The organism is Pseudarthrobacter sp. Pseusp20 (assembly GCF_059492155.1).
This window is the reverse complement of sequence record NZ_CP168521.1, coordinates 1,464,565-1,578,732: the sequence shown is the minus strand read 5'-3', so window position 1 is coordinate 1,578,732 and position 114,168 is coordinate 1,464,565. Positions and strand designations below refer to the sequence as shown.

Annotated in this window: 104 protein-coding genes, 1 tRNA gene and 1 riboswitch (1 of these 106 only partly in view); of the genes, 42 read left to right on the top strand and 63 right to left on the bottom strand. The window is 65.9% G+C overall.

The features are described from left to right. Positions 1-116, bottom strand: partial view of a hypothetical protein gene (locus ACEN9K_RS07430; RefSeq protein ID WP_056393479.1) — the beginning only. It extends 226 nt beyond the left edge of the window; the window shows 116 of its 342 coding nt (coding positions 1-116); the start codon lies at positions 114-116; its stop codon lies beyond the left edge, outside the window. Positions 117-214: 98 nt separating this feature from the next. Then, a complete protein-coding gene (mca, locus tag ACEN9K_RS07425; RefSeq protein ID WP_018770179.1) occupies positions 215-1,120 on the bottom strand; it encodes a mycothiol conjugate amidase Mca in 906 nt (301 codons plus the stop codon). A 128-nt stretch (positions 1,121-1,248) separates the two neighbouring features. Here mca and ACEN9K_RS07420 point away from each other — a divergent pair, with 128 nt between their 5' ends. Both ACEN9K_RS07420 and greA read left to right on the top strand, forming a co-directional pair. Then, complete coding sequence (locus tag ACEN9K_RS07420) at positions 1,249-1,707, top strand: DUF4307 domain-containing protein (protein WP_134164548.1); 459 nt, start codon at positions 1,249-1,251, stop codon at positions 1,705-1,707. Positions 1,708-1,859: 152 nt separating this feature from the next. Next, positions 1,860-2,354, top strand: coding sequence for a transcription elongation factor GreA (gene greA, locus ACEN9K_RS07415; protein ID WP_018770181.1), 495 nt, complete (start codon positions 1,860-1,862; stop codon positions 2,352-2,354). A 133-nt stretch (positions 2,355-2,487) separates the two neighbouring features. Here greA and ACEN9K_RS07410 read toward each other — a convergent pair whose 3' ends face one another. Genes ACEN9K_RS07410 through ACEN9K_RS07395 form a run of 4 tightly spaced genes read right to left on the bottom strand, consistent with a single transcriptional unit; the run spans position 2,488 to position 6,687 of the window. Continuing rightward, the gene (locus ACEN9K_RS07410; protein WP_134164549.1) at positions 2,488-3,105 is read right to left on the bottom strand and encodes a rhomboid family intramembrane serine protease; all 618 of its coding nucleotides are present in this window, start codon (positions 3,103-3,105) and stop codon (positions 2,488-2,490) included. 9 nt (positions 3,106-3,114) lie between these two features. Further along, on the bottom strand, positions 3,115-4,353 hold the full coding sequence (gene ilvA, locus ACEN9K_RS07405) for a threonine ammonia-lyase (RefSeq protein WP_018770183.1): 1,239 nt from the start codon (positions 4,351-4,353) through the stop codon (positions 3,115-3,117). A 3-nt stretch (positions 4,354-4,356) separates the two neighbouring features. Continuing rightward, the gene (locus ACEN9K_RS07400; RefSeq protein ID WP_208324252.1) at positions 4,357-5,688 is read right to left on the bottom strand and encodes an AI-2E family transporter; all 1,332 of its coding nucleotides are present in this window, start codon (positions 5,686-5,688) and stop codon (positions 4,357-4,359) included. 36 nt (positions 5,689-5,724) lie between these two features. Beyond that, positions 5,725-6,687, bottom strand: coding sequence for an aldose 1-epimerase family protein (locus ACEN9K_RS07395; protein WP_134164550.1), 963 nt, complete (start codon positions 6,685-6,687; stop codon positions 5,725-5,727). Positions 6,688-6,785: 98 nt separating this feature from the next. On the opposite strand from ACEN9K_RS07395, the gene galT reads away from it, so the two are divergent. Together galT and galK are read left to right on the top strand one after the other, a co-directional pair. Beyond that, positions 6,786-7,943 (top strand): galactose-1-phosphate uridylyltransferase, encoded by a 1,158-nt coding sequence (gene galT / locus ACEN9K_RS07390; protein ID WP_495635479.1) that lies wholly within the window; start codon positions 6,786-6,788, stop codon positions 7,941-7,943. After that, positions 7,940-9,130, top strand: coding sequence for a galactokinase (galK, locus tag ACEN9K_RS07385; protein ID WP_478222145.1), 1,191 nt, complete (start codon positions 7,940-7,942; stop codon positions 9,128-9,130). The genes galT and galK overlap by 4 nt, the downstream gene beginning before the upstream one ends. Positions 9,131-9,236: 106 nt before the next feature. On the opposite strand, the gene ACEN9K_RS07380 is transcribed toward galK, so the two are convergent. The 28 genes from ACEN9K_RS07380 to ACEN9K_RS07245 form a co-directional block, all read right to left on the bottom strand. After that, positions 9,237-10,154, bottom strand: a complete 918-nt coding sequence (locus ACEN9K_RS07380) for a Bax inhibitor-1/YccA family protein (RefSeq protein WP_056393472.1) — start codon at positions 10,152-10,154, stop codon at positions 9,237-9,239. Positions 10,155-10,305: 151 nt separating this feature from the next. Further along, positions 10,306-11,019, bottom strand: a complete 714-nt coding sequence (locus tag ACEN9K_RS07375) for an ABC transporter ATP-binding protein (protein ID WP_018770189.1) — start codon at positions 11,017-11,019, stop codon at positions 10,306-10,308. Continuing rightward, positions 11,006-11,953, bottom strand: a complete 948-nt coding sequence (locus ACEN9K_RS07370; RefSeq protein ID WP_018770190.1) for an ATP-binding cassette domain-containing protein — start codon at positions 11,951-11,953, stop codon at positions 11,006-11,008. The genes ACEN9K_RS07375 and ACEN9K_RS07370 overlap by 14 nt, the downstream gene beginning before the upstream one ends. Continuing rightward, the gene (locus ACEN9K_RS07365; protein ID WP_495635478.1) at positions 11,950-13,197 is read right to left on the bottom strand and encodes a branched-chain amino acid ABC transporter permease; all 1,248 of its coding nucleotides are present in this window, start codon (positions 13,195-13,197) and stop codon (positions 11,950-11,952) included. The genes ACEN9K_RS07370 and ACEN9K_RS07365 overlap by 4 nt, the downstream gene beginning before the upstream one ends. Continuing rightward, positions 13,194-14,201, bottom strand: a complete 1,008-nt coding sequence (locus ACEN9K_RS07360) for a branched-chain amino acid ABC transporter permease (RefSeq protein ID WP_018770192.1) — start codon at positions 14,199-14,201, stop codon at positions 13,194-13,196. The genes ACEN9K_RS07365 and ACEN9K_RS07360 overlap by 4 nt, the downstream gene beginning before the upstream one ends. Before the next feature lie 156 nt (positions 14,202-14,357). Next, positions 14,358-15,590, bottom strand: coding sequence for a branched-chain amino acid ABC transporter substrate-binding protein (locus ACEN9K_RS07355; protein ID WP_056393470.1), 1,233 nt, complete (start codon positions 15,588-15,590; stop codon positions 14,358-14,360). A gap of 242 nt (positions 15,591-15,832) precedes the next feature. After that, positions 15,833-15,906 (bottom strand) — tRNA-Leu (locus ACEN9K_RS07350). 110 nt (positions 15,907-16,016) lie between these two features. Beyond that, positions 16,017-17,483 carry an NAD(P)/FAD-dependent oxidoreductase gene (locus tag ACEN9K_RS07345; RefSeq protein ID WP_134164553.1) on the bottom strand — a complete coding sequence of 489 codons (1,467 nt, stop codon included), beginning with the start codon at positions 17,481-17,483 and terminating at the stop codon, positions 16,017-16,019. 34 nt (positions 17,484-17,517) lie between these two features. Continuing rightward, complete coding sequence (locus ACEN9K_RS07340; RefSeq protein WP_018770195.1) at positions 17,518-18,927, bottom strand: S8 family serine peptidase; 1,410 nt, start codon at positions 18,925-18,927, stop codon at positions 17,518-17,520. Positions 18,928-18,930: 3 nt separating this feature from the next. After that, the gene (locus ACEN9K_RS07335) at positions 18,931-19,878 is read right to left on the bottom strand and encodes a Ppx/GppA phosphatase family protein (RefSeq protein ID WP_134164555.1); all 948 of its coding nucleotides are present in this window, start codon (positions 19,876-19,878) and stop codon (positions 18,931-18,933) included. Beyond that, positions 19,875-20,546, bottom strand: a complete 672-nt coding sequence (locus tag ACEN9K_RS07330) for a DUF501 domain-containing protein (protein ID WP_018770197.1) — start codon at positions 20,544-20,546, stop codon at positions 19,875-19,877. The genes ACEN9K_RS07335 and ACEN9K_RS07330 overlap by 4 nt, the downstream gene beginning before the upstream one ends. Before the next feature lie 27 nt (positions 20,547-20,573). Continuing rightward, on the bottom strand, positions 20,574-21,254 hold the full coding sequence (locus ACEN9K_RS07325; protein ID WP_268002805.1) for an FtsB family cell division protein: 681 nt from the start codon (positions 21,252-21,254) through the stop codon (positions 20,574-20,576). A gap of 137 nt (positions 21,255-21,391) precedes the next feature. Beyond that, on the bottom strand, positions 21,392-22,672 hold the full coding sequence (eno, locus tag ACEN9K_RS07320; protein WP_018770199.1) for a phosphopyruvate hydratase: 1,281 nt from the start codon (positions 22,670-22,672) through the stop codon (positions 21,392-21,394). A gap of 118 nt (positions 22,673-22,790) precedes the next feature. Next, positions 22,791-23,363, bottom strand: a complete 573-nt coding sequence (locus tag ACEN9K_RS07315; protein WP_018770200.1) for a MazG nucleotide pyrophosphohydrolase domain-containing protein — start codon at positions 23,361-23,363, stop codon at positions 22,791-22,793. Between the two features lie 61 nt (positions 23,364-23,424). Further along, the gene (locus ACEN9K_RS07310; RefSeq protein ID WP_018770201.1) at positions 23,425-24,561 is read right to left on the bottom strand and encodes an adenosine deaminase; all 1,137 of its coding nucleotides are present in this window, start codon (positions 24,559-24,561) and stop codon (positions 23,425-23,427) included. Between the two features lie 53 nt (positions 24,562-24,614). After that, on the bottom strand, positions 24,615-25,340 hold the full coding sequence (locus tag ACEN9K_RS07305) for a DedA family protein (protein ID WP_018770202.1): 726 nt from the start codon (positions 25,338-25,340) through the stop codon (positions 24,615-24,617). Between the two features lie 134 nt (positions 25,341-25,474). Beyond that, complete coding sequence (locus ACEN9K_RS07300; protein ID WP_018770203.1) at positions 25,475-26,104, bottom strand: DedA family protein; 630 nt, start codon at positions 26,102-26,104, stop codon at positions 25,475-25,477. A gap of 6 nt (positions 26,105-26,110) precedes the next feature. Further along, positions 26,111-27,427, bottom strand: coding sequence for a thymidine phosphorylase (locus ACEN9K_RS07295; RefSeq protein WP_018770204.1), 1,317 nt, complete (start codon positions 27,425-27,427; stop codon positions 26,111-26,113). Continuing rightward, a complete protein-coding gene (locus tag ACEN9K_RS07290) occupies positions 27,424-27,831 on the bottom strand; it encodes a cytidine deaminase (RefSeq protein ID WP_018770205.1) in 408 nt (135 codons plus the stop codon). Before ACEN9K_RS07290 ends, ACEN9K_RS07295 begins: the two co-directional genes overlap by 4 nt. A 5-nt stretch (positions 27,832-27,836) precedes the next feature. Then, positions 27,837-29,162 (bottom strand): ABC transporter permease, encoded by a 1,326-nt coding sequence (locus tag ACEN9K_RS07285; protein WP_018770206.1) that lies wholly within the window; start codon positions 29,160-29,162, stop codon positions 27,837-27,839. After that, complete coding sequence (locus ACEN9K_RS07280; protein WP_018770207.1) at positions 29,159-30,553, bottom strand: ABC transporter permease; 1,395 nt, start codon at positions 30,551-30,553, stop codon at positions 29,159-29,161. The genes ACEN9K_RS07285 and ACEN9K_RS07280 overlap by 4 nt, the downstream gene beginning before the upstream one ends. Continuing rightward, entirely contained in the window at positions 30,546-32,117 is a 1,572-nt protein-coding gene (locus tag ACEN9K_RS07275) for an ABC transporter ATP-binding protein (RefSeq protein ID WP_018770208.1), read from the bottom strand. The genes ACEN9K_RS07280 and ACEN9K_RS07275 overlap by 8 nt, the downstream gene beginning before the upstream one ends. 179 nt (positions 32,118-32,296) lie before the next feature. After that, the gene (locus ACEN9K_RS07270; protein ID WP_018770209.1) at positions 32,297-33,406 is read right to left on the bottom strand and encodes a BMP family lipoprotein; all 1,110 of its coding nucleotides are present in this window, start codon (positions 33,404-33,406) and stop codon (positions 32,297-32,299) included. A 254-nt stretch (positions 33,407-33,660) separates the two neighbouring features. Continuing rightward, positions 33,661-34,677, bottom strand: a complete 1,017-nt coding sequence (locus ACEN9K_RS07265; RefSeq protein WP_495635477.1) for an NADP-dependent oxidoreductase — start codon at positions 34,675-34,677, stop codon at positions 33,661-33,663. Next, the gene (locus ACEN9K_RS07260) at positions 34,674-35,105 is read right to left on the bottom strand and encodes an organic hydroperoxide resistance protein (RefSeq protein WP_134164562.1); all 432 of its coding nucleotides are present in this window, start codon (positions 35,103-35,105) and stop codon (positions 34,674-34,676) included. Before ACEN9K_RS07260 ends, ACEN9K_RS07265 begins: the two co-directional genes overlap by 4 nt. A 42-nt stretch (positions 35,106-35,147) precedes the next feature. Beyond that, positions 35,148-35,582 carry a MarR family winged helix-turn-helix transcriptional regulator gene (locus ACEN9K_RS07255; RefSeq protein WP_268002801.1) on the bottom strand — a complete coding sequence of 145 codons (435 nt, stop codon included), beginning with the start codon at positions 35,580-35,582 and terminating at the stop codon, positions 35,148-35,150. A 144-nt stretch (positions 35,583-35,726) separates the two neighbouring features. After that, a complete protein-coding gene (locus ACEN9K_RS07250) occupies positions 35,727-36,944 on the bottom strand; it encodes an amidohydrolase (protein WP_018770213.1) in 1,218 nt (405 codons plus the stop codon). A 99-nt stretch (positions 36,945-37,043) separates the two neighbouring features. Continuing rightward, positions 37,044-38,177, bottom strand: a complete 1,134-nt coding sequence (locus ACEN9K_RS07245) for a mannose-1-phosphate guanylyltransferase (RefSeq protein ID WP_134164563.1) — start codon at positions 38,175-38,177, stop codon at positions 37,044-37,046. Positions 38,178-38,453: 276 nt separating this feature from the next. Between ACEN9K_RS07245 and sdhC the strand changes: the two genes are divergently transcribed. The 5 genes from sdhC to ACEN9K_RS07220 all read left to right on the top strand — a co-directional run bounded on the left by sdhC (position 38,454) and on the right by ACEN9K_RS07220 (position 42,855). Then, positions 38,454-38,834 carry a succinate dehydrogenase, cytochrome b556 subunit gene (gene sdhC / locus ACEN9K_RS07240; protein ID WP_081620212.1) on the top strand — a complete coding sequence of 127 codons (381 nt, stop codon included), beginning with the start codon at positions 38,454-38,456 and terminating at the stop codon, positions 38,832-38,834. 3 nt (positions 38,835-38,837) lie between these two features. Beyond that, the gene (locus ACEN9K_RS07235) at positions 38,838-39,299 is read left to right on the top strand and encodes a succinate dehydrogenase hydrophobic membrane anchor subunit (protein WP_018770216.1); all 462 of its coding nucleotides are present in this window, start codon (positions 38,838-38,840) and stop codon (positions 39,297-39,299) included. Between the two features lie 108 nt (positions 39,300-39,407). Next, positions 39,408-41,207: a succinate dehydrogenase flavoprotein subunit gene (gene sdhA / locus ACEN9K_RS07230; RefSeq protein ID WP_018770217.1), complete on the top strand. Its 1,800-nt coding sequence runs from the start codon at positions 39,408-39,410 to the stop codon at positions 41,205-41,207. 1 nt (position 41,208) lies between these two features. Then, a complete protein-coding gene (locus tag ACEN9K_RS07225; RefSeq protein ID WP_134164564.1) occupies positions 41,209-41,991 on the top strand; it encodes a succinate dehydrogenase iron-sulfur subunit in 783 nt (260 codons plus the stop codon). Positions 41,992-42,081: 90 nt separating this feature from the next. After that, entirely contained in the window at positions 42,082-42,855 is a 774-nt protein-coding gene (locus ACEN9K_RS07220; protein WP_018770219.1) for an alpha/beta hydrolase family protein, read from the top strand. A gap of 25 nt (positions 42,856-42,880) precedes the next feature. Here ACEN9K_RS07220 and ACEN9K_RS07215 read toward each other — a convergent pair whose 3' ends face one another. Next, complete coding sequence (locus tag ACEN9K_RS07215) at positions 42,881-44,182, bottom strand: ABC transporter substrate-binding protein (RefSeq protein ID WP_134164565.1); 1,302 nt, start codon at positions 44,180-44,182, stop codon at positions 42,881-42,883. 304 nt (positions 44,183-44,486) lie between these two features. On the opposite strand from ACEN9K_RS07215, the gene ACEN9K_RS07210 reads away from it, so the two are divergent. Beyond that, positions 44,487-46,775: a hypothetical protein gene (locus ACEN9K_RS07210; RefSeq protein WP_495635476.1), complete on the top strand. Its 2,289-nt coding sequence runs from the start codon at positions 44,487-44,489 to the stop codon at positions 46,773-46,775. A 45-nt stretch (positions 46,776-46,820) separates the two neighbouring features. Here ACEN9K_RS07210 and ACEN9K_RS07205 read toward each other — a convergent pair whose 3' ends face one another. From ACEN9K_RS07205 to glyA, 10 genes are all read right to left on the bottom strand, one after another. Continuing rightward, entirely contained in the window at positions 46,821-47,792 is a 972-nt protein-coding gene (locus ACEN9K_RS07205; RefSeq protein WP_186447786.1) for a YihY/virulence factor BrkB family protein, read from the bottom strand. 58 nt (positions 47,793-47,850) lie between these two features. Further along, on the bottom strand, positions 47,851-48,555 hold the full coding sequence (locus ACEN9K_RS07200) for a 2'-5' RNA ligase family protein (RefSeq protein ID WP_081620213.1): 705 nt from the start codon (positions 48,553-48,555) through the stop codon (positions 47,851-47,853). 4 nt (positions 48,556-48,559) lie between these two features. Further along, on the bottom strand, positions 48,560-49,603 hold the full coding sequence (gene trpS, locus ACEN9K_RS07195; protein ID WP_018770224.1) for a tryptophan--tRNA ligase: 1,044 nt from the start codon (positions 49,601-49,603) through the stop codon (positions 48,560-48,562). A gap of 15 nt (positions 49,604-49,618) precedes the next feature. Continuing rightward, the gene (locus tag ACEN9K_RS07190; RefSeq protein ID WP_495635475.1) at positions 49,619-50,452 is read right to left on the bottom strand and encodes an exodeoxyribonuclease III; all 834 of its coding nucleotides are present in this window, start codon (positions 50,450-50,452) and stop codon (positions 49,619-49,621) included. Positions 50,453-50,462: 10 nt separating this feature from the next. Next, a complete protein-coding gene (locus tag ACEN9K_RS07185) occupies positions 50,463-51,026 on the bottom strand; it encodes a hypothetical protein (RefSeq protein ID WP_134164567.1) in 564 nt (187 codons plus the stop codon). Positions 51,027-51,103: 77 nt separating this feature from the next. Beyond that, complete coding sequence (locus tag ACEN9K_RS07180) at positions 51,104-51,949, bottom strand: ABC transporter permease (protein ID WP_495635474.1); 846 nt, start codon at positions 51,947-51,949, stop codon at positions 51,104-51,106. Continuing rightward, positions 51,946-52,830 (bottom strand): ABC transporter permease, encoded by an 885-nt coding sequence (locus tag ACEN9K_RS07175; RefSeq protein ID WP_495635473.1) that lies wholly within the window; start codon positions 52,828-52,830, stop codon positions 51,946-51,948. Before ACEN9K_RS07175 ends, ACEN9K_RS07180 begins: the two co-directional genes overlap by 4 nt. Beyond that, on the bottom strand, positions 52,823-53,764 hold the full coding sequence (locus ACEN9K_RS07170) for an ABC transporter ATP-binding protein (RefSeq protein WP_495635689.1): 942 nt from the start codon (positions 53,762-53,764) through the stop codon (positions 52,823-52,825). Before ACEN9K_RS07170 ends, ACEN9K_RS07175 begins: the two co-directional genes overlap by 8 nt. Before the next feature lie 161 nt (positions 53,765-53,925). Continuing rightward, entirely contained in the window at positions 53,926-54,828 is a 903-nt protein-coding gene (locus ACEN9K_RS07165) for a bifunctional methylenetetrahydrofolate dehydrogenase/methenyltetrahydrofolate cyclohydrolase (RefSeq protein WP_018770230.1), read from the bottom strand. Positions 54,829-54,831: 3 nt separating this feature from the next. After that, positions 54,832-56,130: a serine hydroxymethyltransferase gene (gene glyA / locus ACEN9K_RS07160; protein ID WP_018770231.1), complete on the bottom strand. Its 1,299-nt coding sequence runs from the start codon at positions 56,128-56,130 to the stop codon at positions 54,832-54,834. 146 nt (positions 56,131-56,276) lie between these two features. Further along, positions 56,277-56,362, bottom strand: a riboswitch (ZMP/ZTP riboswitch). Between the two features lie 43 nt (positions 56,363-56,405). On the opposite strand from glyA, the gene purU reads away from it, so the two are divergent. Beyond that, entirely contained in the window at positions 56,406-57,266 is an 861-nt protein-coding gene (purU, locus tag ACEN9K_RS07155; protein ID WP_142068086.1) for a formyltetrahydrofolate deformylase, read from the top strand. Between the two features lie 114 nt (positions 57,267-57,380). Continuing rightward, positions 57,381-57,899 carry a gamma carbonic anhydrase family protein gene (locus ACEN9K_RS07150; RefSeq protein WP_018770233.1) on the top strand — a complete coding sequence of 173 codons (519 nt, stop codon included), beginning with the start codon at positions 57,381-57,383 and terminating at the stop codon, positions 57,897-57,899. 16 nt (positions 57,900-57,915) lie between these two features. On the opposite strand, the gene ACEN9K_RS07145 is transcribed toward ACEN9K_RS07150, so the two are convergent. Together ACEN9K_RS07145 and ACEN9K_RS07140 are read right to left on the bottom strand one after the other, a co-directional pair. Then, the gene (locus tag ACEN9K_RS07145) at positions 57,916-59,652 is read right to left on the bottom strand and encodes a flavin monoamine oxidase family protein (protein ID WP_495635472.1); all 1,737 of its coding nucleotides are present in this window, start codon (positions 59,650-59,652) and stop codon (positions 57,916-57,918) included. Then, on the bottom strand, positions 59,649-61,079 hold the full coding sequence (locus ACEN9K_RS07140) for an amino acid permease (protein ID WP_315898342.1): 1,431 nt from the start codon (positions 61,077-61,079) through the stop codon (positions 59,649-59,651). Before ACEN9K_RS07140 ends, ACEN9K_RS07145 begins: the two co-directional genes overlap by 4 nt. Positions 61,080-61,293: 214 nt before the next feature. Between ACEN9K_RS07140 and ACEN9K_RS07135 the strand changes: the two genes are divergently transcribed. Next, the gene (locus ACEN9K_RS07135; protein WP_495635688.1) at positions 61,294-62,913 is read left to right on the top strand and encodes a PucR family transcriptional regulator; all 1,620 of its coding nucleotides are present in this window, start codon (positions 61,294-61,296) and stop codon (positions 62,911-62,913) included. A gap of 6 nt (positions 62,914-62,919) precedes the next feature. Here ACEN9K_RS07135 and ACEN9K_RS07130 read toward each other — a convergent pair whose 3' ends face one another. Further along, a complete protein-coding gene (locus tag ACEN9K_RS07130) occupies positions 62,920-63,777 on the bottom strand; it encodes a nitrilase-related carbon-nitrogen hydrolase (protein ID WP_495635471.1) in 858 nt (285 codons plus the stop codon). Positions 63,778-64,016: 239 nt separating this feature from the next. Here ACEN9K_RS07130 and ACEN9K_RS07125 point away from each other — a divergent pair, with 239 nt between their 5' ends. The 4 genes from ACEN9K_RS07125 to ACEN9K_RS07110 all read left to right on the top strand — a co-directional run bounded on the left by ACEN9K_RS07125 (position 64,017) and on the right by ACEN9K_RS07110 (position 69,373). After that, positions 64,017-65,207 carry an ROK family transcriptional regulator gene (locus tag ACEN9K_RS07125; RefSeq protein WP_018770238.1) on the top strand — a complete coding sequence of 397 codons (1,191 nt, stop codon included), beginning with the start codon at positions 64,017-64,019 and terminating at the stop codon, positions 65,205-65,207. Positions 65,208-65,338: 131 nt separating this feature from the next. Next, positions 65,339-66,901 carry a multiple monosaccharide ABC transporter ATP-binding protein gene (gene mmsA / locus ACEN9K_RS07120; RefSeq protein WP_495635470.1) on the top strand — a complete coding sequence of 521 codons (1,563 nt, stop codon included), beginning with the start codon at positions 65,339-65,341 and terminating at the stop codon, positions 66,899-66,901. 44 nt (positions 66,902-66,945) lie between these two features. Beyond that, positions 66,946-68,232: a multiple monosaccharide ABC transporter permease gene (gene mmsB / locus ACEN9K_RS07115; RefSeq protein WP_018770240.1), complete on the top strand. Its 1,287-nt coding sequence runs from the start codon at positions 66,946-66,948 to the stop codon at positions 68,230-68,232. 46 nt (positions 68,233-68,278) lie between these two features. Beyond that, positions 68,279-69,373, top strand: a complete 1,095-nt coding sequence (locus ACEN9K_RS07110) for a substrate-binding domain-containing protein (protein ID WP_026265927.1) — start codon at positions 68,279-68,281, stop codon at positions 69,371-69,373. A 172-nt stretch (positions 69,374-69,545) separates the two neighbouring features. On the opposite strand, the gene ACEN9K_RS07105 is transcribed toward ACEN9K_RS07110, so the two are convergent. Further along, positions 69,546-70,580 (bottom strand): AAA family ATPase, encoded by a 1,035-nt coding sequence (locus tag ACEN9K_RS07105; protein ID WP_056393433.1) that lies wholly within the window; start codon positions 70,578-70,580, stop codon positions 69,546-69,548. Between the two features lie 145 nt (positions 70,581-70,725). On the opposite strand from ACEN9K_RS07105, the gene ACEN9K_RS07100 reads away from it, so the two are divergent. From ACEN9K_RS07100 to ACEN9K_RS07070, 7 genes are all read left to right on the top strand, one after another. Next, complete coding sequence (locus ACEN9K_RS07100; RefSeq protein ID WP_495635469.1) at positions 70,726-72,201, top strand: ABC transporter permease; 1,476 nt, start codon at positions 70,726-70,728, stop codon at positions 72,199-72,201. Positions 72,202-72,203: 2 nt separating this feature from the next. Continuing rightward, a complete protein-coding gene (locus ACEN9K_RS07095) occupies positions 72,204-72,911 on the top strand; it encodes an ABC transporter ATP-binding protein (protein WP_018770244.1) in 708 nt (235 codons plus the stop codon). A 120-nt stretch (positions 72,912-73,031) separates the two neighbouring features. Beyond that, entirely contained in the window at positions 73,032-74,102 is a 1,071-nt protein-coding gene (locus ACEN9K_RS07090) for a Gfo/Idh/MocA family protein (RefSeq protein WP_056393428.1), read from the top strand. Positions 74,103-74,310: 208 nt separating this feature from the next. Continuing rightward, positions 74,311-75,279, top strand: a complete 969-nt coding sequence (locus ACEN9K_RS07085; protein ID WP_495635468.1) for a hypothetical protein — start codon at positions 74,311-74,313, stop codon at positions 75,277-75,279. An 89-nt stretch (positions 75,280-75,368) separates the two neighbouring features. Beyond that, complete coding sequence (locus ACEN9K_RS07080) at positions 75,369-76,766, top strand: hypothetical protein (protein ID WP_495635467.1); 1,398 nt, start codon at positions 75,369-75,371, stop codon at positions 76,764-76,766. A 282-nt stretch (positions 76,767-77,048) separates the two neighbouring features. Next, the gene (locus ACEN9K_RS07075) at positions 77,049-78,317 is read left to right on the top strand and encodes a serine/threonine-protein kinase (protein ID WP_495635466.1); all 1,269 of its coding nucleotides are present in this window, start codon (positions 77,049-77,051) and stop codon (positions 78,315-78,317) included. Continuing rightward, positions 78,314-78,826: a hypothetical protein gene (locus tag ACEN9K_RS07070; RefSeq protein ID WP_495635465.1), complete on the top strand. Its 513-nt coding sequence runs from the start codon at positions 78,314-78,316 to the stop codon at positions 78,824-78,826. The genes ACEN9K_RS07075 and ACEN9K_RS07070 overlap by 4 nt, the downstream gene beginning before the upstream one ends. Before the next feature lie 93 nt (positions 78,827-78,919). Here the strand turns inward: ACEN9K_RS07070 and ACEN9K_RS07065 are convergent, their stop codons facing one another. Then, complete coding sequence (locus ACEN9K_RS07065) at positions 78,920-81,139, bottom strand: NADP-dependent isocitrate dehydrogenase (RefSeq protein ID WP_144600502.1); 2,220 nt, start codon at positions 81,137-81,139, stop codon at positions 78,920-78,922. Between the two features lie 328 nt (positions 81,140-81,467). Between ACEN9K_RS07065 and ACEN9K_RS07060 the strand changes: the two genes are divergently transcribed. After that, positions 81,468-82,433: a trypsin-like serine peptidase gene (locus ACEN9K_RS07060; protein ID WP_018771793.1), complete on the top strand. Its 966-nt coding sequence runs from the start codon at positions 81,468-81,470 to the stop codon at positions 82,431-82,433. Further along, on the top strand, positions 82,417-82,590 hold the full coding sequence (locus ACEN9K_RS07055) for a hypothetical protein (protein WP_166673078.1): 174 nt from the start codon (positions 82,417-82,419) through the stop codon (positions 82,588-82,590). The genes ACEN9K_RS07060 and ACEN9K_RS07055 overlap by 17 nt, the downstream gene beginning before the upstream one ends. Before the next feature lie 61 nt (positions 82,591-82,651). Here ACEN9K_RS07055 and purH read toward each other — a convergent pair whose 3' ends face one another. Continuing rightward, on the bottom strand, positions 82,652-84,337 hold the full coding sequence (gene purH, locus ACEN9K_RS07050; protein WP_018771794.1) for a bifunctional phosphoribosylaminoimidazolecarboxamide formyltransferase/IMP cyclohydrolase: 1,686 nt from the start codon (positions 84,335-84,337) through the stop codon (positions 82,652-82,654). Positions 84,338-84,480: 143 nt separating this feature from the next. Between purH and ACEN9K_RS07045 the strand changes: the two genes are divergently transcribed. Continuing rightward, complete coding sequence (locus ACEN9K_RS07045) at positions 84,481-85,833, top strand: MFS transporter (RefSeq protein ID WP_018771795.1); 1,353 nt, start codon at positions 84,481-84,483, stop codon at positions 85,831-85,833. 63 nt (positions 85,834-85,896) lie between these two features. Here the strand turns inward: ACEN9K_RS07045 and ACEN9K_RS07040 are convergent, their stop codons facing one another. Together ACEN9K_RS07040 and purN are read right to left on the bottom strand one after the other, a co-directional pair. After that, entirely contained in the window at positions 85,897-86,847 is a 951-nt protein-coding gene (locus ACEN9K_RS07040) for a putative endonuclease domain-containing protein (protein WP_018771796.1), read from the bottom strand. A gap of 120 nt (positions 86,848-86,967) precedes the next feature. After that, positions 86,968-87,561, bottom strand: coding sequence for a phosphoribosylglycinamide formyltransferase (gene purN, locus ACEN9K_RS07035; RefSeq protein WP_495635464.1), 594 nt, complete (start codon positions 87,559-87,561; stop codon positions 86,968-86,970). A 39-nt stretch (positions 87,562-87,600) separates the two neighbouring features. On the opposite strand from purN, the gene ACEN9K_RS07030 reads away from it, so the two are divergent. After that, positions 87,601-88,032: a hypothetical protein gene (locus tag ACEN9K_RS07030; RefSeq protein WP_056393416.1), complete on the top strand. Its 432-nt coding sequence runs from the start codon at positions 87,601-87,603 to the stop codon at positions 88,030-88,032. Between the two features lie 14 nt (positions 88,033-88,046). On the opposite strand, the gene ACEN9K_RS07025 is transcribed toward ACEN9K_RS07030, so the two are convergent. Continuing rightward, a complete protein-coding gene (locus tag ACEN9K_RS07025; RefSeq protein WP_056393413.1) occupies positions 88,047-89,363 on the bottom strand; it encodes a cell division protein PerM in 1,317 nt (438 codons plus the stop codon). 436 nt (positions 89,364-89,799) lie between these two features. After that, positions 89,800-90,654 (bottom strand): PRC and DUF2382 domain-containing protein, encoded by an 855-nt coding sequence (locus ACEN9K_RS07020; protein WP_223994406.1) that lies wholly within the window; start codon positions 90,652-90,654, stop codon positions 89,800-89,802. 258 nt (positions 90,655-90,912) lie between these two features. Here ACEN9K_RS07020 and ACEN9K_RS07015 point away from each other — a divergent pair, with 258 nt between their 5' ends. Both ACEN9K_RS07015 and ACEN9K_RS07010 read left to right on the top strand, forming a co-directional pair. Continuing rightward, on the top strand, positions 90,913-92,070 hold the full coding sequence (locus tag ACEN9K_RS07015) for a glycosyltransferase family 4 protein (RefSeq protein ID WP_478222164.1): 1,158 nt from the start codon (positions 90,913-90,915) through the stop codon (positions 92,068-92,070). After that, a complete protein-coding gene (locus ACEN9K_RS07010; RefSeq protein ID WP_495635463.1) occupies positions 92,067-93,437 on the top strand; it encodes a UDP-glucose dehydrogenase family protein in 1,371 nt (456 codons plus the stop codon). The genes ACEN9K_RS07015 and ACEN9K_RS07010 overlap by 4 nt, the downstream gene beginning before the upstream one ends. Before the next feature lie 18 nt (positions 93,438-93,455). Here the strand turns inward: ACEN9K_RS07010 and ACEN9K_RS07005 are convergent, their stop codons facing one another. Then, positions 93,456-94,319 carry an HAD hydrolase family protein gene (locus ACEN9K_RS07005; protein ID WP_056393407.1) on the bottom strand — a complete coding sequence of 288 codons (864 nt, stop codon included), beginning with the start codon at positions 94,317-94,319 and terminating at the stop codon, positions 93,456-93,458. 275 nt (positions 94,320-94,594) lie between these two features. Between ACEN9K_RS07005 and ACEN9K_RS07000 the strand changes: the two genes are divergently transcribed. The 4 genes from ACEN9K_RS07000 to ACEN9K_RS06985 all read left to right on the top strand — a co-directional run bounded on the left by ACEN9K_RS07000 (position 94,595) and on the right by ACEN9K_RS06985 (position 101,244). Continuing rightward, positions 94,595-94,864, top strand: a complete 270-nt coding sequence (locus ACEN9K_RS07000; protein WP_018771805.1) for a GlsB/YeaQ/YmgE family stress response membrane protein — start codon at positions 94,595-94,597, stop codon at positions 94,862-94,864. Between the two features lie 204 nt (positions 94,865-95,068). Continuing rightward, positions 95,069-97,201: a putative bifunctional diguanylate cyclase/phosphodiesterase gene (locus ACEN9K_RS06995; protein ID WP_495635687.1), complete on the top strand. Its 2,133-nt coding sequence runs from the start codon at positions 95,069-95,071 to the stop codon at positions 97,199-97,201. A gap of 135 nt (positions 97,202-97,336) precedes the next feature. Further along, positions 97,337-100,339, top strand: coding sequence for a response regulator (locus tag ACEN9K_RS06990; RefSeq protein ID WP_495635462.1), 3,003 nt, complete (start codon positions 97,337-97,339; stop codon positions 100,337-100,339). Then, positions 100,336-101,244: a GGDEF domain-containing response regulator gene (locus tag ACEN9K_RS06985; protein ID WP_056393401.1), complete on the top strand. Its 909-nt coding sequence runs from the start codon at positions 100,336-100,338 to the stop codon at positions 101,242-101,244. Before ACEN9K_RS06990 ends, ACEN9K_RS06985 begins: the two co-directional genes overlap by 4 nt. A gap of 3 nt (positions 101,245-101,247) precedes the next feature. On the opposite strand, the gene ACEN9K_RS06980 is transcribed toward ACEN9K_RS06985, so the two are convergent. Then, the gene (locus ACEN9K_RS06980) at positions 101,248-101,652 is read right to left on the bottom strand and encodes a hypothetical protein (protein ID WP_056393400.1); all 405 of its coding nucleotides are present in this window, start codon (positions 101,650-101,652) and stop codon (positions 101,248-101,250) included. A gap of 222 nt (positions 101,653-101,874) precedes the next feature. Between ACEN9K_RS06980 and ACEN9K_RS06975 the strand changes: the two genes are divergently transcribed. Continuing rightward, positions 101,875-102,426 carry a dihydrofolate reductase family protein gene (locus tag ACEN9K_RS06975; RefSeq protein ID WP_018771810.1) on the top strand — a complete coding sequence of 184 codons (552 nt, stop codon included), beginning with the start codon at positions 101,875-101,877 and terminating at the stop codon, positions 102,424-102,426. Between the two features lie 2 nt (positions 102,427-102,428). Here the strand turns inward: ACEN9K_RS06975 and ACEN9K_RS06970 are convergent, their stop codons facing one another. Together ACEN9K_RS06970 and mmuM are read right to left on the bottom strand one after the other, a co-directional pair. Then, positions 102,429-102,779 carry a DUF3846 domain-containing protein gene (locus tag ACEN9K_RS06970; RefSeq protein WP_056393399.1) on the bottom strand — a complete coding sequence of 117 codons (351 nt, stop codon included), beginning with the start codon at positions 102,777-102,779 and terminating at the stop codon, positions 102,429-102,431. Between the two features lie 54 nt (positions 102,780-102,833). After that, on the bottom strand, positions 102,834-103,778 hold the full coding sequence (gene mmuM / locus ACEN9K_RS06965) for a homocysteine S-methyltransferase (protein ID WP_495635461.1): 945 nt from the start codon (positions 103,776-103,778) through the stop codon (positions 102,834-102,836). A 117-nt stretch (positions 103,779-103,895) separates the two neighbouring features. Between mmuM and ACEN9K_RS06960 the strand changes: the two genes are divergently transcribed. From ACEN9K_RS06960 to ACEN9K_RS06950, 3 genes are read left to right on the top strand one after another with little or no spacing between them, the layout of a single operon-like run. Further along, positions 103,896-104,345 (top strand): hypothetical protein, encoded by a 450-nt coding sequence (locus tag ACEN9K_RS06960; protein ID WP_018771813.1) that lies wholly within the window; start codon positions 103,896-103,898, stop codon positions 104,343-104,345. Further along, on the top strand, positions 104,342-105,091 hold the full coding sequence (locus tag ACEN9K_RS06955; RefSeq protein ID WP_056393397.1) for a cyclase family protein: 750 nt from the start codon (positions 104,342-104,344) through the stop codon (positions 105,089-105,091). The genes ACEN9K_RS06960 and ACEN9K_RS06955 overlap by 4 nt, the downstream gene beginning before the upstream one ends. Before the next feature lie 30 nt (positions 105,092-105,121). After that, complete coding sequence (locus ACEN9K_RS06950) at positions 105,122-105,898, top strand: IclR family transcriptional regulator (protein ID WP_495635460.1); 777 nt, start codon at positions 105,122-105,124, stop codon at positions 105,896-105,898. A 7-nt stretch (positions 105,899-105,905) separates the two neighbouring features. On the opposite strand, the gene ACEN9K_RS06945 is transcribed toward ACEN9K_RS06950, so the two are convergent. Continuing rightward, positions 105,906-106,679, bottom strand: coding sequence for an IclR family transcriptional regulator (locus tag ACEN9K_RS06945; protein WP_488314906.1), 774 nt, complete (start codon positions 106,677-106,679; stop codon positions 105,906-105,908). Between the two features lie 153 nt (positions 106,680-106,832). Next, a complete protein-coding gene (locus tag ACEN9K_RS06940) occupies positions 106,833-108,278 on the bottom strand; it encodes an amino acid permease (RefSeq protein WP_478222171.1) in 1,446 nt (481 codons plus the stop codon). Between the two features lie 285 nt (positions 108,279-108,563). On the opposite strand from ACEN9K_RS06940, the gene ACEN9K_RS06935 reads away from it, so the two are divergent. Continuing rightward, on the top strand, positions 108,564-109,616 hold the full coding sequence (locus ACEN9K_RS06935) for a homoserine dehydrogenase (RefSeq protein WP_495635459.1): 1,053 nt from the start codon (positions 108,564-108,566) through the stop codon (positions 109,614-109,616). Continuing rightward, positions 109,609-111,027, top strand: coding sequence for an aldehyde dehydrogenase family protein (locus tag ACEN9K_RS06930; RefSeq protein WP_495635458.1), 1,419 nt, complete (start codon positions 109,609-109,611; stop codon positions 111,025-111,027). Before ACEN9K_RS06935 ends, ACEN9K_RS06930 begins: the two co-directional genes overlap by 8 nt. Here ACEN9K_RS06930 and ACEN9K_RS06925 read toward each other — a convergent pair. Further along, entirely contained in the window at positions 111,011-111,526 is a 516-nt protein-coding gene (locus ACEN9K_RS06925) for an Lrp/AsnC family transcriptional regulator (protein WP_495635457.1), read from the bottom strand. The two genes, ACEN9K_RS06930 and ACEN9K_RS06925, sit on opposite strands and share 17 nt — an antisense overlap. 125 nt (positions 111,527-111,651) lie before the next feature. On the opposite strand from ACEN9K_RS06925, the gene ACEN9K_RS06920 reads away from it, so the two are divergent. Both ACEN9K_RS06920 and rlmC read left to right on the top strand, forming a co-directional pair. Further along, entirely contained in the window at positions 111,652-112,287 is a 636-nt protein-coding gene (locus ACEN9K_RS06920) for an HAD hydrolase-like protein (RefSeq protein ID WP_495635456.1), read from the top strand. Between the two features lie 100 nt (positions 112,288-112,387). Continuing rightward, positions 112,388-113,515 carry a 23S rRNA (uracil(747)-C(5))-methyltransferase RlmC gene (rlmC, locus tag ACEN9K_RS06915; RefSeq protein WP_495635455.1) on the top strand — a complete coding sequence of 376 codons (1,128 nt, stop codon included), beginning with the start codon at positions 112,388-112,390 and terminating at the stop codon, positions 113,513-113,515. Positions 113,516-113,527: 12 nt separating this feature from the next. Here rlmC and ACEN9K_RS06910 read toward each other — a convergent pair whose 3' ends face one another. Further along, a complete protein-coding gene (locus ACEN9K_RS06910) occupies positions 113,528-114,151 on the bottom strand; it encodes an FMN-binding negative transcriptional regulator (protein ID WP_495635454.1) in 624 nt (207 codons plus the stop codon). Positions 114,152-114,168: the final 17 nt, after the last annotated feature.

Genomic DNA, 114,168 nt, shown 5'->3' with positions numbered 1-114,168 from the left:
GTCATGATGAACCCCAGCAGGCCCGGCGTCACCTGGTCCTCGGAAATCCCCTCCCGCAGTGTCGGAGTAGGCAGCGGGGTCGGCGTAGTGGCGAGGCTGAGGAGCAGAGATTGCACGGTTAATACCTTCTGGTGGAGCGGATGCAGCAGGAAGCGGACGGGACCGGCCGTCGCCGCGCCTGTCTTCTACGCAAGATAGAAATAGCCTGCCGTGTCTATCTTAGCCCGGCGAACAGGTCCTTCTCGGGGAGCTCGGAGGGCACCCTGGAATGGATCAGCGAATAGTCCTCCCACGGCCAAACCCGGCGCTGCATGTCGGGCGAAACGGCGAAGAAGAACCCCAGCGGGTCCACCTGCGTCCGGTGCGCGCGCAGCGCATCGTCGCGGACTTCGAAAAAGTCCCCGCAGTCAATCTGGGTGGTGGTGGGGTGCGCGGCCGGCGGCGGGGTGTGCCCCTCGGCGTCGGACTCCAGCCAGGCGGCCAGGCGCTCGGCGTACGGTGACTGCAGCCCTGCCTCCTCCAGCGCAAAGTGCAGTGCCCGGAACCGCTCAGGGCTGAAGGCGCGGTCGTAATAGAGCTTGCCTGGCTCCCATGGCTCCCCCGCCTCCGGATAGCGTTCGGGATCGCCTGCGGCCTCGAAGGCTTCCACGGCCACCCTGTGCGCCATGATGTGGTCCGGGTGCGGGTAGCCGCCGTTCTCGTCATAGCTGAGGATGACGTGCGGCTTGAAGGAACGCACCAGCCGCACCAGGGGCGCCGCGGCCTGGTGCAGGGGCAGGGTGGCGAACGATCCGGTGGGGAGCGGCGGCAGCGGGTCGCCTTCGGGAAGGCCCGAGTCCACAAATCCAAGCCACCGCTGGCGGATCCCGAGGATGGCGGCAGCCTGCTGCATCTCCAGCCTCCGGGCACCGGCCATATCCCGCTTGGGGTGGGGTTCGTCTTCCACCGCAGGATTTTGGATGTCGCCGCGGGAACCGTCGGTGCAGGTTGCCACCAGCACGTCCACACCGGCAGCCGCATACATGGCCATGGTCGCAGCACCCTTGCTTGATTCGTCATCCGGGTGGGCGTGGACCGCGAGCAGCCGCAGCGGCACCTGGGAGTTGCTGGACGCTGTCATGGAGGGGACGGCTCCTAATTCTTCTTTTGCGGCTCGTGGCAGCTTTCGGATGGTGTCGCGGGTGCGCTGCCTCGCCGGCAGCTGCAGCCGCCGCAAAGCGCCGGCGGAAAGGGAACTAAACTGGTCTGGTGACTTCCCCGGACCAGCCGGCCCGCCCCGCGCCCGCAGACACTAGCCTAGCCAATCGGTATGGTGCTAAAAAGCGCCGGCTCTCCCCTAAGGCCACCCGGGCCGCGATCGGCCTGGCGCTTGCCGCGGGAATCGGGTTCCTGGCGTGGGTGACCACATCGAATTCGCTCTCCGGAGTGACGTTCAAGGACGTGGGTTACAGCACCACCGATGCCACGCTCGCCGAGGTGGACTTCCAGGTGACGCGGGAACCGGGCAAGCCCGTGAAATGTGCCGTGAAGGCGCTGGATTCCAAGTTCGCTGTGGTGGGCTGGAAAGTGGTGGACATCCCGCCTTCGGTGGCGGATGGAACGGCCGACGGCGGCAGGACGGTGGCCCAGCGCGTCACGTTGCGCACGGAGTCGGAGTCGGTATCGGGCGTGGTGGACAGCTGCTGGATTCCAGCCGGGGCGTCCTGAGCAGTGTGACGTGGAACGCTTCCCTGTTGGGTTATCTCCAGAGGATTGACTACAATGGGGAGATACCTTTACCCCGCTGAGCTGGTTGCTGTTCCACAAGTGGCCACCGTGGCGGGGTCTTTTGCATTGTAGGACCACTAGAGGAGAAGTCCGTGTCTACCACCAACAGCGCATCTGCAGCCTGGCTCACCCAGGAAGCTTTTGACCGCCTGAAGGCAGAGCTGGACCACCTTTCCGGCGCTGGCCGGGCGGAGATCGTCCAGAAGATTGAAGCAGCGCGGCAAGAGGGGGACCTCAAGGAAAACGGGGGCTACCACGCGGCCAAGGAGGAGCAGGGCAAGATTGAGGCCCGCATCCGCCAGCTGACGGCACTGCTCCGGGATGCCCATGTGGGTGAATCGCCTGCCGATGACGGCATCGTGGAGCCCGGCATGATCGTGGTGGCCAGGATCGCGGGCGACGAGGAGACCTTCCTGCTGGGTTCACGTGAGATCGCGGGCGACTCAGACCTGGATGTCTTCAGTGAAAAGTCGCCGCTTGGCGCTGCCATCCTGGGCCACAAGGAGGGCGAGACCCTCAGCTACGTGGCGCCCAACGGCAAGGACATCAAGGTGGAGATCCTCTCCGCCAAGCCCTACGCCGGCTAGCTCCGCGCATAGCTTTGTACGCGCAGTGCTCCGTAACAGGACAGCGCGAAACCGGGAAGCGGTGGCCCTCCCCCCAGGGGACGGCCACCGCTTCCCGTTAAGGCCTTGTGCCGGGCCTACTTCAGGCCGGCTGCTATAACTTCGCCGGCATCCCAGACGCGCGCGGACGAAGCAGCAGCGCCGCCACCACGCCGCCGGCGGCCCCGCCAAGGTGCGCCTGCCAGCTCACGTATCCGGACACGAACGGCAGGGCGCCCAGGAGAATGCTGCCGTAGCCCATGAAAAGGACCACTGCGAGCAGGACCTGGCGCCAACTGCGGTTGAAGAAGCCCCTGACCAGCAGGAACGCAAAGAGCCCGAACACCAGGCCTGAAGCGCCCACGGTGATGCCGTTCCCGATCAGCCACACAGTCAGCCCGCTGCCGAGCCAGCTGAAGGCAAGGGCGGTGAGGAACACGCGCAACCCGGAGAGGAACACCAGGAAGCCGAAGACGACCAGGGGCAGGCTGTTGGAAAGCAGGTGGTTCAGGTTGGCATGCAGGAGCGGGAAGGTGAAGATGTCCAGCAGCCCGTCGGCACTCCTGGGCCGCAGGCCGAAGGTCCGGGTGAGGGCCCCCATCATCAGTGTGTTGACCACTTCGATGGCGAACAGCACAGCCACAAAGCCGCCCAGCACCACCAACCCGCCCTTCGCGCGGGACGCGATGGCCTGCCGCCCGGGGAGGCGTCCGTTGCCCGTCAGTCCTGCCAAGGCCCGTTCCTAGTGCACGACGATCGGCTGGAAACCCTCGGCACGGAGTGCGCTGAGGACCTGCTCACCGTGCTGGTGGCCCTTGGTTTCCAGGTTCACGGTGATGGAGACGTCGCCCATGCTGATGGAGCCTCCCACCCGCGTGTGGTCCAGGCCGGTGACGTTGGCATCGTTTTCGGCAATGATGCGGGCAATGGTTGCCAGTGAGCCGGGGCGGTCATCAAGCATCATCCGCACCGTCATGTAGCGGCCTGCGGCGGAGAGGCCGCGCTGGATCACCTTGAGCATCAGCATGGGGTCGATGTTTCCGCCGGAGAGCACGGCCACGGTGGTTCCCGGGTTCTCGATCTTGCCGTCCATGAGGGCTGCAACGCCCACCGCCCCTGCAGGTTCAACCACCATCTTGGCCCGTTCCAGCAGGAAGATCAGGGCGCGGGCCAGGGAGTCTTCACTGACGGTGACCACATCATCCACCAGCTCGCGGATGATGCTGAAGGGCAGCTGCCCCGGACGCCCCACGGCGATGCCGTCCGCCATGGTGGAAACCTTCTTCAGCGGCACCAGCGCGTCGGCGGCCAGCGAGGGCGGGTAGGCGGCGGCGTTTTCCGCCTGGACGCCAATGATGCGGATCTCCCGGCCCAGTTCCCTGGCGCGGGCCTTGATGGCAACGGCGACCCCTGCCAGGAGCCCACCGCCGCCCACACCCATGAGGATTGTGTCAACGTTGGGGACCTGCTCGAGGATTTCCAGGCCCACGGTGCCCTGGCCGGCCACCACGTCCACATTGTCGAACGGGTGGACGAAGACCATGCCCGTTTCGTTGCTGTAGCGCTGGGCTTCAGCGAGCGCCTCGTCCACGTTGTGCCCGTGCAGGACCACTTCGGCGCCATGGCTGCGGGTGGCGGCGAGCTTGGGCAGTGCCACGCCCAGCGGCATGTAGATCCGGGCCTTGATGCCCAGGCTCTTGGCGGCGACGGCAACGCCCTGGGCGTGGTTGCCGGCGGAGGCTGCCACCACTCCCCGCTTTTTCTCGTCCGGGGAGAGCCGCGCCATCCGGACGTAGGCCCCGCGGACCTTGAACGAGCCGGCGCGCTGCAGGTTTTCGCATTTGAAATAGACGTCGCCGCCTACCATGGTCCCCAGCGCCCGCGACGATTCCACGGGAGTGCGCGCGATAATCCCGTCAAGCAGCTTCTGCGCCTCAAGGACATCGTCCAGTGTGACGGGAAGGGTTTCAAGGATCTTCACGGACTACTCTCCTCTGGGTTCTGCCCCGGTGCCTTCCGGGGAGGAATCACGGGCATCGCGGTGTTCGGCTGGAGTGCCGGACGCCGCGTCCTTCCCCGCGCCAGGTACAGACGGCGGTTCAACGTCCTTGATGGTGTTGTCCCCGCCTGCTCCGGCCGTGATGGGCTTCCCGGCAATTACCGGCACCTGTTCATGTTCCCACGTTCTTGCGGCGATGTAGCGAACAGCCGAATTTGCTACGGCCAGGATGGGTACCGAGAACAGCGCTCCGGGGATGCCGGCAAGGTAGGAACCGGCCGCAACGCTGAGGATCACAGCCACCGGGTGCAGCGAGACTGCCTTGCCCATGACCAGGGGCTGCAGGATGTGGCCTTCAAGCTGCTGGACCAGCAGGACGATGGCCAGCATGATCAGGGCGTTGATGGGGCCGTTGGCCACCAGCGCCAGCAGGATGGCCACGATACCGGTCAACAGGGCGCCCACCACCGGGATGAAGGAGCCGAGGAAGACCAGCACGCCCAGTGGAAGCGCAAGCGGGACTCCGATAATGGCGGCGCCCACGCCAATGCCGAGCGCGTCCACTGCCGCGACGAACATCTGGATGCGCGCGTAGCTGACCATGGACGCCCAGCCCCTGCGGCCGGCGCCGAAGGTGGCGGCCCGGGCTTTGCGCGGAAGCATCTTCACCAGGAACGCCCAGATCCGGTCACCTTCCAGGAGGAAGAAGATCAGGATGAACAGCGACAGCAGCATGCCGGCAGCGAAGTGCCCCGCGGTGCTGCCGAAGGACAGGGCGCCGCTGAGGATGCTGCTGCTGTTGTTCTGCAGCGCGTCGGTGGCTTCCCTGATGTACTGGTCGATCTGGGCGGCCGTGAGGTGCAGGGGGCCGGCAGAGAGCCAGTCCTGGACCTGCCGGACGCCTTCAAGGGCCTGGGAATAGAGCTCGCCGAATCCCACCGCCAATTGCCTGCCCACCAGGGCCAGGGCACCGACAATGACACCGATGAACCCGAGGACCGTCACGGCGACGGCTAGCCCAGCAGGCAGCCCGTGCCGCTTCAGCCACACCGTGACCGGGCTCAGGAGACCGGCGAGGAGGGCGGCCACCATAATCGGGATGATCAGGAGGGTGATGTGGCTGAGCAGCCAGACCAGCGTCCCCACCATCAGGAGAATCAGGCCCAGCCGCCACGACCAGGACGCCGCTATGCGGATGCCGTAGGGTATGTCCTTGTCCAGCTCACGGTCCGTCAGGACCCGCAGCGGCGCAGCGGAGGCGGGCGCCGGCGCTGAAACCGGGCGGGCCAGGGTAACGTCGTCCTCGTTAGGCGTCATATGCCAATACTTCCCCAGCTGCGGCCCGATGGGAAACTACTCCCCCGCCGCGCCGGGCTTGTAGTCGATGCCCCATTGCATGCTGAAGGACTCCCCCGGAGCCAGCCACCGGAGACCGTCGCCGGAGTTGAACGCGTTGGCCGGTCCCGTCATCGGCTCCACCGCCAATGCACGGCTACGGCCCGGGTACACCGTGCTCACGAAGATGTGGACGTAGCGGCAGGCCTCGTCCTGCCACAGCGACACCTCCCCGCCGTCGGACGCCGCGAGGGTGTGCCGCGCCTTGCCCCCTTCGAAGCTGAGGTCCGTCAGGGCCACGTCCACCGCCAGGTCCGCGATGTGCCGCCCGGACCGAAAATCCACATCCCCGGCTACAGGGGCCGAACTGCGGGGAATCAATCGCTCATCGGTCACCAGTTGGGTGCCGGCGGCAACGGTCAGCTGCAGTTCCTCAACCGGGGTGTCACCAAGCCGCAGGTAGGGGTGGGCGCCCAGAACGAATGGGGCGGCCGCCGCCGAGTCGTTCGTGAGGGTCTGCCTGACCTGCAGCCCCAGGTCTTCCGAAAGCCGGTACTCCACCCTGTGGCGCACCAGGAACGGATAGCCGTGCTGCGGGAAAACTGTGGCCTCCAGTGCCACGGCGTCCTGCGACTCCGCAACCGCCGCGTAGCCGGTATTCCGAAGCAGGCCATGGCTGGCGTTGTTGCGGGACACTTCGGTGATGTCCAGCTGCTGCTTCCGGCCGTCGAGGAACCAGACCCCGTCCTCCACCCTGTTGGCCCAGGGCGCCAGGGTGATGCCTGCCCCACCGGGGGCGATCTGATCATCGCCGTAGGTTTCGGTCAGCAGAACCCCGCCCCGGCTGAAGGAGCGGAGCCCTGCAGCGAGCTCCGTGACCACGGCGACGGCGTCGCCCCGGCGAAGCTCGTATTGCCGGCCGGTGGCGCAGGACAGGGCGGATGAGCGGGTGGAGGTTCCGTGTTCGGAAGAGGCTGTCATGGGCATTACCGTACATGGCACGAATGGCCCTTCCATCCCCCTTTGTTACTTTTTGTTGTTAACTATTCTTTCTTGATCGTTTATGCAAGACTTTTTGTATGACAGGGATTACCAGTACCAGACTCTCCGATGGGCGGGAGCTGATCTACTTCGACGATGACAGCACCAGCACGTCACGCGCCGGGCACCTCACCACCGACCACCGCGGCCTGCCCCCTCGCGGGGAGCCGGGCGAGGTGCGCTTCGATGCCCTGACGGACGAATGGGTGGCCGTCGCCGCGCACCGCCAGGCCCGCACCCACCTGCCGCCGGCAGACCAGTGCCCCATCTGCCCCACCACGCCCGCCAACGCTTCCGAGATCCCTGCCCCGGATTACGACGTTGTGGTCTTCGAAAACCGGTTCCCCTCGCTGGGACCGGCCCTGGGGCCCGTGCCTGACAACGCCGCATGGGGAACGAAAGGCCCGGCGTACGGCCGCTGCGAAGTAGTGTCGTTCACCCCCGACCACACCGGGTCCTTCAGCGGCCTCAGCGGGGAGCGGTCCCGCACGGTGATCGAGGCCTGGGCGCAGCGTACCGCTGCCTTGAGCGCCATGGCCGGCGTCAAGCAGGTGTTCCCGTTCGAAAACCGCGGCGCGGACATCGGCGTGACACTGCATCACCCACACGGGCAGATCTATGCCTACCCCTACATCACCCCGCGGGCCGGCACCCTGGGGGCGGCCGCCCGGAAGTACTACGACGCGCAGGACGGCAGGGACACCCTGACCGGTTCCCTGCTGCGGGCCGAACGGGAAGACGGCAGCAGAATGGTCCTCGAAGGCACGCATTTCAGCGCCTATGTGCCCTTCGCGGCCCGTTGGCCGCTGGAGATCCACCTCGTCCCCCACCGCCGGGTGCCGGACCTGGCTGCACTGGGCGGAGAGGAAAAGGACGAGCTGGCACACGTCTACCTCGACCTGCTCAAGCGGGTGGATGCCCTGTACCCCACGCCCACTCCCTACATCTCCGCCTGGCACCAGGCGCCGCTGGATGACTTCCTCCGGCCGGCGGGCTACCTCCATCTTCAGCTCACCTCCCCGCGCAGGGCGGCCGATAAGCTGAAGTACCTGGCCGGCTCCGAAGCGGCCATGGGCGCTTTCATCAACGACACCACCCCCGAAATTGTGGCGGAACGGCTGCGCAGTGTTGCGGTCCCGCCGTCGTCCGTGCCTGCCGCCGCCATGGCGGCCACCCCGGAAGGAGCTTCCGCGTGAGCACCCAGGATCCGGCCAAGGCCGCGCCCGCATCCGCACCCGCCGCCCAAAGTCTCGGCGCCCGCTTTGAACTCGAGTTCGGAGGCGCTCCCGACGGCATCTGGCAAGCACCGGGCCGGGTTAACCTCATCGGCGAACATACCGACTACAACGAGGGCTTCGTCCTCCCCTTCGCCATCGACCGCACCGCCCGGGTGGCCATCGCGGCCCGCCCGGATTCAACCGTGCGGCTCCTGTCCACGTACGGCGACCAGGGCGTGGTCACCACCACCCTCGGCACCCTGCGGCCGGGAACAGCGAAGGGCTGGACCAAGTACCCCCTCGGCGTCATGTGGGCCCTCCGGGAGCGGGGCATCACCGTTCCCGGGCTGGACCTGCTCCTGGACTCGAACGTCCCGCTCGGTGCCGGCCTGTCGTCGTCGCACGCCATCGAATGCGCCGTCGTCACGGCGCTCAACGACCTCACGGGTGCCGGGCTGTCGGCCCAGGACATGGTGCTGGCAACCCAGCGTGCGGAGAACGACTTCGTGGGTGCGCCCACGGGGATCATGGACCAGTCAGCTTCCCTTCGCGGCTCGAAGGGCCACGCCGTCTTCCTGGACTGCCGGGACCAGAAGGCAAGCCTGGTTCCTTTCGAGACCGAACCCGCAGGCCTGGTGCTCCTGGTGATTGACACCAAGGTGTCGCACTCCCACGCCGACGGGGGCTATGCGTCACGCCGGGAATCCTGCGAGCTTGGGGCGGAAGTGCTGGGGGTTAAGGCACTGCGGGACGTCGAGGTGGCTGACCTTGAGGAGGCAAGCGGCCTGCTGGATGAGGTGACGTTCCGCCGGGTGCGGCACGTTGTCACCGAAAATGACCGCGTGCTCCAGGCCGTGGAGCTTCTGGGCGGCCCCGGTCCCAGCGCCATCGGTCCCCTGCTGGACGCCAGCCATGCCTCCATGCGCGATGATTTTGAAATTTCCTGCCCGGAATTGGACTTGGCCGTGGACACCTCGCGGGCCCATGGGGCCATTGGTGCCCGCATGACCGGGGGCGGCTTTGGCGGAGCTGCGATTGCGCTGACCCCGGTGGACGCCGAGCAGAAGGTGCGCGCCGCCGTCACCCAGGCTTTTGCCGACGCCGGCTTCAAGGCGCCGGACATCTTTACCGTTTCCCCTGCCGCCGGCGCCCTGCGCCTTGCCTAGGGACGCCGCGGCAGCCTGATGCCGTCAGCCCTTAACGGCCGTGGGCCCCACCAGTCTGGTGGAGCCCACGGTTTTTGGTTTACGACGGCGGAAGCTGCCCGGGTGCCTAGTCGTCGCCGCGCAGGATGGCCAGCAGGCGGATGATCTCCACATAGAGCCAGACGAGGGTGACGGTCAGCCCGAATGCAGCCGTCCAGGAGAAGCGCTGCGGGGCTCCGCTGCGGACTCCTTCCTCGATGCTGGTGAAGTCCATGATCAGCGAGAAGGCGGCGAGGCCGATGGCGAGCAGGCCGATGAAGACGCCCAGCGGGATCCCGAAGATCTCGACGCTGCGCAGGCCGAAGGGCTGCTGCAGGGCGCCGGTCCACATCAGCACCATGTTGACCAGGGCAAACACGGCGTAGCCGATGATGGCGATCATGAAGAACCGCATGGCCTTCGGGGTGGCCCGGACCTTGCCGCTCTTGAAGAGCACCAGGGTCACGGCAAATACGGACAGGGTACCGATGACCGCCTGCAGCCCCACACCGGGGAATTGGGTATCGAGGATCCTGGTGAGTCCGCCGAGGAAGAGGCCCTCCAGCGCCGCGTACGCAAGGATCAGTGCCGGCGAAGGCTGCTTCTTGAAGGTGTTGACCAGGGCCAGCACGAACCCGCCCAGGGCGCCGACAATCATCAGCATTGACGCCAGCGGCAGGCCCACCGTGAGGGTGATGGCTGCGCCCACCAGCACGGCGCCGAGGCAGGCCGCGGTCTTCATGATGACGTCGTCGAACGTCATCCTGCCGGTGTCTGCGGGGCCGGCCGAGGGCTGGCTGTACATCTGCCGCAGCTGCTCGTCGGTCATGCTCTGGGGTTGCGTGCCCCAGCCCTGCTGGCCGTAGGGCTGGCGGCCGTACGGTGCCTGGCCGCCATAGGGCTGCTGGCCGTAGGGAGCGCCGTAGGGAGCCTGCGGGACAGGCGGTGCCTGGGTGGCTCCACGGAAATTCTTTCCGTTGAAGATCGGGTTGCCGCCAAGTGCCATTGCGGGATTCCTCCATGTGGATGTGGGTGATGAGCTTTTTGTTACGCTACCAATTCCCACGCGGAGGCAGCAGGGAAAGTTCCCTTGGGGCCCGGTTGCAACCGAACCGTGACCGTTGCACCTTTCCCGGCACCGGGCCCCGTGCGGCGAACTACCCCACCCCCAGGTAGGCCTCCTTGATGGACGGGTCGTCCAGCAACTGCTTTCCTGTTCCGCTGTGGGTGATCTCCCCGGTCTCCAGCACGAAGGCGCGGTGTGCCCCGGCCAGGGCCTGGTTGGCGTTCTGTTCCACCATCAGGACGGTGGTGCCCTGGTTGTTGATTTCCTTGATGATCTTGAAAATCTGGCGGATGAACTGTGGTGCCAGGCCCATGGAGGGCTCGTCCAGGAGCAGCAGCTTCGGGTTGGACATCAGGGCCCGCCCAATGGCCAGCATCTGCTGCTCGCCGCCGGACATGGTGCCCCCGTACTGCTTTTCCCGCTCCTTCAGGCGGGGAAACAGGTCGAACACGCGGTCCAGGTCCTTCCCCACCCCGCTTCTGTCCTTGCGTCCGAAAGTGCCCATATCCAGGTTTTCCATGACGGTCATGCCCGGGAAGATACCGCGGCCTTCGGGGGCCTGGGAGATTCCGTGGACCACCCGGATATGGGCCTTCATCTTGGTGATGTCCTGGCCGGCGAACATGATCCGGCCTTCCGAGCAGTTCAGCAACCCGGAGATTGTCCGCATCGTGGTGGTTTTGCCGGCACCGTTGGCGCCGATCAACGCCACGACTTCACCTTCATCCACGGTGAAGGAGATGTTCCGCAGGGCCTGGATGCGGCCGTAGTGCACGGAAACGTCCTTAAGTTCAAGCAACGTCATCTTCGGGCTCTCCTAGGTAGGCGGCAATAACGCGCGGGTCCTCGCGGATCTCGCGCGGCAGTCCATCCGCAATCTTCTTCCCGAATTCCAGCACGACGATCCGGTCCGTGACGCCCATCACGAGCTTCATGTCGTGCTCGATCAGCAGCACGGTGTAGCCCTCATCCCTGATGGTGCGGATGAGCGCCATCAGTTCTTCCTTTTCGGCAGGATTGAATCCGGCCGCAGGCTCGTCGAGGCACAGGACCTTGGGATCGGTTGCCAGGGCCCGGGCAATCTCCAGGCGGCGCTGGTAGCCGTACGGCAGTTGCCGGGACAGGACATGCGCGTGGCTGCCGATGCCAACGAAGTCCAGCAGGGCCATGCCCCGTTCGATGGCGGACTTCTCCTCCCTGATGTGGGTGGGCAGGCGCAGCAGCGCCCCGCCGACGCTGGTCCGGTGCCGGGCGTCCAGGCCCACCACCACGTTTTCGAGGGCGGTCATCTCACCGAACAGGCGGATGTTCTGGAAGGTGCGGGACAGGCCCAGGCGGGTGATCTTGTGCTGCTTGATGCCGTTCAGGACCTGGCCTTCCAGCACCACCTTCCCGCTGGTGGGCTTGTAAACGCCGGTCATCGCGTTGAAGCAGGTGGTCTTGCCGGCGCCGTTGGGCCCGATGAGGCCCAGGATCTCGCCCCGCTTGATGTTGAAGCTGATGTTGTCCAGCGCCACGAGGCCGCCGAACTTGATGGTCAGGTTCTGGACTTCCACGATGTTGTCGCCCACCTTGACCGCGATGTCGCGGTCCGGGGCCACCTTCTCGGCAAGTTCCGGGTCCACGCCGGCCTCTGCCAGGGCTTCGATGTCGATCTCGGGCGCAACAGCCGCGGAGCCATCACTTGCCGGCTGTTCCTCCACGCTGCTGGAGCCGCCGTGCCTTTCCTCGGAGCTCATGCCTCCGCTCCTCTCTGTCCGGCCGCCCGGGTGTCGGGACCGGCTGGTGGATTGTCCGTGTCCTTGGGCTGGGTGACCTCGCGGGTGACCACCTTGTTCAGGGCAGTCCGTCCGTAGGCGAGCAACCGCTGCCGTGCCGGGAGCAGTCCCTGGGAACGGAAGATCATGATCAGCACCAGGGCAATGCCGAAGATCAGGTACTTGTATTCGGCAATGGCCGTGAACCTCAGCGGGATGTAGCTGACCAGGGCGCCGCCAAGGATGGCACCAACCTTGTTGCCCGCTCCGCCAAGCACGACGGCGGCGAGGAACAGGATGGACGTGGTGACGTCGAATTTCTGGTTGTTGACGAACCCCACCTGCCCGGCGAAGAGGGCGCCGGATAGTCCGCCGATCGCTGCGCCGATGGCGAAGGCCCACACCTTGTATTTGAAGGTGGGAACGCCCATGATTTCGGCGGCGTCCTCGTCTTCACGGATGGCGATCCAGGCGCGGCCAACCCGGCTGCGTTCCAGGTTGCCTACCAGGAGGGTGACGATGATGATGATGGTCAACGTCAGCCAGTACCAGGGCACGCCGTTCGAGTTGGAGAAGATGGGCGTTCCGTCAGCCTCGGTACCCGGCGGGTGGCCAACGTTCTGGAAGCCCACCTGGCCCTTCATTGCCGGGATGATCGTGGCCAGGATGCGGACGATTTCGCCGAATCCGAGCGTCACGATGGCCAGGTAGTCGCCTCGAAGGCGCAAGGTGGGCACGCCCAGCACTACGCCGAAGAACATGGTGACGGCCATGGCGATCGGAATGGTCCACAGGTATGGGATATGCAGGAAGGGCGAGTCCGGACTGGTCAGCATTGCTGCGCAGTAGGAGCCCACGGCAAAGAAGGCGACATATCCCAGGTCCAGGAGGCCGGCGTATCCCACCACCACGTTGAGGCCGACGGCGATCAGTGCGAACCGGGCCATGTCGAAGCAGGCCAGGGCGAAGTTGTTGCCGGGCTCGGTGGTGATGATGGGCGGGTTCATCAGCGGGAGCAGGTAGGCCAGGACGACGACGATAATCAGGAACGCCCACTGCTGTTGCCGGGACAGTGCGTGCCACCGGTCGGAGAAGTACCCGGACTTGCGTCTGCCCCGCTGGCGGAGGTTGCTCTTTCCTGCGGCCTTCGAGGAAGCTTCGCGGTCCTCTGCTGCCTGTTGGGCCGCCGCTGTCTGCAGCGGTGTGGGGCCGTCCGTCATGCTCATGCTTTGCTCCTTCCAAGGGAGGTTCCCAGGATGCCTTCGGGCCGCAGCAGCAGCACGAGCACCAGCACCACGAAGGCCACGACGTCGGTCCACTGCGAGTTGCCCAGCAGGATCTGGCCGTAGTTGCCGATCAGGCCGAGCAGCAGGCCGCCCAGCAGGGCGCCGCGGACGTTGCCGATGCCGCCGAGCACAGCGGCCGCGAAGGCCTTGATGCCCAGGACGAATCCGCCGCTGTACTGGACACCGGACGGGATTTTCATGACATAGAACAAGGCGGCGGCTCCTGCGAGCAGGCCTCCGATGACGAAGGTGGTAATAATGATGCGCTCTTTGTTGACGCCCATCAATGTTGCGGTATCAGGATCCTGGGCAACGGCCCGGATGCCGCGGCCGGTGCGGGACTTGCTGATGAACCTGTCGATGCCCACCATCATGATCACCGCGGCGATGATGATCACCAGCTGCTGGGAATCGATGATGGTGCCGAAGACGTCGAAGATGGGGGTGGGCCGGAACATGGTCAGGGCAAGCTCGGGGCTGGGACCACGCCACAGGTAGATCAGGTACTGGATGGTGAAGGAAGCACCAATGGCCGTGATCAGGAAGACCAGGCGGGGGGCGTTGCGTCGCCGAAGGGGTTTGTATGCGATGCGTTCCAGCAGGAAGGCTGTGACGGCCGAGGCAACCATGGCCAAAACCAGCGCCAGCAACAGGTTCAGGATGATCGCCCAGATGTCGAGCCGGGGAACCGAGGGGCCGAAGCCCAGGCTGCTGAGGGTGAAGAAGACTGCGTAGCAGCCGACGATGAACACTTCCGAGTGGGCGAAGTTGATCAGGTTCAGCACGCCGTAGACCAGGGTGTAGCCCAGCGCTACGAGCGCGTAGATGGCCCCGAAGGTGAGACCGTCAAAGGTGGCACTCCAGAAGTTCTGGGCCAGGGACGGTATGTCGAAGGTGATCCAGTCGTTTTCAGTCGGGAGTAGTGGGACAAGAGAGGGAAGCATGGGAACATCCTGATCCAGTTGCACGCGGCCTTGTGGGCCCGGCCGTGGGACTTGTGTCTATTGACGTAGTTTGGTCCTGGGCTGCTGCCAAGCGAAGAAAAGGCTGTGGGGGCCTGCTGATGCTGGCCCCCACAGCCATTGTCTTGCGCCGGGCTGCTACTCCCCGATGGGGCCGATGGGAACGATCTTCCCGTTTTCCACCTTGTAGCCGTACACGGTCGGGGCCTGGAGCTCGCCCTTCGCATCCCACTTGTAGTGCTTGCTCAGGCCGTCCTTGTCGTAGGCCTTGACCCAGGCAAGCAGGTCGGCGCGGTTCTGCTTGCCGGCGTCGATCCCGGACAGGAGCACGGTTGCGGCGTCGTAGCCCTCGATGGAGTACGTACCGGGTTCTGCACCCTTGGCGATGTCCTTGTAAGCCGATGCAAAATCAGGAATCAGCTCACCGGGGATGCAGGGGCAGGTGAAGTAGGCGTTGTTGGAAGCATCGCCTGCCTGCTTGATGAACTGGTCATCCTTGACGCCATCCGGTGCCACGAACGTTCCCGTGAACCCCTTGCCGACCAGCTGCTGGTCGAACGGGGCGCCCTCTGCGTAGTAGCCGGCGTAGAAGACGGCGTCCGCCTTGGCGTTCATGATCTTGGAAATGACTGCCGAGAAGTCCTTCTGCCCGGTGGTCACCTTTTCCGTCCCGGCCAGTGCGCTGCCCAGGCCGGCAGAGGTGGAGGTTCCCAGGCCGATGCCGTAGTCGGAATCATCCTGGACCAGGTAGACCTTCTTGGCGCCGAGCTTCCCGGTGAGGAACTTGGCGGCCGCCGGACCCTGGACGGCGTCATTGCCGAGGCCCCGGAAGAAGGTGGTCCAGCCGTTGTTGGTCAGGCCCGGGTTGGTGGCCGACGGCGTGATGTGCACCAGGCCCTTCTGCTCGAAGATGTTGCCCGTGGCTTTGGACTCACCCGAGAACGGGAGGCCGACCACACCCAGGATGTCCGGCTCGCTCACCAGCTGGGTGACGGGGCCGGTGGCCTTGTTGGGGTCGCCTTCGGTATCGAACTTCTTGAACTGCACCTGGCAGCCCGGGTTGGCCTTGTTGTGCTGGTCGATGGCCAGCTGGATGCCGTTGAAAATGTTGACGCCGAGCTGCGCGTTGGGGCCGGTCTGGGCGCCGGCGTAGGCCAGCGTGGTGGTGGACGGGCAGGTCGCCTTGCCGTCGCCGGCGGGCTTGACCGCGCCGGAGGGAACGTCCACTTTCGAAATGGCGGGGATGTTCACTTTGTTGGACGAGCCGGAGCTCTCGGTGTTGCTGGGGCCTGCTTGGTTGGCGCAGGCCGACAGCAGCATGCTGAACGTGGCTGCCGCTGCCAACGAAGTGAGGACTTTCTTTCGGTACATTAATCTGCCTTCCGAAACAGGACCGTGCGATGCGGGTGCGGAACGGGCGCTGTGGCGCCCGGAGCGGGACCAGGTATTCCTGATTTAGCTTCAAGCTAGTGCATAGACGCCAGCGAACCTAAGTGACTGAGGTCACAGCCTTATAACAGTAGTTTCCTGTGGGGCATTAAACGCCGAAAGCCGCCTGCTGGGCAGGCGGCTTTCGGAACGCCGGGACGGCAGCGCCGTGCCGGGACAGTCTGTACCCCAGGTGGGACTCGAACCCACAACACGCGGATTTTAAGTCCGCTGCCTCTGCCAATTGGGCTACTGGGGCGCCGGGGTCAATGGTACCTGTGAATGGCACGTTGGCTGGAAACGCCGACGGCGGCCGGCCCCGCAAAGGGGACGGCCGCCGTCGGACGCTGTAAAGCGGGAGCAGACGCACTACTTGGCGTTGGCCGCCACCGTTTCCTTGGCAGCGGTGGTGGCGGTTGAACCAGAGCCGCCGGCCGGAACTGCCGCTGGTGCGGCTGCCGGCTTCGGGGCGGGGGTAGCTGCCGCGACGAAGGCGCCGCGGGGGTTGTCCAGGTCCATGAGCTGGGTGGTGTCCCGGCCGGCGAAGAAGCCGATGATCCAGTTGAAGATCACGCGGAACTTGCGCTCGAACGTGGGCATGGCCATGCCGTGGTAGCCGCGGTGGGCCAGCCACGCCAGCGGGCCCTTGAGGCCGATCCGGCCCAGGAGGTTGATGTTGGCAACGCCCTTCCATTCGCCGAAGCCGGCCACCGCACCAAGGTTCTTGTGCTTGTAGTCAGCCAGCGGCTTGTCCCAGCGCGAAGCCCACAGGTTCTTGGCAAGGCGCTTGGCCTGGCGCAGGGCGTGCTGGGCGTTGGGGACGCAGGTGCCGTCAGGCAGGCCCTTGCCGGTGAGGTCCGGAACGGCGGCGATGTCGCCTGCGGCCCACGCGTTCTCCACGATGCCTTCGTCCCCGGCAATGCGCAGGTCCGGCAGGACGCGGACGCGGCCGCGGGGCTCGAGCGGGAAGTCGGTGGAGCGGACCATCGGGTTGGCCTGCACGCCGGCCGTCCACACCAGGGTGTCGGCTTCGAATTCCTGGGCGGGGGTTTTGTCCGGAAGGTTGATGAGCTTCAGGGTGCCTTCGGCGCTGTCCAGCGAGGTGTTCAGGAGGACCTCGATGCCGCGGCTGCGCAGGTGGTCCACAACCCACTCGGCCTGCTTGGCGGTGACCTCGGGCATGATGCGGCCCATGGCTTCGACCAGGACGAAGCGGACTTCCTCCTGCTTGATGCGGGGGTTGTTGCGCACGGCTGCGCGGGCGAGGTCTTCCATCTCGGTGATGCACTCGATGCCGGCAAAGCCGCCGCCGACCACCACGAAGGTGAGGGCGCGGGCGCGTGCGGCGGGGTCCGTCATGGTGGAGGCAACCTCGATGCGCTCCAGCAGCTTGTTGCGCAGCGCAACGGCTTCCTCGATGGTCTTCAGGCCAATGCCCTTGTCCGCGAGGCCCTTGATGGGGAACGTGCGGGTGATGGCGCCGGCTGCGAGCACGACGTCGAAGTACGGAATTTCAAAGTTTTCGCCGCCGTCGGCGGGAGCCACCACAGCTGTGCGGTTTTCGTGGTCGATCGAGGTAACGCGGCCCTGGATCAGTTCCGTCTGCTTGAGGTGCTGGCGGTGGGACACCACCGCGTGGCGGGCCTCGATGTTGCCGCCGGCCACCTCGGGGAGGAACGGCTGGTAGGTCATGTAGGGCAGCGGATCGACGACGGTGACGATGCCACCGGCATTCGCGATCTTCTTCTGCAGTTTCAGTGCTACGTACAGGCCGACGTACCCGCCGCCGACGACGAGTACCCTGGGACGGTCCTGGAGCTGTGGGGTGGTTGCCATAGTTTAAGGATAGCGCAGTTTGTGAAAATCTTCACTAACTTGCCCCCCGGTCCGTAACGTGCGGATTACTGCGCGATTGCACCTGTTCCACTACCCCTGTCTCCGGCTCCTCCCGGGCAAGGGCCGGGTTCCGGGCAGCCCTCCGGAGCGAGATGCCGGCAGCAGCGATGATCGCCACGAACAGGACGGCAAAACCGATCACGACGGCGGCACCGATGGCAGTGTCGCGCTGAGAGGGTGCCTTGGCGGCCGGGACGGTGGCGTCCGGCAGCGTGGGTGCCGCGATGGGCGCTGAGGTGGCGGTGGGCTGGGGAGTTGCAGGCGCGGCGTTGCCGCGCCGGTGCACGCGGATCCATTCGGCTACGGTGCCCAACGGGTTCACCGACACCTGGGGGACGTCGGCCTTGAGCGCGGCCTCGGCGTTCAGGATGCCATAGCCGTACAGCGGGTCCTTGCCCGGAGGGCCGGCATCCTTTGCCGTGGAGACGATCCTGTTGATCACCTGTTCGGCGCTCATGTCCGGCCACTTGGACCGGATCAGGGCGGCGACGCCGGAAACGATGGGCGTGGACCCGGAGGTCCCGGCCCACTCCGCGTAGCTCCCGCCGGGGAGGCCGCCCAGGAGGTTCTCTGCGGGGGCAGCCACCCCGATGCTGATCCCCTGCGATGAGGCGTCCACGCTGGCCACGTTCTTCCGGTCCAGGCCCGCCACGGTGAGTACGCCGGGGATGGTGGCGGGGGCGCCCACCTGGGTGTTGCCGCCCACGCGGTTGCCCGCGGCGGCAACGATGACCACGTCCTTTTGTTCTGCGTACAGGAACGCGGCGTCCCAGCTTTGCGGCCACTGCGGGGTGGTGCTGCCCAGCGAAATGTTGATCACCTTGGCGCCGTTGTCCACGGCCCAGCGGACGGCCTCGGGAATCTGGTCCTGGTCGCTTTTGCCCGAGGGGTTGGCCGAGCCCAGCCAGGTGGAAACGGACAAAAGCTGGGCCTCCGGCGCCACGCCCATGATCCCGTCCGGCGGAGTGCCGGGCTGCCCGGGACCCGGGCTGGGGCTTGCACTGGCCGGCTGGTGTCCGCGGCCGGCCAGCATGGTGGCCACCAAGGTGCCGTGTTCGGGTTTGGAGCCGACGCTTTTCTGGCCGTCGGGCTGGCCGGAGCCCGAGGCGTCGTAACCGCCGACGACCGCGCCTTTGAGGTCCGGGTGCTGGGCGTCGATGCCGCTGTCAATGACGGCCACCTTGACGCCGGCACCTTTTGACACCTCCCAGGCCTTGGTAATACCGGAGTCTGCCAGCCAGTATTCCTTGTCGCGCCATTCGTCGGCGTTTGCGGCGGGTGCAGTGAAGAGGCCGGCGCACAGGCAGGACGCTGCCAGGAGGACGGCTACGGCGGCGGCCGCCGCACGGGGCAGGAGCGGGATGGAAGCTGGGGTGGAGTGCATGGCCTAACCGATGCTCAGCGCGATGCCGTCGAGGATGTCGTGCTCGCTTGCGGTGGCCGCGGTGATGCGCCCCCCGGTCAGCTCCCCCATCCGTTCCAGGATGCGGCGCCATACCAGTCCCCCGGCGCCGATGACGTCCACGCGTCCCGGGTGCATGTACGGCAGTGCCGCGCGGCGCGCCCGGGTCATGCCCAGCAGGTCGGTGGCGGCGGCGCGGACTTCCCCGATGGGGAGTTCGGCGCCGTGGATTGCGGCGGGGGAATACCCGGGCAGGCGGAGCGCGTGCGCGGTAATGGTGGTGACGGACCCGGCAACACCGACGACGGCGGTGGCGCGTTCCAGCGGTACGTCGCGCCCGGCGCGGGCCATGGCAGCGTCCACGTCGGCTTCCGCGGCAGCGATCTGTTCGGCGGTGGGAGGATCGTTGCGCAGGTGCCGTTCGGTGAGCCGGACACAGCCGATGTCCACGGACTTTGCCGCGGTTACCCCGGCTGCGGTGCCGAGGACGAATTCGGTGCTTCCACCGCCGAGGTCCACCACCAGCACCTGGTGGCCGTCGAGGATGGGCAGGACGCTGCTGGCGCCGGCGAATGACAGTGCCGCTTCCTCGTCCCCCGAGATCACCTCAGGTTCCACTCCCAGCAGGTCCCTGATGCCGTCCACGAAGACGTCCCGGTTGCGCGCATCGCGGCTTGCGGAGGTGGCCACAAAGCGGATCCGCTCCGCGCCGTGCTCCTTAATCAGCCGGGCGTAGTCAGCCGCCGCGGCAAAGGTCCGGTCCAGCGCCTCCGGGGCCAGTTCGCCGGTAGCATCCACGCCCTGGCCCAGCCGGACCACGCGCATCTCCCGGACGACGTCGGTGAGGTTCGCGGCGCCGCTGCTGCGGTCGATGTCCGCAATCAGCAGCCGGATGGAGTTGGTGCCGCAGTCGATGGCGGCCACGCGGGTCATTCGGCGGCCTCTGCGGCGCCGGCGGACTTCCGCACGGGGGCAGGGCGCCCCACGATGTCCGGCAGGCCCTGCGGTCCGTGGCGGCTGAGGTCCCTGGACGGTGCCTCGCCTGTGGTGTCCCAGGCACCGTCGCAGTAGCACCTGTCCGCCGTCCACCATTCGCTGATCATGTCAAGCGCCTGGTCGCCCAGGGGATTGACGCCGCTGCCTGCCGCCAGGGAGTGGCCCACCAGGACGTGCAGGCATTTGACTCGCGTGGGCATCCCGCCGGCGGAGACGCCGTCGATTTCAGGCACAGCGCCGATGCCCGAACGCTCCCCGATGGCCGCACGGGCAGCGAGGTACTCCTCGTGTGCTGAGCGGTAGGCAGCCGCGAGCCCGGCATCGCCTGCCAGTTGTTCATTCATGCTGTTCATGACGCCGGCCGCTTCAAGCCTGGAAACCGCGGACGTGATCACCGGGTGCGTCAGGTAGAAGGTGGTGGGAAAGGGGGTGCCGTTGCTGAGACGCGGGGCGGTGGCAGCCACCAGGGGGTTTCCACAGACGCAGCGCGCCGGAATCTCCACGACGTCGCGGACGGGGCGTCCCAGCTGCCTGCTCAGTACTTCAAGGTCGTGTGCTGTCGGTTGGCGGGATTCGTCCCGGGCGGCTGCCGTGTTGTGTTCCATGTTCGCGGGCCGTCCTTCCTGTGCGGTTCAGTCTGTGGCCGCGCGCCTGATGGACTCCCACAGGGAATCCACCCACGGCAGATCGGCGGGGTCTTGTGCTGCTGCGCCGGCGGGGCTACTGCTTTCTCCGGCCGGCTCATCGCTGCCAAAAACCCAGTAGCCGGTTTCGCCCGGCATAACCATGTTAATGCGGTCGCGGGCCTGCTGTTTGACGTAGTTGGGGTCCTGCCACCGCGAAACCTGCTGCCGGAGGGCATCGCCTTCCGCCTGGCGTGCGGCGATATCGGCATTCAGCGCGTCGATTTCGGCCTTTTTGTCGAAGAAGATCTTCACCGTGGGCGCCAGCATGATGGTGATGGCAATCATCACCACGGCCAGCGCCAGCATGCGGCCGGAGAACGCCTTGGCGGGGACAGGGTGCTGATCCTCATCGCCGTCCCGGACGCTCTTGCCGTCAACGGAACTGCTGCCCTTGCGTGCGGCGGAAGGCCCGGACTTGGCTGCCTGCGATGCCTTCGCCGCGGCCTTGCCCGCAGTTCCACGCCCCGGGTTATCGCCCGCCGGTGCTTTGCCCGTCGTAGCGGCGCCCTTGCCCGGCCGGAAATCCGCCCGGATGACCTCGGCACCGCCGGCGGATCCGTCGTCGGCCGTTTCCTTGGCTGGACGGGCGGGGGCGACCTTGGGAACTTTGGGGCGGCGGGTAGCCATGACACTCCTGAAACGCAGCCTGCCTGGGCAGCCACTATCTGTGCTGGACAAACACTGCTGAAACAAATGCTGCTGGAAACAACAGCGGTGGCTATGGTCTTTCAACCATAGCCACCGCGGATGGGTTTAGGCGGTTACTAGCCCTTGAAACGCGGGAACGCGCTGCGTCCGGCGTAGCGTGCGGCGTCGTCGAGTTCCTCTTCGATGCGCAGCAGCTGGTTGTACTTGGCGACGCGCTCGGAGCGGGCCGGGGCGCCGGTCTTGATCTGGCCGGCGTTGGTGGCCACCGAGATGTCGGCGATGGTGGTGTCCTCGGTTTCGCCGGAGCGGTGCGAGGTGATGGTGGTGTAGCCGGCGCGCTGGGCCAGGCTGACGGCGTCCAGGGTCTCGGTCAGGGAACCGATCTGGTTGACCTTGACCAGCAGGGAGTTGGCGGTCTTGGTGTCGATGCCGCGCTGCAGGATGGAGGGGTTGGTGACGAACAGGTCGTCGCCCACCAGCTGGACCTTGTCGCCGATGGTGTCGGTGAGGGTCTTCCAGCCTTCCCAGTCGTTCTCGTCCAGCGGGTCTTCGATGGAGACCAGCGGGTAGTCGGCCACGAGTTCGGCGTAGTAAGCGCTCATCTCGGTGGCGGAGAGCGCTTTGCCTTCGAACTGGTAGGCGCCGTCCTTGAAGAATTCGGAGGAGGCAACGTCCAGGGCCAGGGCGATGTCCTTGCCCGGGGTGTAGCCGGCGTTCTTGATGGCTTCCTGGATCAGGTCCAGTGCTGCACGGTTGGACGGCAGGTTCGGGGCGAAGCCGCCTTCGTCGCCGAGGCCGGTGGACAGGCCCTTTTCCTTGAGCACGGACTTGAGGTTGTGGTACACCTCGACGCCCCAGCGCAGGCCCTCGGAGAAGGTCTCGGCGCCGATCGGGGCGATCATGAATTCCTGGATGTCGACGTCGGAATCGGCGTGGGATCCACCGTTGAGGATGTTCATCAGCGGCACGGGCAGGACATGCGCGTTGGGGCCGCCCAGGTACTTGTAGAGCGGCAGGTCGGCAGAGGCCGCGGCTGCGTTGGCGACCGCCAGGGAGACGCCCAGGATGGCGTTGGCGCCCAGCTTGCCCTTGTTGGGGGTGCCGTCCAGGTCCAGCATGGCCTGGTCGATGCTGCGCTGGTCGGTGGCGTCGAAGCCGGTCAGGGCGGGGGCAATCTGGTCGATCACGGCGTCGACGGCCTTCTGCACGCCCTTGCCGAGGTAGCGGCCCTTGTCGCCGTCGCGCAGTTCGACGGCCTCGTGCTCGCCGGTGGAAGCGCCGGAGGGAACGGCCGCGCGGCCGATCTGGCCGTCGGAAAGCAGGACTTCAACTTCTACGGTGGGGTTGCCACGGGAATCGAGGATCTCGCGGGCGTGGATGGCATCGATAAGCGCCATGAATTTGCTCCTTATGGGCGATTAACGGGGGGAATCAGGCAAAAAACTCGACGTACTCGTCAGGGACTAGCGTAGTCGAGAGTGGTCCGGGTTACTCAAACCGGCCGGGGCCGTGACGTCATGATGGCGCGTGGCCGCCTTGGTAACGGCGGACCGCGGCACGGAGGGCACGCTCAGCGTCCATGCCGTTGTCACGGGCGGAACGCACGACGGCGAGCAGCAGGTTTCCGAGTTCCTCCTCGCTTTGAGGGACGGCAGCGCCGTCGGGAAGCCCGAGGCCCGCGCGGGCGGCACGGTCCAACGACTTTTGGGCCTTGGCCAGCGCCGGGAGGGCCTCCGGGATGCCCTCAAAGGCGCTGGGCCGCTCCGGGCGTTCGGCCCGCTTGACCTCGTCCCACTTCTGCTCGATCTCCTCAACGGTGGCCGGGAAGCTCTCCTGCAGGGAACCGTCAGGTTGGAACACGTGCGGGTTCCGGCGGATCATTTTGGCAGCCAGGCCGCGCGCCACGTCGTCGAACTTGAACGCACCGCGTTCCTCGGCCAGCCGGGCGTGCAGCACCACCTGGAGCAGGACGTCGCCCAGCTCGCCCTGGAGTTCGGCGTCGGGGTGACCCTCCTCGATGGTTTCGGCCACCTCGTACGCCTCCTCCAGGAGGTACTCCACCAGCGAGGCGTGTGTCAGGGCGCCCATCCAGGGACAGTGCTCACGCAGCTGCCCTATGACAGTGACGAGCCTCCCGACGGGCGCCTGGTCAGCCAAGGTTGGCGTAGGCGTCGTTGATGTATTCCACCAGCGCTTCCTTTTCCTCCAGGGGCAGGAAGGACGCTTCGGCGGCATTGAGGGTCAGCTCCAGCAGGTCGTCGAGGTCATAGTCGAAGGTTTCCACCAGCAGGTTGAACTCGTCGGTCAGGGTGACGCCGCTCATCAGGCGGTTGTCCGTGTTGATGGTGACGTTGAAGCCCAGCTGGTAGAGCATGTCCAGCGGGTGGCTCTCGATGCCCTCACCGAATTCTGCAATCGCGCCGGTCTGGAGGTTTGAGGACGGGCAGATTTCCAGGGCGATGCCGCGGTCGCGGATCCAGCTGGAGAGGTCCCCGAGGGTGACCAGGCCAACGGTGTCCCCGGCTTCCCCGTCGTCGTCGAATTCCACCATGATGTCCTCGGCGATCCGGACGCCGTGGCCCAGGCGGAGGGCGCGGCCGTCCACCAGCGCGGACTGGATGCTCTCCAGCCCGGCCGCCTCGCCGGCGTGAACCGTGGCAGGGAAATTGTGCTGGGCCAGGTAGGTGAAGGCGTCCCTGAAGCGGCTGGGCAGGAAACCGTCCTCGGCCCCGGCGATGTCAAAACCCACTGCGCCCTTGTTGCGGTGGCGGACGGCCAGTTCGGCGATCTCCTGGCCACGGTCGGCGTGCCGCATGGCGGTGATCAGCTGGCCCACCTGGATTTCGCGGCCACTTTCGGACACGGCTTCGACGCCGGCCTCCAGGCCATCCTGAACCGCTTCCACGGCTTCATCAAGGCTCAGGCCCTTCTGGAGGTGCTGCTCGGGGGCCCAACGCACTTCGCCGTACACCACGCCGTCGTCGGCGAGGTCCTCAACGAACTCCTTCGCGACGCGGAACAGACCGTCGTAGGTCTGCATCACGGCAACGGTGTGGTCGAACGTCTCCAGGTAGCGGACCAGGGATCCGGAATCCGCTGACTCCCGGAACCACTGCCCCAGGGCCACCGGGTCGGTCGAGGGGAGCGTGTGGCCTACGGCCTCCGCCAGTTCGATGATGGTGGCCGGACGGAGTCCTCCGTCCAGGTGGTCGTGAAGGGAAACCTTGGGCAGGCTCTTCAGGTCAAAATCGATGGCAGGGGCAGCGTCAACAATAGGCTCAGTCACGTTCCCACCTTAGGGTGGGCCAGAGTTCAAAGCCAGCCGTTCAAAGCCCGGCGCTACTTGGCCGCGGGACCGGCCTCTGCCGACGGCATTACAAGGGCCTGGGTGCCGGGTCGTCCCTCGTGGCCGGAGCCGGAGGTTTCATCGCTCCACCCGTCCGCGTCAGGTGCGTCGTTCCGGCCCAGCCGTTTGTGCCACCAGCGCAGCAGGTGGTCAATGACGATGCCCAGGACAATCGCGAACACGACGGCGATACCCGCGCTCAGCAGTGGGTTGTGGTGCAGCCAGGGGAACGAGCTGGCCAGCACGCCGATGCCAAGGGAGTAGCCCACCCAGGTGACGCAGGCGAAGGCGTCGAAGACGAAGAACCTGCGGTGCGAGAAGCCGGTGCTGCCGGCGACGTAGTTGACCGCCACCCGGCCCCAGGGGATGTAGCGGGCGGTGAAGATCAGTACGGCACCCCGCTTTTCAAGCTCATACCGCGCCCAGGCGAAGACCTTCCGGACTTTGGGCCGGCGCATCCACCCCCACCGGTCCAGGCCAATCTTCCGGCCGAGCATATAGGCCATGTTGTCGCCGCAGATGGCGCCGACCAGGGCCGTCAAGCCCAGGATCCAAAGATTGGGCTCGCCGCTGTGACGGGAAAAAGCCGCCAGCGCAACGATCAGCGTCTCACTGGGGACCACCATGGCGAAGCCGTCCACGAAGAAGAACACCAACAGGACGGGGTAAATCCACCATTGGCCCGCTGCATGGAGCACGGCCTCATTAATAAACTCCACGCGGTGTTGCTCCTGTATAAAAAATGACACAGCCAAAGTGCCGCAGCCAAAGCGGAAATCGTTCCTAAGTGTCCCATGCGGGAGCCGCAATGCGCTACGCCCCGAAGCCCGGAATTACAGGTTAAACGCGCCGGTCAGGCACCGGGTTCCCGGATCCGCTCCACGACGTTGGGTTTGCCCCGGAATTTGTTGATTACCAGGTCCACCACAATGCCCAGGGCCACGGCGCACACGATGGCGATTGCCGCGCCCAGGAGGTGGTTGTCCTCGAACCACTGGCCGAAGAAAAGCCCGATCGCCACCGAGTAGCCGGCCCAGAGGCTGGCCGACAGGATGGTCAGGCCCACGAACCGAAGATGCGGGTAGTGGGTGACGCCGGCGGTCAGGTTGACCGCCACCCGCCCGATAGGGACAAAGCGGGCCACCAGGATCAGCGAGGCGGGACGCTTCCGCAGTTCGCGGCCCGCCCAGCGGAACGCGCTTTGCATCCGCGGGCCGCGCATCCAGGCCCAGCGCCCGGTGCCCACCCGCCGGCCCAGGAGGTAGGCGATGTTGTCACCGGAGAAGGCACCGGCGGCCGCCACCAGGGCCAGGAGCAGCGGGTTGGGCACATCGGCGGTGGCGGCGACGGCTGCAAGGCCCACCACCACGGATTCGCTGGGGACAGGCGGGAAGAAGCCGTCAATGATGCAGCAGGCCAGCACCAGTACCAGCACCCAGGGCTGCCCGGCTGCGGCGAGGATGAAGTCATTGATGGCCTGCATTGGTGCCTATGCTATGCGGTCGATGATGAGCTGCTGGGCAGGCCGCGAACCTTCCGGAGCGATGACCACGGCATGTTCAAGGGCTTCCCTGGCCCGCGCGAACCGCTCAGGGGTGTCCGTGAGCAGGGTCATCAGGGGTTCCCCGGCGCGCACTGTGGCGCCGGGCTTTGCGTGCATGCGCACTCCCGCCCCCGCCTGGACCGCATCCTCCTTGCGGGCACGTCCGGCGCCCAACCGCCAGGCGGCCACCCCTACGGCGAGTGCATCCAGTTCCACCAGCACACCGTCCGCCGGAGCGTAAACGACGTCGGATTCCCTGGCCACCGGCAGCGCGGCCCGGGGGTCGCCTCCCTGGGCGGCGATCATCCGGTTCCAGACGTCCATGGCCCGGCCGTCCTTGAGGGCAGCAGCGGGGTCGGCGTCATGCACTCCTGCGCAGGCGAGCATTTCCTCGGCGAGCCGGACGGTCAGTTCCACAACGTCATCGGGACCGCCGCCCGCCAGCACCTCCACTGATTCCTCCACCTCGATGGCGTTGCCGGCGGTGAGCCCCAGCGGGGTGTTCATGTTGGTCAGCAGCGCCACCGTGTTGACCCCCGCATCCTTGCCCAGCGCCACCATGGTCCCGGCGAGTTCGCGGGCTTTGGCCTCGTCTTTCATGAACGCGCCGCTGCCCACCTTAACGTCCAGGACCAGCGAGCCGGTGCCCTCGGCGATCTTCTTGCTCATGATGGACGACGCGATCAGCGGGATGGCCTCCACGGTGCCGGTCACGTCGCGCAGGGCGTAGAGCTTCTTGTCCGCCGGCGCCAGGCCCGCTCCGGCGGCGCAGATCACAGCCCCCACGTCCTGGAGCTGGGCCAGGATCTCGTCATTGGAGAGGTTGGCCCGCCACCCGGGAATGGATTCCAGCTTGTCCAGGGTTCCGCCGGTGTGCCCCAGACCACGGCCTGACAGCTGCGGAACGGCCACGCCGAACACTGCGACGAGCGGGGCCAGCGGCAGGGTGATCTTGTCCCCCACACCGCCCGTTGAATGCTTGTCCGTGGTGTACTTCAGGCCGCCATCGGGGCGCCGGAGGCTGGAGAAATCCATCCGTTCGCCGGAGGCAATCATTGCGGCGGTCCACCGGGCAATTTCGGCACGGTCCATGCCGTTGAGCAGAATGGCCATGTTGAGGGCTGCCATCTGTTCATCCGCGATCGCTCCGCGGGTGTAGGCATCGATGGTCCAGTCGATCTGTTCGGGGCTCAGCGTTCCCTTGTCCCGCTTGGTGCGGATGATGTCAACGGCGTCGAACGCCTCAGTCCTGCTCTCGGTCACCGGGTCTCCTCCAGGTGTTCGGGACCAAAGGCGTCGGGCAGCACCTGGTCCATGGTTTTGATGCCCTGGGCAGTCATGAGCTGCATATCCGGGGCGCGGAATTCGTACAACAGCTGCCGGCACCGGCCGCAGGGCATGAGGATGTTCCCCGCCCCGTCAACGCAGTAGAACGCTCGGAGCAGGCCGCCGCCGGTCATGTGCAGGTTTCCCACCAGGGCGCATTCCGCGCAGAGCGTCAGCCCGTAGCTGGCGTTCTCCACGTTGCAGCCGCTGACAATCCGGCCATCCCCGGTCAGGGCCGCGGCTCCCACCGGGAACTTCGAGTACGGGGCGTAGGCGTTCTTCATGGCGGCGACTGCGGCCGCCTCCAGGGCGGCCCAGTCCACCGGCTGCGTGCCGGCCATGGCTGTCATCCCTTGACGTAGGGGATGCCGCTGGCGGCCGGGCCCCTGGATTTGCCTACCAGGCCGGCGACGGCGAGGACGGTCACCAGGTAGGGCAGCATGGCCATGAACTGGCTGGGCACCGGGGTGCCGATGATGGTCACGATGCTCTGCAGGTTGTCGGCGAAACCGAACAGGAGTGCCGCGAAGAAGGCGCCCACCGGGTTCCAGCGGCCAAAGATGAGGGCGGCCAGCGCGATGAAGCCGCGGCCGCCGGAAATCTCCTTGGTGAAGCTGTCGATCGCTACCAGGGTGAAGAAGGAGCCGCCAATTCCGGCGACGGCACCGCCCAGGGTCACGTTCCAGAACCGCGTGGCGTTGACGTTGATGCCAAGGGTGTCTGCGGCTTGGGGGTGCTCCCCCACTGCCCGGACGCGCAGGCCCCACCTGGTCTTGAACAGGCCTACCCAAACCACCGCGACGGCCACATACATGAGGTAGCCCACCAGCGACTGCCGGAACAGGATGGGGCCGATGATGGGGATGCTGGAGAGGATGGGGATGTCGATGACGTCCAGCCCCGGCGGTGAGTTGAACTGGGCTTTGTTGGCCTGCATCACGGTGCTGAAGAGGAAGCCCGTCACCCCGGAGACCAGGACGTTCAGGACGACGCCAACGATGATCTGGTTCACCAGGTACTTGATGCTGAACAGCGCCAGGACCATGGACACGACCGCCCCGGCAATGGCCGCGGCCAGCAGCCCGATGAAGGCGTTCTTTGTCATGCTGGCAACGATGGCTGCGGTGAATGCGCCGCCCAGGAGCTGTCCTTCAATGGCGATGTTGACCACGCCCACCCGCTCGCACAGGACACCGGACAATGAACCGAACACGAGCGGAACCGCAAGCGTGACGGACCCGGCGATGAGCCCCGCCAGCGAGATGGCGGGGGTGCGGGCCCCGCCCACCACCCAAATAAGGAAGGCCGCCACGAAGATCACGATGAAGGTGACCGCCAACCAGCCCGGAGCCGGCTGGTTCTTGGTCTTCAGGTAGACGGCGTATCCTGCCAGCGCCATGAGCACTACCGACAGTACGATGCCGCCGGCAAACGCATTGATCTCCAATGCAGGCAGCTGGAAGAAGTCGCCGCCGGTGGAGATGCCAAAGCTGGCCGTCTGGCTGGGCGCCAGGAATCCGAAGAACACCAGGGAGACCAGGGCGAAGACAGCGAGCAGGACGGGAGTCTTCCAGCTGACGGGTTTGCCGGCCGGCGCTGCGGAAGGGGCGTCCGCCTTGGGCCCTCCGGGCTGGGGTTTGCCCGGCCTGGACGATGAAACTGTTGTGCTCATGCGGCACCTCCGGTAGTGGCTGCCTGCCCGGACTTGGCTGCGCGCGCGGGCTTCCTGCGCCGCGGGTTCAGTCCAAAGACGGCCCGCACCAGCGGCGGCGCGGCAATGAAAAGGACAATCAGGGACTGGACCACCAGGACGATGTCGATGGGGGTGCCGGTCTGGATCTGCATCTGGACCGCCCCGGCGCGGAAGGCGCCGAACAGCAGGCCGGCAGCGAAGGTGCCCCACGGCGTCGAACGTCCCAGCAAGGCGACCGTGATGGCGTCAAAGCCGTACGTGGCGGCGACTCCGTCCGTGAGCACCTTCTCCGTGCCCGCGACCTGGGCCACGCCTGACATGCCTGCGAGCCCGCCGGCGATGGCCATGACCAGGATGGTGGAGCGGGAGACGTTGATGCCGGCGGTCTGGGCTGCCTTGGGGTTGGCGCCCACGGCACGGAACTCGAAGCCCACCGTGGACCGGTTGAGGAGCCACCACACCAGGACTGTGGCCGCGATGGCCAGAATGAAGCCCAGGTGCAGCCGGTACTGGCTGCCCAGGATCTGGGGGTAGACAGCGCTGGGATCCAGGATGGGCGAAATGGGGTTCGACTCCCCCGGCCGCTGGAACGCCGGGGTATTCAGCAGGTAGCGCAGGAAGTACAGCGCGATGTAGTTGAACATAATGGTCAGGATGACTTCGTGGGCTCCGGTGCGGGCCTTCAGCAGGCCGGCGAGGCCGCCCCAGAGGGCGCCGCCAATGATGCCGGCCACCAGCACCAGCAGCAGGTGCAGGCCGAACGGCAGGTGCAGGGCGAAGCCCACCCAGGCCGCCAGGATGCCGGCCACGATGATCTGCCCCTGGGCGCCGATGTTGAAGAGCCCGGCCCGGAACGCCAGCGCCACGCCCAGGCCGGCCGTGATGAGCGGCGTGGCGATGGTGAGGGTCTCCATGAAGGGTGCGAACTGTGCGGCCAGCCCATTGCCGCGGGGGTTGAACACCGAGCCTTGGAACAGCGCTATGTAGGAGCGCGTGGCAGCATTCCATACGGCCGTCAGCATGTCGGTGGGCCGGGCGAAGAAGTAGCCGGCGGTGGTGGCCACCTGCTTGTCGGTGCTCGCGATGAGCATGCCGCCAATGATCAGCGCCAGCAGCACTGCCAGCACGGACACCATGCCGCTTCCGGTGAAGATCCTGCGCAGGACGGTGTCGGAGCCGCCGGGAAGCAGTCCGCTTTGGGCCGTGGCTGGAACAGCCGAGGGCTGCATCGCCCCGCCGGCGGTGTCGACGGCCACTACTGCGGCCGATTCCTCCGCAGCATCCTGGCCGGCGGCAGACCCGGCGCCGGGCTGTTCGTTGTCGACGTGCCGGCTTTCGTCTGCGTGTTTGGGGGAAGGCTGGTCAGGCATGGTCGGCTCCCTCGGCGTTGGAGGTGGCGGCCGGGGTGCCGGCCTGCGGGGTGTGTGCGTGTTCTTCCGGCGGGATGCCAGCCATCATGAGGCCAAGGACGTCCCGGCTGGTTCCGGCGGGGACAGTGCCCACCAGCTTGCCTTTGTAGAGCACCGCAATGCGGTCCGCCAGTTCCATGACTTCGTCCAGTTCGGTGGAAATGATCATCACCGGGGTCCCTTGGTCACGCTCCGCGACAATCCGCCGGTGCAGGAACTCGATGGAACCCACGTCCACGCCGCGGGTGGGCTGGGAGGCGATGAACAGGCGCAGTGGACGGGAAAGTTCGCGGGCCATCACAAGTTTTTGCTGGTTGCCGCCGGACAGGGTCCCGGCGGCGGCTGCGGCGGAGGGTGTGCGGACATCGAATTCGCCGATGCGCGCCTTGGCATTCTCCATGATTTTCGCAGGGCTCATGCTGATCCCCTTGGCGAAGGGCGGCTTGTCATAAAGATCAAGGATCAGGTTCTCCGCCACGGAGAAGGTGCCCACCAGCCCGTCCACCTTGCGGTCTTCGGGAACGAACCCGACGCCGGCCTGCAGGACTTCCTTGACGGACCGGCCCACGAGCTCCTTGCCGTCCAGGACAATGGAACCGGTGACCCGCTCCTGCAGGCCCAGGATCGCTTCGGTGAGTTCGGTTTGCCCGTTGCCCTGGACGCCGGCAACGGCCAGGATCTCGCCGCGCTTGATGTGGAAGCTGAGATGGTCCACGACGTGCTGGCCGTTGGGCGCGATGACGGTGAGGTCGCGGACTTCGAAGGTGGTGTCCTTGGGCTGGGCCGGAGCCTTGTCCAGGGTCAGGCTTACGGCACGGCCCACCATCATCGAGGCAAGTTCGGTGGTGGAGGCGGCGGGATCGGCCGTGCCCACTACCTTGCCCCGCCGGATCACGGTGATGGTGTCCGAGACTTCCTTGACCTCGCGGAGCTTGTGCGAAATGAAGACGATGGAGGTTCCGCGCGACTTCAGCTGGCGCATGATATCCAGGAGCTCGTCGGTCTCCTGCGGAGTCAGCACGGCGGTGGGCTCATCCAGGATCAGCACCTTGGCGTTGCGGACCAGTGCCTTGATGATCTCCACCCGTTGCTGCACGCCCACCGGCAGGTCCTCCACCAGGGCGTCCGGGTCCACATCGAAGCCGTATTGGTCCGAGATTTCCTTGATGCGCTGCCGGGTCTGGTCCAGGTTGAGGAACCCGGCCGCCTTGGTGGGTTCGGCGCCCAGCGCAACATTCTCTGCCACGGTGAAGACCGGCACCAGCATGAAGTGCTGGTGCACCATGCCGATCCCTGCCGCCATTGCATCGCCCGGGCCCCGGAACGTGACGGGCTTGTCATCGATGAGGATTTCGCCTTCGGAAGGCTCATACAGCCCGTAGAGCACATTCATCAGGGTGGATTTCCCCGCCCCGTTTTCACCAAGGAGGCAGTGGATCTGTCCCGGCTCAACCACCACGTCTATGTGGTCGTTGGCCAGGAGCGTGCCAAAACGTTTGGTGATCCCTCTGAGTTCAAGTTTCAAAACTCTGACCAATCTCGAAGCGTCCGGTGATCGACCGGACGGGATATATGGCTGCAGCACCAGCCTAGTGGCTGCAGTCCCGGGAGGAGCCGGCCGGGCGCTGTAAACGTTCGGCCAGCAAAAAGCGCCACCGGCCGGCCAGTGGGTGACGGACCGGCGGTGGCGCTTCCTGTGGTGGATCAGGCCTTGGGGCTGGCTGCGGACTCGACCTTCAGCTTGCCGTCGACGATGTCCTTCTTGATCTTCTCGAGGTCGGACTTCACGTCGGCGGGGACCTGGGAGTCGAGGTCGTGGAAGGGTGCCAGCTGCACGCCGTCGTTGGCAAGGGTGCCAACGTACGGGGTGTTGTTGAACTTGCCGTCCTTGTCCTCGGTGACAACGGTCTCCACGGCCTCGCCCATCTGCTTCATGACAGAGGAGAGCATGATGCCCTTGTAGTCCGGGGCGGTGAGGTAGCCGTCCGAGTCAACCCAGATCAGCTTGACGTCCTTGCCGGCAGCCTTGGCCTCGTTAAGCGCGGCTCCGGCGCCCTTGCCCACGGGACCGGCCACGGGCATGACGATGTCCGCACCCTGGTCCAGGAAGTTCTTGGTCAGCTGCTTGCCCACGTCCTGCTTTTCGAAGTCGCCGGTGAAGCTGCCGTCCTGGGCATCCTTGTTCCAGCCGAGCAGCTTGACGTTCTTGCCCTTCTGCTGGTTGTAGTACTTCACGCCGTCGGCGTAGCCGTCCATGAAGATGGTCACGGTGGGGATCTTGATGCCGCCGAAGGTGGCCACGGTGCCGGTCTTGGTGGTTCCTGCAGCCAGGTAGCCGGCGAGGAAGGCCGCCTGCGCGGTGTCGTAGATGATCGGCTTGACGTTGCTGATGGGCTTGTCGTAGCCAAAGTCGATGATGGCGAAGTGCTTGTCCGGGTTGGCGGTGGCCTGGGCCTTGGTGGCGTCGCCGAGCAGGAAGCCCACCGTGATGGTCAGGTTGCAGCCGGCCGTGACCATGGCCCGCAGGTTGGGTTCGAAGTCGTTATTGGTCTTCGACTCGATCTGGTTGACCTTGATGCCAAGGTCCTTCTCGGTCTTCTTCAGGCCCTCGTAGGAGGACTGGTTGAAGGACTGGTCGTCGAATCCACCGGAGTCCGACACGATGCAGCCCGTGTAGTCGCTGGCACCTGCGGATGAGGTGCTTCCGGCTTCGGGGGCTGCACCGCAGGCGGTGAGCACAAGCGCGGACGCACCGAGGGTGGCCACTCCGGCCATTGAACCGCGCTTGAAGCTGGCACGCAGTGATTTCTTCAATTTTCCTCCAGGGATGATGCGAGTGGCGCTACGGGCTGGAATTCAATGAGTGTCCGTTTCGGCGCTGAAATTCTGTTTTCACTGAAGGCACGCAGCACTGCGCCGGAGCGCACTGATGGCACTTACTTTAGTGGTCTGCGCCACGTCCCCATAGCACGCCAGGAGCCCATCCGGGAGATTGTTTACAAGTTGTTACCAAGCAGTAGGGACACCGCGGATGCGGTGTCCCTACTGCTTGTGCGTGATGGTGGCGGCTACAGCCGGACGAGCATTTTCCCGGTGTTTGCACCGTCCAGGAGGTCCATGAAGGCCTGCGGCGCGTTCTCCAGTCCGTCAACGATGGTCTCGTCGTAGCGCACGGTCCCGTCCGCCAGCCAGCCGGCCATCTTCTCCGCAAACTCCGCCGCGTGCTGGCGCTGCCCGCCCACCAGGAAGCCCCGGAGGGTGAGCTGCTTCCCGATAGCCTGCATCAGGTTGTGGGGTGCAGGAGTGGGTTCGGTTGAGTTGTACTGCGCGATGGCGCCGCACATTGCCACCCGGCCGCCCACGTTGAGGACCGACAGGGCTGCCTCGAGGTGCTCGCCGCCCACATTGTCGAAGTAGACGTCAATGCCGGCCGGGCCGGCCGCCTTTTCCAGTTGCCCGACAACGGGACCGTCATGATAGTCGAACGCGGCGTCGAAACCGAGCTCCAGGAGCCGGGCCACCTTGGCGGGCGAGCCGGCCGAGCCGATGACCCGGGAGGCGCCCATGGCTTTGGCGATCTGTCCCACCAGCGAGCCCACGGCACCCGCCGCGCCCGAAACGAACACGGCGTCGCCCGGCTTGAATTCGGCAACCTTCAACAGACCGGTGTAGGCCGTCAGCCCGGTCATGCCCAGGGCACCCAGGAAAGCGGACGCCGGGGCCAGGTCAGTGCGGGCGGGGGTGGCAGAAGCGCCGTCGACCACCGCATACTCGCGCCAGCCAAGCGGATGCACGACGACGTCGCCCTCCTGGTGTGCGGACGACCGGGACGCCATCACCTCGCCCACCGCCCCGCCGTCGAGCGCCTTGCCCACGGCGAAGGGCGCCGAGTAGGACTTGACGTCATTCATCCTGCCCCGCATGTACGGGTCTACGGAGATGAAGAGGTTCCGCACCAGGATCTGGCCGTCTTTGAGTGCGGGCAGCGGAGAATCGGCAAGTTCGAAGTTCTCATTGGACGGGCGTCCCTCGGGACGCGAAGCCAACCGGATTTCGCGGGTGGTGGTTGCAAGGGCTGTGCTCATGCTGCGTACTCCAGGATCTTGAGGTCGACGTTGATGTTGCCGCGGGTGGCGTTGGAATAGGGGCAGACCTGGTGCGCCTTGGCCACAAGGTCTTCCGCCGTGGCGAGGTCCAGGGCGGGCAGGGCGATTTCCAGTTCGGCGGCCAGCCCGAAGCCGGCTCCGCCGTCCAGCTGCCCCAGGTGGATTTTCGCTGCCACTGCCGAGTCCGTCAGGTCAGCGCCTGCCTTGCGGCCGACCAGGCGCAGTGCGGAATGGAAGCAGGCGGCATACCCGGCGGCGAAAAGCTGTTCGGGGTTGGTGCCGTGGCCGCTGCCGCCGAGTTCGACCGGGCTGGCGAGATCCACTGCGAGCCTGCCGTCGTTGCTGCGTGCAGCGCCGTCGCGCCCTTCGCCCGAGGCCAGCGCCTCGGCGGTGTAGAGAGTCTTCACGAAAAAAATCCGTCCTGTAGATGGGAGGTGCAGTATTCGGGTTCACAGCGATTCATGCAGGGCAGCCGTGAGCTTGCCCAGAGTGGTCCGCAGCTGTTCGAGTTCGTCCAGCGAAAGTCCTGCGGCATCGGCCAGCCGCTGCGGAATGGCGCTGGCCGCGCCGCTGAGGTTCCGCCCGGCATCCGTCAGGTAGATGGCGACGCGGCGTTCGTCCTCGCCGGACCGCCGCCGTTCCACCAGCCCCAGGGCTTCCAGGCGCTTAAGGAGCGGCGAGAGGGTGCCGGAGTCGAGGCCAAGTTCCCCGCCGAGTTCCTTCACGCCCCGGGGTTCGCTTTCCCACAGGACCAGCATCACCAGGTACTGCGGGTAGGTGAGCCCCAGTTGGTCCAGCACGGGCCGGTAGACGGCGGTGGCGGCACGGGAAGCTGAGTACAGGGCAAAACAAACTTGCCGGTCCAGGCGGGGTGCTTCGGTCATACAGAAACGATAGCCCACAATTAAGTTGTGCACAACTTACTGCAGGTGGGGCAGCCCCTGTTGCGCCGCCGTCGGCATGCGAACGACGGCGGCAGGGCACCTTTCCGGCCGGGCTCTGCCAGGCGCGCCCCCAGGCCAAAGAGGTTACGGAAGCGGTGCCTGCTCGAGGTCCCGGATGGTCCGCAGCGCCGCTGCGGTGAGGACCCGGATGCCCAGGCCAAGGGCGCGCTCGTCCAGGATGTAATCGCCGCGGTGGAGGTCGTAGTCCTCACCGCCCGGCGTCTTGGTGCCCAGGCGCATCATGGCTCCCGGCAGTTCCGCCAGGAACCAGGCAAAATCCTCGCCGCCCATGGACTGCGGCGTCAGCACCACGGCGCTCTCGCCGATTTCGGCCCGGGCGGCAGCTTCGATGATGGCTGTCTCGTGTTCCGAGTTCACCACCGGCGGCACTCCCCTGGTGTGCTCCAGGTGGACGTCCACGCCGTACGGTGCGGCCACCTGGTGGACCACTTCGTCAAGGAGTTCGCCGGCAGCGTGCCAGGCGTCGCGGTCCAGGCAGCGCATGGTCCCGGCCATGTAGCCGCTGCCGGGAATCGCATTGGGTGCCGAGCCTGCGGTGATCTGGCCCCACACCACGGAGACGCCGCTGCGGACGTCCACCCGGCGGGACAGCACGGCCGGTACGTTCACGGCGATCTGGGCCAGCGCGAACACCAGATCCTCGGTGAGGTGCGGGCGCGACGTGTGGCCGCCACGGCCGGAGAGTTCGATCCGGATGGTGTCCGAAGCCGAGGTAATGGCACCAATCCGCGTTCCCACCTTGCCCACCTCAATCCGGGGGTCGCAATGCAGGGCCAGGATCCGGGGGACGCCCTCCAGGACGCCCTGTTCGATGCAGGCGTGCGCGCCGCCGGGCATCGTTTCCTCGGCAGGCTGGAAGATGATCCGGACGGTGGCCCCGAGGGGTGCCTCCTGGTGCATCCGGTTCAATACCAGGGCGATGCCCAGCATGGTGGTGGTGTGCACGTCATGGCCACAGGCGTGCGTGACGCCGTGATTCTTCGACGCGAACGGCAGGCCCGTCTCCTCGATGATGGGCAGGGCGTCAATGTCGCCGCGCAGCGCCGTGGCGATGGGACCTTCGCCCACGTCCACGGTCAGCCCGGTGCCTTCCAGGCGGCGGGGACTTAGGCCGGCGGCTTCGAGCCGCTCGGCAAGCTTGTCCGTGGTGCGGAACTCCTTGAAGGACAGCTCCGGGTGCGCATGCAGGTCCCGCCGGAATTCGATCAGTTCCGGCAAAAGCGGTTCGAGCCAGGGAGCCACCAGGGCGGTGGGCTCGGCTTCAGTAGTGTAGTTGCGCACTGTTTCACTCTAGCGAGGGTGCCGGCTTTAGTGCCCATTCACTGACGCCTCATTACATTCCGGAGACTGCCGGCACCGGTGGCGCCGGCAGGTTCCGGGTCAGAGGACGTCCGTGTCGCCGCTTGCCTTAAGTGCGTCGACGGCAGCCTTGACGCGCTGGGAATTGGCCATGGTGGTCACCAGCAAAGCGTCCGGGGTATCCACGATGACCACGTCCTGGATGCCGATCAGGGCGATCACGCGCTTGGTGTCGGTAACCACAACGCCGCTTGAGTTCTCGGTGAACACGCGGGCACCTTCGCCGAGGACGGTGACGTCGTCCACTTCCTTGGCACTGTTGAGGCGGCCAACGGAGGCGAAGTCGCCAACATCGTCCCAGCGGAAAGTTCCGGGAACGACGGCGACGTCCCCGGCTTCGGCGGCGGGCTCGGCCACTGCGTAGTCGATGGCGATCTTCGGCAGGGTGGGCCAGATGCGTGCCGTGACCTCGTCGCGCTGGGGGGTGTCCCACGCCCGGGCGATTTCCTGCAGCCCCTGGAACAGTTCGGGCTGGTTCGCCTCAAGGTGCTTGAGCATCAACGCCACCGGTGCCACGAACATGCCGGCGTTCCACACGTAGTCGCCACTGTCCACGTACTGCTGGGCCACCACTTCGTCCGGCTTTTCGACGAACTCCACCACGTCGTGGGCGCTGGGCGCGCCTTCAATGTGCAGGGCCTTGCCGGAGCGGATGTAGCCGAAGCCGGTGGACGGGTGCGTGGGCTTGATGCCGATGGTGACGATCTTGCCGGTGGCAGCGGTGTGGATGGCTTCGCGGACGGCCTGCTGGAACAGATCATCCGGGCTGATCACCTGGTCGGCTGCGAAGGAACCCATGATGGTGTCGGGATCGCGCTCGTGCAGGATCGCCGCCGCAAGGCCGATGGCGGCAGCGGAGTCCTTTGGCTCCGACTCGAGGACAAGGTCGGCGTCCTGCACCTCGGGCAGCTGGCGGCATACGGCGTCGCGGTGCGCCCGGCCGGTCACCACCAGCATTCGGTTGCCCGCCAAAGGGTGCAGCCGGTCATAGGTGGCGCGCAGCAACGTGCTGCCCGATCCCGTGAGATCGTGAAGGAACTTGGGAGCTGCTGCACGTGACAGGGGCCAGAGGCGGGTCCCCACTCCGCCTGCCGGAATCACCGCGATGAAGCGGTCAAGGGGTGAAGCCGGGCTTGTCACTTTGTCTGTACTCATCACGGCTACTTTAGCGGAACGGCCCCAACCGGCTCCTTTGGCGACACATCAGACCTGTGTTTTGCGGCGCCGTCGTACCCAAAAGCCTGCAGGGATGTGGCGTTCGTCTCATTTCCCCGGAAAATCCGCTCCAGTACTGGGCACCAAGAATCTCCGAAATTGAATAAGCTGTTAGCGGAGCCTAGATTTAGGCCTGAGCTACGAGTGCTCTCGCAGCAGGCGTTCCCCCCGCATGGATCTCATGCCAGCGCCGCTGTGTTGCAGGGAGGTTTATCAGTGCCGACAAAACCAGCTGGCACCTTGTACCGCGGCCGTGAAGGCATGTGGTCCTGGGTAGGACACCGCATTACCGGTGTAGTGATCTTTTTCTTCTTGTTGGTCCACGTCCTGGACACCTCCTTGGTGCGTGTGTCACCGGAGGCCTACACCGCTGTGATCGGCGCCTACAAGAACCCCCTGATGGCGCTGGGCGAGACCGGCCTTGTTGCCGCGATCGTGTTCCACGCCTTCAACGGCCTGCGGATCATTGCGGTCGACTTCTGGAAGAAGGGCGCAAAGTACCAGCGGCAGATGCTGTGGGCAGTCCTGGCCCTTTGGGTCGTGACCATGGTCGCCTTCTCCATCCGCCACCTGTCCCTCGCCCTCGGAGGTCACTAAGCCATGACTGCAACGATCGAGAGCCCCCGCAGCGGGCGGATCGCCCCCCAGTACCGCCGCAGCAGCGGCTCACGGGGCAACTTCGAGATGATCGCCTGGCTGTTCATGCGTCTCTCCGGCGTAGTACTGGTGGTCCTCATCTTCGGCCACCTGTTCGTGAACCTCATGGTGGGCGAAGGCATCCACGCCATTGACTTCGGCTTCGTGGCCGGCAAGTGGGCAGACCCGTTCTGGCAGTTCTGGGACCTGGCCATGCTCTGGCTGGCAATGCTGCACGGCACCAACGGCGTCCGGACCATCATCAACGACTACGCAGAGAAGACGTCCACCCGCCGCTGGCTGAAGACCGTCCTCTACGCGGCCGCCGTCGTCATCATCCTCCTCGGCACGCTGGTCATCTTCACCTTCAACCCGTGCCCCGTGGTGAACGGCGTTGCCCTTCCGGGTGGATTCTGCCCTGCCTAGAACTGGCACAACCCCGGGCCCGCGGGCTTTTCCGCGGGCCCTGTTTTGCGGAGCAGGCAAAGCCGCCCCGTTGTTTTATAGCGAATTTTGAGAGAAAGAGCGTCTGGTATGCAGGTCCATAAGTACGACGTCGTCATCGTCGGTGCCGGTGGCGCTGGCATGCGCGCCGCGATCGAGTCCGGTCAGCGCGCGCGCACAGCAGTACTGACCAAGCTCTACCCCACCCGCTCGCACACAGGTGCGGCCCAGGGTGGCATGTGCGCAGCCCTTGCCAATGTCGAGGAAGACAACTGGGAATGGCACACGTTCGACACCGTCAAGGGCGGCGACTACCTGGTTGACCAGGACGCCGCGGAGGTCATGGCCAAGGAAGCCATCGACGCCGTGCTGGACCTGGAAAAGATGGGCCTGCCCTTCAACCGCACCCCCGAGGGCCGCATCGACCAGCGGCGCTTCGGTGGCCACACCCGCGACCACGGCAAGGCTCCGGTCCGCCGTGCATGCTACGCCGCGGACCGCACCGGCCACATGATCCTGCAGACCCTGTACCAAAACTGCGTCAAGCACAACGTTGAGTTCTACAACGAGTACTACGTTTTGGACCTGCTGACGGTCGAAGAGGATGCTGTCCGCGAAGACGGGACGCCCTACAAGCAGAAGCGCGTGGCCGGCGTCGTCTCCTACGATCTCGCCTCCGGTGAACTGCACGTGTTCCAGGCCAAGTCCGTGGTGTTCGCCTCCGGTGGCGCCGGCAAGGTCTTCAAGACCACGTCCAACGCCCACACCCTGACCGGTGACGGCATGGGCATCGCCTTCCGCCGCGGCATCCCCCTGGAGGACATGGAGTTCTTCCAGTTCCACCCCACCGGCCTGGCCGGGCTGGGCATCCTGCTGTCCGAGGCCGCCCGCGGTGAAGGTGCCATCCTCCGCAACTCGGAGGGTGAGCGCTTCATGGAGCGCTACGCCCCCACCATCAAGGACCTGGCACCGCGCGACATCGTGGCCCGCTCCATGGCCAACGAAGTCCGCGAAGGCCGCGGCTGCGGCCCGAACAAGGACTACGTCCTCCTGGACCTGACCCACCTGGAGCCGGCGCACATCGATGCGAAGCTGCCGGACATCACCGAGTTCGCCCGCACCTACCTGGGCGTGGAACCGTACACCGAGCCGGTGCCCGTGTTCCCCACCGCGCACTACGCGATGGGCGGCATCCCCACGAACATCGAAACCGAAGTGCTCCAGGACAACGACACCGTGGTCCCCGGGCTCTACGCCGCCGGCGAGGTGGCCTGCGTGTCCGTCCACGGTTCCAACCGCCTGGGCACCAACTCGCTCCTGGACATCAACGTGTTCGGCAAGCGTGCCGGCATCGCTGCCGCGGAATACGCCAAGACCGCCCAGTTCGTGGAACTGCCGGAGAACCCGCTGGCCTACACCACCGAACTGCTGGACATTGCCCGCAACGGCACCGGCGACGAAAAGGTGGCGCAGATCCGCAAGGAACTGCAGGACACGATGGACGCCAACATGCAGGTATTCCGTACGGCGGACACCCTGAACCAGGTGCTGCGCGACATCGCATCCTTCGAGGAGCGGTACAAGCGCATCAACGTCCAGGACAAGGGCAAGCGCTTCAACCTGGACCTGCTCGAGGCCGTTGAGCTCGGCTTCCTGCTGGAACTGGCCAAGGTCATGACCGTGGCCGCCCTGCACCGTGAGGAATCCCGCGGCGGACACTTCCGCGAGGACTTCCCCGAGCGTGACGACGAGAAATTCATGAAGCACTCCATGGCGTACAAGGATGACCATGCGCCGGCTGACGGATCGGCGGAGTCAATCGCCGGTATCCGCCTCGCCACCAAGCCGGTTGTCTTTACCCGCTACGAGCCGATGGTGAGGAAGTACTAAGATGACCGCTGAAATCGCTGAGCCAGCCTCAAAGGTTGAACTTCCTGCCGGCGTTGGCGGGGGCGGGGAAATCCCCACGTTCGACGTCCACATGCGGGTCCGCAGGTACAACCCGGAGGTTTCCGAGGAAGCCACCTGGGATGATTTCCACCTGACCATGTACGGCACGGACCGTGTCCTGGATGCCCTGCACAAGGTGAAGTGGGAGATGGACGGCACCCTGTCCTTCCGCCGCTCCTGCGCCCACGGTGTGTGCGGCTCTGACGCCATGCGCATCAACGGCCGCAACCGCCTTGCCTGCAAAACGCTGCTGAAGGACCTGGACACGTCCAAGCCCATCACCGTGGAGCCCATCAAGGGTCTGCCGGTGGAGAAGGACCTGATCGTGGACATGGAGCCCTTCTTCCAGTCGTACCGCGAAGTCATGCCCTTCCTGATCAACAAGGGCCACGAGCCCACCCGGGAACGCCTCCAGTCCGCGGAGGACCGGGAGCGCTTTGACGACACCACCAAGTGCATCCTCTGCGCCGCGTGCACGTCCTCCTGCCCCGTGTTCTGGACGGATGGGCAGTACTTCGGCCCCGCCGCGATCGTCAACGCACACCGCTTCATCTTCGATTCCCGTGATGATGCCGGCGACATGCGCCTGGAGATCCTCAACGACAAGGAAGGCGTGTGGCGCTGCCGCACCACCTTCAACTGCTCCGAGGCATGCCCCCGCGGCATCCAGGTCACGCAGGCCATTGCGGAAGTCAAGCAGGCCATCCTGGCCCGCAAGATCTAGGCTCGTTCACCAACAGATATAACGGCCGACGGCGTCGCTCACCACACGTGGTGGGGGCGCCGTCGTCGTTTCAGCAGAAAGGGGTCCTCCTTGTCCCGCTCCGAAAAAGTGTCCTTTGCCGGTTCCACCGGCGAGATGCTGTCCGGCATCATTGACGTCCCGGAGGGCCCCGTCAAGGGCTGGGGTGTCTTCTCGCACGGTTTCACGCTGGGCAAGGACAGCCCCTCCGCAGCGCGGATGTGCAAGGCGCTGGCGGACAGCGGCATCGGCATGCTTCGTTTCGACAACCTGGGCCTGGGCGGCTCCGCCGGGGAATGGTCCGCGGGCTCCTTCAGTCACAAGGTGGCAGACACGGTGAAGGCCGCGGAGTTCATGCGCAGTCAGGGCAAGGAGATCTCCCTGCTGGTGGGCCACTCGTTCGGCGGCGCCGCGGTTCTTGCCGCAGCGCGGGAGATTCCGGAGCTCGACGCCGTTGCCACCGTGGGAGCGCCCTTTTCCCCCAAGCATGTGGCCCACGTTTTCGATGCCGCGCTGGACAGGATCCTGAGCGAGGGCAGCGCCGAAGTTGACCTCGGAGGCAAGCGGGTGGAGATCCGCCGGCACTTCGTGGAGGACCTGGAGAACGCGGACCTGACGGACTGCATCAAGCAGCTGCACAAGCCCCTGATGGTGCTGCACTCCCCCACCGACAACACCGTGGGAATCGAGAATGCCAGCACCATCTTCCAGACGGCCAGGCATCCGAGGAACTTCGTGTCCCTTGAGGGCAGCGACCACCTGCTCACCGGCAAGGGCCAGGCCGCACGGGCGGCCAGGATCATCGCCGCCTGGGCGGACCAGTACCTCGACGCCGCACCTGCCTGACCCTCCCCGGCCAGTTTGGCCGGCCCTACTTGCCGATAGCCGCCTTGCTCTCGCTGATCCACTGTTCGGCTGCCTTGTCCGGCGTGACCCGCTTGAAAAGGACGTCCGTGTTGATCCGGGCGGTGATCTCCGAGACGGCGGTTGACCCGGTGGGGCCGATGTACGTTGGGGCGAAATCCATCTTGCCGATCTGGTTGATGTACTCCGCCTCCACCTTGCCCTGAGGGGTGAGCATGTCCTGGATGGCGGCGCGCATGTCGGAGTTGCCAGGGATGCCCCGGTCGCTCTGGATGATCCTGGCCGCGGCCGGGTTGTTGACCAGGAAGTTCACGAGCTTGGCGGCAGCGTCCGTGTGCTTGCTGCGTGCGGAGATGGTGTAGAACTGCGAGGACTGCAGCCAAATCCCCGGGGTGGGCTTCTCCCCCGGTAGCTTGAGCAGTTTCAGGTCTGCGCCGGAGGCTTTGCTGAGGGCGGTCAGCGAATTGCTCCACGTGAGCATCATTGCGGCCTTGCCCATGCCCATGAGGGTCTGCTCAGTGCTGACATTGAGCTTCTCCACCGTCTCCGAAGCACTCGGAGCGGCACCGGATTCACTAAGCTTCAGCGAGTAGTGGAAGTAGTCCTGCACCGTTTGCTTGCCCAGTCCCAGCTGTCCGTCCTGGGTGTACAGGGATTCGCCGCGCTGGCGGGCGAAGGCGTCCAGGGAGTCATGGGTGAGCACGGTTGCAGTTCCGTAGGTGCCCTGGGGGCTCTTGGCGGTGATGTCACCGGCAATCCTGGCGAAGTCGTCCCAGCTCCAGCTGCTGTCATCTGGCAGCGGAACCCCTGCCGCCGCGAAGACGGCGGGATTGGCCACAATGGCCAGTGCGTTGGCGCCGGTGGAAACGCCGTACTGTTTGCCCTTGACCTGTCCGTTTTCCAGGGCGCCCTGGTCGATCCTTGACAGGTCCAGTGAGCCCTGCACCGTGGTCAGGTCCAGCAACGCGCCGCGGTTTGCGTATTCGGCGGGGTAGGCGCCCCCCATGGTGATGACATCCGGCGCGTCGTTGGCGGCCATCTGGGTTGCGAGCTTGTCGAAGTAGCCGCTGATGTCGCCATATTCCGGCTTGACCTTGATGTTGGGGTTGGCGGCCTCAAACTCAGCAATGGCCTTGTTGGTCAGCTCGGCCCGGCCGGCATTGCCCCACCAGGAAAAGCGGATCTCCACGGGCCCGTCCCCGGCCTTGTTGGACGACGGGCTGGAACAGCCGGCCGTCACGGCCAGGAGGGCTGCGGCTGAGAGGACGGCAAGGGATTTACGGATTGTTCCGGTAGCAGGGCGCGTCATTGGGCAAGCTTCTTCCTTGGTGAGAAGGGTGGGTGAGCGAGAGAAAGCGGTTTCGTGAAACGTATCAACGGCGGGTAAAGCCCGTCAATAGGATCCCGTCATGGTTTCCGTACCGGTTATCGACCTGGAGTTCTCGGTGCACGATTTCACATGGCGGCCCCTTGACAGCGCTGTGGAACCCGCCAAGGATGGAATCGCCAGAAACCGCTTTCTCCCCGGTGCCGCGTTTCCGGGGAGGCGCGCTGGCCATGCCCGGACATTTCGCGGCATCAGTCACCACACACCTGTAAGGAGGGCGTGCACCGTGCACAGCCACGCCAGCACCGTACGGCCGGAGGCCACGACCACGTCCCACCGGCGGCACAAGCAGATTGACAGGAAGGCGCTGGTCCGGCGGCACAACGTTCGTCAGCAAAGTCTTGATCCGCGAAGCCCTGTCTCAGTGGGCAACGGGGAGTTTGCCTTCACCATGGACCTCACGGGCCTTCAAAGCCTGCCAGCCGAGTACCCCGTGGGGCCCCGTGAGGACTCGCTTCCCCCGGGAACGCTGCTGGGCACCCAATCCACCTGGGGCTGGCACTCCATGCCTGGCGGCGATCGTTACAGCCTGGCAGGTTCCACGGTCCTCTACGACTCCCCACGTGGTCCGGTGCCGTACGTGGACATGGTGGGGGACATCGTCAATGACCGCGAGACAGGCACCTCAACGGCCGAAGCATGGCTGCGGGCAAACCCGCACCGCCTGGATCTGGGACGCATCGGTTTCCAGCTGCTGCAGGACGGAACCAGCCGGCCCATCAGCAGCAGCGAGCTTTCCCACGCCAGCCAGATTCTTGATCTTTGGACGGGCATCGTCACCAGCACCTTCGCCATCGCCGGCCACCAGGCCACGGTCACCACAGCCTGCCATCCGGACCGCGACGAACTAGGCATTCGGGTGGAGTCACCCGCGCTGGGTGACGGCCTGGTGATCGGCATCGACTTCCCGTACGGCTCCGAGGCGTGGCACAACGGCGCCGGGTGGGATCTGCCGGGCGCCCACACCACCATCCTCAACGGACCGCAACCTGCAGTGTCCCATGCAGGGGCCAGCAGCTGGACGGTGGACCGCGAACTGGACAACGCGCGCTACCGCGTGGTGATCACCGGCCAAGGCCTGGTCGTGGAACAGACCGGGGCGCACCACCTGCGCATACGGCCGGATGTCCACTCGAGCACCGAGGCGCTGGACCTGTCCATTGAGTTCATATCCGCCGCGGACGGGGACTGTATCCCCCGGGGCGGTGCGGGCCTTTCCAGAGTGGCAGGCAAGGCGGGCGTTGGCCGCCATGCGGGTCCCGCCGTCGGGCCTTCCCCTTCAGCGCCGTCGGTTCCCAGCGCAAACCAGCCCGGCAGCAACGTTGCAGCCGCCTCCATGGACCGTTGGCCCAGGTTCTGGTCGTCCGGAGGTGCCATCGAGCTGGCTGCCACGCCGGACCCACGGGCCAGGGAGCTCGAACGCCGGATTGTCCTCTCCCAGTACCTGACGGCCGTCAACTGCTCCGGATCGCTGCCGCCGCAGGAAACAGGCCTGGTGTGCAGCTCGTGGCGCGGCCGCTTCCACCTGGAGATGCATTGGTGGCACGCCGCCCATTTTGCGCACTGGAACCGGACGGAGCTCCTCCTCCCCTCCCTGCGCTGGTACTCAACGGTGCTGGAAACGTCGCGGGAAACCGCCCGGGCGCAGGGCTTCGACGGCGCCCGCTGGCCCAAGCAGGTAGGCCCGGACGGCAGGGAGAGCCCCAGCCCGATCGGGACGTTCCTGATTTGGCAGCAGCCGCATCCCATCCATTTGGCCGAGCTGCTGTACCGGGCCAATCCGGGCCCTGACGTGCTGGAGGAGTTCGCTGACATCGTGTTCGAAACCGCCGCGTTCATGGCGGGCTTCGCTCATCGCACCCCGAGGGGTTTCGAACTTGGGCCGCCGCTCATACCCGCACAGGAGAGCTATGGGTCCATGCGGGCGAAGATCAAAAACCCGACGTTCGAACTCGCTTACTGGCAGTGGGGCCTCAGGACTGCCGCCGCCTGGCGGGAACGGTTGGGCCTCGAGCCCGTTGCATGCTGGCAGGAGGTTGCTGACGGGATGGTGCGCCCGCGCGTAGTCGACGGCGTCTATGCGGCAATGGACGTGGAGCCCTTCACCATCAGGACGGACCATCCCTCGATGCTCTGCGCACTGGGCGTCCTGCCGCTGACAGACCTGATCGATGAGGCAGTCATGCGGGCCACCCTTGAGGATGTCCTGGCCGACTGGGACTGGACCACCACATGGGGGTGGGACTACCCGGTGATGGCGATGACCGCTGCCCGGCTCGGGGACCCGGAGTACGCCGTCGACGCGCTCCTGCAGGAGGCCGGTAAGAACACAGTCCTGACGAACGGTCACAACCGGCAGACGGACTCCTTGCCGTTGTACCTTCCAGGCAACGGGGGGCTCCTTGCCGCGGCCGCGCTGATGGCTGCCGGCTGGGACCACGGCCCGGACCGCCACGCTCCGGGCTTTCCGCCCGGCTGGACCGTTGCGTGGGAAGGTCTGGTGCCGGCCCTCTGACGTCGCTGTGCTGGAGGGCCGGACAATTCTACGGCCGGGCGCGCGTCAGGTTTGGGGCGTGGTTCGGCGTGCGCCGAGGATCGTCTTGCGCGGAGGAGCGTCCGACTCCAGGTCCGCTTCACGGACGGCTGCCCATCCTGCCGAGACAAGGTAGACCTGGCTGACGAGGTTGAACCAGATGAGCAGGCCGATGATGATGGCAAACGGCGCCAGGATGGGATTGCGGCTGGCCCCGCCAAGAAGTTCAGTGCTGAAGATCTGCAGTATGGTGGTGCCCACGGCGGCCAGGACGGTGCCTTCGACCAGTGCCTGGCGGGACAGCTTGAGCCCCGCGGCCAACCGGAACATGATCAGCGCCGTGACCCAGTTCAGGACCAGCGGGACGACGATTTTGACGGAGGTGGTCAGCGGGCCGGCCAAGGCGTCGCTGAGGTGCAGGAAGTCCGCTACCCAACCCGCCAGCGTGCCGAACACCAGCGATGCACCGCCGCTGATCACCAGGGCCACGCCCAGCAGCAGCAGGGTTCCGGCGTCGCGCAGCTTCATCACGATGGGATTGACGATCAGCGGCGGCAGCTGCAGGACGCCGCGCAGGCCGTCCCGGAGGCCGTTGATCCAACCGAGTGATGTGACCACTGTTACCAGCGCACCGATGACCGCGGTCCAGCCGAGGCCGTTGGGATCCAGCATGTCCTTGGGGTCCACCAGCCCCGGTCCGCCGTTGACTTTCAGTAGGCCCGGTGCGCTGGCGGCCACGCTGCCGATAACGGTGTCCAGCAGCGCCGGCTGGCCGCTGAGGACCAGCCCGGCGATGGAGAAGCCGGTGGCCAGCAGGCCTGTGACGGAGAAAAACATGTTGAAGCCGATGCCGGCGCTCATCAGCGGCCCGTAGTGGAGGGTGTAGTGCCGGAAGGCGCGCATGGGGCGCAGGACGTTCAGGCGGGCGGTGAGCCACTGAACCAAGGCCATCAGGGCACCGAATTTTTTGCCGGACCTGCGCGCCCGGTTCCATTCCATCCGCTTTTGGATGACCTCCAGCTTCAGCCTGGCCTGCTCGGTGGGCAGCGGCTGCTGGTTACCCTGCGTCGGTTGGGGTGTCCGCGGCAGCGTCCGTGAACCGGGTGCCGGCGTTGTTGTCAGTTTCGGTCCCAAAGTCCAGCTCTTCCCGTAGCTGCCAGATGCCGTCGGCATCGTGCTCGTAGAGTCCCATGCTAACCACAGGGAAGGTGGCCTTGTAGTTCTTCAGCACCGTTTCGGCCTCGTCAAGGCTTTCCGGGGCGACGTCGTGGGCGATGGTGACGTGCGGATGGTAGGCAAAGGGCAGTTCACGGTGGAGTGGGCCCTGCTGGAGCTTGCGGTGCAGGTCCACGCAGTGCTCGAACCCGTCCTCCACATTGATGAAGACTACGGGGGAAACGGGCCGGAAAGTTCCGGTCCCGGCGATGGTCACCATGAACGGGCTCTGGCAGCGGGCCACTTCGCGGACATGCCGGAGGGTCGCTTCCCAGTCCTGGGTGGGGGTGGTGGTGACCAGCGTAATGTGGGCCGGTACCACGTCCGCCAGCGGGTCACCGAACGACGCCCGCCAGCGCTGCAGCTCTTCGGCGATGTCTGCCGGAAAGCCCAGGATGACGCCCACGCTGACCTCTTCGCTGCGGGCCACCTCATGGTTCGCCGCCGCATTCCGGCCTGGCTGGTCTCCCAAGCGGTCAGCCAGGGTCTGCTCCACCTGGCCGGCAGAGCAGGCACCTCCCCTGGCGGTGACTTTTCCCGAAGACATGGCGCTAGCGGACTCCCGCGAGGCTGAGGGACGGCAGGAAGCCCATGCGCTCGTAGACCTGGGCCAGGGTGACGGAGGCGATCTCGCGGGCCCGCTCAGCGCCAAGGGCCAGCAGCCGGTCAAGCTCGGCGGGATCTGCCATCAGCTCATTGGTCCGGTTGCGCAGCGGGGTGATGAAGTCCACCACAACTTCGGCGAGGTCAACCTTGAGGTGGCCGTACATCTTGCCCTGGTACTCGGCTTCAAGCTCCGCCACGGACTTGCCCGTCAGCGAGGAGTAGATGGTCAGCAGGTTGGACACGCCGGGCTTTTCCTCAGGGTCGAAGCGGATGTCCGTGCCGGCGTCGGTCACTGCCGACTTGATGCGCTTGGCTGCGATCTTGGGATCCTCCAGCAGCTGGATGGCACCGTTGGGCGACTCCCCCGTCTTGGACATCTTGGCGCTGGGATTCTGGAGGTCGTAGATCTTGGCGCTTTCCTTGACGATCGTGGCCTCCGGAACCGTGAAGGTGTGGCCGAACCGGGTATTGAAACGCTGCGCCAGGTTCCGCGTCAGTTCCAGGTGCTGCCGCTGGTCCTCGCCGACGGGCACGAGGTCGCTCTGGTACAGGAGAATGTCCGCGGCCATCAGGGTGGGGTAGGCGAACAGGCCCAGTGTTGCGGAGTCCGCGCCGGACTTCTGGGTTTTGTCCTTGAACTGGGTCATCCGGGAAGCCTCGCCAAACCCGGTAATGCAGTTCAGCGCCCACGCAAGCTGCGCATGCTCGGGAACATGGGACTGGACGAAGAAGATGCTCTTGTCCGGGTCGATGCCGGCCGCGATGTACTGGGCAGCCACAATGCGGGTCCGCTTGGCCAGCTCGGCGGGGTCGAAGTCCACCGTGATGGCGTGCAGGTCCGGGATGAAAAAGACGGCGTCGTACTCCGCCTGCATGTCCACCCAGTTGCGCACGGCACCGATGTAGTTGCCCAGGTGCAGGGAGTCGGCGGTGGGCTTGGCGCCGGAAAGGATGCGCTTCTTGGCAGTGGAGGAAGTCTGGCTGGTCATGGAAAACTTTCGGGCTTAGAGCTGGTAATCCACTACCAGCGGGGCGTGATCGGAGAAGCGGGTGTCCCAGGAGGCTGCACGGTCCACGACAGCCGAAATGGCGGAGGCCGCCAGTTCGGGGGTGGCCATGTGGTAGTCGATGCGCCAGCCGGTGTCGTTGTCGAATGCCTTGCCGCGCCAGGACCACCATGTGTAGGGCCCGTCGACATCCCCGGCCAGGGTCCGGTGGACGTCATGCCAGCCGATCTCCTCACCGAAGAACCGGTCGAAGTAGGCACGTTCCTCCGGCAGGTGCCCGGCCTTCTTGAGGTTGCCCTTGGAGTTCTTGATGTCACGGGGGGTGTGCGCCACGTTGAGGTCGCCCACCACCAGGGCGTGGTCGCTGTGCTTGGTCAGTTCCGGCAGGCGGGTGCTCATGACGTCCAGGAAACGGAACTTGTCATCCTGCTTGGGCGTCCCCACTTCACCGGAATGCACATAGGCGCTGGCAACCGTGAGCTGCACGGGGTTCCCTGCGGCGTCGGGGACGCGGAAGTCGGCTTCAACCCAGCGCCCGGCGGTGGCGAAGTAGTCGTCCCCGATGCCGTTCCTGGTGGCCAGGGGCTCCTGGCGGGAGGCAATGGCGACGCCGGCACGGCCTTTTGCTTCCGCTTCCGCGTGCAGGATATGCCAGTCCTCCCCCAGCAGTTGCCGGACGACGGCGTCAGGGGCTCGGACCTCCTGCAGGCAGAGGATGTCCACTTCCCGCGGCTCAAGCCAGGCCGCCATACCGTTCTTGTAGGCAGCCCGGAGGCCGTTTACGTTGACGGATGCGATGCGAAGGTGGTCCTTGTTCAATGCCGAGCTCACCCGCTCCACTCTAGTCGATGATGGTTCCGGTCACCGGCTCCCCGCTGCCGCCGGAGGACTTGATCATGTCCCGGGCGTTGGTGGCTGTGATCTCGATGGTTTCAAGGGCGCGGTTGATCGTGTCCTGGTTGGCGGCGGCGCCCTTGGCCCGCTCCTCCTCCACCACGCGGACCTGCACCTGGACGATCTTGAAGGAATGGTCCAGCTTCAGGTCGCGCACCTCGTCTGCCTCGGAACGTTCGTAGACCACCCGGGTGCCGCCGTGGTCGGCGGAGGTGCGGGCCGGTACGCGGCCGGTGGCGGTGTTGAAGGCGCTCTGGGCTTCGGACAGCTTTGCGCCCGCTTTCCTGGCGGCCCGCTGGATGCTGAAGACCACGAACGCAGCCAGTGCCAGCCAGAAGGCGGCGATGATGGCGACAACCCAGCCCACCACGTCGTTCTGGTTTGCGGCGAAGATCACGGCCACAATGAACGCCGTCACCAGGACCATCAGGCCCGGCCCGCTGATCCGGAACATGGAAAAACCGCCCCGGGCGGGTTTGGAAGATGACGAGGAGCTGCCCAAAGTTCGCATGCAGCCATTGTCTCAAACGGCGGACTGTGCTCCCGCCGCCTTCCACCCCCGGCGAACAGGGCAGCTGGCCGGGCAGGCTATTTCAGGAACAAACTCCGCAGGCGCAGCGTGGTCAGCAGCATGCCGACGGCGGTCATCACCAGGTAGTAGCCAACATGCAGTGGCGTGGCAGCCGTAAAAGTGCCCACACTGATCTGCCGCAGCAGTTCCACCCCGTGCCAGAGCGGCATGGCCTGGATGAACCACTGGATGGGCTGTGGGTAGACGCTGAGCGGGTAGAACGTGGCGCTGAACAGGAACATGGGCAGCAGGATGAAGTTGATCCAGTCCATCTGCTGGAAGGTCTTGAGGAAGCTGGTGATGCCCATGCCCAGGCTGGCGAACCCAAAGGCGATCAGCACCGAGGCGGGGATCATCAGCAGTGCCCAGGGCGTGGTGATCAGTCCCATGATGCCCATGACCGCAGTGAAGCCGGTGGCGTAGAGCATCCCCCGCAGCAGGGCCAGGAAGATCTCGCCAAGCGCCACGTCCAGCGGGCCCAGGGACGTATACAGCATGCCCTGGTAGATCTTGGCGAAGTTCATCTTGAAGAAGACGTTCCAGGTGGAGTCATAGACGGCGCCGTTCATCGCGGAGACGGCCAGCAGTGCCGGTGCGATGTAGGCCGCATAGCTGATGGTGGTTCCGTTGGGTCCCTGGACGCTGCCAACGATGGCGCCCAGTCCCACCCCCATGGAAAGGAGGAACAGCACCGGCTCAAAGAACCCGGACAGCATCACCAGCCAGTTGGTGCTCCGTGTGGCCATCAGCCCACGGGCAATGACTGCCCTGGCATTGCCTGAATAAAGAGGCCCGAAAGTGCGGCTGCGGGCTTGCTCCGCGGCGCTCCGGGAGGCGCCGGCGGGACCGGAAAATGTGCTCACTGGCCCATCCTCAGGGCAAACCGGCGCCGCGTCAGGACCCAGCCGGTGACTGCCAACGCCGCCAGGACGGCCGCATGGAGCACGCTGAGGATCGCCGGTTCGCGGTATCCGAAGCTGAGCACCCGGCCCAGTTCGGTGCCATGCCAGATGGGCGAAATCCAGCCCACCCAGCGGACCGCCAACGGCAGGTTGTCCAGCGGGAAGAACGTCCCGGAGAACAGGAAGAGCGGCATCACGATGAACCGCATCACCAGTGCGAACTGCCCCTTGTCTTCGGTGATCGATGCGGAATATGCCATCAGCGGCAGCCCGAAGGCCAGCCCTGTCAGGGTGGCCACCAGTATCCCGGCCCAGCCCCAGCCCGACGGCGAGGCACCGAACAGTGCCACGGCCGCGAAGTAGATGGCCGACTGCAGCACCAGGCGCAGCGTCACGGCCATGACCTGCCCGGCGGCGATCTGCTGCGGCGTCAGCGGCGAGGCGTGCGGGCCGTAGTAGACCCGGCGCCATTTGAACCCTGCCATGATGGGAAAAGTGAACTCGTTGGCTGCCGTCATCACGGCAGCGGACACCAGCAGCGCCGGGGCGATAAAGGCGAGGTAGGACACGCCGCCAAAGGCCGCGTTGCCGGTATCCACCAGGGTGGCCAGTCCCACCCCCATGGCGAAGAGGTACGCCACCGGTTGGCCCACGCTGTACATCAGGATGGACCAGCTGTAACCCTTCATCACCCGGAGCACCTGCTCGGCATAGTAGAAGGAGCCCCAGCGCCGCGCCCTTGCCGCCGAAACCGCCGGCGCATGCGCGCGCAGGCCGCCCGGCTGCGCGGCCCCTGCCTGCCCTCCGGTCGGCTGCCGCCCGGACGCCTGCCTATCAGTCAATGAGGCTCCTGCCGGTGAGCCGAAGGAACACATCCTCCAGCGACGACCGCCGGACCAGCGATGTCAGCGGCCTCAGGCCGCGGGCCGACACCTGCTCAAGGGCTGACTCGCCGTCGTGCGCGTACATCAGCACCCGGTCCGGCAGCACCTCAAGCCGTTCCCCGATGCCTTCCAGCCGGGACGCGATTGCGGCGTTCCGCTCGGAACCAAACCGCAGTTCCACCACCTCCCGGGTGGAATGCCCGCGGATCAGCTGCGCGGGCGAGCCCTCAGCCATGATCCGGCCCTTGTCCACCACGATCAGCCGGTCGCAGAGCTGCTCGGCCTCATCCATGTAATGGGTGGTGAGGATCAGCGTGACGCCCTGCTCCTTGAGCCGGAACAGGCGGTCCCACAGGATGTGCCGGGCCTGGGGATCCAGGCCCGTGGTGGGCTCGTCCAGCAGCAGGATCTGCGGCTCGTTGATCAGTGAACGGGCGATGGTCAGGCGGCGTTTCATGCCGCCGGAGAGCGCGTCCACCTTGGACCTCGCTTTGTCCGTCAGCTGTGCGAACTCCAGCAGTTCATCGGCCTTGGGCCTGAGGTAGCTCATGGGCAGGCCGAAGTAGCGGCCGTAGACCAGGAGGTTGTCGCGGACGCGGAGTTCCTCGTCCAGGTTGTCCTGCTGCGGAACCACGCCCAGGTGGGCGCGTACCTCGGGTCCGTGCGTGTCCGGGTCCAGGCCCATGATGGTGAGCCGGCCGGCGGACCGGCGGGTCACGCCGCCGATCATCTTCATGGTGGTGGATTTGCCCGCCCCGTTGGGCCCCAGGAGGCCGAAGGACTCCCCCGCTTGCACGGTGAACGAGATGCCGTCCACGGCGGCCACGTCGCCGTAGGTCTTGGCCAGGTTTTCGGCGGAGATGACGGTGCCGGACGGCGGGCCCCCTGTCATCGTGCCGGAGGGGGTAAGGGCGTGGTTGTGCACCTGTGCAGACTAGTGGAGGCGCGGCGCAGGTGGAAGTGTGCTTGCAGTTACGTTGAAACGGACGACGGCGGCACGGCGCCTTCCCTGCGGAAGGTACCGTGCCGCCGTCGTGCGCTTAGTGCCGGGGACTAGTGCGCGTTGGCTGCCGCGCGTTCGGCGGCCTCCACCACGTTGGTCATCAGCAGCGCCACGGTCATGGGACCGACGCCCCCGGGGTTCGGCGAAATCCAGCCGGCCACATCGGCGGCGGCGGGATCGATGTCGCCGTAGACGCGGCTCTTGCCGGTGTCCGGATCGGTCTCGCGGGTAACGCCGACATCCAGCACCGCCGCGCCCGGCTTTACGTCCGCGGCCTTGACGATGTGCTTCACACCGGCCGCGCCCACGATGACGTCCGCCTGCCGCAGCAGTTCTGACAGGTTCCTGGTCCCGGTATGGGTCAGGGTCACAGTGGCGTTCACCTCGCGCCGCGTGAGCAGCAGGCCGATGGAGCGGCCGATCGTGACGCCGCGCCCCACCACCACAACGTGCTTGCCTGCCAGGCTGTATCCGTTGCGCTCCAGGAGCTCGATGACCCCGCGGGGGGTGCACGGCAGCGGCGTGGTGATCTTGTTGTTGACGTTCAGCACAAGCCGGCCAAGGTTGGTGGGGTGCAGCCCGTCGGCATCCTTGGCGGGATCGATGCGCTCCAGGATGGCGTCCGTGTCCAGGTGCTTGGGCAGCGGCAACTGCACAATGTAGCCGTGGCAGGCCGGGTCCGCATTGAGTTCGTCAATGAGGGCCTCCACCTGTTCCTGCGTGGCATCGGCCGGAAGCTCACGCTGGATGGAGTTCATCCCGATCTGCTCGGACTGCTTGTGCTTCATGGACACGTACAGCTGCGAGGCGGGGTCCGCTCCCACCAGCACAGTGGCGATGCCGGGCGTGACGCCCTTGGCCTTGAGTGCGGCCACGCGTTCGGTCAGCTCGGCCTTGATGGCGGCGGCGGTAGCCTTGCCGTCAAGGATCTGTGCGGTTGTGGTTTCAGCCATCGGTTACCACTGCTCGTGCTGCGGGTAGAGCGGGAAGTCGGCTGCCAGTTTGTCCACGCGGGCCTGCAGGGCCTCGACGTCGGTGCTGGTGCCTGCCTTGAGGGCGGTGGCAATGATCTCGGCCACCTCGGTGAATTCGGCGGCACCGAAGCCGCGGGTGGCCAGGGCCGGGGTGCCGATGCGCAGGCCGGAGGTGACCATCGGCGGGCGGGGGTCGAACGGCACGGCGTTGCGGTTGACGGTGATGCCCACCGAGTGCAGCAGGTCTTCTGCCTGCTGGCCGTCCAGCTGCGAGTTGCGAAGGTCCACGAGCACCAGGTGGACGTCCGTGCCGCCGGTGAGGACGGAGACGCCGGCCTCTGACACGTCGGCCTGGTTCAGGCGGTCGGCGATGATCCGGGCGCCTTCCAGGACGCGCTCCTGGCGCTCCTTGAATTCCTGCGTGCCGGCAATCTTGAAGGCCACGGCCTTGGCGGCGATGACGTGCATCAGCGGGCCGCCCTGCTGGCCCGGGAAGACGCTGGAGTTCAGCTTCTTGGCCCACTGCTCCTTGGCGAGGATCACGCCCGAGCGCGGACCGGCCAGGGTCTTGTGCACGGTGGAGGTGACGACGTCGGAGTGCGGCACCGGGCTCGGGTGCAGTCCGGCGGCAACCAGTCCGGCGAAGTGCGCCATGTCGGTCCAGAGCAGCGCGCCAACCTCATCGGCGATGGAGCGGAAGGCAGCGAAGTCCAAGTGGCGCGGGTAGGCGGACCAGCCGGCGATGATGACCTGCGGCTTTTCGGCGATGGCCTGCTCGCGGAGCTTGTCCATGTCGATGCGGAAGGTGTCTTCCTCAACCTGGTAGGCGGCCACCTGGTACAGCTTGCCGGAGAAGTTCAGCTTCATGCCGTGGGTCAGGTGCCCGCCGTGGGCCAGGGAAAGGCCCAGGATCTTGTCGCCCGGGGTGATCATGGCGGAGAGGGCGGCGGCGTTGGCCTGCGCGCCGGAGTGCGGCTGGACGTTGGCGTATTCGGCGCCGAACAGTGCCTTGACCCTGTCGATGGCCAGCTGCTCTGCGATGTCGACGTATTCACAGCCGCCGTAGTAGCGGCGGCCCGGGTAGCCCTCGGCGTACTTGTTGGTGAGGACGGAGCCCTGGGCTTCCATCACGGCGCGGGGCGCAAAGTTTTCGGAGGCAATCATTTCCAGGGTGCCGCGCTGGCGGCCGAGCTCCTGGTCCAGCACTGCTGCAATTTCGGGATCGAGCTCAGCCAACGGCTGGTTGCTCACGGCTGTGGTTGAGGTGGCTGTAGTAGTCACGGAGAACTCCTGGCTAGGGATATGGGCACTGCTTAGGTCAGGCTACCGGGTGGCGCACTTTCGCACCGCGTTGATGACAGGGCGTGAAAGCTCGGCATGGCGCTGCTGCGCTGACGCGGGTGCAGCCCCATTTCCGGCAAAACATGACCCTCGGCCCAGGCGTACGATCCGTGGTCTTCGTGATTGCCGCTCCCTGGTGGTTAGCCACCCAACGCCAGTTGCGACCATCCCAGCCTACCAAAACCGGCGCCCCCGGCGCGGGTAGGCTATTACGCGTGAATGAAGAGCAGCTGAACCAAGCGTACGTTGTAACCCTGTCCTGCCCGGACCGTCCCGGAATCGTCCACGCGGTGGCCGGAGCGCTGCTGGTGGCGGGGTGCAACATCACGGATTCGCAGCAGTACGGCAGCCCTTCAACCGGGAACTTCTTCATGCGCGTTGAGGTGACCACGGCAGCCCCCAAGTCGGAGCTCCGTGCCGCGCTGGAGCCAGTGGCGGAGGCCTTCTCCATGCAGTGGAACCTCAATACTGTTGGCGACAAGGTGCGCACCCTGGTTATGGCCAGCACTTCTGCCCACTGCCTCAACGACCTGCTGTTCCAGCAGCGCTCGGGCACCCTGCCCATTGAGATTCCCGCCATTGTGTCCAACCACCAGGATCTCGCCGGGCTGGCCGAGTTCTACGGCATCCCCTTCCACTACATCCCGGTGACCAAGGACACCAAGGTGCAGGCGGAGGACAAACTGCGCGCCATCATCGCGGAGCACGATATCGAGTTGACCGTGCTGGCCCGCTACATGCAGATCCTCTCCGATGAACTCTGCACCGAGCTGACCGGCAAGGCCATCAACATCCACCACTCGTTCCTGCCCTCCTTCAAGGGCGCCAAGCCGTACCACCAGGCACATGCCCGCGGCGTGAAGCTGATCGGTGCCACGGCTCACTATGTGACGGCCGCCCTGGATGAGGGGCCCATCATCGAACAGGAAGTCATCCGGGTGGACCACGCCCGCACCCCTGAGCAGTTCGTGCAGATGGGCCGCGACGTGGAGGGGCGCACGCTGGTCCAGGCCGTGCAGTGGCACGCCGAGCACCGGGTGCTCCTGGACGGCAACCGGACGGTGGTCTTCAACTGACGCGGTCTTCAACTGACGCGCTCTTCAACTAGGTAGCAGTAGATGCCGTTTTGGGGCCTCAAAACGGCATCTACTGCGAGTCAGTTGGGTGCAGGGGTGGCTTAGGGTGAAGCCATGGCTCCTCTGTACCCTTTCGCCGGAAATTCCCCGGCTGTCCATGACTCAGCGTTCGTAGCCCCGTCGGCCTCGATCATCGGCAACGCCAGCCTGGGACCGGATTCCAGTGCCTTCTACGGCGTCTCCGTCCGCGCCGACACCGCGGCCATCACCGTGGGTGCCGGCAGCAACCTGCAGGACAACGTGGTGCTGCACGCCGACCCCGGCTTCCCCTGCACGGTGGGCGAACGGGTCAGCGTGGGGCACGCCGCCGTCGTCCATGGCTGCACGGTGGAGGACGACTGCCTGATCGGCATGGGCGCCACCGTCCTCAACGGCGCCGTGATCGGCGCCGGCTCGCTGGTGGCGGCCGGCGCCGTCGTGCTTGAAGGAACGGTGGTTCCGCCCCGGTCGCTGGTGGCGGGCGTGCCCGCCAAGGTGCGCCGCGAACTCACGGATGAAGAGTTCGACGGCGTCCGCGCCAATGCGGCGCGCTACGTGGAACTCGCGGCGAAACACCGCGAGCTCCACGCCTGACCCAGTCCGGCCTACATCAGTCCAGGCTGATGGGCCCGAACTCGTCCAGCAGGTCGCCCGGGCCGGGGTTGCCCGGCGCGGAGGACCCGCCCAGGTGCTTCACCACGCCCCACACCGCGTTCAGCCCCGTGGTGACGGCGCCTTCCGCCCAGCCGGCGGTGAAGGAGACGTCGTCGCCGGCCAGGAAGATGCCGCGCTGGGACTCCGGCAGTTTGTCCTGCTTGAAGTGGGCGAACAGCCTCTGCTGGTAGCGGTAGTGGCCGGGGAGGTTGGCTTTGAAGGCACCCATGAAGTTGGGGTCCGCCTCCCAGGACACGGTGATGGGCTGGCCCACGATGTGCCCTGCGATGTCCACTCCGGGGTAGATCTGTTCGAGCGAGTGCAGCATCAGTTCCACGCGTTCGTCGGCGTCAAGGGCCAGCCACTTCAGCGCGTCGTCGTTCCAGGTGTAGGAGAGCAGGATGACGGCGGGCTGGTCAGGGCCGTTGTCCAGCAGGTAGGTGGCGCGGTTCAGCCTGTCGGTCAGCGTCATGGACAGGACCTCGTTGCCGGTGTCCGGGTCGATGTCCTTCCAGAACGGCCGGTCCACCATGACGAACGTCTTGGAGGACTGCATGTAGTGCGAGCGCTCCATCGCGGTCCACAGCTCGGCCGGGAACAAGGCCTCCTCCGTGTGGATCCGGGTGGACAGCAGCCAGGACTGGCAGGTGGTCACCACCGCCGGATAGCTGGCCTCGCGGCCCCAGCGTTCACGGATCCGCAGGTTCCCGTCCGGGTCGCGGCTGATCCTTCCCACGGCACCGCGGGGCGATCCGGAGTGCAGCGAGGAAAGGGAGGTGCCGGCGGGCCAGTGCACCATGTCCGACGGCGCGTGCTGCCAGAGTGCCTTGGGCAGGCGCTGCGCTCCCCCGCGGACCAGCCGGTGCTGGTCGTCCGCGTCGGTGTAGACCACGCGAAGGATTTCAAGTATGGAGTTGGGGAAGTCGGTGTCCCAGCCGCCGGTGCCGAACCCCACCTGGCCAAAGGCCTCGCGGTGGGCGAAGCCTGCCTTCTTGAAGGACTCGCTGGCTGCGATGAAGCCGTAGAAGGTCTGCTCGTCCATGAGCGGCAGCAGTTCGTTCCAGAGGTCCTTGATGCGGGCCATGTCCCGGGCCCGGATGGCGTCCTGCATTTCGACGAACTTAGCGCCGTCATTGACCGCGGCCTTCCAGGCGTCGGCCACCTCGCGGAAGAACGGCGGAAGGTCGCCCGGCTTCTCCGCATAGTGCTTCTTGCCGGCCAGCTCGATCACGGTGCTGGACGTGGCCTCGGCGAGGGGGTTTGGGAACTCCTGGGTCTCCAGGCCCAGCAGGTCCACGTAATGGTAGAAGGCCTTGCCCGACACCGGGAAGCGCATCCCGCCCAGGTCCGCCACCACTCCGGGCGCTGCGGGGAAGGCGGCGGTGCGGAGCCGCCCGCCGATCTGGTCCGCTTCATAGACCACGGGCCGCAGTCCCAGTTTCATCAGTTCATAGGCGGTCACCAGGCCGGAGAGGCCGGCGCCGATGACGGCAACTTCCGTGCCGTAAAGCTCCGGCGGGACGGAACCCAGGCCATCGGGGTGGGCCAGGTAGTGGTCGTAGCTGAACGGAAAGTCGGGGTTCAGCATGGTGATGGGGGCCGCGTTTCCGGCGATGCCCCGTCCGGCGGCGTCTGCGGGAGCCGCTGAGGTGCTGGAGGGGTCGAAGGCCGGCAGTTCGGTTGCGGTTGTCATGATAGTTCTGCTTTCACAGGTTCCTGGCGTGGGGCCTTGGCGGTCAGTTCACGGTAGTCGAGCTCACTGAGAGCCGCTACCTTCGAGTTCCGGCGTCCATAGCCGAAGTAGATGGCGATCCCCACCAGCATCCAGGCACCAAAGACAACCCAGGTATCGGCTCCAAGGTTGGCCATCAGGTAGGCGCACATCAGCGTGCCCAGCACGGGAGTCAAGGGATACAGCGGCACCCGGAAGCTTCGCTTGAGGTCCGGCCGGTTGCGCCGCAGGTAGATGACGGCGACATTGACCAGCGCGAAGGCGAACAGGGTTCCGATGCTGGTGGCATCGGCGAGGGCGCCGAGCGGGACCAGGCCCGCGGTGAGTGCGACGGCGGTGCCGACAATCAGGGTTCCTGCGGCCGGGGTGCCGGTCCGGGCGGAGACGCGTCCAAAGACCTCGGGCACCAGGCCGTCCCGGGACATCGAGAGCAGGATGCGGGTTTGGCCATACAGGACCGTGAGCACGATGCTGGCGATCGCAAGGACAGCGCCGACCGAAAAGACCAAGGCGATCCACGGCTGGTTGGTGGTCTCCTCCAGGATCTGGACCAGGGCGGCTTCGGTGCCGTCGAACCAGCCCCAGGGCCGGGCACCGATGGCGGCGACGGCCACGAGGACGTAGATGCTGGTGACGATCACCATGGACAGCAGGATGGCGCGGGGAAGATCGCGTTTGGGGTTCCTGGCCTCTTCGCCCGCAGTGGATGCCGCGTCGAAACCGATGTAGGAAAAGAACACCCGGGAAGCGGCCGCGGACACACCTGCGGCACCCATGGGAAGGAGCGGTTCGAAGTTGCCGGCGTTGAAGGCGGTAAAGGCAACAGCGCAGAAGAACAGCAGGATGCCGATCTTGATGATGACGACGGCGGTGTTGATCCAGGCGCTTTCACGGGCGCCGCGGACCAGCAGGACCATGGCCAGCACCACGATGGCCACCGCTGGGATGTTCACCAGTCCGCCGTCCCCGGGCGGCTGCGACATGGCATCGGGCAGCACCTGGCCGAACGCTGCCAGCGCCTCGTTGACGTACTGCCCTGCCCCCACAGCTACGGCAGCGACGGAGACGGCGTATTCAAGGACAAGGCACCACCCGCAGATCCAGGCCATCCCCTCGCCCATGGTGGCGTAGGAGTAGGAGTAGCTGGAGCCCGCGACGGGGACCAGGCCGGCCATTTCGGCGTAGGACACCGCTGAGAGCAGCGCGGCCAGGCCGGCGATGACGAACGAGATCCAGATGGCCGGGCCAGCCAACGGAACCGACTCGCCAAGGATCACCAGTATGCCGGTCCCCAGGGTGGCGCCCACGCTGATCATGGTCAGGTGGAGGACGCCGAAACTGCGAACCAGTCCAGTGCCGTCCTGGCCTGTTCCGGCCTCACTGACCATCTGGCCGATCGGTTTACGGCGCAGCAGCTGTGTCCGGAGGCTGGGCCGCACGCCGCTTGGCACAAGAGTTTTTTCGGTGGTCACAGGCACAGTCACCGTTGACGTCCCTTCAGAGTAGTTGTCGGTTTCCCCTTCCCAAGGTTGGCATGTGAGCCAACTCTCAGCGCGGTGCAAAATGACTTATAGTGATCCACCATGAGACTTAATGCACATGATGTCCGCTGAGCCGGCCACGTCAGGACGGCTGAGCTTCGTCACCCTCCAGCAGTTCCTCGACCAGCTGCCGCCGCTGTTGAAAATGCTTCACGACGGCGGCAGCGGCGGCCGGCTGCTGCGGTGGGTTGAGCCCAGTGAGCTGGAGGACCCCACGCCCTACCTTCCGGAGGGGGAATTCCTGCTCACCGCCGGCCTCCCCTTCCTTGGTGACGGGGGATCACCCGCTAGCGTGGACGCCTATGTCCGCCGGCTGGTGGAGGCCAAGGTGGCGGCCCTGGGCTTCGGGATCAGGCCGTACTTCGACGCCGTCCCGGAGGTGGTCCTCGACGCGTGCCGGCGGCACAACCTCACCTTGTTCGAGGTGCCCGAGTCGCTTCCCTTCGCGGCGATCGGCCTGCAGTTTTCCCAGCTCCTGGAAACCGACAACGCCAGGGTCTTCCGGCAGCTGGCAGAGACCAACCGGCAGCTCATGCGCGCCGTCCTCTCCCCCAAACCGGAGCACGAACTACTGGCTGCGCTGGTCCAGCGCGTGCCCGTGTGGGCCGTGATGGTGGGAGCGGACGGCCGGGTCCGGGCCCGGGGCACCAGCGCCGGCGGCAGCACCGCCGTCGAACTTTCCCTGCTGGAACCCATGCTGGAACGGCTGCTGTCCGGCCGTGGCCCCCGGGTGGAAATGGACGGCTTTGACCAGCCCGGCTCGGCGCTGGTGGTGGGCCATCCGCTGCGGAGCACCAGGGACGCCAACCTCGGTGCCCTGATCCTGGGCTCGGACGATCCGCTGACCCCCGCCCAGAACAACGTGGTCCAGTCCGCCGTCGGACTACTGGAGCTGCTGGTCCGGCAGCGAACCAGTGGCTCGCTCGCCCCCAGCCAGCTGGCCACCGCCGTCCTGCTGCACCCCGAGAGCCTCACCACCGGCGGGAGCAAGCACGTCAACGGGCTCAAGGACCTGCTGGCGCAGAGCCTGTCTTCCACCCGGTCCGCGCCCATCCGCGTGCTTCAAGGCGTCAAGGTGGATGCCCCGGAGTGGCCGGCGGGAGACAGCCCCGTCAGGGAACTGCTGCAGTGGCGGCGCATGTTCGACACCAAGCTGGTGGAGATCACCGACTACGGGTTCGCCGCGCTGACCCGGCTCAAGGTGGACGACGCGCTGCTTGCCGACGTCGAGAGGCTCGGCTGGCGCCTGGTGATCGGCGAACCCACCGAGCTGACCAGCCTTCCCGCCGCGTACCAACGGGCCACGTCCCTGCGCAGCCGGGTCCAGCGAAGTGGACAGAGCCTGCGGGCCGACGAGGTGTCCTGGTCGGTCACGGGCCTGCTGGGCCGTGAGGCCGGAACCTTGCTGGCCGAGCGGCTCCTGCATCCTGTCCTGGCGCTCGAACCGGACCGGCGCGATCCGCTGCTGGCCGTCCTGCGTGGCTGGCTTGGCGAAAACGGCAGCTGGGATGGTTCCGCCAAGCTGCTGGGGCTGCACCGCAACAGCGTGCGGCGGCAGATCGGCGTCATTGCCGACATGCTGGGGATGGACCTGAACCAGGCGCAGGTGCGGGCTGAGCTCTGGATTGCGCTGCAGTACACCGAAGGGCTGACCGGCGGGGCGGCGGGAAACGGCGCCTGAAGGCGGTTATCCGCCCTGCTGGCCTGCTTCCCGCGCCAGGCCGGCCTCCCACTCCCGGTAAAGCTCCGGCCGGCGTTCCCGCAGGTACGGCACCTCGTCCCTGGCTGCGCGCACCGCATCAGGGCCTATCTCCGCGAAAAGCACTGCAGGGGTGTCCGCTGCTTCGGCGAGGAGCCTGCCGTCGGGTCCCGCCACCACACTTCCGCCGCCGAAAGTGTAGGCGTCCTCGACCCCACAGTGGTTGGCATAGGCAACATAAAGTTGGCTTTCCAGCGCCCGCGCCCGGATGAGTACCTGGGGCACGGCGTCGTAACCGGCCGACAGGGCAGTGGGGACCAGGAGCAGTTCCGCGCCGCGGGCCGCCGCTGCCCGGGCGGCCTCGGGGAACTCGATGTCGTAGCAGATCAGCAGGGAGGTGCGGACACCCTCGAAATCCACGACGGCGGGAGGTTGCGCGGCTGCCACGAACGCCTTGCGTTCCTCATTGCCGAACAGATGCACCTTGGCATACCTGAGGAGTTCGGTGCCCGTGGCATCAACCAGGGTCGCTGTAATGTGCCACGCGGGGCTGCCGGCGACCCCAGCGCCCGCACCGTCCCCAGCCGCTTCGGCGGGTAGGCTGTAGACAAGGGCAATCCTGTTACGGCGGGCGATATCAGCCAGCCGTTCGCGGACAGCGGGAAAGGTTGCCGGGTCCAGGTCGCCGCGCACCCGCAGCGGGGCGTAGCCCACGGGGAAAAGCTCCGGCGTCAGGAGCAGGTGGGCACCGGCACGGGCAGCCCGGGTGGCGGCGTCGTCGATGGTCCGAAGGTTGGCCTCGACGTCCAGGACCACGGCGTTCGCCTGCAGGACGGACAGCAGCATCGTTACCACCTTCTGTATCCCCGTCCATCTGAAATGGCTGGGCCCGACTGATCTCTCGTTCCAGCCTAACCAGCCGCCAGCGGAGGATTGTGGGTCGTTTGGACCCGGGCGCCCGCGCGCCGGGACGGAATGCACAGATGCCGCGGAGGGTACTCATGACGGCCGATTTCCTGCATGCCCGTACAGGCCATGCGTTAACTTCTTGACTACAAGAGCAGCGATAGGGCAATCTTCTTAGCATGTCCGCAACCACGCGCTCAACGAGGAGCAAGCCCAAGAATCCGGGGTCCCAGTCCGCCCTGCGGCAACTGAACCAGCAGCGGATTATTGAGGCACTCATGGGCGGCCCGTCCACGCAGGCGGAGCTCGCCCGGCAGACGGGGCTCTCCACCGCCACCGTCTCGAACATCGTCAAAATCATGCTTGACTCCGGCCTGGCATCCACAGAGCCGATAACCAGTTCAGGGCGCCGGGCGCTGAATGTGCGACTGAACAGCAACGGCGCCGTGGCGGTCGGCATCGACTTCGGCCGGCGGCACCTGCGGGTGGTCCTGGCCTCGCTCAGCTACCACGTCATCGCTGAAGAATCAGTGCTGCTCCCGCTGGGCCACCAGGCGGATGAGGGCATCCATGCAGCGGTGGAACTACTGGAGAAACTACTCCGGGAAAGCGGGGTGGAACGCACCTCCGTGGTGGGCGCCGGCGTCGGTATTCCGGGCCCCATTGACCGGCGGACCGGGACCGTGGCCCAAGGGGCCATCCTTCCCGAATGGGTGGGCATCAACATCCTTCAGCACCTGGAGGAAACGTTGAGAATCCCCGTATTCGTTGACAACGACGCCAATCTGGGCGCATGGTCCGAGGTGACCTGGGGGCAGCACTCCGGCGTCAGCAACCTGATGTTCCTGAAGATCGGTTCCGGCATCGGCGCCGGCTTGATCCTCAACGGTTCGCCGTACTACGGCAACGTTGGGATCACCGGCGAAATAGGCCATGCCACCATCCACGAACAGGGCCTGGTGTGCCGCTGCGGCAACCGTGGATGCCTCGAAACCATAGCATCCACCACCACCATGATTGAGCTCCTCAGCCGGGGCGAGGACCGGCCATTGACGCCGGCGGATATTGTCCGCAAGGCCCTGAACAGGGACTCCGCCACCCTGCGCGTGGTGGACGATGCGGGACTGGCGGTGGGCCGGGCGCTGGGCAATGTTGCGAACCTGATCAATCCCGAGGTGATCGTGGTGGGCGGGCCGCTGGCAGGCCTGGGGGACATCCTCCTGGACCCAATCCGGAGGGGGCTGATCCGGCATGCGGTGCCGGTCATCGGGGAGACCACCACCCTCACCATGTCCTCCCTGGGTGACCGGGCTGAAGCCCTCGGTGCGGCCGCCCTGGTCTTCCAACACGCCGGAATCCGCAAGCCGTAGACCACATCGTTACCCAGCAATTGCGTTAAAGACTTGACGACAACAGCTGTGATCCAGTTTACTTTTGGTTCAGACGGCCCTGCGCTTTGCCGGCCGGACAAAGAAGTCATTGCATTGGAGGGTTAGGGTTCATGACGTCCGAGACCACGCATACGGATCCGATCATTCTCGAGATGCGGTCCATCACCAAGGAATTCCCCGGCGTTAAAGCCTTGTCGAACGTGAGCCTCCGGGTTAAGGCCGGCGAGATCCACGCCATCTGCGGCGAAAACGGCGCCGGCAAGTCCACCCTCATGAAGGTCCTGTCCGGCGTTTACCCGTACGGAAGCTACGACGGCGACATCGTTTACCAGGGGCAGGTTCAGCACTTCCGGGACATCAGGGCCAGCGAACACGCCGGCATCGTGATCATCCACCAGGAACTCGCGCTGATCCCCGAGCTGTCCATCATGGAAAACATCTTTCTCGGCAACGAACCCACCAAGCGCGGGGTGATCGACTGGGCTGAAGCCCGGCTGCGGTCCCTGGACCTCCTGGCGCGCGTGGGCCTGCGTGATGACCCCGACACCCCCATCAAGGAAATCGGCGTCGGCAAGCAGCAGCTGGTGGAGATCGCCAAGGCCCTGAACAAGTCCGTGAAGATCCTTATCCTGGACGAGCCGACAGCCGCCCTGAACGAGTCGGACTCACAGCACCTGCTGGACCTGATGCTGGGCCTGAAGGCCAAGGGCATTACCTCAATCATCATTTCCCACAAGCTCAACGAGATCGAGCAGATCGCCGACTCCATCACCATCATCCGTGACGGCCAGTCCATCGAGACCCTTGACGTCAAGGCAGACGGGGTTGACGAGGACCGGATCATCAAGGGCATGGTGGGACGCACCCTCGAGTCCCGGTTCCCGGAGCACACGCCCAAGATTGGGGAAGTGTTTTTCGAGGTCAAGGACTGGACCGTGGGCCACCCGGCCATCCAGGACCGCCTCGTCTGCAAGGGATCCAGCTTCTTTGTCCGCCGGGGCGAAATCGTCGGGTTTGCCGGCCTCATGGGCGCAGGGCGGACCGAACTGGCACGCTCCGTCTTCGGCCGGTCCTACGGCAGGTTCATCAGCGGCCACATCTACAAGGACGGCCGCGAGGTCACCCTCAAGAACGTCCGGCAGGCCATCGATGCCGGGCTGGGCTACGTCACCGAGGACCGGAAGTCCCTGGGCCTTAACCTGCTCGACGACATCAAGACCACCACGGTTGCGGCCAACCTGAGGAAGATCAGCCACAACTACGTGGTGGACCCCAACCAGGAGTTCACGGTTGCTGAGCAGTACCGCAAGTCGCTGCGCACCAAGACGCCGTCCGTGGAGGAAGGCGTGGCCAAGCTTTCCGGCGGCAACCAGCAGAAGGTGGTGCTCGCCAAGTGGATGTTCACCGACCCCGACCTGTTGATCCTGGACGAGCCCACCCGCGGCATCGACGTCGGGGCCAAGTACGAGATTTACGGCATCATCCAGCAGCTGGCCAACCAGGGCAAAGGGGTCATCGTCATCTCCTCGGAGCTCCCCGAACTCCTGGGACTGTCTGACCGCATCTACACGATCTTCGAAGGCGCCATCACGGGCGTCCTGAACAAGGACGAGGCCACTCAGGAAAGCCTGATGAAACTGATGACCTCCGCCGCGCCCCGAAAAGCCGCCTGACCCACTGGCCATTCCAGAACCTTCCGGACACAAGGACTGACACCATGAACGCCCTCAAAAAGCTGTTTGGCGGAAACACCCGCCAATTCGGCATGATCTTCGCCCTGGTGGCCTTGATCATCTTCTTCCAGATCGCCACCAGCGGCCGGACCCTCACCCCCGGCAACGTCATCAACCTCTTCAACGGCAACTCCTACATCCTCATCCTGGCCATCGGCATGGTGCTGGTGATCATTGCAGGACACATCGACCTGTCCGTCGGCTCTGTCGCGGCCTTCGTCGGCGTCACCGTGGCCCTTGCCATCCGTGACTGGGGCATCCCCTGGTACGCAGGGGTCCTGCTGGGTCTGCTGCTGGGCGCGGTGATCGGCGCCTGGCAAGGCTGGTGGACGGCGTACGTCGGAATCCCGGCGTTCATCGTGACGCTGGCCGGCATGCTCCTGTTCCGTGGTTTCAACCAGTTCGTTGGCAAATCCAACACCATCCCGGTCCCCGCCGATTTCCAATACCTTGGCTCCGGCTACCTCCCCGAGGTGGGGCCCAACCTGGGCTACAACAACCTGACCCTGCTGCTTGGCCTTGCCGCCGCCGTCTTCGTGGTTGTCAGCGAGCTGCGGTCCCGCTCCAGGGCCAATGCCCTCGGTGCCGAAGTTCCCGAAATGTGGGTTACGGTCCTGAAGCTGGTCCTCGTCTGCGCCGCCATCCTGTACGCCACGTACCTGTTCGCCACGGGCCGCCCTGGTACTTCCTTCCCCATCCCCGGCCTCATCCTGGCCGTCCTTGTCCTGATCTACGGCTTCATCTCCTCCCGGACGATCATCGGCCGCCACGTCTACGCAGTGGGTGGCAACCGCCATGCGGCAGAGCTGTCCGGCGTCCAGTCCAAGAAGGTCAACTTCCTGGTGATGATGAACATGTCCATCCTGGCCGGCCTGGCCGGCATGATCTTCGTTGGCCGTTCCACTGCATCGGGTCCCTTCGACGGCGTCGGTTGGGAACTTGATGCCATCGCCGCAGTCTTCATCGGCGGCGCGGCCGTTACCGGCGGCGTGGGCACGGTGATTGGGTCCATCATCGGTGGCCTGGTCATGGCCGTCCTGAACAACGGCCTCCAGCTTCTCGGCGTCGGTGCAGACCTGACCCAGATCATCAAGGGCCTGGTGCTCCTGATCGCGGTCGCATTCGATGTTTACAACAAGTCCCAGGGCAAGACGTCGATCATTGGCATGCTGACCAGGAACTTCAACCGCTCCTCCGGCGGCGGCCCCAGCAACCCTCTTCAGCCCGACGAAACCACCTCCACCAAGGAAGCGATCGCCAGGGAAGCCTGAGCTCTGCGACCTGACCTTTTAACACCAAATAGAGAGAGAACCAACAATGCGAATGATTGGTAAAGCAGGAAAGGCCGCGGCAGTCGCTGCCATCGCAGCACTGGCGCTGACGGGTTGTGGACGCTCCGAGTCCGGTGGCGGCTCCAGCGGCAGCGCAGGCGGATTCCCGCAGGACTCGTCCATCGGCGTGGCATTGCCCCAGAAGACCAGTGAAAACTGGGTTCTGGCAGAGAAGCTCTTCAACGACGGCCTCAACGGCGCCGGGTTCAAGGCCGATGTCCAGTTCGCCAACGGCGGCGTTTCGGAGCAGCAGAACCAGATCAGCGCCATGGTCACCAAGGGTGCCAAGGTCATTATCGTGGGCGCCATCGACGGCTCCCAGCTGGGAACCCAGCTCAAGCAGGCCAAGGACAGCGGCGCCACCATCATCGCCTACGACCGCCTGCTGCTGAACACCGAGAACGTCGACTACTACGTGGCCTACGACAACTTCAAGGTCGGTGTCCTCCAGGGCCAGGCCCTGCTCGACGGCATGAAGGCCAAGAAGCCGTCCGGTCCGTACAACATCGAACTGTTTGCCGGTTCCCCTGATGATGCCAACGCCAAGGTGTTCTTCGACGGCGCCATGAGCGTCCTGAAGCCGAAGATCGACGACGGCACCCTCAAGGTCCTGTCCGGCCAGACAGGTTTTGAGCAGGCTGTAACCCAGGGCTGGAAGGCAGAGAACGCCCAGCGCCGTGCCGACACCTTGCTCACGGGCAGCTATGGCAGCGCAACCCTGGATGGCGTGCTCTCCCCCAACGACACCCTGGCCCGGGCCGTCCTGACCTCGGTCAAGGCAGCTGGCAAGCCGATTCCGGTCATCACCGGCCAGGACTCCGAGGTTGAGTCCGTCAAGTCCATCCTGGCGGGCGAGCAGTACTCCACCATCAACAAGGACACCCGCAAGCTCGTTGAGCACGCCATCACCATGGTCAAGGACCTTCAGGCAGGCAAGAAGCCGGAGATCAACGATGACAAGTCTTACAACAACAAGGTCAAGACCGTTCCGGCATACCTGCTGGAGCCGGTCATCGTGACCTCTGCCAACGTCAAGACGGCCTACAAGGACGATCCCGTACTGGGCCCGATCACCAAGTAGCACAGGGCAGAAACAGCCGGTACACCCGGGGGCGGGAAGCCCGGCCCCACCCTGAACTGCTCCCCGTAAGTTGGACTGAAGATTCAGTTCCGACTTACGGGGAGCAGTTTCGTGTTTAAGGGCAGTCCGCTGTCCGGGGAGCAGCCCGAAGCCGCGGCGCCGGCAGATCCGGTCAGACCAGCCAGCGCCACCAGCGTGGCTGCTCCTGTTCCGGCGTCGGTTCCGGCTCCGGCTCCTCGCCCAAGGCCAGTGCGGCCCCGACGATGTCGTCCGCGGTGAGCGTCATGACGGCCTCACGATCGAGCGCGTCAAGACTTTGTTCCTCGTCGAGCGACAGCCGCAGCGCCTGACGGTTGAGCGCCTGCTCGAACAATGTGCGGGCGAACCGCGCGTTGCCGGAGTCCTCGCCCGCGTGCAGCCCGGTGAAAATGCGGCGCAGCATCTGGTCCGCACCCGGCTCCAGCCTGTACTCGTGCTGGGCCAGCATCCGGTGGAAGATCGTCTGGAGTGCGTCGACGGAGTAGTCGGGGAACGTGATTTCACGGGCGAACCGGGAGCGCAGTCCGGGGTTCGAGAGCAGGAAGGACTCCATCAGCCGCGGGTACCCGGCCACAATCACCACCAGGCGGTGGCGGTGGTCCTCCATCCGCTTGAGCAGGACCTCGATCGCCTCGGGGCCGAAATCCATCCGGCCGTCCTCCGGGGCCAGCGCGTAGGCCTCGTCAATGAACAGGACGCCGTCCAGCGCGCGCCGGATCACCCGGTCTGTCTTGATGGCGGTGGTGCCGACGTACTGCCCCACCAGGCCCGAACGGTCGACCTCGACCAGATGGCCTTTCTGCAGCAGGCCGACCGCGCGGTACATCTCGGCCAGGAGCCGCGCCACGGTGGTCTTGCCCGTGCCCGGGTTTCCGAGGAACACCAGATGCTGTGATGTGGCCACCTCCGGCAGGCCGTGCGCCTTACGGCGGGCCTGGACCTGAAGCAGTGCGACGAGCGCCCGCACCTGTTCCTTCACTGTCTCCAGTCCGACCAGGGCGTCGAGCTCGGCCTGCAGCTCGGACAGCGGCCGCGCCGGCCCGGGCCTCGCAGCCATGAGATCGCCCACCAGGTCGTCGACGCGCTCCGAACCGGGCAGCTTGAGCTGATCGGCCAGACGGCCGATGGTTTCGCGCAGGTCGTCAAGCGGATTGCGGCTGGCAGCCATGCATCCACTGTAGTACCAGCACTCGATTCCCGGCCCTGCCCTTCACAGCCCGGACACAGGTGGGGCCGGATTGCTGCACAGGATGCCCAGCGAGGGTTGATGCGAAGCCGGCCCTCCGCGCCGGCACCTGAGTCATAGGAGTAACGTGAGCGTCCTTGCCCGAAGCGTAGGCAATGCCTTCAGAAACAAGGTCCGCACCGCAGCTGTTGTCGCGGTGCTGGCCGTCGCCATTGGCCTTGCCCTGGCCATGCTGGTAGCCAACCAGGCGGTCGGGGCGAAAGTGCAGGAGCTCAATGCGTCCGTCGGCACCGTCCTGACCGTCAACCCCGCCGGCGGGCAAGGTTTCGAAGGCGGCGGTGAGCCGCTCACCACCAGCCAGGCAGCCACGGCCGCCGGCGTGCCCAACGTCAGTGCCGTCGTCGGGACATCCTCCCTGCGGCTGCGCAATGCCACCGAAGCGGCCGCACAGGCCGCGGCCGCACAGGCCGCGGCCGGGCAAACGGGACAGACCGGGCAGGCAGGGCCCGGAGGCCAGAACGGGCAGGGAGGCCCCGGCGGCCAGGCGGCAGCCACACTGACCACCAGCCTCACGGCGGCGGTGGACGCAGGCACCCTTGGCAACCGCAACCAGCAGGCCAACGGAAGCACGGGCTCCACCGGAACCACGCAGCAGCCCGTCCGGTCCCTGCCGATCACCGCCACCGGCATTGGCGCCGAAGTCGACACCACCGGCAAGGCACTGAACATCACGCAGGGCTCCGGGCTCGGCGACTACTCGGCAGCATCCACCAGTGCCCTGCTGGGCACCACCCTGGCAGGGAAGAACAACCTCACGGTTGGCTCCACCTTCACCATCAACGACCAGACCTACACGGTCTCGGGATTGTTCGACGCCGGCACCACCTTTGGCAACAACGCTGTGTATGTCACCCTCCCCACCGCCCAGACCCTGGCAGGCACACCGGGTGAACTGTCCAGCATGATCGTCACGGTCAACTCCATGGACAACGTGGCCAGCACCAAGACGGCCCTGCAGACGGCTCTCGGCACGGACAAGGCCGATGTCACCCAGGGCCAGAACCTGCAGACCGCGGTCAGTTCGCTGGACAGCGTCAAGAACATCTCCTTCATCGCCTTCATCGCCGCCCTGGGCACCGCCGGACTCATCATCCTGCTCATCATGGTGATGCTGGTCCGCGAGCGCCGCCGGGAAATCGGCGTGCTGAAGGCGATCGGCGCGCCCAACCGCACCATCGGCCTGCAGTTCGTCCTCGAGGCACTGGTCCTGGCAGCCCTGGGCAGCGCCGTCGGTGCCGCCATTGCATCGTTCGCCAGCGGCGGCATCGCCTCGGCACTGATCAGCAGCAACACCACCAGAACCACCGCCGCCACGGGCCGCGGCGTCCCGGGCGGGGCCGGTGGTGGCGCGGGCTTCCCGGGCGGCCAGGGCGGACCCTTCGGCGGCGCTTCCCAGCTGTTGAACTCCGTGACCGCCAGCGCCTCACCGGGGGTGATCGCCGGTGGCATCGCTGCTGTGTTCGGTGTCGCCATCATCGGCGCCCTGGTTCCCGCGCTGCTCACCGCGCGCATCCGTCCCATCGAAGTCCTGCGAGGAGAATAGCCATGATAGAAGTCAAGAACCTGGTCCGCACCTTCAACTCCGGTGACCGCACCATCAAACCGGTCAACGACGTCAGCTTCGCCCTGGACCAGGGCACCCTGGCCTCGATCGTGGGCAAGAGCGGCAGCGGCAAGAGCACCCTGTTGTCCCTCCTTGGGGCACTGGACAAGCCCACCAGCGGAGACGTCGTCGTGGACGGCGTCAGCCTGGCGAGCCTGCCGGACAGCAAGCTGACGGAATACCGCCGCCGGGACATCGGATTCGTGTTCCAGCAGTTCAACCTGATCCCCAACCTGTCCGCCGTGGACAACGTCATGCTTCCCATGGAATTTGCCGGGGTGCGCAAGGCCGCCCGGCTGGAGCGCGCCAGGGAATTGCTGGAGCAGGTCCAGCTGGATCCGTCCAAGCACGAACGGCGCATCAACCGGCTTTCCGGCGGCGAACAGCAAAGGGTGGCCATTGCGCGGGCCCTGGCCAACGAACCGAAGCTCATCCTCGCCGATGAGCCCACCGGCAACCTTGACGAACAGACCGGCGACCACATCATCGAACTCCTCAGCTCGCTGAGCCGCGACCACGACACCACCATCCTGGTGGTCACCCACGACCGGGCCCTGGCGAACAAGACGGACCGCCGCTTCCGCCTCCAGCAGGGCAAGCTGACGGAGGAACCGGTCCGCGGCCGGACCGCCGTCGCCGCTTCCGCCTGACCTCAGCCAAGGGGCCAACGGTGGGGGACATCCCGTCCCCCACCGCTGGCCCCTTTATTGCTTGTCCCCGTCGCCGGCACGTCCCCGGTCCTCACCCGCCGCTGTGACAGGATTGCAGCTATGACTGCTCCCATCGCCACGCCATGGCTTTCCAGCCAGCCTGACCAGGATCCCCGCTCCGCCACCGGGGCTCCCCTGCGCTGGGGAATTATTGCAACGGGCAGCATCGCCCGCGCCGTGTCCCAGGATCTCGCGCTGCTTGAAGACGCCGAGCTGTACGCGGTCAGCTCCCGGGCACAGGACAGCGCGGACGCTTTTGCCGTGGCCTATGACTTCGCAAAAGCCTATGGTGACGACGGCGGTGTCCCCGGCTACCAGCGGCTCCTCGCCGATGACGCCGTGGACGTTGTCTACGTCGCCACGCCGCACGCGCAGCACCACGAGATGGTTCTCGCCGCCCTCAACGCCGGCAAGCACGTGCTCTGCGAGAAGGCGTTCACCATCAACGCCCGGGAAGCATCCGAGCTCATCGATGTTGCCCGCAGCCGAGGTCTCTTCCTCATGGAAGCCATGTGGAGCCGGTTCCTGCCCTCGATGCAGCGCGCGTTCCAGATCGCAGCTTCGGGTGAACTTGGCGACATCCACTGGATTACCGCGGACCTGGGCTTCCCCGCCCCCTACTCCCCCACGGCCAGGTTGTGGGCGCGGAAGGACGGCGGAGGGGCGTTGCTGGACTTGTCCGTCTACCCGCTCCTGTGGGCGCTGGGCACCCTTGGCTTTCCCCACACCGTGAGCGCCACGGGCTTCGTCAACGACGACGGCGTGGATTCGCAGAACGCCATGACCCTCGGCTACGGCCACGCGGCCCAGGTCCAGCTCACCTCCTCACTCCTGGCACACGGTCCGCGCACGGCGACCGTCGCAGGGAGCCTGGGCTTCCTGCAGAGCGTGGGCTCCATCAACAACCCCCGCGAACTCCTCATCACCAAGGGGTGGGAAGACCGCCGGACGGAAACCTTCGACGTTGTGGGCAAGGGGTACACCTACGAGCTGCGCGAAGTAATGCGGTGTGTCCAGCAGGGAGTGACGGAGAGTCCGGTGATGCCGCTCGAAGACACACTGAACACCATGCGGCTTTTCGATGGCGTTCGTGCCCAGCTCGGTGTGACCTACCCCAACGACGGCCATTAGCAAGAGGCGCCGCGAAAGATGCTCGACGTCGGCAAGGCGGCTTTCGCGGTGAGGTTGGGGCATGTGACTTCCTGCTTGCGCCCTTGACACCTTCAGTGCTTGTTCCCGCCCTTTGTAAAATCCCTTTAGCAAAGTCTGGACTTGCGGCAACAAGGAGTCATAGGCTTTAGCCAGCATTGATTGCACAGCTCACTGGGGGGTGGTACGCATGGCTAGCATGAGTGCGCCATGGCGTGCCCTGCGACCAGCGCTCCTTGCCGGGGCAGCCGCAGTTACTTGGCTGGCGCTTTCGTCAACTTCAGCATCCGCCGACGCCGGGCCTGGCTCCCCTTCCCTGCTCGGCAGCGTCACCGGCTCGGCCTCATCCTTGGCCTACGAACTTGCGGACACTGTTTCACCGGCTCCTGCCGCCTCCCCGGCCGGACCTGCTGCAGGCCCTGGACTGGCGCAGCCTGTCGTAGCCCAGGTCGCCGGCGTTGCCGACAACCTCATTACCTCCGTTCCCGTGCTGGACCAGGTGATTCCGGCGGGAACCCTTTCCTCTGTCTCCGCTCCCGTTGGGGAGATCGCCGACACCGTGACGGCCGGGGTGGTGCAGGTTGTTGTAGCCCCTGCAGCCGAGGCCGTCCCGGTACTTGAACCGGCGCTGCAGCCCGTTGCCGATCTCCTGACCGGCACCGCTCCACTTCCGCTTCCCGCCCCGGCCGTTGACGCCGTGCCGGCAGATCTTCCTTCCGGGGTTGTCCCTGGCCCCGCGGCAGCTCAGCCCGTGGCCTTGGAAATCCTTCCGGATGGGGCCGGAACGGGGCTGGAACCGGGGCAGGAATCGGATGCGTCGCCCACGGCGCCGGTTGCCGGCGGCAGCGCGGCCTTGGCAACGGTACGCAGTGCAGCCCTGGCCAACACGTTCTCCCCGTGGGCTGGCATGTCTGTCCCGGCTGACCCCGCGTCGGGGCAGTCCCTTCCCGTCGAGCCGGCACCGCTGCCTGCCCAGGTTCCTGCCGCACCGGGATCCGGCACCGGCAGCGCTGGATCATCCGGCGGTTCATCCGGTGCCGCAGCATGGCTTAGCCCTGCCTATTTTGGTTTTGAGCGCCCTGGCGCTGTTCCCGCCGGCGAGGCCTCCGAGCACGCCCCTGCGCCGGTGTCGTTCGACCCCGGTTCTTCCCCTGACTAGTTGAGGCCGTCTGCCCCCCAACGGGCAGCACGTGGCTTTACGGGCAGCTGATAAGCGCCCGAACTACCTCAACTTCAGGAGTAACCATCATGAACTGCACCCTTCGCAGGGGGCTGCTTAGCACCCTCTTTGCCGGCGGCCTTCTGGCCTTCGGCTGCGCTGCCGCAAACGCAGCGGACACCACCAGCGGGACGGATCTTTCCGCTTCCGCCCTCATCTCGGCGGCGGCGCCCGCTGACTCGACGTCGTTGGGCCTGCTGGGTGACCCAACGCCGGCCGGCTCAACAGGCGTCGCCGCCGCAGTGGACGTAAACCTCGGCCTCGGAAGCACCGGCACCACCACGGACGCCACCACGGCAAACCTCGCCGTCGACGCAGCCGCAGACCTGGGACTCACCGGCACCACCGACCCCACAACAACCGGCACCACCGACCTGGCCGCCGCAGTGGACGTAAACCTCGGCCTCGGAAGCACCGGCACCACCACGGACGGGACCACGGACGGCACCACGGCAAACCTCGCCGTGGACGCAGCCGCAGACCTGGGACTCACCGGCACCACCGACCCCACAACAACCGGCACCACCGACCTGGCCGCCGCAGTGGACGTAAACCTCGGCCTCGGAAGCACCGGCACCGGCACCGGCACCACGGACGGCACCACGGCAAACCTCGCCGTGGACGCAGCCGCAGACCTGGGACTCGCCGGCACCACCGACCCCACAACAACCGGCACCACCGACCTGGCCGCCGCAGTGGACGTAAACCTCGGCCTCGGAAGCACCGGCACCGGCACCACGGACGGCACCACGGCAAACCTCGCCGTGGACGCAGCCGCAGACCTGGGACTCGGCGGCGTGAGTGCCGGCGATACCAGTGGGCTCGGCACTACCGTTGAGGCAGTTCTCGACCTCACCATCGGTGGCGTCACCAGCAGTGATACATCGGGTGGAGTCGACGCAGGCATCGACCTCGGAGCCGGTGTGGACACCGGAACTGCGGACGCTGGCGGCTTGGATGCCGTTGTCGACCTTGGCATTGACCTGGGTATCGGACTCGGTAATGACAGCGGAACCAGCACTCCGGGCGCCAACACACCCGGCACCACTGACCCGGGAACCACCACCCCGGGAGACGGCACCACCGGAGACACCGGCACCCTTGATCCCGGAACCAGCACTCCGGGGTCAGGCGACCCTGCCGGCAACGGCGGCTCGACTTCCGGCGATGACTCCACAAGCGGCACTGGTACTGCAGGAAGCGGCAACTTCACCGCTGCACCGGCAGGCTCCACCGCAGTGAGCGGGGCCATCGCCCCGGTCACCACACCGCGGAGCACTCCGACTGGCGGCAATCCTGCCCTTGCCAACACCGGCTCAGCCCACACCCGCCTGGCCAACACCGGCTGGGACGGAGCGCTGGTTCCCCTGGCACTGGTTCTTCTGGCAGGCGGACTCCTGATGTTCCGCAAGCGCAAGGTGTCCTGAGGCCTGAGTCCTGTAAGGAAGCCGCCCGCGCACGCGCCTGAAGCGGCAGCACCCGGCAGGCTGACGAGAGGAGGACACCCACCCAACAACCAAGTAACAGTACAAAACATGTCATCAGCACACATGTCCTTGTAGCCAATGGTCCGGCGGCGAACGTGTTTGAAATCGCCGCCGGGCCGTCGGCGTGTCGCAACGCGAAACCCTAGGTCAATCGCTGGTTCCGCCGTCCCGCCCGTATAATTTGAGGTACGACAGTGCCGCAGCGCACCGGGAGGAACGGTCATGGTGGCGGAATCGCCTAGCTCCATCAAGAATGAAGTTGTCGGCGGTCGCTATCGTTTAGGTGAGGTCATAGGCCGCGGCGGGATGTCGTCGGTGTACTGCGCACGGGACGAAAAGCTGGGCCGTGACGTGGCGTTGAAACTCTTCGCCCCGCAGGCTCCGGATGCGGACGAGCTTAAGCGGCAGGAAGCCGAAATCCAACTTCTGGCCACCCTGAACCACCCCGGCCTGGTGACGCTCTTCGACGCCGGAATCGATGACCGCATTCCGGACGAGCCCCGGCCCTTCCTGACCATGGAACTCGTCGAGGGCCAGGACCTGCGCAGCCGCATCAGGCACAGCCGGGTACCCCTGGAAGAGCTGTCCGTGATCGGAGCCGGCATCGCCGACGCTCTGGCGTACGTTCATGGCCTGGGCATCATCCACCGCGATATCAAACCGGGGAACATCCTGCTGGTCCAGATCCGCCCGGGTGAGCCGCTGCGGCCCAAGCTAACGGATTTCGGCATCGCCAGGATCGCGGATTCCACCCGGCTCACGGCCACGGGCACCATGGTGGGCACGGCTGCCTACCTCAGCCCCGAGCAGGCCCTTGGCAAACCCCTTTCGTCAGCCACGGATATCTACTCCCTTGGACTGGTGCTGCTTGAGTGCATCAAGGGCACCGTGGAGTACCCCGGCAGCGCAGTGGAATCCGCCGTTGCCCGGCTCCACCGCGCCCCGGAGATCCCCGACGACGTTCCCCCGGAATGGGCGGACCTCATCCGTTCCATGACTGGCATCGAGCCGCTGGAACGCCCTGCGGCCGCCGACATCGAAACGGCACTCCGTCAGGCACTGGTCTCGCCGGCCTCAACGCCGGGAGAACTGGCACCGGAAACCACGCGGGTGCTTCCCGCCATGCCCTTCCACCCGCCCTCGATCACCGCTGAAGAATCGGTGGATGATGTGCGCGAGGCAGCGGCCTCTACAGAGGCTGCCGATCCCGCATCAGCCGCCCAACCTGCTGCATCACCGGCTGGTTCCGGAGTGGCAACGAGCGGAGTGGTTGCCGGTGCATCCGCAGGCAAGGCTCCCCGCACACCCCGTCTGTCCCGGAACCAACGGATCTGGCTGGTCGTCGTGCTTGGTGTCCTTGTCATTGCTGCAGCCGTGGCTGCGGTGATGATGAGCATCTCGGCCCGGCCCGCCGACGTCGTCCCTTATCCCACCGTGACCGGCGTCCTGGGCGACCATCTGCAGGAGCTGCAGAAAAGCGTGGAGCCGTGACGCCGCGGCAGACAATCCCGGGCCGGCTGGTCCTGGCGTTCTCGGCGGCCTTTCTGGCGGCAGGCTTCCTCAGCGCCTGCGCGGCGCCGGGAAACGGCCTTCAGCGCGAAGCTGCGGCACAGCTCCAGGCACGCGTGCTGGAAGTGACGCAGGCGTCGTCCCAAAACGATCCTGCGTCGGCACTGAAGGCGCTGGAAGGTCTTGAAGCCGACCTCACTTCACTGCAGGCAAAGGGCAAGGTCTCGGAGGAACGGCGCCGCAGCATCACCACCGTGGCCTCCGCTGTCCGGGCAGACCTGAACGAGGTTGTCGCCGCACAGCAGGCTGCGGCCAAAGCCGCCGAGGATGCCCGGAACGCCGCGCAGGCAGCTCAAAGCCCATCCCCCACCGCCGAGGCACCCGCGCCCCAGCCGGCTCCCGCCCCGGCACCGGCCCAGGGCAACGCGGGCGGCTCCGGCGCGGACACCGGCAAGAACAGCAACGCCGACAAAGGCAAAGGCAAGAACTAGCCCGCCCATACTATAAAGAGCACAAAGAGAGGCGGTGCCCGGAACGATCCGGGCACCGCCTCTCTTTGTCAGCTGCCGCAGCAGCGGCCGGTGCTAGGCCAGGCCGGCGATGACCTGATTAAGGGTGGCGGAAGGACGCATCACCGCGGAGGCCTTGGCATCCTCGGGGCGGTAGTAGCCGCCAATGTCCACGGGTGAGCCCTGGACCTCGGCCAGCTCGCCCACAATCGTCTCCTCCTTGGAGGACAGCTCCTTGGCGACGGAACCGAAAGCGGCGGCCAGGTCGGCGTCGTCCGTCTGCTTGGCCAGCTCCTCCGCCCAGTAGCGGGCCAGGAAGTAGTGGCTGCCGCGGTTGTCCAGCTCGCCCACGCGGCGGCTCGGGGACTTGTTCTCCAGCAGGAACGTGCCGGTGGCGCGGTCCAGGGTGTCGGCCAGGACCTGCGCGCGGGCGTTGCCCGTGGTGGTGGCCAGGTGCTCGAAGCTGACGGCCAGCGCCAGGAACTCGCCCAGGCTGTCCCAGCGGAGGTGGTTTTCCTTGAGCAGCTGCTGGACGTGCTTCGGCGCGGAACCGCCGGCACCGGTTTCAAAGAGTCCGCCGCCGTTCATCAGCGGAACGACCGAGAGCATCTTGGCGCTGGTTCCCAGCTCCAGGATGGGGAACAGGTCCGTGAGGTAGTCGCGGAGCACGTTGCCCGTGACGGAGATGGTGTCCTCGCCCTTGCGGATGCGTTCCAGGGTGAAGGCGATCGCCTTGACCGGGGACATGATCTGGATGTCCAGGCCGTTGGTGTCGTGGTCCTTCAGGTACTCGTTGACCTTGGCGATGAGGTTGGCGTCGTGGGCGCGTTCCTCGTCCAGCCAGAACACGGCCGGGGTCTGCGAGGCACGGGCGCGGGTGACGGCCAGCTTGACCCAGTCGCGGATGGCGGCATCCTTTGTCTGGCAGGCGCGCCAGATGTCGCCCTCGGAAACCTCGTGTTCGATCAGCACGTTGCCCGAGCCGTCCACGATCTGGATCCGGCCGGCTTCCTGGATCTCGAAGGTCTTGTCGTGGCTGCCGTATTCCTCGGCTGCCTGTGCCATGAGGCCAACGTTCGGCACAGTGCCCATGGTGGTGGGGTCGTAGGCACCGTTGGCGCGGCAGTCATCGATGACCACCTGGTAGATGCCGGCGTAGGAGCTGTCCGGCAGGACGGCCAGGGTGTCCGCTTCCTTGCCGTCCGGTCCCCACATGTGGCCGGAGCTGCGGATCATGGCAGGCATGGAGGCGTCCACGATGACGTCGCTGGGGACGTTCAAGGTGGTGATGCCCTTGTCCGAGTCCACCATGGCCAGGGCGGGACCGTCTTCCAGGCCCTTCTTGATCAGGTTCTGCACGCCGTCGCGCACATCCGCGGGAAGGTCCTCAAGGCTGCTCAGGATGGCGGCAAGGCCGTTGTTGGGGCTGATGCCGGCTGCCGAGAGCTGCTTGCCGTAGGTTTCGAAGAGTTCGGAGAAGTAGGCCTTGACCACGTGGCCGAAGATGATGGGGTCCGAGACCTTCATCATGGTGGCCTTCAGGTGTGCGGAGAACAGCACGCCTTCTTCCTTGGCGCGGGCCACCTGGGCCTTCAGGAATTCATCCAGGGCGGCGGCGCGCATCACAGTGCCGTCGATGACCTCGCCGGCCAGGACCGGGAAGGCCTTCTTCAGGACCTTCACCGAGCCGTCCTCGCGGACCAGCTGGATGGCGATGGTGCCCTCGGACTCGATGACCACGGACTTCTCGTTGGACCGGAAGTCATCCTGGCCCATGGTGGCCACGTTGGTCTTGGAGTCAGGGGTCCAGGCGCCCATGGAGTGCGGGTTCTGGCGGGCGTAGTTCTTGACTGACAGCGGGGCCCGGCGGTCCGAGTTGCCTTCGCGCAGGACCGGGTTCACAGCCGAGCCCTTGATCTTGTCGTAGCGCGAGCGGACGGCGGTTTCCTCGTCGGAGGAGGGGTTGTCCGGATAGTCCGGCAGCGCGTAGCCCTGGCCCTGCAGTTCGGCGATGGCGGCCTTCAGCTGCGGGATGGAGGCACTGATGTTGGGCAGCTTGATGATGTTGGCTTCCGGCGTCTTCGCCAGCTCACCGAGCTCAGCAAGGGCGTCACCGATCTGCTGCTCGGGGGTCAGGTAGTCACCGAACTGGGCGATGATGCGGCCGGCGAGCGAAATGTCGCGGGTCTCCACCTCCACACCTGCTGTCGAAGCGAACGCCTCGATGATGGGCAGGAACGAATAGGTAGCCAGCATCGGCGCTTCGTCGGTGTGGGTGTAGATAATCTTGGACATGCGCGGGCGTCTCCCTGTGGGTCGGCTTGGTTGTGAAAATTCGGTCTATTTCACCATGTACAACTTACCCGAGGACACCAGTTTGAAGCGTACCGGAGGCCCAGCGTTACCCCTGCCGTGGGCAGGATTACAGCGATGGAGAACGGCCGACGGCGGCAGGAAACCGGGTGCCCGCCGCGCCCGGGCACCCGGCCACCAGGGCTCCATCCCGGGACAATGCAGGCCATACATGATACGTCACTACTATTTACAAATCTGTCATGGAGGGATAAATTCGCAGGGTCACACTTGGCATTCCCACGCCTTTCCCCGTTCAGACAGGACAACAATGACAAGCACCAGGTCTCTGGCTTCCGCCCTCCTGAGCCTCTCCGCGGCCGCCGTTCTGGCTTTCACCAGTGCAGGTGCCGCCACCGCAACACCAGCAGCGGCGGACGACCACACGAATCCGTCCGTTACCAGTGCTGTCCTTGACGCGGCGGGTGCTGCCGACTACTGGACACCGGAGCGGATGCAGAGCGCCATCCCCGGCGACACCCTGGCCGGCAAGGCACTGGAACGCGGCAACCGCTCCAGCGCAGCCGTCGTGGAGAAGGGCAAACCGTCTTCCACCAAGGGCACCAAGAGCACCGGCAGCACTGCCAAGAGCGAAACGCCGGTCAGCCACATCGGCAAGGTCTTCTTCACCCTGGGGGGCGCCAACTATGTGTGCTCCGGCAACGCTGTCTCATCGACCAACGGCAGCACGGTTGCCACAGCGGGACACTGCGTTAACGAGGGGCCTGGAGCGTACGCCACCAACTTCGTCTTTGTTCCTGCCTATGAGAATGGCGCAGCACCGTATGGCAAGTGGTCTGCACGGGCCCTGTACGCGCCGAGCCAGTGGGTCTCAAACGGTGACATGACGTACGACACCGGCTTCGCCGTCATGAACCCCCTGAACGGCAAGAACCTCACCGCTGTGGTCGGAGGCTCGGGCGTGGCCTTCAACCAGGCCCGGGGCCTGACTTACAAGTCCTACGGCTACCCCGCCGCTGCCCCGTACAACGGTGAGACCCTCAAGAGCTGCACCGGCACGGCAACCAATGATCCGAACAACCCGCAGTTCAACAGCCAGGGCATCCCCTGCGACATGACCGGGGGTTCCTCAGGCGGCCCGTGGTTCATCGGGACCAGCTCCGATGGCGTGCAGAACTCCATCAACAGCTACGGCTACAACCGTTCTGCCGTGATGTACGGCCCATACTGGGGCTCAGTCATCCAGGCAACCTACGCCAGTGCAGCAAAATCCTAAGGAACCCGGGCCCGACGAGGATCCTGTCAGCCACGTTGACCTGACCCAGTCACACGAGGAAGTCCTCGAGTACTGGACAAAGCAACGAATGGCAGAGGCCAAGCCCCGGGAGATCCAACTTCCGGAGCCCGGCCCCGGTTCAGCTGACCAGGACTAAGCCGGCACAACGACGACGGCGCCCGCCCCCTTTGCTCAGGGGGCGGGCGCCGTCGTTTGTCCTAGTGGAAGAAGTGGCGGGCCCCGGTGAAGTACATGGTGATGCCGGCCGCATTGGCTGCCGCGATCACCTCTTCATCGCGCACGGATCCGCCCGGCTGCACGACAGCGCGGACGCCGGCGTCGATCAGGATCTGGAGGCCGTCGGCGAACGGGAAGAACGCGTCGGAGGCAGCCACGGCGCCGCGGGCCCGCTGCGGTGCGCCGGCAGCGCTGGCGTTGGAGGCACCGCCGGCACCTTCGACGTCGGACTCCACCGTGACGCCCAGCGTGTTGGCCCGCTCCACGGCCAGGCGGCAGGAGTCGAGCCGGTTGACCTGGCCCATGCCGATGCCCACAGCTGCGCCGTTCTCGGCGAGGAGGATGGCGTTGGACTTGGCGGCCCGGCAGGCTGTCCAGGCGAAGGCAAGGTCCGCGAGGGTCTTCTCGTCCGCTGCTTCACCGGCTGCGAGGGTCCAGTTGGCGGGGTTGTCGCCATCGGCGTCCACCTTGTCGCTTACCTGGACCAGCATGCCCCCGGAGACCTGGCGGAACTCCGTGGGGTAACGGCCGTAGCCTTCGGGAAGGGCGAGCAGGCGGATGTTCTTCTTCTTGGACAGGATCTCCACGGCTTCCGGCTCGAAGCCGGGGGCGATGACCACTTCGGTGAAGATGTCCTTGACGGTGTTGGCCATGCCTGCGGTGACGGGGCGGTTTGCGGCGATGACGCCGCCGAACGCGGAGACGGGGTCGCAGGCGTGGGCCTTGGCGTGCGCGTCGGCGATGGGGTCTGCGGCGTCCTTGGAGCCGACGGCCACACCGCAGGGGTTGGCGTGCTTGATGATGGCGACGGCGGGCTCGCTGAAGTCGTAGGCAGCGCGCAGGGCGGCGTCGGCGTCCACGAAGTTGTTGTAGCTCATGGCCTTGCCGTGCAGCTGGTCCGCCTGGGCGATGCCCACCGGGGCGGCTTTGTCCACGTACAGTGCAGCCTGCTGGTGCGGGTTTTCGCCGTAGCGGAGGACCTCGGAGCGTTCCAGGGACAGGCCGGCGTAGGCGGGCCAGTCGATGACGCCGTCGCCGTCCTCGTCCAGGAACTGGCTGGCGGTCCAGGTGGCAACCGCGTTGTCATAAGACGCGGTGTGGGCGAAGGCCTTGGCGGCGAGGCGGCGGCGGGTCTTGAGGTCGAAACCGCCGGCGGCGGCGGCCTCCACCACCTGGCCGTAGAAGGACGGGTCCACCACAATGGCGACGGCGGCGTGGTTCTTGGCGGCCGAACGCACCATGGCGGGGCCTCCGATGTCGATCTGTTCGACGACGTCATCCTGGGCGGCGCCGGACTTGACGGTCTCCACGAACGGGTAGAGGTTCACCACCACCAGGTCGAAGGCTTCGATGTCCATGCTGGCAAGGGTTTCCATGTGGGCCGGAACGCGCCGGTCCGCCAGGATGCCGCCGTGCACACGCGGGTGCAGCGTCTTGACGCGGCCGTCCAGCATTTCGGGGGAACCGGTGACTTCCTCCACCTCCTGCACGGGGATGCCCGCGGCGGCGATCTTCTTTGCCGTGGAGCCGGTGGAGACGAGCTTCACGCCCGCTGCGTGCAGGCCCGTGGCGAGCTCCTCCAGACCGGTTTTGTCGTAAACCGAGATCAGGGCCCGGCGGATGGGTACACGGTCAATGGATACGCGCTCATGCTGCGTGAAGCTCACAAATGTCTCCGTCTTATCTCGCGGTACAGGGCCGCGGTTGGTGGGGATAGGGCCAGTTTATCGCGAAGGGCGCGGTTGCCCGGCGTGGACGCCGGAGTGTGAACGGGCTGGGGCCGGGCTAAAGTTTTGGACAGGAGGCGGCGATGAATACATACACCACTGTGCCCAGCGGCGAACAGGTGGTCCAGGAACTGCCCTGGCGATGGAAAGTCCAGGGCAGGATCTTCCTGATCGGAGGCCTCGGCTTCATGTTCGATGCCTGGGATGTAACCCTGAACGGCATCCTGATTCCGCTGCTGTCCAAGCACTGGTCCCTTTCCGCGGGGGAAGCGGCCTGGGTGGGCACGGCGAACCTGGTCGGCATGGCGCTGGGCGCCTTCATCTGGGGAACCATCGCGGACACCGTTGGGCGCAAGAAGGCCTTCACGGCAACCCTCCTGCTCTTCTCCGTGTTCACCGTGTGCGGCGCCTTCGCCCCCGACTTCATCTGGTTCTGCGCCTTCCGGTTCCTGGCGGGATTCGGCCTGGGCGGCTGCATTCCCGTGGACTACGCACTGGTGGGTGAGTTCACGCCGCGGAAGCAGCGCGGCAAAGTGCTTACGGCCATGGATGGCTGGTGGCCAATCGGCGCTGCCCTGGCGGGATTCGTCTCGGCCGGGCTGGTGGCCCTTTACGGCGACTGGCGGCTAACCATGCTGGTGATGGTCCTGCCGGCGCTGCTGGTTTTCTGGGTCCGGCGCAGCGTGCCCGAGTCCCCGCTGTTCCTGATCCGGAAAGGCCGGCGGGAGGAAGCGGCCCGGATCATCGACGGACTGGTGGAAGCAACCGGGGCAGAACCGCGTGCCTACAGCCTTCCGGACGCCAGGGATGTCCCGCGGCTCTCCGCCGGCAGCGCCTGGACGCAGCTGCGCTCAGTGTGGCAGTTCAGCTGGAAGATCACCGCCGCCGCATGGTCCCTGTTCTTCAGCATCCTGCTGGTTTACTACTTGTCCCTGACCTGGATGCCGCGCATCCTCATCGGCGCAGGGTTCGCCGAGTACAAGGCTTTCGTCACCACAGCCTCCATGGCCGCCGTCGGCTTCCTTGGCGTGGTGGTGGCAGCGCTCCTGGTGGAGCGTGTGGGCCGCAAATGGATCCTGGCCATCACCGGCCCGCTGTCCGCTCTTACGCTGGTGATTGTGGCTTTCGTGGTGGACATCCCCACGGCCGCGGTGTTCTGGCTGCTGGTGTTCGGCTTCGTGGTGCAGGTGGCCATCCCCGTGCTGTATGCCTACGTGTCCGAGCTCTATCCCACAGAACTGCGCGGCACCGGCTTCGGCTGGGCATCCACGTTCTCGCGCCTCGGCGCAGGTTTTGGGCCGCTGATCTTCGCGAACTACTTCTGGCCGGAACTCGGGCTTGCAACGTCGTTTGCACTGGCGGGAGCCCTGGTACTGGTCTCCGTTTTGTGGATGGCGTTCTTCTCCCCCGAAACCCGCCAGCGCCGGCTGCAGTAGACGGCTCCCAACTGACTCGCAGTTGCTGTCGTTCTCGCACGTCAAAACGGCATCAACTGCGAGCTACTTTGGTACCCAGCCTCTGCTGAGAAGCGCCCCGCGCACTTTCGAGAGGGCGGACAACGCCTGGTTTTGCATGTGGCGCTTTGAGATCCTCACGAGCAGCCATCCTCCTCGGCTGAAATCCTCCTCGCGGTCGATATCCCTAACGATCTGTTGTGGCTCGGAATGGCCGTCGCCGTCGTATTCCACCGCAATCCTGTACTCCGGGTAGCTCAGGTCAGGCTGACGAATGACGCCGGGGCGAAGTTCGATGGGCATGTTCAGCATCGGCTCAGGCAGGCACGCGGCGTTCAGGGCAAGCCGAAGCCGCGTCTCCGGCGCCGAGTCCGAACCAACCCGCGCCAACTCCAGGGCAAGTCTTGCCTTCCGGATGCCGGGTGTACCTTTGTGTCGATCCAACATGTCGGACAACTGCCCAAGGGTACAAAACGGCTCCGTCCTGATTTCGAACGCAGCCCTCGGCACCCGCAGAAGATGGTCCGCCACTACCGTCAGCTCCTCAACGCTCATCCTTCGGGCATTGTCCAGCCATGTCCGGGGCCTGCTGGTTACCAGCACCCCTTCCACGTGCACGATCTCGTCATCGAAGAACTGTCCTACGTGGCCGACAACGCCCTTGCGGCGGGGAATAGCCATGGTGTCCGGACGGGAGATATGGATCAGCGGGTCCTCATGACCGGGCAAAAAACCAGGAAAACTCCAGAACGTGAAGGCCGTGGCGTGGGACACCGCCGAAAACGAAGTGATCCTCGTAAACGGCCTCAAGGCTTCAGACAGGGCCGTGCCCTCTCGACCCTGGCCCGAGCCGTCTTGCGGGACCCTGATGCCGCGGCTGGGGGCGTCCAGCTCTCCGTGGCGCAGGCGCCTAAGAGTTACGCCGGCGTCGACCGCTTCCTGGCACGTAAACGGCACCCGGGCGATCTCGGCGGGAAGTGGACGAGGCGTCTTCACGCGACCATAGTCGCAAACACTTCTGCCATCTGCCGGAGTTATCCACAGCCAGCTGCGGCGATGATTAAGTGACTCGCAGTTGTTGTCGTTTTGACGGGTCAAAACTACAACAACTGCTAGCTAGTTGGGGGGCTGGGGGGACGGGAACGAGGGGTCTGCGGCGAGGGCCGCCAAGGTGGAGACCAGGAGCCGCCGCTCCACCACCTTGATGCGTTCGTGCAGCGTTTCCTCGGTGTCTGAGTCCTCGATGGTCACGGCCTCCTGGGCAATGATGGGGCCGGTGTCCACGCCCGCGTCCGCCCAGTGGACGGTGCAGCCCGTGACCTTCACCCCGTATGCCATCGCATCCCGCACGCCATGGGCCCCTGGGAACGCCGGCAGCAGCGCCGGGTGCGTGTTGAGGTACCTGCCGTTGAACGCGTCGATGAAACCGGGGCTGACAATCCGCATGAACCCTGAAGACACCACCACGTCCGGCTTGTAGGTGGCCACGGCTTCGGTCAGCGCGGCATTCCAGTCGGCACGGTCCGGGTAGGCCTTGAAGTCCACCACGAACGTGGGGATGCCTGCGGCAGCGGAGCGTTCGACGCCGTACGTTCCTTCGCGGTCCGCGCCCACCGCCGCGATTTCCACAGCGAGCCCGCCCGCCTTGACGGCGTCGATGACTGCCTGGAGATTGGACCCGGTGCCGGAAACGAGGACGACGATACGCATTGGTCCAGCTTAGGTGCAGGCTCGCGTACGCTGGAAAACATGAACAGCGAACCGGGCCGGAGCGGGCAGCAGCAGGTCAGGCCCCCGCTCAGCGAGGCCGCGAAAGCGTCCCTCGCCAAGACCCAGACCCTGTTCCGGATGTTCGTGGTCTCGGTGCTCGGCGCGTTCTTCGTCTACCAGCTGGATGTGGGCTACCTCTGGCTGACCACGGTGCTCACCGCCTCGGGCCTGGTCCTGGGAATTGTCCTGCTGGTCCGCGCAGTCCGGTTGAAGGAATCCAAGCTGATTCTCTTCGGCACCATTTCCGGCCTGGTGGTCGCTGCCGTCATGGTGCTGCTGATTGTCACCACCATGGTCCTCTTCGACCAGGTCCGCGAGTACCAGGCCTGCCTTGGCCGTGCGCTGACGGACCGGGCCACCCACGCCTGCATGGTGCAGTTCCAGGACGTCCTGCCCACCAAGGTGCGCTAGGCCCCGCGCAGGTCCTAGTGGACCAGTTCCGCGTCCCGTTCAACAGCCGTGCTTTTCTCGCGTTCCAGCCATGGTCCGGCCGCGTAGCCAATCACGACGCCGGCAGCCACCTCGGCGGCCACCCACAGTCCCGTCCACAGCGGGTCAGGTCCAATGGCGGTCAGGCGGCCCACCCCGGCTGAACCCCTGGCAACCCAGGCCAGGCACAGGGTCAGCAGCCCCGCGGCCACGCCGGCCAGCGCGCCAAGGGCGAGGGTGGAAACTGTCGCCGTGAACCAGCGGGCGTGGACCTTGATGGCAAGCCACTCATCAAAGTGGTTCTCACCCTCCCGGAGGAACCACCACCCCGCCATGACACCGGCCAGCACCGGAACGATCATGGCTACGAAGGCGTAATCCAGGGGGCCCGAGGGGATGGCGGCCAGGACGGGGATGGACGGAAGCGGACCCACGGCGGTGCCCAGCGGACCCACCTGGGAGCCCACACCCATGGCGAAGCCGGCACCGGATGTCCAGGCGAGGGCGAAGACCACAAGGTTGGGCAGGAAGCCGAGCTGCGCGATGGTGAGGGCGGCACCTCCCACCGGGCCGGCGTCGAGCGCCTCATAGACAGACACCACAAGGTTCCAGTGGATGAACAGGTCAACTGCGAGCAGCGCTGCTGCCAACGCAAGCGCGGACACCACCGCAACGAATCCTGCCTTGGCCACCGACGCGAAGTAGGAACCGGCCCAGCGCGAATGCTGGCTGGTGCGCGAAATCCAGTCCACCGCGTCAACCCCGATGAGCCGGCTCCAGGATCCTGCTTCCCTGCGCGCGCCGATCACCATGCCCAGTCCGTACGGAACCAGGGGAACCAGCATGGCGTACCAAAGATTGATGACGACGTCGGCATTGCGGCAGACGAACCCGGTGGCGGCGCCGAAAGCCCCGTAGACCACCCAGGATCCAAGCAGCGCCTGCCACAGCTGGTCCGTGTAGGAAGCACGGGCGAGCCGGCGGCCAGCCCGCCAGGCAAGGAGGAACGGGATCAGGGTCAGGCCCAGGGGAATCAGGCTGAGGACGCCGGTTCCGCCGTGCGTGGCCGCCTGCGGTCCCGCGCCCGCCAGTTCCAGCGGCACGCCGTGTACCAGGAGCCAGGACTGGCCTGCCAGCCGGGCCAGGACCTCGAACTGCCCGTTCTGGAAACCGGCGGTGGCCCAGACAGCCACGATGGGCGCCACCACCACCAGCGCGGAAATGATGGCCGCCTGCGCCGTTTCAAGGGCTCCCTGCAGCCACAACGGCATGGGAAGGCCACGGTCTCCGGTCTGGTCAGCGCGCAGTTTCATCGTGCTCCATGGTGTCACGCCGGGTGGGCTCTGCCCGCGAACGACAGGCTCCACGGGGGCGCCGATGATCAATCAAATGACCGGGACGCCGGCGCTTTTTCCTGGAGGCCGCCGTAAAATTGGTAGAAACCAACACCCGCTGCCCCGCCGAGGGCGTGCTGCGATTTCTGCTGGCCGCCGCCGTCACCCGGCGCCAGTTCGATGACCCGGATTCCGTAAACCGGGAAAACAGGAGCCGCGAATGAGAGATGAACCGTAAGTTCTGAAGATATTCGTCCTACTGGCTGGTGCAGCCACGTTTATGCGCGGCTGCACCAGCGTTTAAAGAGTGCGGCGCCGGGAGCCCCCAAGTAGGCTCCCGGCGCCGTTCACCGTGTCAGGGCCGCTGTTTCAGCCAGCCTGCCCGCGGAACGTAGGGACGAGTCCCCCGCACCTGTCAGCGGCGGCTGCCGCCGTCTGTTTCGATGTTTTCCTTGCGGACTTCCTCGTTGACCGTGACGTCGTCGCGGACAACATCCTTGTCCAGCCGGACCCGCTCCACGGGGACGGCTTCCTTCTCCACCACCGGGCGCTCCTCATGGAGGACCACTTCGTGCTCTTCCTCGCTGATGGCCGGTCCGCCCATGGCGGCACCGCGGTTGGCGTCCGTGATGGGCTCGCGCTCAATGCGGACTTCTTCGCGCTCCACCGGGATGGTCTTGGTGACGTTCTCGGTTGTGACGTACTTGCGCAGCCGCGCGCGGCCGGTGGCCTCACGCTCCGTGCCCACGTGAAGCTGTTCCTCCGACCGCGTCATGGCGTCATCGGTGGTGGGGCCGGAGGTGTCGTGGCCGACGGTTCCGCGAGTGGTGTCGCGGTCGGAGGTACCGTTGCCTGCCGCCAGGCCTGCCGTGGGGGTGCCGGCGTTCAGGTCGGCGTCGCCCTGCAGGTCAACGTCCCGGTCAGTGCCGGTGGTCGCCTGCGTGTAGGTCCGGGCACCGCGTTCGTAGTAGGTGTAAAGCCGGTCCTCTTCCTCGGGGGTGAGGTGGCCGTCCGCGTCCACGCGGGGCGCGTCCTTGACGTGCTCCTTGGTGTAGGGGACTACCAGGTCGTCGTCCTGGTGGCGTGCGCCTTCGACCGGGATGAACGATTCGGAAGTGCCGAAAAGGCCGGTCTTGACCGTGACCCAAGTGGGCTCACCCGTGTCGTCATCTGCGTACAACTGGCCAATCGAACCGATCTTCGTACCATCGGAACCGACGACGTTGCCGCCCTTGGTGAGCAGGTTTTCAAGATTTTCCCTGTTGAGCATGACTCTCCTTGGATGTGTCGTTGCACTGGGTCTGCCAGCAATGGATGTCCTTGCGCGGGATGTCCCCGACGCCCGGTTTCCGCCCCGGCTGCTTGAGGCTCTGCGCTGACTACCCCCCTACCGTAAGCATGCTTAGCATCGAATGCCAAGCCTACTTAGTAATTTTTTTCGGGACTGGGTCCAGTTGTTCACCGGGCCTTTGCCTCCGGGTAACGCCTACTCCCCCACCATTTCAGGGAAGCCGCGCACGGTTGAGGGGTGAGGATCGCAATCGTCGCCGAATCATTTCTGCCGTTGATGAACGGCGTTACGCACTCAATCCTGCGGGTCCTGGACCATCTGCAGGAGCGGGGCGACGACGTCATGGTCATTGCCCCGTCCGCGCACGACGGGGATGCCGCAGTCCACGTCAACGGCGCCGAGGTCCACCGGCTTCCAGCGGTTCCGCTGGCAGGCTATACGAACGTGCGGGTGGCCGTGGGAGGTGTGTACCGGGTCAAGCGAATCCTTGCCGAGTACGCGCCCGATGTGGTGCATCTTGCCTCGCCGTTCGTGCTGGGCTGGCGCGCCGCCCAGGCTGCCGCGCAGCTGGGCATTCCCACCGTGGCGGTCTATCAGACCGAGGTCCCCAGCTATGCCGCCCGGTACGGTGTGCCCTTTTTGGAGAACTGGGCATGGAACCGGGTGGAGAACATTCATTTACTGGCCACCCGAACCCTGGTGCCCTCCACGTTCGCGCTGAACCAGTTGCGCGGCCGGGGCATTCCGCGGGTGCGGATGTGGCGCCGCGGCGTGGACACCGCGCGGTTTTCACCGGAAAAGCGCGACGGCGGGTGGCGGGCTTCGGTGGCCCCGAACGGTGAACGGATCATCGGCTACGTGGGCAGGCTCGCCGTGGAAAAACAGGTGGAGGACCTGGCCGCCCTCTCCGGCCTCCCCAACACCCGGTTGGTGATTGTGGGCGACGGGCCCCAGCGCACGGCGTTGGAGACGGTACTCCCCGGCGCGGTGTTCACCGGGTTCCTGGGCGGCGAAGAACTGGCCCGGGCGGTGGCGTCCTTCGACCTGTTCGTCCACCCCGGCGAGTTCGAAACCTTCTGCCAGACCATCCAGGAGGCCATGGCATCGGCTGTTCCTGTGGTGGCCACGGGGCGGGGCGGTCCGCTGGACCTGGTGGAGAATTCGCGGACCGGGTGGCTTTACGAACCGGGCGACCTGGCGGCCATGCGCGCCAGGGTGCAGGACCTGGTGGGCGACGACGCCAAGCGCCGGGCGTTCGCGGCGGCAGCCCACGCGTCGGTGCAGGACAGGACCTGGCCGGCGCTGTGCGCCGAACTGGTGCAGCACTACCGGGACGTCACCGCGGCGGTTCCCGGTCCCCCGCGGAAGGCGTCAAAGGCAGGAGCACCGTCATGAGGATTTCCGTAATAGGCTGCGGCTACCTGGGCGCTGTTCACGCGGCGGCCCTTGCATCCATGGGCCACTCGGTGGTGGGCATCGACGTCGATCCCGGCAAGGTGCAGCAACTGGCGCAGGGGGTGGCGCCATTCCACGAGCCCGGGCTTGACGAACTGCTCCAGGACGGCCGCGCTACCGGAAGGCTGCGGTTCGCCACCGACCCGGCAGAGGCAAGGGGCGCGCAGGTTCATTTCCTGTGCGTGGGGACGCCGCAGGACAAGGCGTCCGACGCCGCCGACCTCACCTTCCTGGTCTCCGCCCTGGAAAGCCTGCTGCCGCACCTGGCCGCGGGCGCCGTCGTCGTGGGCAAATCCACCGTGCCGGTTGGCACCGTGGACATGCTGCGCGGCATCCTGGCGCGACGGCCCGACGTGCTGCTCGGCTGGAACCCCGAGTTCCTGCGGCAGGGCACCGCCGTCAAGGACTCGCTGGTGCCGGACCGGCTGGTTTACGGCGTGGAGGGCGGCCGGCCCGCTGCCTTCAACCCGGCAACAGGTGCGCCCCTGGGGGTGGCGGCAGCACTGGATGCCGTCTATGAACCGCTGCTGGCCGCCGGGATCCCCCGCCTGGTCTGCAGCTTCGCCACGGCAGAGCTGATCAAATCGGCCGCGAACGCCTACCTGGCCACCAAGGTCAGCTTCATCAATGCAGTGGCAGGGCTGTGTGATGCTGCCGGCGCGGACGTGACGGAGCTCAGCGCGGCGATGGGGCTGGATCCGAGGATCGGCAGCAGGTACCTGCACGCGGGGCTGGGATTCGGCGGCGGCTGCCTGCCCAAGGACATCCGCAGTTTCCGCGCACAGGCCGCCACACTCGGCGTGCCCGCCGTGGAGGACTGGATGCGGCTGGTTGATGCGGTGAACCTTGGCCAGCGTGAACGCACGGTCGGCCTTGCCAGGGAGCTGTGCGGCGGAGCGCTGGCCGGACGCTCGGTCACTGTTTTGGGCGCCTCCTTCAAGCCTGATACGGACGACATCCGGGATTCTCCGGCGCTGGATGTGGCGGACCGGCTGGCCGCTGCCGGGGCGCACGTCACCGTCACCGACCCCAAAGCGGTCAATCTTGCCTGGCGCCGCTACCCGCGCCTGCGCTTCGAGGCGTCCACCGGGCGGGCACTCCAGGATGCCGAACTGGTGCTGCTCCTCACCGAATGGGACGAGTACCGGCGGCTGTGCCCCGCCGTCACCGGACAGCTGGTACGACGGCGGGTGGTCCTGGACGCGCGGAACGTGCTGGACGCGGCAGCGTGGCGGGAGGAAGGCTGGCTGGTGCGCGGCCTTGGCACCTCCGCCGGCACCTTGGCCACGGCAGGCGCGGTGGGCTGACGCCCGACAGGGGACGGCCTAGCCGAGGAGCCCCAGCTCAGCGAAGGCCAGGGCCACGCCGTTGCCGGCGGGTGCGGCAGTGGTCCTGTCCGCCACGGCAAGGACGGCGGGGTGGCCGCCTTCCACGGCGATGCCGACGGCTGCGTACTCAAGCATTTCGATGTCGTTGGCGCTGTCGCCGATGGCAATGATGTCGGCCCGGTCCAGGCCGAGCCGGGCTTCCACCACCTGGATGCCCACCGCCTTGTGCGTGCCGGCCATGAAGATTTCCCCTGCACGGTCGCCGAGCGCTGACAGGGAGCTCGGGATCAGCCCAACCTCCGGCCCGAAGGCCTCCAACAGGCGGGTCAGCGGCACCGGTGCATCGAAGCAGGAGATCTTGGCGTAGGAGGTGGCGCGGAGGTCATCGCCGTAATGCATTGGCCCCAGGATGTCCTCGAGCGGATCCACGTCCGTGCTGAGCACTCCGTCGTGGCGTGGACGCCCGGCGAAGATGGGGCCCAGCACCTCCCTCAGCCGCCGGTCCACACCGGTGCGGCCATGCAGGGCTTCCGGGGCCTCCAGGATGTAGGCGGCGTTGTGGGCATCCAGGGCCTCAACGATGCGTGCGGCCAGGCCGGGTTCAAAACGGGCATCCTTGAGGATCTCCCCGTTGACCTCCACCCTGGCGCCGGCGCCTGTGATGGTGCCGTCAAACCCAGCGTCCAGGATGTGGCCGGGGACCATGGACAGCGGGCGTCCGGTACAGACAAAGACGAGGTGGCCCCGTGCCCGGGCGGTCCGCACCGCGTCCACGTGCGCTGCCGGAGCCAGGCCGTGGTCGGCGTAGGTTCCGTCGATGTCGAGGAAGATGGCACGGGGCCTGGCGGTCTGGCTGGGCATGCCTGCGCTCCTTGGTCTGTTCGGGGACTTGCCATCCTATCGGCGGACGCCAGGCAGGCCGCACCCGAGAATGAACGTTCACGGGATGCCAAAGCCAGGCCACACGGCGGAAAACCAAGGACCGTCAGGACACTGATGGATAAAAGCACGGCATTACGCCTGAAACTGACAGTCATCCTGTGATATTCAAGGCCTTGCACAGTAGTAAGCCTGCTGATTGAATTATGGAACCGGAAATGGGGGCCCGGCACAACTTACTGACAAGGAGTGGCAACATGGGCATTATCGGATTTCTCATTTTGGGCCTGATTGCTGGAGCCATTGCAAAGGCAATCCTGCCGGGTCGCCAGGGCGGCGGCTGGGTAGTGACCCTGGTCCTCGGCGTCGTCGGAGCCATTCTGGGCGGCTGGATTGGATCGCTCATCTTTGGCGGCGGACTGGCCGAATTCTTCGACCTCAGGACCTGGCTGCTGGCCATCCTCGGCTCCATCATCGTGCTGCTGATCTACGGGGCAGTCGCCAACCGCAGCGGCCGCAGGGTGTAGCCGCAGCACAAAGTCAACTGAACAAGAAGCGCCGGACTCCCCAATAGGAGGACGGCGCTTTCTCTGTTCCGCGCCGCCCCAATTTGCCTTCCCTGGTGCGCACCCAATTCCTGCCAATGGCCTTTATGATGGCGAAGGGGTGGTGTAATGACCAGTTTTATGGGCCGTGGCGATGATGTGGCATTACAAACTTTTGGCGTGGTCATGGATGCCAGCCCGGACGCACTGCTGGCTTTGACCGCGGACGGTATTATCCTTGCGGCCAATTCTGCAGCGTCAAGGCTCTTCGGCTTACCAAAGGAAGCTTTTGCCGGCCTGGACCACCGCCCACTGATTGCCGAGGATTTCCGCGACGAGGTACGCCAGTTGTTCCTCCAGCTCCTTGCAGAGCCGGAAGGGCATCCGCTGCCCCGCGAGATCAGGGGACTCCGTCACGACGGCAGCGAGATCCCCATCGAAGTGGTGGCCGCACTCCTCCCCCAGCCAACCGCGGACCACGCCCGCGCAGAGCGCGGACCCGAAGGGCAATCCGAAGAACGGGCAGGGCAATCCGGAGCGCGGCTGCTGCTCTCCGCCCGTGGCACGGCACACCGCAAGGCGGCGGACGAGGATCTGCGCGAGGCCATGTCCTTGTTGACGGCCACCCTTGAATCCACTGCCGACGGCATCCTGGTCATGGGCAATGACGGCAGGGTGGCTGGGTTCAACGAACAATTCCTTGCCATGTGGCGCATCCCGCCCGAGTTGATGGAAGCGGACAGCGGAGAACCGGCCATGCAGCTCATCGTGGAGCAGGTGGCAGACCCAGCGGCCTTCACCGCCCGGCTGGGCGAACTTCAGGAAGACCCGGCCGCCGAGAGCCACGACGTGGTCGAGTTCAGGGACGGCCGCACCTATGAAAGATATTCCCGCCCCCAGCGGGTAGAGGAAAAGATCGTTGGACGGGTGTGGAGCTTCCGCGATGTCACGCCCCGGCGAAAAGCGCAGGAGCAGGCGCACAGGGCCATGATGGACCTGGCCGTCCAGGCCGAAAAGCTGCGGGCCATGGCGTTCCAGGACCCCCTGACCGGGCTCGCGAACAGGGCCGTGTTCAACGACGCCCTGGCCGAAGCACTTCAGGAAGCCCGGCTGAAGACGGTGGATGTCCTGCTCCTTGACCTGGACGACTTCAAGGAGGTCAACGACATCCTTGGCCACCAGGCGGGTGATGACATGCTCATCGAAGTGGCACGCCGGCTTCGCGGCTGCGTCCCTACAGCTGACGTTGTTGCACGATTGGGCGGGGACGAGTTCGTGGTGCTGTTGACGGCGTGCCCGGATGCCGACGCCATCGCGGCGTGCATCGTGCGCTGCCTGCACGTCCCCGTGACCATCGACGGCACTGTCCTCCGGCCGAGCCTCAGCCTGGGCCTCGCCTCGTTGGGGCAGGACAGCGTTGGGCCCTCGGAACTCCTGCGGCATGCCGACATTGCCATGTATGCGGCCAAGGCGGCAGGCAAGAACCGGTTCCTCCGCTTCCACCCGGACATGATGCAGGCACTGGTGCAGCGCACCCACATGGAGGGCGGGCTGCGGCTGGCTGTTCCGCGCGGCGAAATCACCGTGGATTTCCAGCCGATCGTGTCGCACCGCATGGGGCAGGTGGTCCAACTCGAGGCGCTGGCCAGGTGGGACCGCGGCGGTGAGCGGGTGCCGCCGTCGATCTTCATCCCCCTTGCCGAGCGCACCGGGCTGATCGGCGAGATCGGGGCCGAGGTAATGGCGTCCGGCATGGTGCAGCTGGCGCGATGGCTCAGCGAGGATCCGGCGCGGTCCCTGGCGGTGAACGTCTCCGGAGTCCAGTTGCAGGAACCGGACTTCGCCGAGACCGTCCTAAGGCTGGCGGCAGCCAGCGGCGTGGCCCCCTACCAGCTGGTCATGGAAGTTACCGAGAGTGTGTTTTTTGACGCCGACTGCAGCCTGATCCGGCAACTCAGCACGCTGCGGGACGCCGGCGCCAGGGTGGCACTGGATGATTTCGGCACCGGCTACTCCTCACTGGGCCGGCTGCAGGACCTGCCCGTGGACACGGTCAAGATCGACAAGTCTTTTGTGTCCATGGTGCGGACCGGCAACGAGCGCCTGCCGATCCTCAGCTCCATGATCAACATGGCCCACAGCCTGGGGCTGACCGTCACGGCTGAAGGGATTGAGACGGCGGCGCAGGCGGATTACCTGGCCGCGCTGGAGTGCGATTCGCTGCAGGGTTACCTGTTTTCCTTGCCGGAGCCAGGCGAGCGGCTTGGCCACGCGTTGCAGAACGCGGAAGAAGCCCTCAATGCCTTGAAGGGGCGGTAATTTTCCGGCCCATTCCAAGGATGCGCGGGATATTATGAGGGGGCGTCTCCGCCGTGGTCTCCGGCGGCTCCGCCCCTGTTTTGGGGCATTGGGCGCAATTAGGGGGAAGGGGTCTCCGTGTCCCAGTCTGGTCTCTTGGAACACCGTGTCAACAGCGGTGGGTCGCGGCTGTGGCCGCGGATCGTGGCGGCAGCGTTGGTCCTCACTGGACTCGGGGTGTTTTTGGCAGTGAACAGGGGCACTCCGGCCGCCCTTGTTACCGGCGACTTCCTCATTTTGGCCGCGTCCCTGGTGGCCGGGGTGAGCTGTGCGCGAGCCGGTGCCCGAGGTGGTGCGAACGCGAAGGCCTGGACCTATATGGCTGCGGCGTCCTTCGTCTGGGCAGCCGGAATGGCGCTCTACGCGTTTTACGGCCTTCTGAACGACCATGTTTACCCCTTTCCCTCCCTGGCAGACGCCCTGTTCCTTGGCTACTCGGTGCCCGCTGTCGTGGCGCTGTTCTCGTTCAAGCGCCGCGCCGGCACTCCCGTGGCGCTGTTTCGGGCGGTCATGGACGCCGCCGTCATTGCCGGCTCGGTGCTTGTGGTCAGCTGGTACACGGCCCTTGGCCCCGCCTTCAACGCTGTTGGGGACCCACTGACACGCCTTACCGGGATGGCCTACCCCGTGGTGGATCTGGTGATCACGTCCCTGGTACTGGTCCTGGCCATGCGGCGTCAGCCGGGCGAGCGCCTGCCCTGGCTCTGTTTCGGTGGCGGCCTGGTGGTGCTGGCCGTTACGGACAGCATTTACGTGCGCATGACGTTCGACGGCGTGACGGGAACCACCGGATCACCGCTTGCCTTGGGCTGGATAGGCGCCTTCCTCATCATCGCCATGGCTCCTGCTGCACCGTACGTGGAGAACACAGGCCCGGACCGGAAGGGGTACACGCTTGCACTGGAACTGCTCCCATACGTTCCCCTCCTCCTGGCTGTACTCCAGTTCGCTGGCCCGCACCTGCAGGAGCTCGATCCGTTCCTTCTCGTAGTGGGAGCCACTGTCCTTGCCTCCGTGCTGGTCCGTCAGGTGCTGATCGTCTTCGAGAACATCAGCCTGACCGGCGGACTCGAGGATGAAGTGGCTGCCCGCACCGTGGAACTTGAGGCGGCCCGGGAGGCGGCGTTGGAATCCAGCCGTCTCAAATCCGAATTCCTGGCTACCATGAGCCACGAAATCCGCACTCCGATGAACGGGGTAGTCGGCCTAACCGGGCTCCTTCTGGAAACCGGGCTGGACGAGACGCAGCGTCAGTACGCCCAAGGGGTTAAGGGTGCGGGGGAATCGTTGCTGGCCCTTATCAATGACATCCTCGATTTCTCGAAGCTGGAGGCCGGAAAGGTGGACCTGGACGTCCGTCCCTTCGACCCCAGGGTCCTCGTCGAAGAGGTGGCCGCCCTGCTGGCCGAACCTGCACTGGCCAAGAACCTGGAGCTGATCGCCTACTGTGAGCCTGACGTTCCTGCCCGTTTGCAGGGCGACTCCGGCAGGATCCGGCAAATATTGCTCAACCTTGCCTCCAATGCCGTGAAGTTCACGGCATCCGGGGAGGTCTCCATCCGGGTCACGGCCAAAGACCCGGGCTACGGCCCGGGAAGCACCGCGGCAATTGAGTTCGAGGTCCGCGACACCGGCATTGGCATCAGCCCGGAACATCACGGCAAATTGTTTGAATCCTTCTCGCAGGCGGATGCTTCCACCACCCGCCGCTACGGCGGTACGGGTCTTGGCCTGGCCATCTGCAGGCGCCTGACCGCTGTGATGGACGGTGCCATCGGGATGGACAGTGCGCCGGGCCAGGGCAGCACATTCTGGTTCCGGCTGCCGCTGCCCATAGCACCCCCGTCCACGGATCCTGTGCCGACCGCCGGATTCCTCACCGGTCTCCGCGTCCTGGTGGTGGATGACAATGCCACAAACCGACTGGTCCTCGAATCCCAGCTCCGTGGCTGGCGCCTTGAACCGCAATCCGTTCCGGACGCGACGGCCGCTTTGGAAGTGGCCCGCGCCGCGCGGCAGGCCGGGACACCCTTCCATTTCGCCGTTTTGGACTACTGCATGCCCGACACGGATGGCCTGGAGCTGGCCCGGCGCATCAAGGCCGACGCAGCACTTGCGGGCATGGAACTGATCATGCTGACCTCGACCATGCAGGTAGACCCGGCAGAGATTGCCGCCGCGGGTGTGCGTGAGTGGCTGATGAAACCCGTCCGCAGTTCCGAGTTTTACAACCGGCTGGTCCGCCTGATCTCGACCCGCGAGCCCACACCGGAATCCTGGAGCCGCCCAAGGCCCGCCCGAACCGCGCAGGCTGGGCGCGGCACGCCGCGCCGCGGGCAGATCCTGGTCGTTGAGGACAATGAGGTGAACCAGTTGGTGGCACGCGCAACAGTCGAAAAGTTCGGCTACGCGGTGGATGTGGTTTGCAACGGTGCCGAAGCGGTGGCGGCCGCGGCCGCGACAAGATACTCCGCCATCCTGATGGATTGCCACATGCCGGTGATGGACGGCTTCGAGGCAACCCGCGAGATCCGCCGCCTGCCCTCTGCAATCCGGGTGCCCATCATTGCCATGACCGCAGGCGCCCTCGATGGAGACCGGGAACGCTGCCTCGCCGCGGGCATGGACGATTACCTGTCAAAACCCGTGGACGCGGCTGCCCTGGAAGCTGCGTTGTCCCGCTGGGTTCCCGTGCAGCTCCCGCAGCCTCTTGCTGTCACCGGAGGTCCTTCCGCCGGAAGCCCCGGGCCCGCACTGGACCCGGACCGCATCGCCGTCCTTAGGGACCTGGGCCAGGATGACGGAGGGGCATTGTTGCGGGCAACGCTGGAGGCGTTCCGACGGGAGAGCCAGGTGCGCGTGGCGGCGCTCCGCGCAGCGGTTCCTGGCGACAGCCAGGTCCTGGTGCAGGCTGCCCACGCCCTGAAGGGGTCCGCGGCAAACATCGGAGCCTCCGGCGTGGTTTCGGTCTGTGCCGAGCTCGAAGAACTGGGCCGCAACGGGCAACTGGGCAACGCCGAGGGACTCGTCAGCCGGCTCGAGGCTGAACTGCACCGATTGGACGCCGAACTGGAGGCCGCAGTGAAGGGGGACCATTGAGAGTTCTCGTAGCGGACGATGATCCGGGGTCGCTCCTGGTGGCCAGGGCCGCCGTCGAACGTTCGGGGCATGACTGCATGACGGCTGCGGACGGTGGCGAGGCATGGGCCCTGTTCCAGGCACACCGGCCGGATGTGGTGGTCACCGACCGGATGATGCCCGTGATGGACGGATTGGAACTCTGCCGGGCCATCCGTGCAGAGGAGCCTGAGCTGTACACCTACATCGTGCTGCTGACCTCGCAAGGATCGCGCGACGACGTTCTGTCCGGGCTCGAGGCCGGCGCCGACGACTACGTCACCAAGCCGTTGGACCCCTTTGTCCTGCACACCAGGCTCCTAGTGGCGTTGCGAATCACCACGCTTCACGCGGACCTCGCACACTACCGGAAAGTCCTCTCGGAGCAAGCGCGCACCGATCCCCTGACCGGACTTCACAACCGGTTGAAACTTTCAGAGGACCTGGAGCAACTGCACGCCCGGAGCGCCCGCCATGGCGAGGGGTACAGTGTGGCGCTGTGCGACGTGGACAATTTCAAGAGCTACAACGACCTCTACGGTCACCAGGCCGGCGATCTGGCCCTTCGGGCGGTGGCATCCACCCTCGCGGCAACGGCACGACGGACTGACGGTGTCTACCGGTTCGGGGGCGAGGAGTTCCTGCTGGTGCTTCCCCGACAGGGCGTGATCGGGGCCAGGGCCCTTGTGGAACGGGCGTTATGCGCCGTACGTGACCTGGCCATACCCCATGCCGGCGACCCATCGGGCCAGTTGGGGTTCAGCGCTGGAGTCTCCGGGTTCTCCGCGGGGCATGTGGTGAGTGCCGAAATGCTGCTAAATGAAGCCGACGCAGCCCTTTACGCGGCAAAGGCCGCAGGGCGGAACCAGGTGATGCTCGCACCGTAGGCGCTATGCTGCCTTTTTCCCGCCAGACTTCTTCTGCGGGGCCTTCTGACCGGACGGCCGCTGCTCAGCAACGGCTGCCGCATTGGCGGGTGTTTCTGCCGGCCGGCCAGCGTACGGCGTCACGGTCGTTGCGGAAGCAGCAGGTTCAGCGTGCACATCGGGTGCGGCGGCGCGGTTGCGGCGCCAGCGGCGGACCAGGTCGACGGCGGCCAGCAGGCCCGCGAGGGGGGTCAGCACAGCTGCCGCGTAGACGAACAGCATCCAGGTCAGGGTGGTGAGCGGTGGCTGGTTGTTGTTGAGCAGGGACAGTCCGCCCAGCATTCCAACAACCCAGAACAGCACTACGGCCGTCAGGACAGCGCCGGCAGGAAAATACTGGTTGGTCACGACTTTTTTCAGGGTTTCCATGCACTTCCTCCTGCCTGGCCGGGGGGACGGCGAAAGCCGCTCAAAAACAAGTATGGGGCCCGGCCGGCGCGAAACCGTGCAAGACGACACGGCGAGTGATCAAGCTAACGTAACCATCCGCCGTCGTCCGAATTCCCGGGCCAAAATAAGGTCCGGCGCCCTTCCCGGAAAGGCCCTGGGCGCATACCGTAATGCCTGTCCGCTCGAAAACTGGAGGTTCCCATGCGCAAAGTCACTGCCGGCCTGTTCCACTCCGTGGACGGGGTGGTGTCCGAACCCTTCAAGTTCCAGTTCGACAGCTTCGACGACGAACTCGGCGCGGGCCTGACCAAGATGATGAACACCGTGGATACCGTGGTCCTGGGCCGCGTCAGCTACCAGGAGTGGGCTGGTTACTGGCCCACCGCCTCGGCAGACCAGGACTTTGCCGCGTTCATCAACCCGGTGGAAAAGTTCGTTGCGTCACGCACCCTGACCGGGCAGCTGGAATGGCAGAACTCTCAGTTGATGGACGCTCCGCTTGAGGAGTTCGTTGCCGCCTTGAAGGACCGCGACGGCGGCGAGATCGCCGTGTGCGGGAGCATCTCGGTGGTGCGGCAGCTGCTGTTCGCCGGGCTGTTGGACTCGCTGCAGCTGATGACGCACCCGGTCATTGCCGGCAGCGGCCGCAGGCTGTTCCAGGACGGTGACCCGCTGACCCGGCTGGTGTTGCTTGACCAGTCCACCACCAGCAAGGGCAACGTGCTGAGCACCTACGGGGTCCGCGGGGACTAAGCCTACGCGGCCAGCGGGGCCCCGAAAAGCTCCTCCGCAAGCCGGGACAAGTGGTCCGGGATGTCCGCTTCGGCCCCGTGATCGCCGCGGCCGAGGAAGACCGCGGTGCCACGGATCCCGTCAAGGTCCAGGCCGCATTCGTGCATCAGCTGCCCGGCGCGGAAGTTGACCGGCAGGAGCATGGTGACGCTTTCGGCGTTGAGGTAGACATGCCAGTCGCCGCGGATCACCGACTCCAGCGGCCCGCCCACCAAGGCTTCCAAGGCCTGCAGGTCTGCCGGCACCTGCTCGATGCGCATCGGCTCGGAATTGCCGGCCGGTACAACAAGTGCTGTGTAAGTTCTGTTGTTCATCGTTCATTTCTCCTTAGGTTTTAACACCCGTGGAGACGGCAGTGTTCCCGGTAACTATGCCTTCCCGGCCAACGCTGCGACGTCGGCGGGCGTGGTCCGGCAGCAGCCGCCCACGATGCGGGCACCAAGCTGCCGCCACCCAGGGGCACCTGTGCCGAGGCTGGAGGGAGCACCGCTGCCGGAAGCCGCCCGGTCCTGGCTCCACGTCTTTGTCACGGGATGGTAGGTCTCCCCCGAATTGGGATAGGCCAGCAGCGGCTTGTCCGTGTGCAGGCCCAGTGCTGCGAGCGCGGGAGCGACCAGGTTGAGCGGGACGCAGTTCACACCCACGGCGGCGACGTGGAGCTGTCCGTCAAGGAGCCGGGCCACGTCGGCGAGCGGGGTTCCGTCGCTGATGTGCCCGCCGTCGCGCAGGGAAAAGGAGAACCAGGTGTCGACGCCGTGTTCCCGGCTGAGTGCCAGGAGGGCTTCGGCCTCAGCGAAGGAAGGCAGCGTTTCCAAGGCCAGGAGGTCCACGCCGGCGTCCACCAGCGCGGCGATGCGGGGGGCGTGGAAGTCCTGGAACTCTTCTGCGGTGAGGGCGTAGTCCCCCCGGTACTCCGAGCCGTCCGCAAGGTAGGCACCGTAGGGACCCACGGAACCGGCGACCAGCAGCGGCCCGGCGTCCGGGTGGTCCTCCAGATGCTGCCGCCGCGCTTCATCCGCCAACCGGGCGGACAGCGCAACGAGCTCCAGGGCTTCCCGTTCGCCCATCCCCCGCGCCGCAAACCCCTGGGGCGTGGCCTGGTAGCTGGCGGTGGTGGCGATGTTCGCGCCGGCGGCGAAGTAGTCCCGGTGCACGTCCCTGATCAGCTCGGGCTGCTCCAGGAGGACCTTGGCGGACCACAGTGCGTCGTTCAAATCGCAGCCGCGGGCCTCCAGTTCGGTGGCCAGGGCGCCGTCAGCTACGAGGCCTGCGCCGGCGTCAAGCAGGGTGGACAGGGAACGGCGGCTAGGCATCGCACCTCCGGTCGATTGTGGGCTGTTTTGTTCATTATAGGCAAGTTTCCATGCTTGTAATGCATATCACTGTGTGCCACGATGACTGCAGCAACGACCATTACAGGAGGAATATTCGTGAGTGTGCACCTGAACAGTGTCCGCAAGCTACGGGTCCACTGGCCCATCAGTGCGGAAACCTTCGGCCGGATAGCCGCCGGAGACGCCAACGCCGTCCAGCAGGATCCGGGGCTGGCAGAACTCCTGCACACCGTTGGGCATTACCCGGACCTCGGTGATTTCGGGAACTACAAGCACGTCTTCGAATCCGGCATCGGATTCGAAGGATTCTCGTGCGGCGAAGGGGCGTCTCCCACGCTTGGCAGGGTGGGCGAGCAGACCCTCTCCCCCACGTTCGTCTTCACCACCTATTTTGATGCCACCCTGGACGAGGCCGTCCTGGAACGGGTTATGCAGGAACTGGTGGCCATCCACCCGTGGGAACTGCCTGTCATCGAGGTGACCGGTCCCGTGAGCGTGGCCGGTGGGCTGCACCGTAAAACCCCCTCGGCGGCGGCAGCATCATGACACTCACCACCACTGCCGCCTGGCCCGCGCTTCAGTCCGCCCTGGCAGGCAGGACGTTCACGGACCTCACCCATGCCTTCCATCCAGGCCAGCCCCGTTTCGCCGCCTTTCCGGACGAAACCCGGGAGGCTCTTTTCGACCTTGAAAGGGGCGACGGGTTTACGGCCCACCGGTATTCGATCGTTGGCCAGTGGGGCACGCATGTGGATCCGCCTTCCCACTTCATCCGGGGTGGACGCACCCTCGACCGGATTCCAGTCCAGGACATGATTCTTCCCCTTGTGGTCCTGGACATCACCCGGCGGGTGGAACGGGATCCGGATGCAACCCCCACCCTGCAGGATGTGCACGGATGGGAAGACCGGAACGGAAGAATCCCGGCTGGATGCTTCGTTGCCCTGAGGACCGGCTGGAGCTCACGGTGGCCGGACGGAGATGCCATGGCCAACAAGGATGCGGACGGAGTCAGCCACACTCCCGGGTGGTCCCGTGAGGTGCTGTCCTTCCTGGTGGAGGAACGCTGGGTTTCGGCCATCGGGCACGAGCAAACGGACACCGATCCGGGGCTGGCAACCTCGCAGGGGGACTTTAGCCTGGAAACCTACATCCTGGCGAAGGACCGCTGGCAGATAGAACTGATGGCTGATTTGTCCGGCCTCCCTGAATCGGGTGCCGCAATCGTGGCCAGCTGGGCCAAACCCTCCGAAGGGAGCGGCTTCCCGGCCCGCGTCTTCGCCATCTCCTGACCCTGGCGGGCGGTCCTCTAGACTCGGACCATGTCGAGGACTTCAAGCATGGGACGTGGCGTCATGGCCGTCCTGGCGGCCGGGGAACGCCACCTGCGTGGCCTCCCCGGCGGCACGGTTGCAGAGATCGCTGCGGACCTGGGCAGGGACCGAAGCCAGGTTTCCAGAAGCCTGCGGACAGCTGAACAGGAAGGTTTCCTGCGGAGAACCCCCGAACGCACCTTCGCCCTGGACTGGAGCGTCCTGACCGACGCCCTCCTGCTGACCCGGCGCCGGCTGGCAACCGACGGGACCGCCGCCCTGGAACGCCTTTCGAGGGAGACTGATGAGGGGTGCTTCCTGGGGGTCCTCAGCGGCAGGAGCACCGTAACGGTGGGCGAAAGCGTCCCGGCGAGCAGCCGGCTGGTGGGCTCGTGGCTGGGCCGGCCCTACCCTGCCTACTGCAGCGACGCCGGGCAGGCACTTTTGTGGGAGACTCCGGACGATGAGGTCCGCAAAATCTTCGCGGGCGTCCAGTTCCAGCAGCACGGCCCGAACACCCCCGCGGACGTCGAGGATTTCCTGGCACGGCTCAGGGACGCACGGGTCCGCGGCTACTCCATCGTCGACGAGGAAGCGGAGCCCGGGCTCTACTCACTGGCCGCACCCATCAGGGATTTCAGGGGCGACGTGGTGGCGGCCCTGCAGGTGGTGGGCCTGAAGGGCCGCCTTGAACCCAGCCGGTCCCGGCACGCCGAAGCGCTCGTCCGCCAGGGCCGCTGGCTGGAAGGCATGCTGGGATGGCGGTCTCCGGACAGCAACCCCTAAGGGCCGCCTACCCTTCCGGCCCGGGATGGACCGAACCGAGCCTTGCCGCGGCCTCCGCGAGCACATCCGCCAATTCCCCTGCGCGGGGTCCAACGTCCGGCTGCCCGCCCAGCACACTCAGCGAAGCGACGATCCCACCGCCCGGGTCCCGGACAGGCACGGCCACCTCCACGATGCCGTGTTCGAATTCCTCCGTGGCGACAACGAAACCATGGGGCTTGTCTTTGGCCATGAGTTCCCAGGCCTCCGCGCTGGAATGCGGTGCGCCGGGACCACCGACGCCGACAAAGTTCACGTCGGAAAGCAAAGCTTCAAACCCGCGCCGCTTATGGTCCCACAACAGCGCCCTGCCCGATCCGGTACACCACACAGGCGTCACCATGCCGGGCTGGACGAAGCTGCCCGCCTGCGAATCGTTGCTGGACGCCAGGAGCAGGATGACCCTGTAGCCGTCGCGGACCGAGACCCGGGCGCGCAGCCCGGTAGTGGCCACCAGCGCCTCCAGTTCCGCCGCCGCATGCCGGATCCACCCCGTATTGAGGGTGGCGGCAAGGCCGAAGAAGCCCGTCCCTACGCGGAACGGGCCGCGTTCGCGGCGCTCCAGCAGGCCAAGCTCACAAAGCTCCTGGGTCAAACGGGAGACGCGGCTTTGGTCCATGTCCAGCTCGGCGGCCAACTGGGAGACACCCATAAGCTGCTTCCCCGCCTTTTCCCGGTCAATGACCAGGCGCACTATCCGCAATCCCTGCGCCAGCGACGCCGCCTCCGGGGAGTTATCCACCCTGCTGCTCCTTCCGACCGGCAACCAGCCTATCCTCACACGTTGCGGCACCGCCCAGCGGGAAACACCAATCCCCCGGAAGCAACGCAGTCCCGGGCACGGCGATGGCCTGGCGCGGACGTTCGGCCGTCCGCGCCAGGCCATGGAAACGGTTCAGCCCTGCGCCGTCTTTTCGGCTGCGGCCCGGCGCCCGTACCTGATGTGGAAGTAACCGTAGCAGGCGGCGACGAAAGGAATCCCAAAGTACAGCGCCGCCACTTGGGCCGGATCGAAAGCGATGCCGACCAGAGAGACTGTGCAGAGAGTGAATGCCAGGACCGGCACCAGTGGGAAGAGCGGCGCGCGGTAGGACAAGGTGGACACGTCCCCGCCGTTCCGGACAAAAGACCGCCGGTGGAAGAAATGCGAGGCGGTGATGGACATCCAGACTCCCACCACTGCGAAGCCCGCTACCGATACCAGCACCAGGTACACGGTTTCCGGAGCAACCACGCTGCTGATGAGTGAGGCCAGCCCTCCGAGCATGCTCACCGAGAGCGCGGTCATGGGAATGCCGCGCTTAGTCAGCTTCTTAAGCGCCCGGGGTGCGTGGCCTTCGTCGGCCAGGGAGTACAGCATCCTGGCGCACGAGAACAGGCCACTGTTGCCTGCAGACAGCAGCGCCGTGATGATGACGAAGTTCATCAGATCGGCGGCAAAGGGAACACCCGTCGCCGTGAAAACCGTCACGAACGGGCTTTCGTCGAGCCCAACTTCCTGGTACGGGATCGTGGCGGCGATGACGGCGATGGCTCCGACGAAGAACACCAGGAGGCGGATGACCGTACTGCGCATCGCTTTGGGAATGCTGGTGGCGGGATCCTTCGTCTCCCCTGCGGCGACGCCGATCAGTTCAGAGCCTGAGAAGGCATAGAAGACTGCGAGCGCCGTCACCAGAACGCCGGTGAAACCGTTGGGAAACAGCCCTCCCTCGGGGTTGAAGTTTTCGAACAGGAAGGGATGGTTGCCCGATGCGCTGAGCGGGTGGAAGCCCAGGAGGGCTGCCCCGCCCAGGACGATGAGCCCGATGATGGCGCCCACTTTGATGATGGCGAACCAGAATTCCGACTCACCGAAGAACTTGGATGACACGGCGTTGAGGCCGAACAACGTTGCGGCGAAGATCAGGCACCAGACCCAGACGTCAACGCCCGGGAACCAGCGCTGCATCAGCAGGCCCGAGGCTGTGAACTCCGATCCGATGGCGACCGCCCAGCACAGCCAGTAGAGCCAGGCGGTGGCGAATCCCGTGGCGGGACCAATGGACCGGGAAGCATAGATATGGAACGCACCGGAGACGGGGTAGGCGATGGCGAGCTCCCCCAAGCAGGCCATGACCAGGTAAACCACGAAGGCACCGACGAGGTAGGCGAGAACGGCACCCAGCGGGCCGGCCTGGGAAATGGTGTAACCCGAGCTGAGGAACAGTCCGGAACCAATCACGCCGCCCATGGCGATCATGACAAGGTGCCGGGGCCCCATGGAGCGGCGGAGCCCTGATTCCGTTGACGGCGGTGCGTCCGGCTCCGGCTTGAGGGTGAGGGGGGTCGAAGATTCCAAGTGGTGCCTCCAGTGGGGGATGGTCGGAAGGACGGCCGCGGTTCGGGTGCCGGTCCATGAAAGCTTTAAGCGCGTCGACAGTGACGAAAGTAACACAAACTGGCATTTTTAGTCATCAAAATCATATTCAAATGCGAATGTTGCACTTTTATTGCTGTTACTCCGTATGTCGATTTGCCCTTCAGTTGGTCGTTTCGCCTCCCCGGCGGAGCGTTTGGACATGCCTCAACGGACACCGGGTGGGCACAGGATGGGAGCAACAACAACCACCTCAAGGGAGTAGCAATGACCACCTACGACATCGCGCTGATCGGGTTCGGCGGCGTCAACCGGACCCTGGCCGAACTGATTGCCACCAGAGGGGATGCGCTTGGCCGCACCCTCGGCTTTGACCTGCGGGTGGTTGCCATTACGGACCTTGGGCTGGGTTCCCTGGTCCAGGACGGGGGGATCGATCTTGACATGGCCTTGGGCCTGGATCCCGCCGTCGCGACATTTGCAGCGTACGGCGGGTCAGCGGACCCGGACAACGAGCGCGTGATCCGGACCTGCTCCGCAGGGATCATTTGCGAAGCAACGTTCACCAACCCTGCAGACGGCGAGCCTGCGGCTTCACACGTTCGCTGGGCGCTGGAGTCGGGAAAGAGTGTCTGCACCACCAACAAGGGTCCGGTGGCCCTGCATGGCCAGGAGTTGAGCCGGCTCGCGAAGCTTAAAGGGCTGCATTTCGAATTCGAGGGCGCGGTGATGAGCGGGACACCCGTCATCCGTTTGGCCAAACAACTGTTCCCCGGACTGGCGCTCAATGGCTTCGAGGGCATCCTCAATGGCACGAGCAACTATGTCCTGGGCAGGATGGAAGAGGGCCTCAGCTTTGAGGAATCGGTCCTCGAAGCCCAGAGCCGGGGGTACGCAGAGGCAGATCCCACGGCCGACATCGAGGGCCACGACGTCCAACTGAAAGTCCTGATCCTGGCCAATGAGCTGCTGGGGGCGGACATCACGCTGGCGGATGTGCAGCGCCAAGGGATGTCAACGCTGTCACCCGAGGACATCAGGCGCGCCAGGACCGAGGGGCGGCGGTGGAAACTGGTGGGCTCCGCGCGGCGGAACCTGGATGGAAGCATCAGTGCCGGAGTTGCCCCCGTGGCGCTCCCCCTGGCCCACGGCCTCGCCGGGGTTTCGGGTGCCAACAATGCAGTGTCGTTCAACACCGATCTCCTCGGCCCGGTGACCGTGTCCGGACCCGGGGCCGGGCGGGTGGAGACAGCGTACGCCCTGCTGTCCGACATCATCGCCATGCACGCCGCACGGAACCAGGTGGCTGCAGATGCGTGAATCAACCCTTGCACCGCTGGATCACGCAACGGCCGCGATCCGGGAGGTGCTCAGCCCCTACGACGGCCGGGTGGTGGGAGCCGTGGCCCTGACCAGGGCGGAGTCCGTGGACGCGATTATCCGGGCTGCCAGGTCCGGGGCGGCGCAGGCACGCGCGCTGTCCCGCCATGCCCGGGGGAAGCTGCTGGACGCGGCTGCCGCACTAATCGACGCGCGCCACGCGGAATTCGCCCAGACCATCACAGCCGAGAGCGGCAAAACCATCCGCCAGGCACGAAAGGAGGTGCGGCGGGCAGTCAACACCCTGCGCCTGTCCGCCGCGGAGGCACGCCGGAACGCCGGCGAGATCATTCCCTTTGACTCCTATGAAGGCTCCGAGGACCGCATGGGGTGGTACGCACGGGAACCGCTGGGCATCATTGCGGCCATCACCCCGTACAACGACCCCCTTAATCTGGTGGCACACAAGGTGGGCCCGGCAATCGCCGGAGGCAACGCCGTCATCCTCAAGCCGTCCGCGCTGACGCCCCTGTCCGCGCAACTGCTTGCCGAAGTCTTCGTCGAAGCCGGCCTGCCTGCCGGCGTCCTCACAGTGGTCCACGGGGACACGGACGTGGCGGAGGCGATCGTGCGGAGCCGGGAGGTCCGCATGGTGTCCTTCACCGGCGGATTCACGGCCGGCGAGGCCATTGCCAGGACCGCAGGCCTGAAGAAGCTGTCCATGGACCTTGGCGGGAACGCCCCGGTCATCGTCATGGATGATGCCGACTTGGATGCTGCCGTTTCAGCCTGCGTCTCCGGAGCCTTCTGGGCAGCCGGACAGAACTGCGTGGGGGTTCAGCGCATCCTCGTGGCCGCCTCCCGCTACCACGAGTTCCGTCGGCGCTTCCTGCAGGAGACGTCGCGGCTGGTGGCGGGCGACCCCGCCGAGGAAGCCACCGACGTCGGTCCCATGATCAGTCCCGCCGCCGTGGATCAGCTCCAGGCCAAGATTGAGGCGGCGGTTGCCTCCGGCGCCGTGGTCCTCGCCGGCAACACCAGGGTAAACAACGTGCTGCATCCGACGGTCCTGGAGAGAGTGCCCGCCGGCAGCAGGCTGTGGACGGAAGAGGTGTTCGGGCCGGTCGTCATGCTGCAACCCTTCACAACCTTCGACGAAGCCGTGGGGACCGCCAACGCCATCGACTACAGCCTTCACGCCGGGATCTTCACCGGCTCGCTGGACACGGCCCTGGACGCCGCGGGCCGCATCGACGCAGGCGGCGTCATGGTCAACGACTCGTCGGACTACCGCTTCGACGGCATGCCGTTCGGGGGATCCAAGTATGGCGGCCTGGGCCGCGAAGGCGTCCGCTTCGCCTATGAGGAGATGACCCAGCCGAAAGTGGTGTGCATCAAGCGCCAGGGCTGACCACCGGAAGCGGAGCCTGGTCGAGAGCGTTTCCCGGCTGGGCCGGCTTCGCTGCCGCATCCCGCCGGATGTAGTTGGACAGGGTCATCGCCGTCACGGTGTCCGTCACGCCGGGCGTGGCCGCTATCTGCTCCCAGATCTCCTGGATGCGTTCAAGCGACCGTGCTTCCACCCGCACCAGCAGGTCGAAGTCGCCGCTGACCACGTCGCACAGGACCACCTCCGGGATCGATTGCAGCACGGCGATGACGTCCGATCCGCGCACCCTGTCCTTCCGGTAGACCATCAGGAAAGCAGAGACTGTGCCGTGCCCCGGGGCGCCGGTCACCACGGTGTAGCCCTGGATGTACCCCTGCCGTTCCATCCTGTCGATGCGTTGCCGGACCGCATTGCGGGACAGCATCACCTTTGCAGCCAGCTCCGCGTGGCTGACCCGGGCATTGCGGGTCAGCTCCGCGAGGATGCCCTGGTCGATCCGGTCAAGACTCGCCCGATCCATGTTTCACCCTTCACCGCATGACTTCACAACAGCAGACACGAGTCGGCCCGGCTCCAGAACGAAAGCACACAGAGATGATACTTCGGCAGCAGCCGCTGCAGAGTCAGCGGAGAGCCTTCAGCTGCGTGCTGTTGGACATGGACGGGACGCTGCTGGATTCGGCGGCAGGCGTGACGGCGAGCGCCGCCCGGGCGCTTGCCGCCGTGGGGGCCGCTGTGCCACCGGCCGGGGACCTGGTCCGGCTGGTGGGGCCGCCCATGCTTGAGTCCTTCCGCGAGCACCTGGGACACGATGAGGCCCTTGCCCGGCTGGCGCTGCGGCATTACCGGAAGGCTTACGCGGATCACGGTGCACACCAATCGGTTCCGTACACCGGGATCAGGGAACTGCTGGAACAGCTCCATCGTGCGGGCGTACCCATGGCGGTTGCCACCTCGAAGGCCGAAGACCAGGCGCTCCGGATGGCCCGCCTGTTTGGGATGGACCATTACTTCTCCGCCGTCTGCGGCGCATCGGACCAGGAAGCCAGGTGGAGCAAGGCAGATGTCATTGCCGAAGTGCTGGACAGGCTGAGGGCAGCCAAGGTGGATGTCTCTGCCCCGCTCATGGTGGGTGACCGCAGCTACGACGTGGCCGGGGCAGCCGTCCACGGTATTCCCACCGTCTTCGCCGGTTGGGGCTACGGCTCTGCAGGGGAAGAAGCAGGAGCCGCCTTCGTTGCGCCCTTCCCGGATGGGGTGCTGCCGGTTGCGCTGCCCTGACGGTACAGCCCTGAAAGGTACGACGCCGGCACTCCCCCAAGTGCCGGCGTCGGACCTGCACGTCGTGTCGGGGAAGGCAACCGGGTAAACTTGTCCGGTCATGCGCTGTTCCTACTTTGATGCCGGCACCTGCCGCTCCTGCACCCACATGGGCGTGCCCTACGGTGAGCAGCTGGCCGGCAAACAGCTGCACTGCCAGACCCTCCTGTCCGGTCACACCGAACTCGAATGGCTGCCGCCGGTGGCCAGCCAGGAGTCCGGCTTCCGCAACAAGGCCAAGATGGTGATCGGCGGGACCGCGCAGAATCCCACCATCGGGATCCTGGACGCCGATGGGCATGGCGTGGACCTGCGCAAGTGCGGCGTCTGCTCACCCGGCCTGCTCGCCTGTTTCCCCGTGCTGGCGAATTTCATCCGCCGGGTCCGCCTGACGCCCTATGACGTTCCCCGCCGGACCGGTGAACTCAAGCACGTCATCCTCACCGAGTCGCCGGACGGCGAGGTCATGCTCCGGCTGGTCCTGCGCTCGGACCAGGTGGTGCCGCGCATCCGGAAGCACCTCCCGGACCTCCTGGCCGCCCTGCCGCAGGTGAAGGTGGTCTCGGTCAACGTGCACCCGGAACACAAGGCCGTGCTGGAAGGCGACCGGGAGATCCTGCTGACCGGCCAGTCCACCCTGAACATGCGGGTCAACGACATCAACCTGCACCTCCGCCCGCAAAGCTTCTTCCAGACCAACAGTGAGATGGCCGCGGCCCTGTACCGCCAGGGACGCGAGTGGGTCAACGAACTGGCGCCGGCCTCGGTGTGGGACCTGTACTGCGGCGTGGGCGGGTTCGCCCTGCACAGCGCCGCACCGGCCCGCACCGTCACGGGCATTGAAACCAGCAGCGAAGCGATCGTGTCCGCCCGCCTCAGCAGTGACGAGGCAGGCCTGGAGGGGATGGAGTTCCAGGCCGGCGACGCCACCGCGTTTGCCCTGGCCAGCAAGCAGTCGCCGGACCTGGTGATCGTGAACCCGCCCCGGCGCGGCATCGGCAAGGAGCTCTGCGGCTGGCTGGAAGCCTCGGACGTGCAGCACGTTGTGTACTCCAGCTGCAACGCGCAGTCGCTGGCCCGGGACCTGGCCGCGCTCCCGTCGTTCACCGCCCGGCGTGCCCGCGTCCTGGACATGTTCCCGCAGACCACGCACTACGAGGTGATGGTGCTGCTGGAACGGGCGGCTTAGGGCCCTTAGGCGTCAGTTCCGGCGCGCGCGTTCGACGGCGGCCGCGCCGGCTTCGCGCCCCCCGGCCCGAAGACCCGCTGCCACTCCTTCAGCGTCGGCGTCGGAGCGGTTCTGGCTCAGTTTTTCCTTCGCCTCGATCCGGCTGATCACCAGCTCCACGCCCACGATCGCCCGCAGTTGCCCGGCAATGAACTTCTCCGGCGCGTCGTCCACGGCCCAGGGGTCTGCCCGGCCGTCCTCGTGCAGTCCGGTCAGGTGCCGGACGTGCCGTGCCAGCCAGCCGGCGTCGTCATGGATAACCAGCTCGCCGTACACGTGCGCGGTGCTGTAGTTCCAGGTGGGGACCACGCGCCCGTGCTCGGCCTTGGCGGCGTACCACGACGGCGAGATGTAGTCGTCGGGGCCCTGGATGATGGCCAGCGCCTCGCCGGCCGGCGCGGTGGACCACTGCGGGTTGGTGCGCGCCATGTGTGCCTGCAGCGCGCCGTGCTCCCCCACCGCCGGGTTGAAGGCGAAGGGCAGCAGTGTTGCCAGCAGGCCGTGGTCCGTCATGGTCACCAGGTTGGCGGCGCCGGGAGTCGTGAGGAGGTGCCGGACGGCATCGGGGCCGGCAGCAAAGTGGGCGGGAATGTACATGGGAAGTCCTTTCAGCA

Excerpts from the sequence above, each read along its gene's own strand:
- mca (WP_018770179.1), bottom strand. The coding sequence starts at position 1,120 with ATGACAGCGTCCAGCAACTCCCAGGTGCCGCTGCGGCTGCTCGCGGTC.
- ACEN9K_RS07400 (WP_208324252.1), bottom strand. The coding sequence starts at position 5,688 with ATGACGCCTAACGAGGACGACGTTACCCTGGCCCGCCCGGTTTCAGCG.
- ACEN9K_RS07395 (WP_134164550.1), bottom strand. The coding sequence starts at position 6,687 with ATGACAGCCTCTTCCGAACACGGAACCTCCACCCGCTCATCCGCCCTG.
- galT (WP_495635479.1), top strand. The coding sequence starts at position 6,786 with ATGACAGGGATTACCAGTACCAGACTCTCCGATGGGCGGGAGCTGATC.
- ACEN9K_RS07380 (WP_056393472.1), bottom strand. The coding sequence starts at position 10,154 with ATGGCACTTGGCGGCAACCCGATCTTCAACGGAAAGAATTTCCGTGGA.
- ACEN9K_RS07375 (WP_018770189.1), bottom strand. The coding sequence starts at position 11,019 with ATGACGTTGCTTGAACTTAAGGACGTTTCCGTGCACTACGGCCGCATC.
- ACEN9K_RS07370 (WP_018770190.1), bottom strand. The coding sequence starts at position 11,953 with ATGAGCTCCGAGGAAAGGCACGGCGGCTCCAGCAGCGTGGAGGAACAG.
- ACEN9K_RS07365 (WP_495635478.1), bottom strand. The coding sequence starts at position 13,197 with ATGAGCATGACGGACGGCCCCACACCGCTGCAGACAGCGGCGGCCCAA.
- ACEN9K_RS07360 (WP_018770192.1), bottom strand. The coding sequence starts at position 14,201 with ATGCTTCCCTCTCTTGTCCCACTACTCCCGACTGAAAACGACTGGATC.
- ACEN9K_RS07355 (WP_056393470.1), bottom strand. The coding sequence starts at position 15,590 with ATGTACCGAAAGAAAGTCCTCACTTCGTTGGCAGCGGCAGCCACGTTC.
- ACEN9K_RS07345 (WP_134164553.1), bottom strand. The coding sequence starts at position 17,483 with ATGGCAACCACCCCACAGCTCCAGGACCGTCCCAGGGTACTCGTCGTC.
- ACEN9K_RS07340 (WP_018770195.1), bottom strand. The coding sequence starts at position 18,927 with ATGCACTCCACCCCAGCTTCCATCCCGCTCCTGCCCCGTGCGGCGGCC.
- ACEN9K_RS07335 (WP_134164555.1), bottom strand. The coding sequence starts at position 19,878 with ATGACCCGCGTGGCCGCCATCGACTGCGGCACCAACTCCATCCGGCTG.
- ACEN9K_RS07330 (WP_018770197.1), bottom strand. The coding sequence starts at position 20,546 with ATGGAACACAACACGGCAGCCGCCCGGGACGAATCCCGCCAACCGACA.
- ACEN9K_RS07325 (WP_268002805.1), bottom strand. The coding sequence starts at position 21,254 with ATGGCTACCCGCCGCCCCAAAGTTCCCAAGGTCGCCCCCGCCCGTCCA.
- eno (WP_018770199.1), bottom strand. The coding sequence starts at position 22,672 with ATGGCGCTTATCGATGCCATCCACGCCCGCGAGATCCTCGATTCCCGT.
- ACEN9K_RS07315 (WP_018770200.1), bottom strand. The coding sequence starts at position 23,363 with ATGGGCGCCCTGACACACGCCTCGCTGGTGGAGTACCTCCTGGAGGAG.
- ACEN9K_RS07300 (WP_018770203.1), bottom strand. The coding sequence starts at position 26,104 with ATGCAGGCCATCAATGACTTCATCCTCGCCGCAGCCGGGCAGCCCTGG.
- ACEN9K_RS07290 (WP_018770205.1), bottom strand. The coding sequence starts at position 27,831 with ATGGCCGGCACGCAGCCGGTGGACTGGGCCGCCCTGGAGGCGGCCGCA.
- ACEN9K_RS07285 (WP_018770206.1), bottom strand. The coding sequence starts at position 29,162 with ATGAGCACAACAGTTTCATCGTCCAGGCCGGGCAAACCCCAGCCCGGA.
- ACEN9K_RS07280 (WP_018770207.1), bottom strand. The coding sequence starts at position 30,553 with ATGCCTGACCAGCCTTCCCCCAAACACGCAGACGAAAGCCGGCACGTC.
- ACEN9K_RS07265 (WP_495635477.1), bottom strand. The coding sequence starts at position 34,677 with ATGAGCACAGCCCTTGCAACCACCACCCGCGAAATCCGGTTGGCTTCG.
- ACEN9K_RS07255 (WP_268002801.1), bottom strand. The coding sequence starts at position 35,582 with ATGACCGAAGCACCCCGCCTGGACCGGCAAGTTTGTTTTGCCCTGTAC.
- ACEN9K_RS07245 (WP_134164563.1), bottom strand. The coding sequence starts at position 38,177 with ATGAGTACAGACAAAGTGACAAGCCCGGCTTCACCCCTTGACCGCTTC.
- ACEN9K_RS07235 (WP_018770216.1), top strand. The coding sequence starts at position 38,838 with ATGACTGCAACGATCGAGAGCCCCCGCAGCGGGCGGATCGCCCCCCAG.
- sdhA (WP_018770217.1), top strand. The coding sequence starts at position 39,408 with ATGCAGGTCCATAAGTACGACGTCGTCATCGTCGGTGCCGGTGGCGCT.
- ACEN9K_RS07225 (WP_134164564.1), top strand. The coding sequence starts at position 41,209 with ATGACCGCTGAAATCGCTGAGCCAGCCTCAAAGGTTGAACTTCCTGCC.
- ACEN9K_RS07215 (WP_134164565.1), bottom strand. The coding sequence starts at position 44,182 with ATGACGCGCCCTGCTACCGGAACAATCCGTAAATCCCTTGCCGTCCTC.
- ACEN9K_RS07205 (WP_186447786.1), bottom strand. The coding sequence starts at position 47,792 with ATGGAATGGAACCGGGCGCGCAGGTCCGGCAAAAAATTCGGTGCCCTG.
- ACEN9K_RS07200 (WP_081620213.1), bottom strand. The coding sequence starts at position 48,555 with ATGTCTTCGGGAAAAGTCACCGCCAGGGGAGGTGCCTGCTCTGCCGGC.
- trpS (WP_018770224.1), bottom strand. The coding sequence starts at position 49,603 with ATGACCAGCCAGACTTCCTCCACTGCCAAGAAGCGCATCCTTTCCGGC.
- ACEN9K_RS07185 (WP_134164567.1), bottom strand. The coding sequence starts at position 51,026 with ATGCGAACTTTGGGCAGCTCCTCGTCATCTTCCAAACCCGCCCGGGGC.
- ACEN9K_RS07170 (WP_495635689.1), bottom strand. The coding sequence starts at position 53,764 with ATGACAGGGGGCCCGCCGTCCGGCACCGTCATCTCCGCCGAAAACCTG.
- ACEN9K_RS07165 (WP_018770230.1), bottom strand. The coding sequence starts at position 54,828 with ATGGCTGAAACCACAACCGCACAGATCCTTGACGGCAAGGCTACCGCC.
- ACEN9K_RS07150 (WP_018770233.1), top strand. The coding sequence starts at position 57,381 with ATGGCTCCTCTGTACCCTTTCGCCGGAAATTCCCCGGCTGTCCATGAC.
- ACEN9K_RS07145 (WP_495635472.1), bottom strand. The coding sequence starts at position 59,652 with ATGACAACCGCAACCGAACTGCCGGCCTTCGACCCCTCCAGCACCTCA.
- ACEN9K_RS07140 (WP_315898342.1), bottom strand. The coding sequence starts at position 61,079 with ATGGTCAGTGAGGCCGGAACAGGCCAGGACGGCACTGGACTGGTTCGC.
- ACEN9K_RS07135 (WP_495635688.1), top strand. The coding sequence starts at position 61,294 with ATGTCCGCTGAGCCGGCCACGTCAGGACGGCTGAGCTTCGTCACCCTC.
- ACEN9K_RS07130 (WP_495635471.1), bottom strand. The coding sequence starts at position 63,777 with ATGCTGCTGTCCGTCCTGCAGGCGAACGCCGTGGTCCTGGACGTCGAG.
- ACEN9K_RS07125 (WP_018770238.1), top strand. The coding sequence starts at position 64,017 with ATGTCCGCAACCACGCGCTCAACGAGGAGCAAGCCCAAGAATCCGGGG.
- mmsA (WP_495635470.1), top strand. The coding sequence starts at position 65,339 with ATGACGTCCGAGACCACGCATACGGATCCGATCATTCTCGAGATGCGG.
- mmsB (WP_018770240.1), top strand. The coding sequence starts at position 66,946 with ATGAACGCCCTCAAAAAGCTGTTTGGCGGAAACACCCGCCAATTCGGC.
- ACEN9K_RS07110 (WP_026265927.1), top strand. The coding sequence starts at position 68,279 with ATGCGAATGATTGGTAAAGCAGGAAAGGCCGCGGCAGTCGCTGCCATC.
- ACEN9K_RS07105 (WP_056393433.1), bottom strand. The coding sequence starts at position 70,580 with ATGGCTGCCAGCCGCAATCCGCTTGACGACCTGCGCGAAACCATCGGC.
- ACEN9K_RS07095 (WP_018770244.1), top strand. The coding sequence starts at position 72,204 with ATGATAGAAGTCAAGAACCTGGTCCGCACCTTCAACTCCGGTGACCGC.
- ACEN9K_RS07090 (WP_056393428.1), top strand. The coding sequence starts at position 73,032 with ATGACTGCTCCCATCGCCACGCCATGGCTTTCCAGCCAGCCTGACCAG.
- ACEN9K_RS07085 (WP_495635468.1), top strand. The coding sequence starts at position 74,311 with ATGGCTAGCATGAGTGCGCCATGGCGTGCCCTGCGACCAGCGCTCCTT.
- ACEN9K_RS07080 (WP_495635467.1), top strand. The coding sequence starts at position 75,369 with ATGAACTGCACCCTTCGCAGGGGGCTGCTTAGCACCCTCTTTGCCGGC.
- ACEN9K_RS07075 (WP_495635466.1), top strand. The coding sequence starts at position 77,049 with ATGGTGGCGGAATCGCCTAGCTCCATCAAGAATGAAGTTGTCGGCGGT.
- ACEN9K_RS07065 (WP_144600502.1), bottom strand. The coding sequence starts at position 81,139 with ATGTCCAAGATTATCTACACCCACACCGACGAAGCGCCGATGCTGGCT.
- ACEN9K_RS07060 (WP_018771793.1), top strand. The coding sequence starts at position 81,468 with ATGACAAGCACCAGGTCTCTGGCTTCCGCCCTCCTGAGCCTCTCCGCG.
- ACEN9K_RS07045 (WP_018771795.1), top strand. The coding sequence starts at position 84,481 with ATGAATACATACACCACTGTGCCCAGCGGCGAACAGGTGGTCCAGGAA.
- purN (WP_495635464.1), bottom strand. The coding sequence starts at position 87,561 with ATGCGTATCGTCGTCCTCGTTTCCGGCACCGGGTCCAATCTCCAGGCA.
- ACEN9K_RS07030 (WP_056393416.1), top strand. The coding sequence starts at position 87,601 with ATGAACAGCGAACCGGGCCGGAGCGGGCAGCAGCAGGTCAGGCCCCCG.
- ACEN9K_RS07025 (WP_056393413.1), bottom strand. The coding sequence starts at position 89,363 with ATGAAACTGCGCGCTGACCAGACCGGAGACCGTGGCCTTCCCATGCCG.
- ACEN9K_RS07020 (WP_223994406.1), bottom strand. The coding sequence starts at position 90,654 with ATGCTCAACAGGGAAAATCTTGAAAACCTGCTCACCAAGGGCGGCAAC.
- ACEN9K_RS07010 (WP_495635463.1), top strand. The coding sequence starts at position 92,067 with ATGAGGATTTCCGTAATAGGCTGCGGCTACCTGGGCGCTGTTCACGCG.
- ACEN9K_RS07005 (WP_056393407.1), bottom strand. The coding sequence starts at position 94,319 with ATGCCCAGCCAGACCGCCAGGCCCCGTGCCATCTTCCTCGACATCGAC.
- ACEN9K_RS07000 (WP_018771805.1), top strand. The coding sequence starts at position 94,595 with ATGGGCATTATCGGATTTCTCATTTTGGGCCTGATTGCTGGAGCCATT.
- ACEN9K_RS06995 (WP_495635687.1), top strand. The coding sequence starts at position 95,069 with ATGGATGCCAGCCCGGACGCACTGCTGGCTTTGACCGCGGACGGTATT.
- ACEN9K_RS06980 (WP_056393400.1), bottom strand. The coding sequence starts at position 101,652 with ATGGAAACCCTGAAAAAAGTCGTGACCAACCAGTATTTTCCTGCCGGC.
- ACEN9K_RS06975 (WP_018771810.1), top strand. The coding sequence starts at position 101,875 with ATGCGCAAAGTCACTGCCGGCCTGTTCCACTCCGTGGACGGGGTGGTG.
- ACEN9K_RS06970 (WP_056393399.1), bottom strand. The coding sequence starts at position 102,779 with ATGAACAACAGAACTTACACAGCACTTGTTGTACCGGCCGGCAATTCC.
- mmuM (WP_495635461.1), bottom strand. The coding sequence starts at position 103,778 with ATGCCTAGCCGCCGTTCCCTGTCCACCCTGCTTGACGCCGGCGCAGGC.
- ACEN9K_RS06955 (WP_056393397.1), top strand. The coding sequence starts at position 104,342 with ATGACACTCACCACCACTGCCGCCTGGCCCGCGCTTCAGTCCGCCCTG.
- ACEN9K_RS06950 (WP_495635460.1), top strand. The coding sequence starts at position 105,122 with ATGTCGAGGACTTCAAGCATGGGACGTGGCGTCATGGCCGTCCTGGCG.
- ACEN9K_RS06935 (WP_495635459.1), top strand. The coding sequence starts at position 108,564 with ATGACCACCTACGACATCGCGCTGATCGGGTTCGGCGGCGTCAACCGG.
- ACEN9K_RS06930 (WP_495635458.1), top strand. The coding sequence starts at position 109,609 with ATGCGTGAATCAACCCTTGCACCGCTGGATCACGCAACGGCCGCGATC.
- ACEN9K_RS06925 (WP_495635457.1), bottom strand. The coding sequence starts at position 111,526 with ATGGATCGGGCGAGTCTTGACCGGATCGACCAGGGCATCCTCGCGGAG.
- rlmC (WP_495635455.1), top strand. The coding sequence starts at position 112,388 with ATGCGCTGTTCCTACTTTGATGCCGGCACCTGCCGCTCCTGCACCCAC.
- ACEN9K_RS06910 (WP_495635454.1), bottom strand. The coding sequence starts at position 114,151 with ATGTACATTCCCGCCCACTTTGCTGCCGGCCCCGATGCCGTCCGGCAC.